This is a genomic window from Corynebacterium sp. MC3 (assembly GCF_900099485.1).
Classification (GTDB): Bacteria; Actinomycetota; Actinomycetes; order Mycobacteriales; family Mycobacteriaceae; genus Corynebacterium; species Corynebacterium pseudogenitalium.
This window is the reverse complement of the sequence record NZ_LT622815.1, coordinates 274,831-390,173: the sequence shown is the minus strand read 5'-3', so window position 1 is coordinate 390,173 and position 115,343 is coordinate 274,831. Positions and strand designations below refer to the sequence as shown.

Sequence of the window (115,343 nt, the reverse complement as noted above, 5' to 3'; positions counted from 1 at the left end):
GGCGCGCCGGGACCGACAACTGCTGTCGGCGGTTTGATGAAAATCGTCGGCGGCAAATCATCCGCGGTCTGTTGAAAGACTTCCTTGACGTGGTCCGCATAGTTGCGGCCGACTGCCACAATTTTCGACGGCAACGTCGGTGCAAGCAGCCTCACCTCTTCAAGCTTCCACTCTTTGCCGGTGAACTCAGGGTCGGTGAATGGCGTACCAGCAATAGCACGCGCGGTCGTCGCCGCTTCATCAATGACAGCGAAGGTCATGCCTTCGGGTGTAGCAATTCGTCCAAAACGCATAGGGACGAGCATACAACCCCGAAGGCTGCTCGCACTTTATTGGTAGCTCACGAACCACGGCCGAGGTTGGACGTCGTTGTATGTCTGCTCCGGGCTAAAGGTTGGGGTGTCCTCGTCGATAAAGTTCTTCCACGCCATGAAGTAATCAGGACTCAAACCTTGACGCAGGACGTTCCAGGTATCAAACTTCTGCTCCGGCACGCCATGACCGTCCGCATGGAGCACCCACGCCAATTCCGGCTGGTCAGTTCGGATATTTTCACGATCCGGGTACATATCCAGCCTGAACTGGTGCAGGATGAGCATCTTTTGTGGCAGTTTGTGCTCTCGAACGAGGGCCGCAAGCCAATCAGCAACAGCATTAATCTCGCCCGAAGTTGCCGACCCGATACGGGACAATGGCTGCTCGCCGGGATTCAGCTTCCACTCGGCATCGAGGGCCAACCCCACGTTCGGCCGAAGCAGGAGCTCTTCGTAGAGGCGGGCCTGGTGAAGGAAATCACCCTGACCGGGTTGGAGGTCGAGCACTGCGTAGCCACCAGCCTCAATGATCGCATCGATGTATGGTACGAGGTCCTCGATCGCTGTCTCGTTGGAGTAGTCGCCGTCAGGGCCGGGAGATTGCGAAGCCACCGTGACAATAATCTCGAACGCAGGGATCACCGGCTGCCCGTCCAACGGTTGGTACTGTTGCGCATACGATGTTGCTAGCTGCGCCGCTTCAGCCGGAGGCTGCTCCCCCATAACACCGAGTGCTGGGCCCGACGGGTGCCCGTACAGCGCAATCATGCGCCGTCCGGGAAAGACAAGACCGCCACCTCCAGGTAATTCACCGTGGGTCGCGAGCGTGATCTTGTCCCGGTACATTTCGGTGTTGCCCCATTGCAGTCCAAGGGCGAGCGTGTCTTGCTCCAACACTGTGCGCATAGCGTCTGAGGTGACACGTGGATCCGGGAACTGCAAGACTTCGAGTTCCGCACCTGCTGCACGCGCGGACACGGCGGCTCCAAGCGACGTCTCCTCCGTCACCAGGACCGGTGGCAGTGTGAGTGCCCCAGGTTGCTGTGGCTGCGTAGCCGCAACTGTGGCGATATCACGCTCAGGGTTGTCGCTTTGCAGCGGCTCCACGCCCGCTTCCTCTGATGGCGTGATGACTTCGGTGGCGCCTAGACGTTGAATCTCTACATCAACAGTCTCGTCTGTACCTGGCCAACGCACTAACAAAGGGATGCCACGTTCCAGGGCGATTGCCGCACCAAGCAGTTGCGACTCCCGCTCCTTACCCGCGACAACCACAGCGTCCGACGCTGGATACAACCGCTTCGAAACTTCCGCGCCGGTACCGTCTGGGTCTTGAATAACCTCGGCACCGGACATCTCCAAGGCTTGCGCGCCCTGCGCTCCTTTTTCGGCGTCGCCAGTTGCGCACGCACTCAAGCTTGCCGTTGCGACACCGAGCGCAACGATGACGCTGCCAACACGATGCCGGGTCGAAGCCATCTTCAATGTCTCCCGCCTTTCCTACACGGAGGTCCTGTTTAAATCTGGCCTCAACCCTACGTGGTTACCTCAGCGCGGCAGCAATCCGCTCGCCAACCTCAGTCGTCACTATCTCAGCCCCTTCGCGGCCCGTCACTTCCTTTTCCACGGCCGCTTCAATTTTCTGGGCATTGTCTTCATCGCCGAGGAAGCGCAGCATCATCGCGACGGAGAGAATCATCGCGCACGGGTCGGCGATACCCTGACCTGCAATATCCGGTGCAGAACCGTGGACTGGCTCAAACATCGAAGGCGTGACCTTTGCCGCGTTGATATTGCCCGAGCACGCAAGGCCCACACCACCTGCAACTGCGCCGGCCAAGTCAGTCAAAATATCGCCGAACAGGTTATCCGTCACAATGACGTCGTACTGCGAAGGGTCGCTGACCATGTAAATAGTCGCCGCGTCGATGTGGTGGTAGTTCGTGGTCACCTCTGGGAACTCCTGCGCGACCTCGTCGAAGACTCGCTGCCACAAACCACCAGCGTTGACCAGGACGTTCGTCTTGTGCACAAGAGTCAACTTCTTGCGGCGCTGCTGAGCAAGCTCAAAGGCGTAGCGCACGACGCGCTCAACACCGTAATAGGTGTTTTGAGAAACTTCGGAGGCAACCTCATGCTCGGTACCTTCGCGCAGCGTGCCACCATTGCCGGCATAGAGCCCCTCGGTTCCCTCGCGGACAACTACAAAGTCAATGTCACCCGGCCGTGCCAGCGGCGAGGTCACACTCTTGTACAAGCGCGACGGGCGCAGGTTGACATAGTGATCCAGCTTGAAGCGCAGTGGCAACAGGAGCCCGCGCTCAAGCACACCAGCGGGAACCTTTCGCGGGTCCCCGACTGCGCCGAGCAGGATTGCGTCATGTTCACACAGCGCCTCGAGGTCACCGTCGGTGAGTAGCTCGCCGTTACGCAGGTATCGACGCGCGCCAAGGTCAAAATCCGTGGTCTCTACGTCCGAGCGAACAGCATTCAGAACTTTGAGCCCCTCTGCCATCACTTCAGGGCCGATGCCGTCCCCACCAATAACAGCAACCTTCATTTTTGGGATTCCTTTCTCACCAGACGGACAGTGCGTTTAGTGTAACACTGTCCGCCCGTGAGGGAACCGCCTTTAGGAATCCAAATCGAGCTGGATCGAAGTGGCGTCGATAGACTGCGCGATCTGCTCCTCGAGCTGCTCTGGAACTTCCTTATCCACGCGCAGGATGAGCACTGCACCGTCGCCCTTCGTGGTGCGAGTCAGCGCGGCAGCATCGATATTGATATCGTGCGCACCAAGCTGCGAACCCACCTTTCCGAGCGCTCCAGGGACATCGGTGTAGCGGAAGAACAAGTTGCGGCCTTCCGCACGCATGTCTACACCGCGACCATTGATGCGAACGATCTTCTCAACGCCCTCCAGGCTCGTCAGCGCGCCAGTCACCGTAGCGGTCTGCCCTTCTGCCCCAACGGCCTGGACCTCGAGCGCGCTGCGGTGCGTCAGTGCTTCAGTCTCTGTCTCGACCGTATAGCTCAATCCGCGGGCCTCAGCGATAGCAGGTGCGTTCACAAACGTCACAGGCTCATCGACGATGCCCGAGAACAGACCGCGCACAGCAGACAGGCCCAACAGGTTGACTTCCTCCGTGGACAGCTCACCGCGAGCCGTCACCTTCAGCGATACCGGAGCCTCTTCCAGTAGCTTGCCTGCAAGCAGCCCAAGCTTGCGCGACAAGTCGAGCCAACGAGCTACCTCCTCGCCCGCGTTGCCACCAGCAACGTTGACAGCATCAGCGACGAACTCGCCGGCCAGTGCCTTCAACACAGAATCCGCAACGTCAGTACCCGCGCGGTCCTGCGCCTCAGCCGTAGATGCGCCAAGGTGCGGCGTTACGACGACCTCTTCGAGTTCGAACAGCGGCGAATCCGTGCACGGCTCGGTTGCATACACGTCGAAACCTGCACCACGAATGTGGCCAGACTTGATGGCGTCAGCAAGCGCCTGCTCATCAACGAGGCCACCGCGGGCCGCATTGATAATGATCTGTCCCGGCTTGGCCTTAGAAAGCAGCTCCGCATTGAACATGCCTGCAGTTTCTTTCGTCTTCGGCAAGTGGATCGTCACAAAATCTGCACGAGCCATCAGCTCCTCGAGCTCGACGAGCTCGACACCCATCTGCGCTGCACTCGCAGGGTTCGCGTAAGGGTCGTATGCGACGATCGTGGTTTCGAACGCAGACAGACGGTGCGCGAACAGCTGGCCAATGTGCCCGAAGCCGACAATGCCTACGGTCTTGCCGAAGATCTCGGTGCCTTTAAACGCCGAACGCTTCCACTCACCATTACGCAGCGTGGAATCAGCTGCCGGAATCTGGCGAGCGGTAGAAAGCAGCAGTGCGATTGCGTGCTCACAGGCTGAGTGAATATTCGAGGTCGGGGCGTTAGCAACCATCACACCGTGCTCGGTTGCCGCCGGAATATCAACGTTGTCAAGACCAACACCAGCGCGGCCGATAATCTTAAGGTTTGCACCTGCTTCGATCACCTCACGATCGACCGTCGTTGCGGAGCGAACAAGCAGTGCGTCCGCGGCGGGGACTGCCGCGAGCAGCGCCTCACGGTTTGGGCCATCTACCCACTGGACTTCCACCGCGTCGCCAAGTGCGTCAACGGTTGACTGGGAAAGTTTATCGGCGATGAGGACAACAGGTTTCGACATAAGAATGGGGTCTCCTGAGAATCAAACAGAGTGGATACCCCGAACACCTTAATAGGTCAGTTACCGGTTGTCCTGCGGTTAGCCTGATACTTTTCTTCCGCTTGCGAAATCCTGCGCGATAGCTCGTCGCTGGTCCCGAAATCGGTTCCAAGTGCAACGAGCGGGCCGTCCGCTAACCCTGCAAGAGCAAATAGTGTTTCAAAGGATGCTCTCGGGTCCGGCTCATCCACGAAGACAACCTTCGCCCCAAAGCTGCGCGCATTCGCAATCGCGGCAATCGAAGTATTCGCCGTCGCCACAACCAACGGAGCCATATCGGCATCCCTGCGGGAGAGAATCGGGAATGGTCTTGCCTGCGCCCCCTTCATCACGGCAGGGTCCGCCCATGCGGCTCTCAGCCAGGTCGGCTCACGCGAGCGCAACTTCGCCACTTCCTGCGCAGCAGACTCGGGTGAGGATATCAATCGTTCCTCAAACATCAGCGACGTCATCGGGCCTAAAGCTCCCCGCCCACCCGGGTCGCGGTACACACGCATCCGTCCAGTGGTTTGCGCCAGTGACACATCACCAACCGTAAGCACCGTATAGGTATGTAAACGCTCGGTTTCTTGCAGAATCTCGTTGTGTCGGTTCGGGTCGTAGACCAACATCGGGGCGTGGGCAACAACGGCGATTGAGGCAGCTCGCAGCTGTGCTTCTACTGAAGGATCCGACACCACTAGCGTCTCGGAAGCACGGAAGAAATACTGCAACGATGCAAGCCCCGTCCGGTCTGCTAACACGACAGGATGCTGCTCAAACATCGCTGATACATGGCGCGACTGGTTGACTTTCCTCGCCTCGCCCAGCGGGCCTAATTGTTGCTCTGGCGAGCAAGCAACAAGCAGCGTTGCCACGCACAACAATGCGAGGCAACGCTGCCGTATCCCAACCTGCTTAATCCTCTTCGCCTTCCGGCTCTTCCTGCTCAACTTCTGGCGCCTCAAACTCAGGCTCTTCAGCAGCTGGTGCAGGTTCTACTTCTGGCTCGGGCTCTTCAGAGAAATCAACCTCTGACTCGAGTGGGCCATCAATATCGCGGATCACGGCCTTATCAAGCGCATACTCGACAATCCCGACGAAACGTTCGCGACGATCCGCCAAGAACTCCGTCCACTGAGAGTTCAGCAAGAAGATTGGCGTCATCTCATGACCTTCGAGGACTTCATCAAACTCGTCGTCGTCCATCAGCGACTTCGACTGCAGGCGCGGAATGTAGCGCTTCGGCTGATTGTCCTCAATCAGCACATCCGTGCGCTTGCCCATCGGCGTGCGGTTGAGCACCGACTGTGCAACGACTGGGTCAGCACCAATGTCATCACAAAACGCAGGTGGGAACACAGTGTTGAAGTACGGCTGCAGCTCCGCAAATGTCTCCCGGTTGAACGGCTTTCCTGTCCTCCAGTCGAGCGCGCCGCGTGCCATCAGCAGTGCGTACAGTCCGCGGTAGACACCGCTTTCCTCCGTCGCCGTAAGCAAACGAGACTCCGAGAACGTGGCGTCCGACACTGTACGTGGCGTCGCGTCAGTCTCTTGCAGCACCCACGGGGTGACCTCGGTAACGTCGAGGCCCGCACGGATCGTCGGTGCGTGCGCACCGTAGAGCTCTCCGAACACACCCGACCAGTACCAGCGGTTGAGACGGTCCTTCGACTCCTGGCTTCGGTCCCACTGCGGGTGCTCTGCCAAACGCGCCAAAATCGTAGCCAGCGGAACAATCTGCGAGGTGTACGGGACCTGATCCACGCTGAGAATACAACGCTCAGCCATAAACTCAGCCGCCGCCTTAAACGCATCCGCCATTTCTTGCGCATGCTGGCGGTAGTCATCGAGGGAAAGGTTCAAGATGTCGCCGCGGTGTCCAACAGCGTGTCCATGCCGACTCGTCAGCAAAAGTGACATCGCACGGAGGAATTCAATGCGCCCAATGTCATCCAAAGCTGGGTACTCGCGCAACTGCTTTTCGACGCCCCGCCAATGCTCAGCAAGCAAAAAGTCAGGATCTTGCGTAGCAAACATGGCCGTCAGCAACTCGAAAACATCCATCTGGACACCCGCCGAGTTTGCGTGGGCGAAGATTTGGCCAACGCCAATCTGCGAGGTCTCCCGGTCAATGCGGATCACTGGAACATCGTAGGCCGGCATCCAGCGCATGACTTCGTTCAGGAAGAGCTTGACCGCGTCGCGCATTTCATGATCCTCGGCATCCGCCGCCATGTCTAAAAGCAGGTCATTGCCCTCTTTCCAGAGCAACAGCGACACCGGCACGACACCGTGCTTCAGCATGTCCTCCCGGTTCCGGATGCCCTCCGGAATATCCGGTCCAAAGTGCGAACGGATCTGGCCTTCTTCGTCAACAGCGAAGACTGCTTCAACCGGCATTGGATCGGCAGAGACGGCCATCCGCACATCCACAAAGAACTGGCGGTGAATGCGTCGACCAAGGAAGTCTACGGTCGGGACGATGCCGTCGCCCTTAAATGCGTGGTACAGCGAAGTGAGGCGCTGCTGGCCGTCGAGAAGCAACAGCCCCGGTTGCGGTTCCTTGACGCTCGGCTCGAGCCCTTCGAGCGGGCGCGGGCGAAATCGCATCGGTGTCCCGCGTGTATCCAACGCGAGGAACGAGCCGATTGGATAGCCGCGCAAGACTGAGGTAACCAGGGTGCGAATGCGGTCAACATCCCAGATATACTCGCGCTGAAAATCGGGTAGCTGCAGCTCTCCGCGCTCAGCCCGCGCGAAGAGATCCTTGAGTGAATAGCTTGGCGTAGTAAAACCCATAAGTCATACTTTAGAACAGAATCAACAAACATTCTCGTGGCCGCGGTGTTCGGGCAGCTCCACCTGGATCGTGGAATGCTCAATCCCCAGCTCACGCAACACTTCTTGGGCGTCGTCGAGAACACGGGCTCCTTGCTCACCAGGGTGCTTAACCACGTGAACCGTCGCCAATACGGACACCCCATCGAGCGACCACAGGTGCAAGTCATGGATATCCACCACACCGGCAATTGCTCGCAGGGCCGGCTCGACACTCTCAACATCGAATCCTGGAGGGACCTGCTCCAGTAGCACCTGGAGGGAGTGACGGAGCAGCGACCACGCCCGTGGCAACACCAACGCCGCGATCAGGAAGGAAGCGATAACGTCCGGCAGCTGGCTGCCAGTAAAAGCAATCACCGCACCGGCGACGAGCACCGCAACCGAACCGAGCATGTCCACAAGTACGTGCAAAAACGCGCCCTCAACGTTGACGGAGTTTTCCCTTTGGCTATGCAGCACCCACGCAGATACCGCGTTTGCGACCAAGCCAATGAGGGCGATCACCATCATCGGTGCCGTGTCAATCTCAGTAGGTGCAGAGATTCGACGAATGGCCTGCACCACGATCCAGACAGAAATCACAAGCACCGTCAGCGCGTTGGTCGCCGCGGCCAGTACTTCAACGCGCCGATATCCATACGTGGCCTTCATCGAGGCTGCCCGCTTCCCTATCACCACGGCGATCACCGCAATGATCAGTCCAGCAGCGTCCGACAGCATGTGCATGGCATCGGCCATCAGCGCCATCGAACCGGTGAGCCAGCCACCGATCAATTCTGCGAAAAAGACCACGCTGGTGACTCCCAGCGCGATCAGCAGGGCACGCAGTGGCGCGTCGCCGACGTGATCGTGGTCGTGAGTGTGAGCGTGGTCCTGGCTATGCGACATGCCGTGATTCTAATCCACCTTTGAATATCTGTAAAGCGGGCAACTTCGGAAGCAATCAGAACGATTTTTGCTAGCCTGGACCAAAAAGAAAGGAAACACGTGACTCAGCAACCACACGAAACCCCAAACAACCCCCCACTCGAGATACCAGAGGAGCGACGCCACCTTCCCGCTCCATCCGAGCCAACTCCGCAGAACGGCGGTTGGTGGAAGTGGCTCCTTGGCATCCTCGTCTTCCTCCTTCTCGCATGGCTACTGTGGTCCCTGTTCGCCGGCGGCCAAAGTGAAGAAGAATTCAACAACAACCAGCCCAGCGTGACGGCAACTGAAACCGTCGATATCACCACCACGATGACAGAAGACACCACGGAAACGGTTGAGCCTGCTACCGAGACGAACACTGACGCTTCCGAACCGACAGTGCCGGAAGAAGTCACTACCACAGTGAATCTCGACGAAGTCCTTAGCGACGCACCCGAATCCGAGACGGCACCAGCGCAATAGCGCAAAGCACAAACAAAACTGGGAGCGGCCCTTCTGTTGGGTCGCTCCCAGTTTTTACGTTATGAGAAAGCCTAGGCGGTCTCATTCAGCGGGTTCTGCACCCAGCTCATCATCGAGCGCAGTTCCTTGCCGGTCTTCTCAATCGGGTGCGAGGAGACCTTGGCGCGCAGGTCCTCCAGCTCCTTGTTACCGTTCTTCACGTTCTCAACGAGGCGCTTGGTAAAGGTGCCATCCTGGATATCACGCAGCACGTCACGCATGCGGTCCTTAACGCCCTCGTCGATGAGGCGCGGACCAGACAGGTAGCCACCGAACTCTGCGGTATCGGAGATGGAGTAGTTCATGTTCGCCATGCCGCCTTCGTAGATCAGATCCACGATCAGCTTCATCTCGTGCAGGCACTCGAAGTACGCCATTTCTGGCTCGTAACCAGCCTCGACGAGGACATCGAAGCCCGTCATGATGAGATCCTCCAGGCCACCGCACAGAACGGCCTGCTCTCCGAACAGGTCGGTGACGGTTTCAGCTTCGAAGGTCGTCGGGATGACACCGGCACGAGCACCACCGATTGCTGCAGCGTACGAGAGTGCCAGGTCGCGGCCATTGCCCTCCGGGTCCTGCTCGACAGCAATCAGGCACGGCACGCCCTTGCCTTCTGTAAACGTACGACGCACCAAGTGGCCCGGGCCCTTCGGCGCAACCATGCCCACGATGATGTCGTCCGCTGGTTCAATCAGGTTGAAGTGGATGTTCAGGCCGTGACCGAAGAACAGGGCGTCGCCAGCCTTCAGGTTTGGCTCAATATCGTTGCGGAAGATTTCTGCCTGGGAAGTATCCGGTGCCAGCAACATGATGACGTCCGCCCATGCGGAAGCATCAGCGTTGCTCTTGACCTCGAAGCCAGCCTCCTTGGCCTTTTCCGCGCTCTTCGAGCCCTCACGCAGGCCGATCACAACATCGACGCCGGATTCACGCAAGTTCTGCGCGTGCGCGTGGCCCTGCGATCCATAGCCGATTACTGCAACTTTCTTTCCCTGGATGATGGACAGGTCTGCATCCTGGTCGTAAAAAACTTCAATAGCCATGAGTCGGCTCACCTTTCTTTATGCGTATGGAGAAATATATCGGAGTTAATAGCGTCGCGCTTAGGATTGCGATGCCATTGTTTCGGCGCCGCGCGAAAGCGCGACATCACCGGAACTCGCAAGCTCGCGAATTCCGAAAGGCTCGAGTACTTCAAGCAACGCCCGCAGCTTTGCGGGCGTGCCCGTCGCTTCAATCACGAGGGACTCGGGCGAGACGTCGACGACACGTGCGCGGAAGATGTTCGCGGCATCCACAACCTGCGGCCTGTTACTGTTGTCCGCGCTCACCTTGACCAGCATCATCGATCGGGCGACGGTGGCGTCGTCGTCAAGCCTCTGGACTTTAATAACCTGGACGAGCTTGTTGAGCTGCTTCTGGATCTGCCCAACGGAGTACTCGCTCGCATCGACCACGATGGTCAGCCGATTGATGCCTTCGGTCTCAGTGCTTGCCGACACAAGCGAGACCATGTTGTAGCCACGGCGCGTAAACAGAGCGGATACGCGCGTAATGATGCCATCAACATCCTGCACAAGCACCGACAGCCTATGCCGAGTGATTGTTTGCACTGGTGCCATCTTATTTCGCTCCCTCTGTTTCATCTTCGAGTGTCGTCAACACTTCGTGAATTGCTTCTGGGGTTTCCGCAGCGGATTCCTCCATGTCGAAGAACGGCCGCATCCCGAGCGCGTACTGCATGTCTGAGTTCGAAGCGCCCGCAGCGACCATCGGCCAAACCTGTGCGTCCTCGCCGACGATGAACTCAACTACGACCGGCCGATCATTGATACCGCGCGCCCACTCAATCGCGGGGACGACGTCCTCTTCCTTCGTGACGCGAACAGCCTGCGCCCCGAGTGCCTCAGAGAGCTTCACAAAGTCAGGGACGTATGCCTCTTCCCCACCGAGCTTGGTGTGCGAGTAGTTGCCTTCATAGAACAACGTTTGCCACTGGCGGACCATGCCGAGGTTGCCGTTGTTAATCAGGCAGACCTTGATTGGCAAGCCCTCCATCGCCGCGGTGGTGATCTCCTGGTTCGTCATCTGGAAACAACCATCACCGTCGACGGCCCATACCTCTTTATCGGGCATCGCAGCCTTCGCACCCATAGCGGCTGGCACCGCATACCCCATGGTGCCGGCGCCGCCGGAGCTCAACCAGTGACGAGGTTTATCGAAGTCCAGGAACTGCGCTGACCACATCTGGTGCTGGCCAACGCCGGACGCGTAAATCGCATCCTTTCCGACGGTCTTCGACAGCATCTCGATCACAAACTGCGGAGAAAGCTTCCCATCGTCTTGCTTGTCGTACCCACGCGGGAACCGCTCCTGGAGATCCTGAAGCCGCTCCATCCAGGCGTCTATCTTCGGCGCCGGAGTATTCGGCGAGCCTGTAAACGCTGCAGTGAGCTGAGCAAGCACCTTCTTCGCATCACCGACGATCGGCACATCAACTGGACGAATCTTCCCGATCTCCGCCGGGTCGATGTCAGCGTGAATCGTGTCTGCGTGAGGCGCGAAGGTGTCAACGTCACCGGTCACGCGGTCATCAAACCTGGTTCCGATTGCGATCAGGAGATCCGCTTCCTGCAGGGCACCAACCGCCGGCACGGTGCCGTGCATGCCAGGCATGCCCATGTAGCACGGATGGTCCTGCGGGAATGCGCCCAACGCCATCAAGGTAGTCACCACTGGGATGCCAGTGGCCTCGACAAGCTCAAGCAGCTCCTTGTTCGCAGCAGACTTGACGACGCCACCACCGATATATAACACCGGCCGCTTCGCCTGCGAGATTCGCTCCGCAGCCTTCATTACCTGTTCGCTGAGCGGCTCGTCAGCGGGAACATACCCAGTCTCGAGCAGTTTCGGCGGCCACGAGAACTCCATGAGCTGTGCCTGAACATCCTTCGGGATGTCCACAAGCACCGGACCCGGACGGCCACTAGATGCGATGTGGAATGCAGTTGCAATCACACTCGGGATCTCGTTGACGTCCGTGACCATGATGTTGTGCTTAGTGATTGGCATCGTAATGCCACGAATATCCGCCTCTTGGAACGCGTCGGTTCCGATCATTGACGAACCTACCTGGCCGGTGATGGCAACAATCGGGACCGAGTCCAGATAAGCGTCACCGATCGGTGTGACAAGGTTTGTGGCCCCCGGCCCGGAAGTGGCGATGCACACGCCAACCTTTCCAGAAGCAACCGCGTACCCTTCTGCGGCGTGGCCTGCACCTTGCTCATGGCGAACCAGCACATGCCGCAGCTTCTCTGCTGCGAACAGTGCGTCGTAAAGAGGAAGCACCGCGCCACCGGGGAGGCCAAAGACAATCTCGGTACCTAGCTCCTCAAGACTGCGAACGACAGCGTCGGCTCCGGTGATCAGCGGCGCGGTGCGCTCATCACCAGGCTGCGTCGATGCATTCGTCGGGGGCTTGTGTGAAGCAACCACGATGTCGAGCTCCTTAGTGTTTCAAATAACAACAACCATCGAATCAGATCTAAAACAAAAGCCCCCGACCAAGCCGTGTGGCTGTCGAGGGCGCTTGAGTTCGCGACTGACTAGGCAAGCAGTCCGCTACGGCAAGCGCCGGTGCGGAATAAGAATGACTAGTACGTGCGAAATGATCATGAGTTGAATCATACACATTCCACAGGGGAATGTGAGGGATTTGGATTATTATTCAAAAACTATGCCGATGTCATACATTGCCGAACAGATTTGGCGCTGGTTCGCGGAGACGGGGATCAACCTCGCTCTCCTGCTCACACTCGCATTTTTAGTGCCACGAGCTGGCCGTTTCCTGAACCGTCACGCTGAGCGGCAGGTCAAAGAGTCTGGTGAGACGGACGAATCGAAGGGCCGCCTAGCAATCGTGGGCGTCGGTGTATACATCGCCCAGATGGTTGCCTACTTCTTGATTTTCGTCTTTGCACTGCAACAACTCGGCTTTTCACTCGCCGGTGCCGCCATCCCCGCAACGGTTGTATCGGCAGCCATCGGTTTTGGCGCACAGAACATCATCGCGGATTTCCTGGCGGGTTTCTTCATCCTCAGCGAAAAGCAATTTGGTGTGGGCGACTACGTCGCATTTCAGGGCAATGGGATTGACGTCTCCGGAGAGGTCATCCAGATTACAATGCGCGCAACTCAAATCCGGACCATCGAGCAATCGACCATCTCTATTCCGAACTCGACGGCACGCATATGCATCAACCAATCCAACTACTGGTCCAGCGCGGTCGTCGTCATTCCTGTCCCACTGCTCGGTTCAACGTCTGCGGAAGAGGCGTTGAAGAGGACCCTCACCGCGGCGCAGCGCGCGATTGCGCAACCCGACATTGCCGACGCCACCATCGACGAGGTCGAAGTACAACCCGCAGTAGCGGTAAACGCCCCCGCAACTGTCGGAAGCTCATGGACCGTGGATATGCGCGTGATGGTTCGCACTCAACCATTGATGCAGTGGAAGGTGGAGCGCGCAATCCGCATGGCGATCCTCGACGAGTTTTGGAACGAGTACGGCGCGGCAACAACATTCGAGGGCGCACTGGTGCAAGGTTTGGAACAACCGACCAGGCACTTTGATGTGCAAACGCCCACAGAGCGTATTCCAGAGTCCTTTCCTCAGACGCAGAAGCTGCCCGCGACAGACCCAGTGCCCCAAGATCCGGCAGCAGTTGATGACTTGACGATTACTGATGACGACGCACCTGAACCGAAGCGCGTATTCCGCGGAATTATGCGTATGTCCACAGCGTTCCTCCTCGCGGGGTTCGCGATTCTGCTCATTGTCCGCGGCCTCATGTTGCAACCCGCGGAGGAAAGCAACGCAAATTCCGGTGTTTGGGCGCCGCCTGCCCGACCAGTTGCATCCACGAGCGCCCCCATGCCTGCCACCCAAGAAGAGATCCCTACGTCCGACGTCACCACTACTATTCCAACAGCCACACCAACCACCGAAGCAACCACGCCTTCATCCACAACGACCGAGTCGGAATCATCTGATTGGACGTCCGAAACATCTACATACGAACCACCGGAACCGGCAGCCACGCCAGCTACTCAGGAAGAGACGGCGACGGACGAAGTGGACGTCGATAAAGAGCAACTCCCGCAGCCGTAACAAGATTGGCTAGCATAACTTGCATGACTGACTCGCCCACCACCTTTCGCCCTAGCAAACAACACGTCATTGCGGTTGTCCTCATGACAGGCATCGCGTTGATCGGAATTTCCTGGGCTCCGCTCATTCTTGGCTGGCTGCTGCTCATTCCGCTCGCGTGGTTGCTCTGGATCTTCACCGCCTCCACCACGATCAGCGAACGCGGCATTGCTCTGCGGTACATGGTGAAGCCAAACGTGACCATCGCCTGGTCTGACCTGGCGGGAATTGCATTTCAGGGCGCGAAGGCGAAGGCCACAACTCTTGACGGGGCATCGCACACCATGCCCGGCGTGACCTTTAGTATGCTACCGGAACTTGCAGAAGCTTCCCGGGGCCGAATCACGGACGTCATCACGCAGGCGCAGGAAGCCGCCGACGGAAAATATGAAATCATCAACAAAGACGGCAATAAAGTATTAATGTCGCGAGAAGCCTACGACGAATACGTCAAGGCACACCCTGATCTGCCCGGGCCACGGCCCGAGCCCGCGCCACGTACAAAGGAGTAAGCCGTGATCCCTCTCCGCTCACGAGTCACAACCATTGGCCGCCAAGCTGCAGGCGCACGTGCACTATGGCGAGCAACCGGTACAGAAGAAAATGAGTTCGGCAAGCCGATTGTTGCCATCGTCAACTCATACACGCAGTTCGTTCCTGGCCACGTGCACCTCAAAGAGGTAGGGGAAATTGTTGCGGAAGCTGTACGCGCCGCCGGCGGTGTGCCGAAAGAATTCAACACCATCGCCGTCGACGACGGTATCGCCATGGGTCATTCCGGTATGCTCTACTCCCTGCCCAGCCGCGAGATCATCGCGGATTCGGTGGAGTACATGGTCAACGCCCACACCGTCGACGCAATGGTATGCATCTCCAACTGTGACAAGATCACACCGGGCATGCTGAATGCTTCTTTGCGGCTCAACATCCCTACGGTTTTCGTCTCCGGCGGCCCGATGGAATCAGGCAAGCCAATTAACGTTGGTGGCGTCGAAAAGCCAGCCTCCGACCTTGTTGACGCCATCGCGCTTTCCGCAAACGATGCTGTCTCCGATAACGAACTCGATGCCATCGTCGAAGGCGCCTGCCCTACCTGTGGATCGTGCTCCGGCATGTTCACCGCTAACTCCATGAACTGCCTTACCGAAGCGCTCGGCCTTTCACTGCCTGGCAACGGCACCACTCTGGCCACGCACACAGCGCGCCGTGAGCTGTTCGAAAAAGCTGGCGCCACCATCGTTGACCTGTGCAACCGCTACTACGGAGAGGGCGACACCTCAGTGTTGCCGCGCGAGATCGCAACCGTGCACGCGTTCCGCAACGCAATGGCCCTCGACATGGCCATGGGTGGATCGACGAACACGATTCTGCACATCCTTGCGGCCGCGCAAGAGGGCGAGGTGAACTTCTCACTCGCGGATATCGACGACCTGTCCCACCACATCCCGTGCCTGTCAAAGGTTGCTCCAAACGGCACAGCCCACGTCGAAGATGTCCACCGCGCCGGAGGCATCCCAGCAATCCTCGGCGAGCTCCACCGCGGCGGACTGCTACACGAGGACGTGCACTCAATTGTCTACGACTCCCTCCACGAGTGGCTCAAGGACTGGGATATCCGTGGCACCGGCGCATGTGAAGAAGCCATCGAACTCTTCCACGCCGCGCCGGGTGGCAAGCGAACCACGCAGGCATGCTCGCAGTCAGCGCGGTGGCCGAGCCTGGATACCGATGCCATCCGTGGCGTGATCCACGATGTCGACCACCCGTTTACTTCTGACGGCGGCTTGGTCGTCCTGCGTGGCAACCTTGCTCCGGACGGCGCGATCCTCAAAACTGCAGGTGTTGAAGAAGGTCTCTGGGAGTTCTCGGGACCGGCGCATGTTGTGGACTCGCAAGAGCAGGCGGTGTCGATGATCTTGGCACACGAAGTACTTGAGGGCGAGGTTGTCGTGATCCGCTACGAAGGACCCGCGGGTGGGCCAGGCATGCAGGAGATGCTTCACCCCACTTCCTTCTTGAAGGGTGCCGGACTGGGCACGAAGTGCGCCCTGATTACCGACGGCCGATTCTCCGGCGGCACGTCAGGACTTTCCATCGGACACATCTCACCCGAGGCTGCCCACGGTGGCCTCATCGGCCTGATCGAAAACGGCGATACCGTTTCGATCTCAGTATCTCGGCGCGAGCTCACCCTCGATGTCGACGAAGACGTCCTGGAAAAGCGCCGTGAAGCAATGGAAGCCTCTGAGCACCCGTGGACACCAAATCGTGTCCGCGAAGTGTCGAAGGCTCTCAAGGTGTACGCAAAGATGGCAACATCCGCCGACAAGGGCGCCGTCCGCCAGCTCGACTAGCGGGCAGTCCTGGTTAGGCGAGCGGGTTTACCCCGGCGCCGAACCACCACAGCGCACCAGCTGCGGCTAGCCCAAGGACTGCGAAAATCCAGGAGCTTGCCAGTGGTCGGCGCGCCCACGAGCGGGTCGCGTCGACGCCGTACAGGCCAGGGCCAGCAAACTGCAGCGCGAGCACCACACCGAAAAGCACTGCTGCCAAGACTGTTGCTGGTTCCCACTCGAACACGTTCAGACCAACTCCGCTCACAACAATGCTGTGTAAAACGGCAAAGCCAGTAACTGCGATGCCCACCATCGCTGCAGCTGGCGTCAACAGCCCTAGCAGCAAGAAAACACCTGCGGCGAGCTGCAACGTCGGCAGGATGATAGCCAGGCCGTCGGTAAAAGCGTAGCCCTGCGCAGCAAATTCTGCTTCCAGCCCACCGATACCAGCCGAATCGCCTAGACGGAAGAACACCGCAATCGCTTGCAGGATGAGCGCGAGCCCGATGGTAAGGCGCGCAATCAGCAAGCCAAAGTCGAGCGTACCGCGCTTTGCGTGCTCAACCTTCTCCTCTTCCAGGTCAGAGTCAGCGGCAACATCTGGTTGCGCATAGGTCGTCGGCACCGAATCGAGCGTGTTGTTGGCAACAACCGTTTCGGTCGCCGGTGTGGCATCGAAGCCGCCCGGAGCGTCGGCGTTTGGAAACACCTCAGTGGGAGCAGCCTTCCCCGTCATCGAATAGATTCCCTGAGCCGAGTCGCCTCGAGCCGATCCCTGAAACTCAGGAATGCCTTCGAGTCCACTTACATCCTCGGGTGTAGCATCGCGCAAGTTTTTATCAGTCATGCCTAGCAATCTAGAACAAATCTGCCCGATTACGAGGCTGTACGTCGGCGCGCCACAAAACTTCTTGCGCTAAGAGACGCCACCTTCGGTCAAACGTAGCCCCGGAAGCTGGGACTCTGAACAAAATTAGGTTGAAATCTGTTGTAGTTACTAACATCTCATCACATGCATCGATTCAGTTGGCTTGATGAACACGACACTGAAATTTGGCTCACTATGTGGGCAATGATCTCGTGGATCCCTGCCCGCCTTGACGAAGCACTCAAGGCCAATGAAAGCATGAATCTGTCTGACTACCTTGCACTGGTAGAGATCGCACAAGCTGACGATCAGAAGATCACGATGAGCCAACTCGCGAAGGCAACACAGATGTCTGCATCACGCTTGTCCCATATCGTCGCACGTTTGGAGAGACGTGGGCTCGTGGCGCGAAGCCAAGACTCGACGGACCGCCGCACCAACATCGCCACGCTCACCAAAGACGGCGTCGAATTCATCGTGCGGTCCACGCCCGGTTACCTTCAGAAGCTCCGCGAGCTCGTATTCGATTCCATTACGCCGGAAGAGGCCGACCAACTCAACCGAATCATGAAGAAGATCGTCGCCAAGGCAGGACCAGACCATTAGGGCACGAGCCTAGCCAAGGTAACAGTTCCGTAACGCTTTGGCGTGCATCTCATTCTTTTTGACGCCAGCTTCTCCCTCCACACGTCCCCTCACCTCCCCCGTCTGATCACCTGGCAACTTCTCCCTTACTACCAGGCGGTTTATTCGATAGTCACGACCCACGCCCGCCAAGACCGAACGCTTATCAGCGCCACCCCCAGAGCCTTTAACACTACTGTTCCGTCCGTTTTGTGGTGTGCGCTGGAGAAATGCCTTTGATACCATCAACTCCCGTTCGGTGGACGTTGCAATAACGCCACCGCTAAGTTTTTATATCGATTTCTACATATTCAATAGGGACAAAGTTTTATGCGTAAATCTATCCGTGTGGCGCTCGCGTTCGTAGGGTTGCTCGTCGGAGCTGGCTTCGCATCCGGCCAGGAAGTGATTCAGTACTTCCTCGCGTACGGCTACTGGGGCCTTGTCGGCTCGATTGTTGCTGGCATCATTATCGTCGTCGTTGGCTCGACGCTCTTCCAGTTGGGTTCTTTCTACCTCGCTGACGACCACAGCGCCGTCTTTAAGAACGTATCAAAGCCACTTGTATCGAAATTTATGGACGTCGCCACGATGTTCACCCTTTTTGCGATCGGCTTCGTCATGGTCGCCGGTGCAGGCTCGAACCTTGACCAACAGTTCGGGCTCCCAACTTGGGTGGGCGCGGCCATCATGACCGTCCTGCTTGTCCTTTCAGGGTTCCTGGACGTCGACAAGCTCACGAACGTCATTTCCATCATCACGCCATTTCTTATCGTCGCGGTGATCGTGGCGCTGATGATCACGCTGGTGCACATGCCAGACAACATCAGCCAAATCAACGAGCTCTCCATGCAGAACGCACCTGCTACAGGTGTGGGCAACAACTGGTTGCTCTCCGCTGTCAACTACGCAACGCTTTGCATCATCATGGCTGTTTCGATGATCCTCGTCATTGCGGGCTCGCAGCTCAACCCTCGCGAAGCCGGCATTGGCGGATTGCTTGGCGGGTTCATCTTTGCGGCCCTACTGGTCATCCTGAATTTCATCATTTTCATGAACATGGAAGGCGTCTACGGCGCCGACTTCCCACTGCTCATGGTGTTTGACAACATGCACCCAGCGGTCGGCTTCGTCGTCTCGCTGCTGATTTACTTGATGATCTACAACACCGCGGTAGGCATGTTCTACGCCATGGCGCGGCGTCTCGCTCATGGCCGTCAGGAAAAGTTCCGACTGATCTACTTCATCGTGGTCGGCATTGGCTTCGCGCTGTCTTTCATCGGTTTCTCGGCCCTCGTTGGTTGGGTCTACCCTGTCGTTGGCTATCTCGGACTTGTGCTCTCGATCGTTATGATTATTTCCTGGTTCAAGGATCGTGGACGTATCGCGGCAGAGACCAAACGACGTGAGCGCCTCGCAGAGCTCGCAGAAACCGCGCTGGACCCAGCAGAAAGCGAACTGTCCGCGAAGGAGCGCGAAGAGGTCGAAGACCTGGTCACCGAGTCTCACGTTGGTGACACACACCTGTGGCAATCCGTCCAGGAGGAAGTCGCTGCGGATCTCCACGCTGATCCAGAGAATGAGTTCTCGCTCGACGACGCACCGGCACTCGACCCCGACTCCGAGGAGTACGACGGTGCACCTGGTGACGCCGACTCACACGACGACCCAATCGACTGGGAGGCCTACTCAGAGATGTACGAAACTGGCACGTTCCCAGCCGTCACCGACGAGGACGTCAAGAACGCATCGAAGGGCAAATAGATCCGTTTCGTTGCAGTACATGGAGGAGCCCCCGCACCGGTTCGAATCGGCGCGGGGGCTCCTTTATGCGATGTAGGTTAGGACAGCTTCTTCGCGATCAGCTTGTTCACCTGACCAGGATCAGCCTTGCCCTGCGTTGCCTTCATCACGGCACCGACAATCGCGCCGGTTACCTTCTTGTTGCCGGCTCGGTACTTCTCAACGATGTCCGGGTTGGCAGCCAACGCGTCGTCGACAGCCTTTTCGATAGCGCCATCATCACGCACGACCTCGAGGCCACGAGCAGCGACAACCTCGTCAACATGGCCCTCGCCAGCAATCACGCCGTCGATAGCCTGGCGACCCAGCTTGGTCGTCAGCTTGCCTTCTTTCACCAACTCGACCACACGAGCAACGTCCTTTGGCGTCACTCCAACTGCGTCAAGGTCCTTGCCGAGCTCGTTTGCCTTGCTTTGAATGTACGACACCCACCAAGCACGCGCCTCGTCAGGAGTCGTGCCTTCCTCGACTGTATCCACAACCAGATCCAACGCGCCAGCGTTCACCAAATCGCGGAACTCCTTCTCAGGCAGCTTCCATTCTTCCTGGATTCGCGCCCGGCGCACCCACGGAAGCTCCGGAAGCGTCTTGCGGATCTCCTCCACCCACTCAGGCTTCGCAATTACTGGGGGCAGGTCTGGGTCGTTGAAGTAGCGGTACTCAGAGGCCTCTTCTTTTGGACGCCCCTTCGACGTCGAGCCATCTTTCTCCTGGTAGTGGCGGGTCTCCTGCACAATCTCTTCGCCGTTGACGAGCGCCTGTGCCTGACGCATCATCTCGAAGCGGACGGCCTGCTCAACCGATTTCAAGGAGTTGATGTTCTTCGTCTCCGTACGGGTGCCGAACTTCTCCTGACCGATCGGGCGCAGCGAAACGTTCGCATCACAGCGCATCGACCCCTGGTCCATGCGTGCATCAGAGACACCGAGAGCCTTCACAAGCTCGCGGAGCGCGCCAACGTACGCACGAGCGACCTCGGGAGCACGCTCCCCTGCACCGATAATCGGCTTCGTCACGATCTCAATGAGCGGAACACCAGCGCGGTTACAGTCAACCAACGAGGCCGTCGCACCCGTGATGCGCCCCGAGGCAGACCCGAGGTGCGTCAGCTTACCGGTGTCTTCTTCCATATGCGCGCGCTCGATTTCAACGCGGTACTCAGTACCATCATCGAGCAGGACGTCCAGGTAGCCGTCGTACGCGATCGGCTCGTCGTACTGCGAAATCTGGTAGTTCTTCGGCTGATCCGGGTAAAAGTAGTTCTTACGCGCGAAGCGCGAGCTTTCCGCAATCTTGCAGTTCAGTGCAAGGCCGATCTTGATTGCCCACTCAACGCCCTTTGCATTAACGACGGGCAATGCGCCAGGCAATCCAAGCGACACAGGGTCGACGTTGGTGTTTGGCGCCGCACCGAAGTGGGCTGAAGATGTCGAGAACATCTTGGTCTCGGTTGCTAACTCAACGTGTACCTCCAACCCCATAACCGGGTCGAATTTTTCCAGTACTTCGTCGTAATCCATCAGGTCGTACGCAGTCATAGTGCTCTAGTGTAGTGCTCTCCTAGTTCTCCGTGTCGCTTGGCGCGCCAATAGCACGTTTCCGCTGGTCTACGGAGCGACAGATGAACGCAAATACCGCACCGGAGAGGTTGTGCCATACAGAAAACACTGCCGCTGGAAGTGCCGCGACTGGGTTCATGTACTGTGCGGCAAGCGTGGCGGCTAGGCCGGAGTTCTGCATCCCAACCTCGACAGCCATTGTTCGAGAAGCGGTTTCCGGCTGACGCGTGACCTTTCCAGTCAGGTAGCCCAGCAGGTACCCCAGGATGTTGTGGATTGCTACACACAGCAGCACCAAGAGACCAGCCTCTGCAAGTTTCTCACGGGAGCCCTGCACGACAATCGCCACGATCATCGAGATCGCAATCACAGAGACCCACGGCAGCGCAGGCAAGATGGCGTCAACAAGCTGAGGCAGCACGAGGCGCACGACGAGACCGAGCACGATTGGAACGATGACCATCTTGACGATCGACAGCGCCATTGCTGCTGCACTCACTGGCATGTGCTGACCTGCCAGCCACAGAGTCAACAGCGGCGTCATTATTGGTGCAAGCAGCGTCGATACCGACGTCATAGTGACCGACAAAGCTACGTCACCACGGGAAAGGTAGCTAACGACGTTGGATGACGTCCCGCCTGGTGCGCACCCAACCAAGATCACACCTGCCGCGATTTCAGACGGCAGACCGAGCACCACAGTGATAGCTACTGCAATTGCAGGCATGATGACGAACTGCGCAACCACACCGATGAGTACCGGGAGCGGACGCGAAAAAACGAGACGAAAATCAACTGGACGCAAGGTAAGCCCCATGCCGAACATCACAATGCCCAGGAGCCACGTAGTCCAACCAGAAATTGGGGCCACCGCGCCAGGTGCTGCTGCACCAAGCGCGAAGCCAATCAGTACTAGCACTGGGAAGCCCAGCGTTGCGAAGTATGCAGCGCGGTCCTGGGCAGTCCCGCTAGATGGTTCTCTTTTCTCACCTACCGAAACAGTCATAGGTCAGACTATAGACACACAAAAGGAGCGCCCGCGCCAGTTTCCGCAAAAATCTTTTGCACTGGCGCGGGCGCTCCACCCAAAAATTTCTTATCCAAACATGCTTCGTGCAGTTTTATACCGGTGTTCCGGAACCGTCTTCAGGTGTGCCACCGCGGACTCGAGCGGCACGAGGTCGATATCCTCACCGTGCAGAGCTACACAGGTATCAAAGTTGCCTTCGTGTGCGGCACGGGCTGCGTGCACGCCGTAACGGGTGGCAAGCACTCGGTCATACGCCGTTGGCGTACCACCGCGCTGGATGTGCCCCAGCACCGTAGTTCGGACATCGTAACCAAGGCGGCGCTTAATCTCGTCAGCGATGATCTGCCCCATCCCGTTGAAGGTCTTGTGGCCGAACTCGTCTTCCTCACCGAGGCCTGCATCCATCGTGCCCTCTTTCGGGATAGCGCCTTCGGCGACAACGATGATGCCGTACTTCTCTCCCATCTGGAAGCGGCGCTCCATTGCCTTGCAAATATCTGCAATGTCGAATGGGTCCTCAGGGATGACCGTGTAGTGTGCACCACCTGCCATACCGGCATGGAGTGCAATCCAGCCGACGTGGCGGCCCATCACTTCGACGATCAAGATGCGGTTGTGTGATTCCGCAGTCGTATGCAGGCGGTCAATCGCGTCGGTAGCAACCGATACTGCGGTGTCAAAGCCGAACGTGTAGTCAGTCGCGGCAACGTCGTTGTCAATGGTCTTTGGAACGCCGACAACCGGAATGCCATTATCGGACAACCACTTGGCACCTTTGAGGGTACCTTCGCCGCCAATGGCGATCAGGGCGTCGATACCGGCGTCATCCATATTCGCCTTAATAGTGTCGATACCGGCTTTGAACTTGTCGGGGTGCAAACGGCCGGTCCCCAGGATGGTGCCGCCGCGCAGCAAAATCGAATCGATAAACGCATCGTCGTACAGGTCAATCCTGCGGTCTTCCATCAGCCCGACCCAGCCATCGAGGTACCCGACAACTGTCGAGCCATATTCCGCGCTGGCAGTTCGGACGATTCCGCGAATGACGGCGTTCAGCCCTGGGCAGTCGCCGCCGGAGGTAAGAGTGGCAAGTCGCATACACACAACCCTAGCGCTTTCAAGGCAAAAGGGCTTATTCCGCATGCCCAAAAATCAAATTACCCCTGTTCACAGGCATCAAATTGATGCTCCCATTCACACACAAATCCACAACATAGACGATTAAGGTGTTATCAAAATGAAAACGACCCCGCGACAGTAACCTGCGGGGTCGTGGTGGATATGCCAGATAAGAAAGCTAGCGTCCAGCCTCAAACGCCGCACCAACACGGTACAGGCGCTCGTCTTCAAAAGCAGGAGCAATAATCTGCAGACCAACAGGAAGACCAGTATCGCTTGCCGTCCCCGCCGGGACGCTCATGCCCGGGAGGCCTGCCAGGTTCAACGGCAAGGTGAAGAGGTCAAAGTTGTACATTGCCAACGGATCGTCGACTTTCTCCCCGATCTTGAACGCAGTCTGAGGAACGGCCGGGCCAGCGATGACATCCACCTTCTGAAACGCCCGACGGAAATCCTGCGCGATGAGGGTACGCACACGCTGCGCCTGCAGGTAGTAGGCGTCGTAGTAACCAACAGACAACGCATACGTGCCGAGGATGATGCGACGCTTCACCTCCGGACCAAAGCCGTCACCACGGGACGACGCCATAACCTCTTCCGCAGAGTGCTTGCCGTCGTCACCCGTGCGCAAGCCATAGCGCATACCGTCAAAGCGCGCTAGGTTCGACGAAACCTCGGACATCTGGATGATGTAGTACGCGCCCATAACGTCGTCGAAGCTCGGGCAGTCCACTTCGACGATCTCTGCGCCCTGACGTTCGAACTGCGCAAAGGCGGCGTCGATACGCTCAGTGACGCCTGGCTGGGTACCTGGGCGCGAGAACTGCTTCACGCGTCCGATCTTCACACCAGACAGATCGCCCGAAGCGCCCTGTTCAGCGGCAGCTGCGAGCTCCTGTACCGGAGTATCAACGCTTGTGGCGTCGAACTCGTCGTGGCCGCCAATAATCTCGTGCAGCAACGCCGTGTCGAGAACGTTGTTCGCACACGGTCCAACCTGATCCAGCGACGACGCACAAGCGATCACACCGTAGCGGGAAACACCGCCGTACGTCGGCTTCACACCGACGGTGCCTGTCAGCGATGCCGGCTGACGAATAGAGCCACCGGTATCAGTGCCAATACCAATTGGTGCCTGGCCAGAGGCAAGTGCAGCAGCGGTACCACCGCCAGATCCACCCGGAACACGCTCGAGGTCATGCGGGTTACGGGTGACCTGATAGGCGGAGTTCTCAGTGGAGGAACCCATCGCAAACTCGTCGAGGTTCGTCTTGCCCAGAATTGGGATACCGGCCTCGCGCAACTTGCGGACTACCGTAGCATCGTACGGGCTGCGGTATCCCTCAAGCATCTTCGATGCAGCGGTGGTCGGAGCATCCGTCGTCACCAGCAAATCTTTCAGTGCCAGTGGTACACCAGCCAGCTTTGAAGCCGGCGGCTTACCAGCAGCGACCTGGGCATCCACCTCGTCTGCCGCAGCGAGAGCCTCCTCGGCGCCGACATGCAGGAATGCCCCGAGCTCGTTATCAGTCTCCGCAATGCGGTCCAGGAATGCCTGGGTAACCTCGCGCGACGTCAGCTCGCCGGATTGGATTTTCTGTGCAAGCACGTGAGCTGGAAGCGACACAATGCCTTCAGATGGAAGCGTGTACTCAGTCATGCCTACTCACTTTCTCCAAGGATCTGTGGAACTACGAAGCGCTCTTCATCAACTTCAGGGGCCTGGTCAAGGGCCTGCGCCTGCGTCAACGTCTTCTTCTCGACGTCCGGCCTCATGCCAGCGTCAATCGAGTGGGGGTGGCTCATCGGCTCCACCCCATCAGTGTCGACCTGTTGCACCTTCGAAACAGCGTCAACAATGGTGTCGAGCTGCTGGGCGATCTGGTCAAGCTCATCCTCCTGCAACGCAATTCGCGCGAGGCGTGCGATGCGGGAGACCTCATCGCGTGAAATCTCAGCCAATGTGAAGTCCAATCTTTACCGTAGGTTAGCCACTAAAACGTGTTCATTCTACGTTATCCCCAGAACCCGCATCGCACTAGGCAACACCACACCATCGCCCCATCCCTTTTCGCCTCATTTTTACAATTGCATGCATATATTCATGTAATTGGCAGCATGCTGTCCGTATGCAGTGCTATAAAAGAGCCTATGTCTTACCTCGTACGAGTGACCTTGCCCGACCTACCCGGCAGTCTTGGCGAACTCGCGGAAGCCTTCGGCGTAATCGACGCAAATATTCAGTCCGTCGACATCGTCGAGACTGATCCAAGCGGTACCGTCACTGACGACATTGTTGTCAGCTTGCCCACCGGAACGATGGTCGACGCACTCATTACAGCAGCTTCAGCCATCGACGGCGTTGAAGTTGATTCGATCCGCCCGTTCACTGGGCGCGTTGACCGCAGTGGGCACATCCGGATGCTGGCGAAAATCGCCGAGCTTGCAAACAATCCGAAGCAGGCACTCGACGAGTTAACCGTGATGATCCCCCAGGCAATGACCTCTTCCTGGGCCGTGGTGCTGAAGCACACCCCCGAAGGACTCGACCGCCTGTGCGCCTCCCAGGCTGCACCAGAAGATGACCAATCCCACCCAATCATGCCACCGCTCGAGCATGCGCGGGTGCTCGTTCCGGACAACGACGCGTGGACACCAGAGTCGTGGTGGCAACTCGATACCGCGCTTGCCATCACTCCCCTCGGCGCCTCCGAGTACATTCTCGTTGTCGGTCGCATCGGCGGCCCTGATTTCCTTGCATCAGAGGTAGCTCAGATCGGAGACTTGGGAACCATCATCGGTTCGATAATTTCCTAGTCTTCAACTCCTTCTGGCCCCTGTTCGAGCAGGCGGGTGAACTCTTCCTCGTTGAGAATCCTGAGGCCGAGCTCACGCGCCTTTTGCTCTTTTGAACCGGCATTTTCGCCGACGACCACAAAGTCCGTCTTCTTTGACACAGACCCCGATGCCTTACCACCACGCGACACGATCGCCTCTTTCGCGCCATCACGCGTGTATTCCTCGAGCGTGCCCGTCACCACCACGGTGATCCCCTCAAGGGTTTGCGGAGCAACGTCGGCGGCATCAACTTCCATCGTCACGCCAGCAGCTGTCCACTTTTCGACGATCTCGCGGTGCCAGTCAACGCGGAACCACTCTTGGAACGATTCCGCAATGATGGCGCCTACTCCGTCTGTTTGCGCAAGGTCCTCCAGTGGGGCGTCGACAAGCGCTTCCATGTTGCCGTAACGGGAGGCGAGCGCACGAGCTGCGGTCGGACCGACGTGTCGAATCGAAAGCGCGACGAGGACTCTCCAGAAATCGGCATTTTTCGCAGTGTCGAGGTTCTCCAGTAGCTTGCGGCCAGAGGCATTTACCGCACCTTTCTTCGTGGTGTAGACCTGTGACTTCTTGAGGTCTTCCTCTGTGAGATCAAACAGGTCGCCCTCGTCTTGGATCACACCAGTGTCAATCATGTCCTGCGCGCCCTTTTCGCCCAGCGCCTCAATGTCAAAGGCGCCGCGACTGGCGAGGTACTTCAGACGTTGCGCCAGCTGGGCCGGGCATGAACGCGTATTCGGGCAGCGCCAGTCCGCATCCCCTTCCTTCGCAGGCGCCAACGTTGCCCCGCAACTTGGGCACTCCGCGGGGAACACGAACTCCCGCTCCTCTCCAGTGCGAAGATCTGCGACGGGACCCAACACCTCAGGGATAATCTCGCCAGCTTTACGCACTACGACCGTGTCACCAATGAGGACGCCCTTGCGGCGGACCTCGGTCGGATTGTGCAACGTCGCCATGGCGACAGTCGTACCAGACACGAAAACCGGCTCCATTACCGCGTACGGTGTTACTCGGCCAGTTCGCCCAACGGAAACCTCAATATCGAGCAGTTTCGTCGTGACCTCCTCCGGCGGGTACTTGTACGCGATCGCCCACCGTGGCGCCCGCGACGTCGCTCCTAGTTGGCGCTGTTCCTCAACCGCATCGACTTTTACAACGAGCCCATCCATCTCGTGGATCGCGTCGTGGCGGTGCTGTTCCCAATAGCGAACGGCATCCACCACCGCATCAGCAGTTGCTGCGCGCTTTGTGTATTCAGACACTGGCAGCCCCCAGGCTGCCATCTGCTCGTAGGCTTCGTGCTGGGTCTTCGGGGCAAACCCCTCGCGCGCACCGATGCCGTGGCAAATCATCCGCAGTTTGCGCTTTTTCACATCCTCGGGATCCTTTTGACGCAAGCCTCCGGCAGCCGCGTTGCGCGGATTCGCGAACGGTTTCCCGCCCTCTTCGATGCGAGCAGCGTTGAGATCTGGGAAGTCCTCGGGCCGGATAAAAACTTCCCCTCGCACCTCGACTAGCGCCGGGGCATCGCCCTGCAGCTGGTGCGGAATATCTTCAATGACCTTTGCATTGGCCGTAATGTCCTCGCCCACGCGCCCGTCACCACGCGTAGCAGCGCGAACCAGCTCGCCGTTTTCATACACGAGGTCGATCGAAAGCCCGTCGATCTTGAGCTCTGTCAGATACGGGCCCGGCGCCTTTGCCAGCCAGTCTCGTAGCTCTGCCTCCGAGAAAACATTATCTAGGCTCATCATCCGCTCGAGGTGCTCGACATCGTCGAACGCACCGCCGGTCGGCGCACCGACCTGCATCGTCGGTGAGTCCGGAACAGCGAGCTCGGGGTGCTCTTCCTCAAGTCGCACCAAGCGCTGGAAAAGCTCATCAAACTCGGCGTCACTAATAACGGGTTGGCTGTTGTAGTACAGATCCCGATGGTGACGAACTTGGCTGGCAATCTCATCCCAGAGTCGACGCACATCGACGTCATTAGCAGGCAATTCGTTCACATTTTCGTTCATAACGTGCAAGTCTAGCGTCTCTGTCCGACACGGTTAGTAAGGTAATGTGCATGGCTTTCTTCGACGCATCCCGCATGATGTCCTTCGACCTCGAGACGACTTCTGTGAACCCACGCACTGCTCGTATTGTGACGTCCTCCCTTGTCACGATCGACGGTGCGCAGGCGAACGCGCACGAGGCGCTCGCGGACCCAGGGGTTGAGATACCCGCAGAGGCTGCCGCGGTCCACGGCATCACCACGGAGTACGCCCGCGCGCACGGCCGCCCGCACGATGAGGTCTTGCAAGAAACAGTTGACATGATTAAGCGCGGTTGGGAGGACGGCCTCACTCTCATCGTTTTTAACGCGCCGTATGACCTTTCTGTGCTGCGACAGCTCACCGGAGACTTCACTGTAACCGGCCCGGTTTTCGACCCTCTCGTCATCGACCGGGCGAAGGACCGCTACAGGAAGGGGAAACGCAACCTCGGCGCTCTGTGCGAGCTGTACGGAGTGAAGCTCGACAACGCTCACGATGCGACGGCTGATGCGACCGCCGCTGCGCGCCTTGCGTGGAAGCAGGTCCGCTCCACCTACCCTGAACTCGCCCAGATGAGCACGGACGAGTTGATGGAGTTTCAGGCCGTGGAGTACTACAAACTCCAAACAGAGTTGCGGGAGTTCTTCGAGTCGAAGGGGCGTGATGTCTCAAACCTCACGACGTCGTGGCCGATGATCGGGGATGCGAGTTAGCGCAGCCCTTCCGCCATTTCAGCGGCTTCACGGTAGTTCGCAGCGGCCTGTTTCAACGTATCCGCGGGTCGTGCCCACACGTCGAAGCTGCAGGCCTCAGGGTCGGTTTGGAGTTCGTCGAGCACGTTCCACACATCCCTTGGCCGCATGGGTGCAAGCGCGAAGCGGCTGCCGCGATCGAGCAGTTGCGCAAAGCGGTCTTTTTCGGCGGTTGATTGTAGGTCCGCAAGGTCTACGGTCTGCCAAGGGACGTTGATCATCATTGGCGCGTGGAGTAGGTACTTACCAAAGCCTGCGAGGCGCTCCTCCGGTTCTGGGTATGCCGGGATGCGTTCGGCATCAGTCGCACCACGCAGTGAGCCTCTCATCACGGCGTCGAGGCTTGGCTCGTCGATTTGCAGCACTGTCGGAGCTAATCGACGCCCCACATCTTCTCGATGATCGTCAATAGCCTGTGCAAGCGCCTCGGTCACATCCCGCAGCGCACCAGTGTCCGTGATCATGCGGTGTCCATTGCGCATCTCAATTTCTGCTGCAAGTGTCCAAGGACCGACAACCTGGACTTTGATCGCATCGAGCTTGCCGGCCCACAGCGATTCCAGGACATCCAGGTCGCGATCCATCTGGTCACGCACCGCCCGGTGCTGGGTGCCAACGCGCCATCCGCGCGGGCCGCGGTCGATGGGAATGTCGAGCAACGCGGCTGTTCGCCCAATCAGGTCACTCCCGATCCCACGCTCTGGCAGCTGTGGAATGTGTGGCAGCGGTGATTCTGAAAGCACAACGTCCGCGGCAGTGACGAGGTCTGTGCCGGGCAACTCCCCGAGGCCGAACGCCGTCATGGTTGCACGCTCGAAGTCCCACAAATCGTGCCGGACCCCAGCACCACGTCACCGCGCCCGTCCGGGTCAGGCAAGTACAACACGGCAGCCTGCCCTCGCGCGACTCCCTCCAGGGGCGTCTCCAACTCGAGATGCATGCTGTCGCCCTCAACGCGTGCGTGGCAGGCGACGACCCCGCCGTGCGCACGGATCTGTACATTGGCCGCGAACTCACCTTGCATCGCCGGATGCAATACTTTCAGGCGGTCTGCGTCGATCTGCCATACCTTGAGCGCTTCGCGCGGCCCGACAGTTACTGTGCCTGTGGCTGCGTCGACATCGGTGACGTAGCGCGGCTTTCCGTCCTGGGCTGGCACGCGAAGGTTGAGTCCACGGCGCTGTCCGATGGTGTACTGGAACGCGCCGTCGTGCTCTTTGAGCTCGGTGCCGTCCTGATCGCGCACGATTCCTGGGCGCATACCGATGGACCTACCCAAAAATGCCTGGGTGTTGCCGTCCGGGATAAAGCAAATATCGTAGGAGTCCGGCTTCTGCGCGGTAGCGAACCCGAACGCTGCCGCCTCCTCACGAATCTGAGGTTTTTCCGTATCGCCGACTGGGAAGATGCACTTGTCAAGCTCATCACGCGTCAGCACCCCCAACACATAAGACTGGTCTTTCAGCGGGTCCACCGAGCGCCGCAGGTTCCCGTCGTCGTCGATAGTTGCGTAATGCCCGGTTGCAATGGCGTCGAAGCCTAGTGCAATTGCACGCTCGAGCAGGGCTGCAAACTTGATTTTCTCGTTGCATCGCAGGCATGGATTCGGGGTCTCACCATGCTCGTACGACCACACGAAATTATCAATGACCTCAGCTTTAAAGCGATCGGAAAAGTCCCACACATAAAATGGAATCCCGAGTTTGTCGCACACACGTCGAGCGTCCGCAGAATCCTCCAGCGAGCAACACCCGCGTGCCGACTCTCTGGTGGCCTGCGGGTCCTGTGAGAGCGCCAGATGCACTCCCACAACGTCGTGGCCAGCCTGGACAAGGCGTGCTGCGGCCACCGAGCTGTCCACGCCTCCACTCATCGCCACTAAAACTCGCATGTGGCGGAAGTGTACCCGCGAGTAGAAGGAGAAGGAAAGCGCCCGGCGAATCATACCGTGGCATGACGACAGTCCTGCGCAGGTCGATTAGGTTATGGATATGCCTCCCTTTACTGCCCGCATGCCGATCCGCATGCGTGACGCAAGCATCGCTTTTGTCCTCGGTGTGTGTGCTTCGCTTGGTGTCCTGAGTGCCACGAGATCTGCATGGGCGGTCGTACCTCTCCTGCTGTGGTCTATCGTCGCCCCCTTTTCCCGCTGGCGATGGCCAACTGCAACTGTGCTCACCGCATTCGTCCTATTGGGGATGCGTGCATTCAGCACGAATCTCACGGTAGCGGTGATTGTCGTTGGGGTCTTCACTGCCTACATCATCCGTCGCAATGTTTGCCCAGTTCTTCGCGACGTCGCTGCCATTGCGCTCGTTACAGGAGACCTCGTGGCACTCTCACTCGTATCGCCAGTACCGCGGAGCATGCCCTTTGAACAGCAGCTTCCCTACCTCGCGTGGAGCGCCACATTGCTGGTTGCGGCTGGACTCTTCGGCGAGCTACGCAGGCGGACCGAAGAAGCCGCAACCCGCGAGCTCGAGCAGGCGCTGCGGCAGCAACGGATCGAGCTTCAACAGGCTATGTCTGAGCAACGCGCGTTCCTTGCCCGCGAGATCCACGACGTGGTTACCCATTCGCTCACTGTGATAGTTGCGCAGGCCGATGGTGGACGCTACGGCGGGGACTGCGACAAAGCCCTTCGAGTAATCGGAGAGGTCGGACGGGAATCCCTGGCGCAAATGCGCGAAGTGGTCGCGCTCCTTCGCGCGCCCGAGTCGCGGTCGGTGGAACCTTCACCAGTGTCTCTAGATTTCGAAGAGCTGGTTCGTACGAGTCGACTCGGCGGCCTGGATATCACTTACTCGCAAACGGGATCTGCACCAGAGCAGCTACCACTTGCTACGTCCCTTGCGGCCAGACGCGTGGTCCAGGAGGCTCTCACGAATGCGCTCAAACACGGCGACGGCGCTGCTTTGCTTGATGTGACGTGGGAGGAAAAACAAGTGGTAATCCGTGTGAACAATGGATTCGATGGCACTGCAGCAAGCCTTGTCAATGGCCACGGCTTGCGTGGGATGCGGGAGCGCGCCGCTCTTATCGGGGCAACTTTGCAGGCAGGCCCCACCCCCACCAACAGCGGGCGTGCAGAGTGGGTCACGCAAGTGCGAATCCCCTACGTTGAGCAAGGTCTCGCCGGAGTGATACACCCCGACACGCTGGAGCATGCATGAGCACAATTCGCTTAGGGATCGTCGACGACCAGGCACTCTTCCTCCACGGTATCCAGCTCGTCATCGACTCCCAGACAGATTTGGGCGTCGATTGGCTGGCCTCGAACGGCGCTGAGGCACTCGAGCAACAGGCATCCCACCCGGTCGATGTAGTGCTGATGGATGTGCAAATGCCCATCCTCGACGGCATTGCCGCGACGGCCGAGTACGCCAGCCGTTTCCCGCAAACCAAGGTCATTATCCTCACCACGTTCGATGACGAGGATTACGTCGTGGACGCACTGCGGGCCGGCGCCAGTGGGTTCTTGTTCAAGGACACACAACCCGAGGAACTTCTCGACGCCATCCGTACCGTCGCTGCTGGCGATGCCGTCATCTCTCCGCGCGCCACCAAACGCATCATTGCTCGGATCTCTCACAGCACGCGCCAAGCCGCACACGCCGACGAGGAGCTTTCAATTTCTGCGACTGACCGCATGGCGCTTGGCGAGCTCACTGCCCGCGAGCGCGAAGTACTCATCGCAATCGGTCGTGGCTGGTCAAACTCGGAGATCTCTGAGCGCATGTTCATTTCCATGCCAACGGTGAAGACGCATGTCGGGAGGATCTTGTCCAAGACCCAGTCGCGCGACCGCGTGCATGCGGCGCTCTTCGCCTATCGCACGGGCCTTGTCGATCGTTCCGATCTCCTCGATGGCTAAGCACCATCATCCCCCGGTATGACTTGCAAGATCGTACCAAGCTCCGACGCTTTCGGAGCCTCACTTGGCGATAGTGAACACCATGAACTCACCAATCATTACTACGAAGGGCCTGACGAAGGTCTACGGTGCGCACACAGTCGTCGACAAGCTTTCGCTTGAGGTTCCGCAGGGCGCCGTGCACGGGCTCCTGGGGCCGAACGGCTCCGGCAAATCAACCACAATGAAAATGTTGCTCGGCCTGACCACACCAACTGCCGGGGAGATCACCGTGCTGGGGCAGCCGATGACCCGCTCAACACGCGGCGAGGTACTCGCTAGCATCGGCTCACTCATCGAGTCGCCAGCGGCATACCCGCACCTCACCGGTGCGGAGAACATGAAGATTGTGACGCGTCTATTCAAAGCCGATTCTGCAAACGCGCAGCGCGCGGTACGACTTGTTCGCTTGGAAAAGCACATGGACAAACAGGTCAAGAACTATTCGCTCGGCATGAAGCAACGCCTCGGCATCGCAATCGCGCTCGTACGCGACCCTCAATTGCTCATCCTCGATGAACCAACCAACGGCCTCGACCCTGCAGGTATCGAAGAAATCCGCGAGCTTATCATCAGTCTCGCACGCGACGAAGGCCGTACTGTCCTCGTTTCAAGTCACTTGCTCTCCGAAATGGAGAAGATGGCCACCAGCTTCAGCATTATCAACCAAGGCAAGCTCATATTTCAAGGCTCGAAGCAGCAGCTTTTCGACGCCCACCTCCCCGACGTCTACGTCCAAACCCCACAGGCAGCCGTTGCCACCGAAGTTCTACGAGACTTGCAACCACGCATCGTTTCCGGGGGCGTGGCACTACCCGGACTTACCGAGGAGGCCGTTGCTACTGCATGCGCGCAGCTCGTCCATCACGGAGTCCCGATCTACCAGGTTCTGCGAAAGCACCGCAGCCTGGAAGAAATTTTTATTGGGATGACAGGACGCAAGGGGCTTAGCGCATGAGCATCGAATTCTTGAAGCTGCGTCGTACGCACATCTCGCTACTGGGCGGCGTGCTCTCCCTGGGCATCGTACTGTTCGCTTGTATGAGCTTGTTCTCAGACGGCCAAATCGACGCGTTCACCGCTGCCCCGGAGGCAGCATGGTCGGGCCAACTGATTGCGGTTGCGATGTCGCTCGCATTTCTCACCCCACTGCAATTGGCGCTCATTGCCAGTCGCGCCGTCGATAACGAGCATGCAAGTGGCGGGTGGCTGCTCAACGCGGTTGCTGGCGTCCGCGAGGGCTCGCTGCTGCGACGAAAGTTCCGAGTAGTGGCGCCTCTCATCGTCACGCTCAAGCTGATGGAGTTCACGGCGTGCATCGCGCTACCAGTATTGCTGGGTGCGCCGCTGCCTAGCGGAAGCACAGCTGGAGCCTGGGCAGTGTACGGAGTTGCAGCCGTTGTCACTAGCCTAGCGATCACCAGCGCCATGTTCGTGCTCGCAGCGGTCACTGAATCGCAAGTAGGAGTGCTGGCATTTGGCGTGGCGGGAGGCTTCCTCGGCATCACCTCGCTGCTTTCCCCTGTGTGGCTCGCTGAGATGAACCCCTTCGGCTATTTTGCAGTCCTACTCCCATACACCTTCGCTAACGAAGGCGCAGTTCCTACGCAACCAGGTTGGGCTTCGTGGTGTGTCTACGTCGTGTTGCTCGCTACAGGGTTCGTTGCAATAACGCGAATACTCGACAGGAAAGAAATCTAATCATGGACATGATCGTTAACGAGTTTTGTAAACTTCGGCGCACTTACATCACAATCGTTGCCGTCGCCATCCCACTCGTCTCCGTCGTCTTCGGTGCTGGCAACTACGCCGCCAACTCTGAGACTTTGGAATCCGGGTGGACGAGCTATTGGTCCCAGGCGACGCTATTTTACGGCATGCTTTTCATGGTGGCGGGTATTTCGATTCTCGCGTCCTCCACGTGGCGCGTTGAGCACCGTGGCGGCAACTGGAACACGTTGCTTACCTCGTCCAGATCGGCGGCGAGTCTGGTCACCGCAAAACTTGCTGTACTCATCGCGATGACCTCAATTATGCAGTGCGTGTTCATCGTCTTGAGCACTATCGGTGGTTGGGTCGCTGGCCTATCAGGCATGCCGCCGATGGCCCTACTCGCATCGTCCTTACTCGCTGTGGTTCCTGCGATGGCAGTGGCCGCGTGGCAAAGCTTCGCTTCAATGCTGGTCCGCAACTTTGCCATGCCAGTCGCCCTTGGCGTGGTGGCCAGCCTCGTCGCTTTTGGTGCAATTGCTGCCGGCGCCACAGTAGCGCAGTTTCTGCTTCCTCCCGTCGGCGTGGCCACGATGCTGTGGATGGGCGGTAACGCAGTCGCGGGCTCGGGTATCCTCGAGTGGAGTGCGGTGTCCGGCGTCCTCGCAAGCACCCTGCTGCTTACTGCCACAGCGTGGCTTGCGTCCGTCGTGTACCTGCACCATGTCGACGTGAAGGCGTAAGGTACTGTCACTGTGCATGGCAGCAAAAAGTGAATTCCATGAAATCGATACCGGCGTTGCGGAGGTTCTCCACGAACCGGACGGCTCCATGGTGCTCCTCGTCAACGGCGTGCCGAGCTCCCACATCGTCCCCGGCGACCCAGAACGGCTGGACTTCGAATACATGAGGTGGATCGCTGATTTTCTGAACGACCAACAGCTTGTCGACGTCCCCCTTTGGCCCAAACCACGCCTAACCCACCTCGGTGGCGCTGCCTGCACACTGCCCCGCTACTTTGCTTCTAAGTGGAACGGCTCGCGCAACACTGTCGTGGAAATTGACATGTCACTTGCCGAGCTCGCCCGCGAACTTTTCGATATCCCCCGTTCACCCGTCGTTAAAATACGAGTCGGTGACGCCCGCGAAGTCACCGACAGCTTCAAACCCAACACCCGCGACATCATCATTCGCGATGTCTTCTCATCAGCGATCACTCCACGAAACCTGACCACGGTGGAGTTCTTCGAGCAAGCGCGGAAATCACTCAGCCCGTCAGGAATATATGTGGCAAACTGCGGCAGCCACGCGGATCTCAAAGAAGCGAAGGAAGAACTGGCTGGCATGCTCGAAGTGTGGCCACACGTTGCCGCAATCGCGGACCCACCAATGCTGAAAGGCCGCCGCTACGGCAACATCGTCCTCATCGCCGCAAACACACCAATCGAGGCCAGCCCTTCGCTAAACCGTGAACTGCTCAAAGGCGCCGTGCCTGCGCAGTTCAAGCACGAAAAATGGGCCCGTAGCCTTGCTACGAGCCCTCGCTACGACGCGCCTACCGACGTCTAGTGCGCAGCGTTATCCAACAGGATCAGCAGGTCACCAACCTGGTAATCACCAATCATCATGTTACGCAGGTCATCCACGGGCAGTTCGCCCTGAGAAGCCAGGCGCTGGACAAGGCCAGCGATGTTGTTCGCGTCCTTAATATCAAAGCCGAATTTCGCAGCCTCCGACGCAACCTGTGATGCACCCAGGGCACCGGCGGCCAACGCGAGGATCGCGACGACCAGCGCCGTGCTGTTCTGTTCCAGAACCTCAAGCTGATCGGAGTCCGGCACCTGGAACGTCTCAAGGACGCCACCTGCGGAACCGAGATTGCCAGCGGCGAAACCGCCGAACTGTGCACCGGTGCCGTTAAACAAGTTCATATCGACAGTCGCCGGAATACCAGCGACCCGGCCGGAGTCGCTACGCTGCCAGAACGTCAACTTGTCCCAGCCACCGACCGGACGTGGCGGCTGGTTCTGGTATGCGGCAAGCCACAGCGGGTAGCTAGTAAACGCGTTGGTGTTGTTCATCCGCTCGTACCAGAAATAACGGTAGGTATAGAGCATCGGCCGCTTGCCCGATGCACGCTCCAACTCAGTGAGGAAGATCTGCGTCCACGCCGCGAGCTGTGTTGGACCAAGCCCCTCATCGACCTCAAGGTCAAGAACTGGTGGCAGCTGCTGCGCAGGGCCAGCGTTAATGACGTTTGCGAAGTGGCGAGCCTGCGCAATAGGGTCCATCCCCGGTCGCGCATAGTGATATGCACCGACCTTCAAACCTGCATCTGCAGCAGCTTTGACATCTTCTTCGTAAAACGAGTTCTTGTACGTCGTTCCCTCAGTCGCCTTGACGAACGCAAAGTGCTGCCCACCGACCGTTCCTGCCATCTTCCAGTTGATTGGCGCACCACCAGGGCGCTGGTGATCAGCCACATCAACGCCAGAGATCAGACCAGGGATTGATTGAGCATCCGCATGAGGACTCAACGATTGAGGTGCAAAAACAGTAAGCGCAAGGGCAAGCGTCGCGGCCACAAAAGCCGCGGTTGCAGAGCGAAGTCTAGGGGCTACATACATACGCGACACTCTAGCGCACACCAGTCACACCATTCACACGCGACACACACAAATCATCAGACGCTTCAGTACTATCTGCCTGTATGTTGGCTGGGCACCACATTCCCACCACACGCAGACACGACCAGCAAGTTCTCGTCACGACGGGCGGCAAAACCCGGATTCTGGTGCACCCCCTCATGCCACTCGAAAATAGTTCGTGCTGCCGGGGAACAATCCCACACCCCAGCCCGACACACAATAGAAAAACGGAGCCCTCGGCACCGGGAACACTCCCGGCACCACAGGCCCCACAGAACAACTAGCTAGAAGTGCAGACCACCAGACATCGCCGCGGCAACACCACCACCAATTAACAGCAGCAGCACCACAATCGGAGCAACAATCGCCGCAATATTCGTCTCACCCTCCGCCTGGATACGATCCTTGCTTGCCGCATCCTGACGATCATCCTGCACACTCGCCGCTGGGCGCTGCGCCGTCGTCAACTGCTGCGAAGACTCATGCTTACCAGCCTTCGCCGTCGTCGGGGCAGTCTGCGTATTCTGCTGCGGTTTACGAGGCGCACCAGCCATCGCATCACCATCAACATCCGCATCCATGACCGCGGCAACATCAAACCGGCCAGCAAAGGCTTGGGAGCCATCCTCATTGACCACACGCACATCCAACGGCAACGACGACGTCTTCACCACACCAACACTGATTGGCAGCGCAACCGTCGCCTCGCCTTGGCCTGCAACCGTAACAACCTGCTCGGCCTTCCCCGACGGGTAGACAACCTCAACACGCATCCGGGCCGCATCCAACCCAGGATTTGCAACCTTCAAGCTCACCGTATTCTCACCACGGTGAAGCTCAGGGTCACCTACAACAGCAACCTTCGCACTGCCCTGCGCGGCCTCAGCTTGCTGCATCGCTTCCTGCTGCGCGGCAAGCGCTTTACCATCAACCTTCACATCGGCGGCACCGATGGTGGAGTTGTAGTCCTTACCAATCTTGCCGGTGTTGATCATCAGGTTGTCCCAGTCGGCTGGCACACGGTAGTCACCTTTGTAGCAGTCCATGCCTGGCTGGTTGCATACCTCTGGCAGTGGCCCACCGGAGACGGATTCTTCATCCGAGTAGTTAAAGTGGGTGAACTGGTAGAGGTAGTTCATCACCGAGTAGTAGTTCGGCAGGTAATCCGACTGCGGGACCTCGTTGGCGAACTTCATCGAACCATTGTGGTTGAGCCCCAGCGTGTGGCCGAGCTCGTGCATGATCGTGTTGCGCAGCTGATCATCGGTGCGCATGCGTTCATGCTTGGCAACATAAAACGAGTTATCCGCAACCAGGGCCAACCCGGTACCCCAGTGGCCACGCTGCATCTGGTCCCCAATGACACCAACGCGGAAGACTGCCGCACGTGCACCCAAAATGGTATCGATATTATCGACCAGCTTCATGCCCGGGATGGTGCCCTCAAAGTAGTACGGGGCATAGGCTTCAGTCTGCCCACCATGACGCGTCGGATAGTTTGCAATGTTGGTGTAGGTATCGCCCGCATCGATGTGCAGGTTGACCCCGTACTGGTCGAAGCGATCCACCAGTTGCTGCAAAATATCGCGGTGTGGGCGGTAGCTTGCCACCGACATCTGCGCACACATGGCAGCATCCGCACCAGGTGTGTCGCAGCCAGCCTGCTGCCACTGCGAGTTCATCCAATTAAGCTGCAGGAACAAATCCGGGCGCTCAGGATCAGCACCCCACTGATTCAGTGGCATGGCCGTACCGTCGCTTAGGGTAACGCCTTCGCGTTCCCACATATCCGGCAGACCGTCACCATCAGAATCAACAGCACTGTCCTGGGTTGCAACCTCCATGTGCATGGCAGCAGTCAACGTGTTGCCTGCATCAATGCGCTCAAACCAACGCCCACGCTGGAAGCTGGCCCCTGCTGGATCCACAAACCCAACCTCACCGGAAGCCGTGGTGCGCTGGAACGCATCGGCTACACCAGACGAGGTTGCATTATCGAACGACACCGAGGTCTCATAGCCAAGCTGTGCCGGGGCAACAACAAACTTCCCATCATCATAGGAGCCGGAAAGCCCGACCTGGGAGTTAATCTGGTTCGTCAGATCCGCCTGCACAAACGCCGAGGAATCCTTGTTGTTGGTCACCCGCACAATGACATCGACACGGTTGCCTGCAAAGCGGTATTCACGCTCCACCGACACACCAGCGCCCTGGTCTTCACCGCGGTAGATGACCACCTGGGTGTCCCCATCACGGTAGGTATCCACGTTAAGGTCAGACTCTAAATCCACTAGCGCACCATCGGCACGCAGGTCCACATACAGTGAGGACTCCTGGCTGCCAGCAATGGAGCGGGCATCCGTAAACTTCAACGTCGAAATACGCCCCGGCTGTGTTACCGAGTTGTGAAAGACCGCACCCGGCCCGTCAGCGGTCACTGTGACCGACGAGTCAGCAACAGCCATCTCCGCGTGAGCAACCTGTGCACCATTAGCCGCAACGGCCAACACACACGCTGCTACACATACCTTCCGCGCAATGCTGTTCATCATCGTTGTCACAATCCTTATACCTTCCATCACGCACCACCCAACCGGTGGAACATGAAACCCTTCGTTGTTCTGACCCCAAGTTTATGCACCGCAACTATACATGGCCAATCCACCCAAAACACGACAACAAAACAGGCAAAAACACGCCTACAAAACTCGGATTGTTCAACACATCTAGCCCTACAACCTGCACACATAGCTTAAAAAACACTCAGGTTTCACCACAGGCAACCCAACATGTTCAACAAACCCACCGACACCTGTCGACGGGTGTTCAACAATCAACCCACCCGTATATTATGCGCTCTAGTGCAACAGTGGGTAAGAGAATACTTAGCAAATCGGGATTACCAGGCGCGACATGTGTCATTCGACACGTGTCGTCGACACTATTAATGCACAACCTTTTTATGCTAAAAACCTTTCGTGGTCTGGTGTAGCCAAACTTAGGCCCTATGGATGCGTTAGGCAGACCTTTTCGCGATCGTTGAACAGTTGGTACCCCCGTGTTTTACCCCCGTTGGGTTGGGTCGAAAGTATGAAAGGCCCGAACCAGCATGATGCTTGTACTGGTTCGGGCCCGGCAAACAACGCCAACACATCGACGTTAACTCGCCCACTATCGCGTGAGATCTACATGTTCCCCGCCGCTCGCGCCTTCGCAACTACATCAGCGATGTTCTGGACAAAGTAGTCGACGTCCTCACGTGTGTTCGTTCGCCCCAGCGAAATTCGTAGCGCGCCCAAGCCGAGCGCTTCCTCCACGCCCATCGCCTCAAGCACATGACTCATTCGGGTCACACCACTTGCGCATGTAGACCCAGTTGATACAGCGATGCCCAACGAGTCGAGCAGCATCAGCATCGCGTCCCCGTGGGCACCGCGGAACATGAAGTGGGCATGCCCCTCCACAGCTGGCTCCTGGGTTGTTACCACCACGTCCGGGACCTCACGCTGTACACCTGCCACGAGTGCATCGCGAAGTTCCTTCACGCGTTCGCGTTCACGATCCATCTCAGAGCATGCTTCCGCCAGTGCTACAGCTGTTGCAGCGGCAGAGGCCACGTCTACCGTCCCTGGTCGCAGTCCACGTTCCTGGCCGCCACCGTGAATCGATGCGGTCGGCGCCGGCGAGCGTTTCGCTAGCAGTAGGCCGGTTCCGCGTGGCCCACCAAACTTATGTGCGCTCGCTGCCAATGTGGTAGCACCGAGGTCGTGGAAGTGAACGGGGACCTTTCCAACGGCCTGCACAGCATCCACATGAACAGGAGTGTTCTGAAGCGCAGCTCTGCGAACAACCTCCTTCACTGGCTGGAGTGCGCCAGTCTCATTGTTTGCCCACATCACTGCGGCCACAGCTGCCGGAGTGTCAAGCGCCTCGAGGTCCGACAGGTGGCCGTCGTCGCCTACCGGGAGCCAATCCACGTGCTGTGCTCCTAGTGCCTTGACAGTCTCGAGCACTGCCGAGTGCTCAACCGGTGAACACACCACCCGGTCCCCTTGCTTGCCACGCATGGCTTCGTAGAGACCGCGGACCGCGATGTTGTCTGCCTCGGTGCCCGAGCCTGTGAAAATCACTTCAACCGGGTCCGCGCCAAGCAACTCCGCGACTTGTTCTCTTGCATCGGCAAGCACCGCGTTGGCTTGGCGTCCCGCTGCGTGTTGCGCACCGGGATTCAACGCACCTGCGTGTTCAACCCAGGCATCGATTGCTACCTGACGCATCAGAGTAGTTGCAGCGTGATCGAGATACTTCATGCGCACTACCCTACGCGCTGATGCTCCCTTGCCTCGCAAATGTATGCAGTCGGGCTGTTGCCTGTTCGCGCAATAAGTACCGCCATCTGTCGGTGCCCTTTCAGCTTCATCTTCTTCCGAAGCTGGTCCGGGTTGACGTCTACCCCGCGTACGAGGATCTCAAGCGCCCCCGCTTGATAGTTGGCCAGTGCTGCCTTAAGACGCTTGAACGGCACAGCCTCTAAGAAACGGAAGCCACTCGTTGCTGAGGGAAGCTCATCACCCGTAAGAAATGCAATGTGCGGGTCCACCATCCACAAGCTGTGCCGGTGCGCCCAGTGGCGAACTAGCCCGGCGCGGATGATCGCTCCGTCGGGCTCGATCATCCAAGTACCTGGTTCGGCGACAGTGGTGTCGTCAGGCTCGTCCGACCTCACTATCTCTCGCGAACCGTCCGCGCGCAGCACCACCGCTTCGCGAATGCCGGATCCGAAACCTTCTGTGTACAGGCAGGTTTCTTTGACGCCGCCATCGAGAGAGACGACGCTGACGAGCCCGCTCCACTCGCTGTAGTCGATTCCGGGTGCACACTTTACTGCGAGTTCTCTGCCACGATGTGCTTCCACGAGGTCTGGCAGGGGTGGTAGGAGTTTTGCTGGGTCGGTGATTCGTCGGCCGTTGGCGCGTCGTGCTGGGTCAGCCACGATGACATCGGCGCGGCTAATGGGTTGCAGTGCATCGGCTTGGCAGAGGAGCACGTTGGCGTCGGCAAGGTTTGCTTGAGCCATCGCAAGCCGTACGCGATCGAGATCGGAGCCTATCCAAGAGAGCTGTTGTTTTCTTATCGACGCCCCTTCGCTTCCCACTGAACAGGTCACGTCGTGGACCGTGGCTGCTCCGAAATCCTTGATCAGCTGCGCTCTGTATTCGGCAACGAGCTGTGGCGTTGCTTGTTGCGCGGCGTCGCTATCGGTAAGCCAATGTTCGGGCATCTTCCCACGGGCGCTGCGCTGCGCAGCGAGTAACTCCGAAACGACACGGGCATGATCGCCGAATTCCTTTTCCAGTACGGCTCTGTCGCGAATTAGCGTACTTGGAATGAGTTCGAGGTCCGGTCCAAGCGCCAGAATCTTTTGCAGGTTGTCCCGTAGGAACCCAACCTCGTCCAAAGTAAAACTCATTTGGGCGTCCCGATCCTATCTGTCGGGTGCTGGTGGAAAAACTCGTGGTAGCGCGGATCATCGGCGGGGTCTCCGATGATCGGGCGCATGTCGGCGTTGCGTGCAAGTTTGACCGCATCCTCGAAGGTGTCGCAGGAGCACAGCTGTTGGAGTTGCCCCCATGTTGATGGCACGAAGCGAACGAGCCCGGCGCGCCATCCTTCCATGAGTAGCTTCGGGGAGAACCAGTTTGCGTCGTCTGCCTCGCCGGTTTCCGCGTCTGGTTCTTGTCCGATGGGTGCTTTTGCGAGGAAGCTGAAGGTGTCGAACCAGTTACCTCGGTGCGAGCAACCTACCCAGCGTGCAAATGGGATGAGGAGGTCGCTGCAGACGTTGAGTTCATTGGCCTGCAGCATGTCCGTAAGCGAGATCTCGTGCGAGACGAGTTTGAGCCGTTGGTCGTGGAAAGGACGTGCGTCGCCGAGTAGGGTTCCTTCGTCGTCAACGGCGAGCAGTGTTCCGGTTTCTTCGAACAATTCGCGAACAGCGGCAAACAGCAGGGCATGTGCCTTGTATTTGGTGACGCCGAGCCTTCGTGCAACAGAGACTGCCGACTTGCCAATCCACAGGTCTCCATCATTCCAGGCGCGGGGTGGGAAGTCGCGACTATCGACGCCACCTCCGGGAAAAACTGTCATGCCTGGGTAGTTTTTCATGCTCATGACTCGTTCTTGCATCCACACCTTGATTCCGTCGGGAGTGTCGCGGATGAGGATGACGGTGGCAGACAGGCGTGACCCGTTGAACCCACTGGTTTCTGTTGCGTCGACGGCGTCTGTTGCGTCGACAGAAAATGCGCCGGTTTTGCGGTACACGGTGCTCCACCTCCTCGCGTGGTGTTATGCGCGGTGCGCACCACTTCGTGCGCTTCGTGCACGGCGTGCATAGAACCGGCCGTCGTCGTGCTGCACTTCGATTGGCTGATGATACGCCTTAGAGACGTTTTCACTGGTCAATACGTCTTCGATAAGACCTTGGGCGATCACTGTTCCTTCGTCGAGCAGCAAGGCATGTGTAAAACCATATGGGATTTCTTCCAGATGGTGGGTGATCATCACCATAGCTGGCGCATCGGGGTCGAGTGCGAGGTCGCCGAGGTATGCGATGAGGTCCTCGCGTCCGCCGAGATCCATACCTGCCGCCGGTTCGTCCATGATGAGCAGTTCTGGGTCGATCATGACCGCGCGGGCGATGAGGACGCGCTTCTTTTCTCCATCTGAGAGCGTTCCCCACGTGCGGTCGATAAGGTGCATAGCCCCGACCTGTTCCAGGACTTCGAGTGCTTGCTCGTAGTCGACGTCCTCGTACTGCTCGCGCCAACGCCCGACGACCGCGTAGCCTGCGGAGACGACGACGTCGCCAACTTTTTCACTTGGCGGAATCATCGAAGCAATCGCTGAGGACGTCAATCCGATTGCCGCGCGAAGGTCACGCATATCTGTTTTACCGATGCGCTCTCCGAGTACGAATGCGACGCCGCGCGATGGGAACTCTTGGGCAGCCGCCATTCGGATCAGTGTGGTCTTGCCGGCGCCATTTGGGCCGACGATGACCCAACGTTCGTCGAGCTCCACCTGCCAGTCGATAGGGCCAACAAGCGTGTTGCCTCCGCGAATAAACTCGACTCCTCGGAAGTCGATAAGCAGATCTGGATCAGTGGTTGGTTCGTTCACGGCTACCATTCTGGCTTCTTTCTACTTCGGCGTCTTGGTGGATAGAAAAACAAGCGACTGAGTTCTCAGTGTAACCATATCGTTGTATGAGAATCGCCACGGATGAAAGCGAACCCTTATGTCGATATTTAACGCGAGAGTTAGCTAGTCTGAGAGAAGAAAGAGCACACCTATAGGTGTGTCCGACTTCCATCGGCCACATGTGAGGACAAAAACGACATGGTTGCACGCTTTGGTATCGACGACGTACGCCCTCAAGTTTCCGGGCGAACTCTTCCGGCAAAGGCGGTGGTAGGTGAGGTTGTGCCAGTCTCTGCCCTGGTGTGGAGAGAAGGCCACGACGCTATCGCTGCAAGCTTGGTTATTACGGATCCGAATGGAGAACAGTACTCCATTCACATGCAGCAAGAACCGTACCGCCCGGACTACACCCATGCGGTGTTTGTCCCCGATGCTCAGGGGCTGTGGCGCTACCGCGTTGATGCGTGGAGTGACGTCATGGCGACGTGGCGCAACGCCGTCACAAAGAAGCTGGAGGCCGGGCAGACTACCGAAGAAATGGCGAACGACATCGCCCACGGCATCCACCTTTTTGAAGCCGCAATTGCGCAGACTCCGGCCCCAGACCGCGAGGTGCTCGAACGGGCCGCTGCGGCGCTTGATAATCCCGCGCTGCCACTGGCTGAACGAATTCTCGCCGGCATTTCTGACGAAGTACTCGAAGTACTCAATGCTTTTCCGCTTCGGGAGCTCGTCACCCATGGGCCTATTTGCGATATCTACGTAGAACGACGCGATGCGCTGGTGAACTCGTGGTACGAGCTCTTCCCGCGTTCCACCGGCGGTTGGGACGATGAAGGCAACCCGGTTCACGGTACCTGGGCTACCACTGCGAAGGCGCTCGATCGCGTTGCTGCAATGGGCTTTGACACGGTCTACTTCCCTCCTATCCACCCAATCGGTGAGATCAACCGGAAGGGCAAAGACAACACACTTGTCGCCGAGGAGGGTGATGTCGGCTCCCCGTGGGCGATCGGTTCACGAGACGGTGGGCACGATGCCTTCCACCCGCAGCTCGGTGGTGAGAAAGAGTTTTGCGCGATGCTTGACCATGCGCACGAACTCGGATTGGAGGTAGCGCTGGATTTGGCCTTGCAGGCTGCGCCGGATCACCCTTGGGCGAGCGAGCACCCCGACTTCTTCACCATCTTGGAAGACGGCACGATTGCTTACGCCGAGAACCCGCCGAAGAAGTACCAGGATATCTACCCGATCAACTTCGATAACAACCCGGAGAAGGTCTACGAGGAGATTTACCGGGTTGTCATGTACTGGGTAGACCTGGGCATCCGAACGTTCCGTGTGGACAATCCGCACACGAAGCCGGTGAACTTCTGGCACTGGTTGATCACCCGCGTCCACGAGACGCACCCCGACGTCATCTTCTTGGCCGAAGCGTTTACCCGCCCACCAGTGATGTACGGGCTGTCGAAGGCAGGGTTCTCCCAGTCCTACACTCACTTCACCTGGAAAGTATCTAAGAGTGACCTCATCGACTTCGCTGAGCACATGGTCGACGTCGCGGATGTCTCGCGCCCGAACCTCTTCGTGAACACGCCTGACATCTTGCACGCCTCGCTGCAGTACGGAGGTCCAGCCGCGTTCGCAATTCGCGCCACGCTTGCCGCCACAATGAGCCCATTGTGGGGCGTATATTCCGGCTTTGAGCTCTTCGAAGGCGAAGCCGTCGCAGAAGGTAGCGAAGAGTACAACCACTCCGAGAAGTATGAACTGCGCCCACGCGACTTCCAGACAGCCCTCGATAACGGGCAGTCTCTAGAGCCTTACATCACTTCGCTGAACCGCTTCCGCAAGGCGCAGCCTGCGCTGCAGCAGCTACGTCAAATTCGCTTCCATCACGTGGACAACGACCAGATCCTCGCGTACTCGAAGGTCGATGCGATCTCTGGCAACGCGGTCCTCGTCGTCGTTAATCTCGACCCTTGGAACGCGCAGGAAGGCACGCTGTACCTCGACGCGCCGGCAGTTGGTCTCGAATATGGTGCGCAGTTTGCCGTCCATGACTTGGTAACTGACGCGTACTACGACTGGGGATCAGAAAACTACGTGCGCCTCGCACCGGAAGTCAACGTCGCTCACATTCTCAAGCTGCCTGATGTTGCGCCACAGAAGAGAGAAGCGCTCGCTTTCCGGCAAATTTCAGATCACGACTACCGCCCATAACAACCGCGACCAAACAGACGCTAGAAAGATCATTATGTCTGCAAATTCAGTCAACCCAGCACTGCTGATCCCGGCTCACGACCGGCACCGCCTCCTCGAATGCAAGCACCACGCACCGCACGACTTCTACGGATGGCACGCGGCACCCGAGGGCTCCCTCATTCGCACCCGATTCCTCGGCGCAACGAACGTCGAGTTACTCATCCACGATGAGATCCGGCAAATGCAGTCCCTTGGCGACGATATTTGGGCGATCGGCTTGACCGACACCACTGCGCCCGACTATCGCTTCAAGGTTCACTATCCCGAGGGCGACCCGGTGACCGTCGCCGACGCATATCACTTTCTGCCTACACTCGGCACGCTCGACCTGCACCTGATTAGCGAAGGCCGCCACGAGCGTCTCTGGGAGGTGCTCGGCGCCAACGTCCGTACCTACGAGACGACGCTCGGCACCGTCACTGGTACCTCGTTCGCTGTGTGGGCACCGAATGCACAGGGCGTGGCCGTCGTCGGTGACTTCTGTGCATGGAACCCAAACCAGTACCCGATGCGCGTCCTCGGTTCGACTGGAGTGTGGGAGATCTTCATCCCGGGCATTGAGGCAGGCACCACGTACAAATTTGCAGTACAGACGTCCGACGGCCGTCGCATCGACAAGGCCGACCCTCTGGCGAAGCAAACGCTGACACCTCCAGAGACCGTCTCCGTGGTTGCCGCCCCTTCCGAGTTCAAGTGGACAGATGAGGATTGGGCGCAAAAGCGCAGCGAAGCAGACCCGACCAACTCCCCAATGAGCGTCTACGAGTGCCACGTCGGCTCATGGAAGAAGGGCGCAACCTTCCAGACGATGCGCGACGAGCTCGTACCGTACCTCATGGAAAACGGCTTCACCCATGTCGAGTTCCTCCCGGTAGCCGAGCATCCATTCGGTGGCTCTTGGGGCTACCAGGTCACGGGGTACTACGCCCCAACCGCCCGTTGGGGGACTCCAGATGACTTCCGCGCACTCGTCAACGACCTACACGCAGCAGGCATCGGGGTCATCGTCGACTGGGTCCCCGCACACTTCCCAAAGGATGACTGGGCGCTCGCCCGCTTCGACGGCACCGCGTTGTACGAGCACCCCGACTGGCGCCGTGGCGAGCAAAAAGACTGGGGCACCTACGTCTTTGACTTCGGACGCAACGAAGTTCGCAACTTCTTGGTCGCAAACGCTCTGTACTGGTGCGAAGAGTTCCACATTGATGGCCTCCGCGTCGACGCCGTCGCGTCAATGCTCTACCTTGACTACTCCCGCCAACCCGGCGAATGGCTTCCAAATCAGTTCGGTGGGCGCGAGAACTGGGACGCTGTCCAGTTCCTGCAAGAGATGAACGCAACGGTTCACCGCAACCACCCAGGCATCGTGACCATCGCGGAGGAGTCTACTGCTTGGCCAGGCGTGACCGCTATGACGGAAAACGACGGCCTCGGTTTCTCCCTGAAGTGGAACATGGGCTGGATGAATGACACACTCGAGTACTTCTCCCTCGACCCGATTCACCGCTCATACCACCACAACGAAATCACGTTCTCCCTCGTGTACGCGTTTTCCGAGCAATATGTCCTGCCGTTTAGCCACGACGAAGTAGTCCACGGCAAGGGCTCGCTTTGGCAGCGCATGCCAGGCGACGACTGGAACAAGGCCGCCGGCCTTCGCACGCTCTTCGGCTATATGTTCTCCCACCCAGGCAAGCAGCTCCTCTTCATGGGCTGTGACTGGGGCCAGACCACCGAGTGGGACGAAGCGAACTCAATCAACTGGGACAATATTTCTGACGGCTGGGGCCACGAGTACCACCGCGGTATCCAGCAACTAGTTCGCGACCTCAACCGAGTGTACGTCGACACCCCTGCGTTGTACGCGCAGGACAACGTGCCTGCCGGATTCCAGTGGGTCAAGGGCGACGACTCACAGCACAACATCCTCGCCTACCTCCGGTGGGATACCGAGGGCAACCCTGTGCTGGCCGTCATCAACATGTCCGGAACTTCCCAGCCAAATTACCGGATCGGCCTGCCGGTCGCCGGTGAGTGGGAGCTACTCATCAACACGGACGCAGGCGTCTACGGCGGTGCCAACAACGACCTGCCACACACTGTGCACAGCGACGATGTTCAGTGGGATCACTTCCCTCACTCGATCGAGCTGCACGTACCAGCAATGAGCGCACAGCTGTACAAGCTGAGCCGCTAGAACGCTAGAGCCCGGGCCTCAGGAGTTCCTGCAGGTCCGGGCTTTTGCATGTCACGCTAGAACAGCGCACTCGCAAGCTTCGTACGAGCGGCGAGCACACGCGGGTCGCCGGCGTCGAAAAGCCCGAAGAGCTCGAGCAGTCGCTCCTTCGCCTCTGGAGACTGCTTGATCAAGCCCAACAGACGGTCGAATGCTTTCTCAGGCGCACCGGACACGAGCTCAGCATCAGCAGCCACCATCTGTTTCGCGACATCGTCAGGGTGCTCCGCAGCATCAGCAATAGGATCAACCGACAAGTTCGCAGGGTCAAGCCGCTTGACGACGGCCACCGTCGCCTTCGCCTGCGCAACCTCCTTGTTACCAGGCTCCTCGCTCAGCATCGCATCGTAGATAGCCGTAGCCTGATCGAAATCACCTGCCTGCATCGCACGAGCTGCCTCTTCCAAACGCGGGTCCTCTGCTGGGGCAGCATCCTCAACGGGCTCCTCGTCTAGGCCCTGCAACTGCCTGCCAACGTTGCTCACCAATGCCTCGAGCCAAGGCTTCAATTCTTCCTCCGACTGATCCCCCTCGAAGCTCGTCAGTGGGCGCCCAGCAGCGAGCGCGAGCGTGGTCGGAACCATCCGTACGCCAAGCGCCTGCGCGATCTGCGGAGTGGCATCAGCATCAACGTATGCGTACGCGAATCCTCGCTGACCGGTAGCCAACTTGGTCAACGTCGCCCGTAGCGACTCGGAATCAGCTGAACGCGCACTACCGACGTGAACGACAACCGGAATCTGCATTGAGCGCTGCAGTACCTTGGCTTCCAAATCTGCCTCAGTAACCGTAAATACTGGGACAAACCCCTCGCGCTTCATTTCCTCGCGGGCCTCCGCTTGCTTCGCTACCTGAGCTAAATCAACGGCCCCTGCCGTAAATTGTGGTCCTGTCACGTCCTAGTTCTCCTCAAGATGCTTGTTCAAAGACTCCATCTTCTGGTGGAGCATATCTGTAAACCCACGGCGGATATCCGCCTTAATCACCAGCGAAACACGTGGAGACACTTCCTCCACCGCCTGCGTCGCACGCTTAATAACGTCCATGACTTCGTCCCATTCACCCTCAACCGTGGTGAACATGGCTGTCGTCTCATTCGGCAGCCCCGATTCACGAACTACTTTCACGGCGCGTGCCACGGCCTGCGACATCTCCGCGTTCGGCGTGTCAGTGACGGCTGGTGCTACTGAAAATGCTGCAATCATGCCTCATACCCTACCGCCTCGACCAACAATGTTTATGCCAGTGACGGCGATCATCCGCCCCGCGCCCCACTTCCTTCGGCCACGCAACGACATGGGCTACTCCTGGAGGAATGTTCTGATTACATCCCGGGCACACGTAGAACTTCCGCGCTGCGGAAGAACCAATCTGACGCACTTTGTAGATCTCACCATGCGTCCACCGCGGCCCTTCCATTTCTTGGGTGCCGATAAACGTGGACCCATCCCGCGGGAGTATATAGCTCGGCTGGATGTTTTGACGCCGATTTCTTCGCGGCACTGCTACATCGCTCCTCTAAAACAGGCGCAGCTCGTCTGATTCGATTCCACGCAGGTCGTCATAGTCCAGCACAATACAGCGAAAACCACGATCTTCCGCGAGCGTGCGGGCCTGTGGCTTAATCTCCTGCGCAGCGAACACACCCTGTACTGGACGAAGTACGCTATCGCGGTTGAGCAGTTCAACATACCTGCTGAGCTGCTCGACGCCGTCGATCCCTCCCCGGCGTTTCACCTCAACGGCAACTGTCTTGCCGTCTGCATCCTTGGCGAGCAGGTCAACTGGGCCAATCGCCGTCGGATACTCACGGCGGACGAGCGTAAACCCATCGCCGAGCGTAGAAATATGCTCAGCCAACAGCTCCTGTAGGTGCGCTTCCACCCCGTCCTTCACAAGACCTGGATCTTCACCGAGCTCCACGTTGGTATCGGACACGATCTCCTCGACTGTAATGCGAAGCTGCTCGCCTTTTGGGTTCTCCACGATCCACAACTCGTCCCCCGTGTCTTCCCCATCAATATCCACGACGGCTTGTTCACGTATCGTGCACGGCGGTGTCATCCAGTTCAGTGGTTTATAAGCACGGTCGTCTGCGTGGATCGACACAGACCCGTCAGCTTTCATCAAAATAAGGCGAAGCGCAGACGGCAAATGCGCATCAAGACGACCAACATAATCTACTGAACAGCGAGCAATGACAAGACGCATGGATACTAGGCTACCGGTCGTGTCATTCTGTACGGAATTATCCCGCTAGTTGCGCTGATCGCGGCCGCGGTCACGCAGCGCACGCCGACGCAGCGCCTCGTAATCAACCTTTTCCTGCCGCTCATCAGGTGCAGACTCAATCCATGAAATCAACGCCATCTGCGCGCGCTTCTGGCCCGCGAATTCAATATTGCCATCGGCACCGTGCAGTAGCACGGCTTCCTTAATCCCTGGCATGAACGACTGCTCTTCTTGACTCAGCGCTCGCATTCCCTCGAAGCTGGTCTGGGTGCGCTCAATGCACATGTCGTACTGGAATGACAAGGACCGCAGTTTATAAAAACGGAGCTCCTCCGCGTGATAGATCAGCACACCGTGGCGCCAACCGTGGACCCCGGTGGCCGGGAGTTGTCGGAACAGGCCTATCGCGCCGGAGTTGCGGAACATTAAAAAGCGCCACACGCACACAGTAATAACAAAGAACACAAAGAACAATGCCACGTACAGTAAAACGATCACATTGCACCTCTGCTTCGTTCAAACCGACCTTGATGAAAGTATGCGCTTCATTTTAGCGACCTTCGCTGCCAGTGCAAGCAACGAAGAAACGGAAAGCCCCGCTGCTAAAACAGCGGGGCTTTACAAGGTTGAGCGTGGCGCTCTACCTTCCTCCTACGCGGTGACCGCGTTAGCGAGATTCACTGCGACGGACGGCAGCAAGCTCGGCCTCTGCACGAGACTTCGCGAGTGCGTCATCAATGTTCTGAAGCTCTGCCTGAGCTTCATCACGATTCACTTCGTGGGCGAAGATGGCGTAATCCGCAAGAATGGTCACTTTGTCACCTTGCACGGAAAGGAACCCACCCTGGACGGCGGCGACGATGCGCTCGCCGTCGATTGGGCGGATGGTCACGACACCATTGTCCTTGAGCTGACCAAGGATGGGTTCGTGGCCAGGCAGAATGCCGATCTCACCTTCGGTAGTCTGAGCAGTCACGATGCTTGCTGGACCCTTCCAGAGCAAACGGTCTACCGAGACTAATTGAGCGGTAAGTTCAGCCATTATTGCCTCCTAGCCCTGCAGCTTCTTGTAGGCAGCCTCAACGTCATCCAAGCCACCCAGGCCGTTGAATGCCTGCTCTGGGTATGCATCGAATTCACCGTTGCATAGCTTCTCGAAGGCATCGATGGTCTCCTCGAGAGGTACGTAGGAGCCCTCGTCGCCGGTGAACTTCTTAGCGACGAAGAAGTTCTGGCCCAGGAAGCGCTCGATCTTACGAGCACGCATAACCGTGACCTTATCCTCTTCGGAAAGCTCGTCCATACCGAGAATTGCGATGATGTCCTGCAGTTCCTTGTTCTTCTGCAGAATACCGATAACTCGCTGTGCAACCTCGTAGTGACGCTCGCCAACGATACCTGGCTCAAGGATGCGCGAGGTCGAGGTCAGCGGATCCACTGCTGGGTAAATACCCTTGGAAGCAATGGAACGCGAAAGCTCGGTCGTCGCGTCCAGGTGAGCGAAGGTCGTGGCCGGAGCCGGGTCGGTGTAGTCGTCAGCCGGAACATAAACTGCCTGCAGCGACGTAATCGAACGGCCCTTGGTCGAGGTAATGCGTTCCTGGAGAACACCCATCTCGTCTGCCAGCGTTGGCTGGTAGCCCACGGCCGATGGCATACGACCCAGCAGGGTCGAAACCTCAGAACCAGCCTGGGTGAAACGGAAGATGTTATCGATGAACAGGAGCACGTCCTGGTTCTGAACATCGCGGAAGTACTCCGCCATGGTCAGGCCGGACAGCGCGACACGCATACGAACCCCTGGCGGCTCATCCATCTGGCCGAAAACAAGGGCCGTATCTGGAAGAACGCCCATGTCCTCCATCTCGAGGAAGAGGTCCGTACCCTCACGGGTACGTTCGCCGACGCCGGCGAACACGGAGGTACCGGAGAACTCGCGTGCAATACGCGTAATCATCTCCTGGATGAGAACTGTCTTACCGACACCAGCACCACCGAAGAGGCCAATCTTGCCACCCTTCACGTAAGGGGTAAGCAGGTCGATGACCTTAATGCCGGTCTCAAGGATCTCGGTCTTACCTTCCAAGTCCTTGAACGCTGGTGGCTCGCGGTGGATGCCCCATCGCTCACCACCGACGCCGACCGATGGGTCGTCCAAGCACTGACCAAGCGCGTTAAACACGTGGCCCTTGACCTGGTCGCCAACCGGAACGGAGATCGGATTGCCGGAGTCGCGTACCTGTGCGCCACGAACCAGACCGTCGGTTGGTGCCATGGCGATCGTGCGGACGAGGCTGTCACCCAAGAACTGGGCCACCTCAAGCACGATGGTGCGGGACATTTCGCCGAGGTCGATGTCAACCTCAAGCGCGTTGTACAAAGCGGGCAGCTCGCCACGCGGGAACTCCACGTCGACGACTGCGCCGATGACGCGCACGACGCGGCCATTCTCAGACCCTGCCGGGTTCTGAGCGAAATCGGACTCATTCTGAGCCTGACCCGTTGGCTCCTCGCCGAGCTCGTCGTAAGAGTGAGCAGTAGTCATGATTTAGTCACTTTCTCCACTACCAGACAGCGCGCCAGCGCCGCCGATAATCTCGGTGATTTCCTGGGTAATTTTTGCCTGACGGGCTTGGTTAGCCTCACGGGACAAGTTGTTCGCCAATTCGGTCGCATTGTCCGTAGCGTTCTTCATCGCCGTACGACGTGAAGCGGACTCCGCTGCAGATGCCTCCAAGAAAATCGAGTACAGCGAGCGAGAAACATACGCCGGAAGCAGTTCGTCCATCAGCGTATCCGCATCAGGTTCGAAATCCATGTCCGGTTGCACATCCCCGCTTGTGGTGAGCATGTCTTCCTGCTCGTACTCGTAATCCTCAAGCACCGGCTCAATTGGGAGCAACTGGTGCACCCTGGCTTCTTGTGTCAACATCGACACAAATTCTGTGTACACCACGTGTACCTGGTCGAAGCCACGAACCTCCTGACCCTCAGGGCCGTGCAGGCCCTCGCGCCACTTAGCGGTCCCTTCAGAGCTCGCCATGAAGCCGTCGATCAGGTGGCGACGAACGTCGTGGGTCGCTTCCCACGAAGGCTTCTGGGACCAACCGGTCCAAGAGCCTTCGACCTCCATATCGCGGAAACGGTAGTGGGTTACGCCCTTACCGCCCGTGATGTAGCGGACGACTTCGTAGCCAGCTTCCTCAAGCATGCGCTCGAGCTCTGCTGCCTTCTTCAACACGTTGTGGTTATACCCGCCGGCCATACCGCGGTCTGATGTGACCACGAGGACTGCTGCGACTCGACCATTCTCACGCTCACGGAGCATGGGGTGATCGAGGGAGCTCGCAGCTGCGAGGCGTTCCATGACGTCTTTCAACTCGTCGGCATACGGCTTTGCCGCTTCGACGCGCTGCTGTGCCTTGGTGATCTGCGAAGTCGCGATCAGCTCCTGGGCTTTAGTGATTTTCTTCGTGGAGTTTACGGACCTAATACGGTCACGTAGTTCGCGAAGTGTTGCCATGGTTTACTCTCCTCCCTTCCTATATGTAGACGTTTACGTCTTGTTCCAAGAATTACTTCTTGGGACGGCCGACGTTAAGGGTATTTTTCTTGACCTCACGCTTGTCCAGCGGATCCGCCTCTGGCTCGCGCACGATGTGCTCACCGGTGGAGGACTGGAACGAGCGAGCGAAGTCATCATTGACGCGCAGCAGCGTCTGCTTGCTCGTATCGTCGAGCGCAGCGCCACCGGAGATCTGTTCGTAGACTTCCGGAGCGACGGAGCGAATGTGCTCCTGCAGCTCGAACTCGTAGCGACGCACGTCTTCGACGGGAACGACGTCAAAGGCGCCTTCGTTTGCAAGCCAGATAGATACGATCTGGAACTCAACAGGCTGCGGAGCGTTCTCCGACTGCTTGAGGAGCTCTACGAGACGCTGACCGCGCTCGAGCTGGCGCTTCGAAGCTGCATCGAGGTCGGACGCGAACGCAGCGAACGCTTCCAGGTCACGGTATGCAGCAAGGTCGAGACGCAGGTTACCTGCAACCTTCTTCATACCCTTAGTCTGCGCAGCGCCACCGACACGGGACACGGAGATGCCCACGTCAATAGCCGGGCGAACACCCTGGTTGAAGAGGTCGGACTGGAGGAAGACCTGGCCGTCTGTAATCGAGATGACGTTGGTAGGAATGAACGCACCCACGTCGTTAGCCTTCGTCTCGATGATCGGCAGTGCGGTCAACGAGCCTGCACCCAGCTCATCGTTGAGCTTCGCAGCACGCTCCAGCAGACGAGAGTGCAGGTAGAACACGTCACCTGGGTATGCCTCGCGGCCTGGTGGACGACGCAGCAGCAACGAGATGGCACGGTATGCCTCTGCCTGCTTGGTCAGGTCATCGTAAATCACCAGCACGTGCTTGCCCTGGTACATCCAGTGCTGGCCCAGCGCTGCACCAGAGAATGGTGCGAGCCACTTGAAGCCTGCGGAGTCGGATGCAGGTGCAGCCACAATCGTGGTGTACTCAAGCGCGCCGTGCTGCTCGAGGGTTGCACGAACGCCAGCGATCGTGGAGCCCTTCTGGCCCACCGCGACGTAGATGCAACGAACCTGCTTCGACGGATCTCCGGTCTCCCAGAAGTGCTTCTGGTTCAGGATCGTGTCGATGCAGACTGCAGTCTTACCAGTCTTACGGTCACCAATGACGAGCTGACGCTGACCACGACCGATTGGGGTCATGGCGTCAATAGCCTTGATACCGGTCTGCATTGGTTCCTCAACCGGCTGGCGGTCGAGAACGCCTGCAGCCTGCAGCTCAAGCGCGCGCTCTTCGTTGGATTCAATTGGACCAAGGCCGTCAATTGGCTGGCCCAGTGGGTTAATAACGCGGCCGAGGAATTCCTCCCCAACCGGGATGGACAGAACTTCGCCTGTCCGCTTTACTTGGTCGCCCTCGGTGAGGGTCTCGAAATTACCCAGAACCACGACACCGATCGAATCGGTCTCAAGGTTCTGTGCGACGCCAATGACGCCGTTCGGAAACTCGAGCAGCTCATTCGTCATGCATCCTGGCAGCCCGGAAACCTGGGCAATACCATCTGCAGCCGAAGTCACCACGCCGACCTCCTCACGGGAGGCCTCCGCGGAGTAGCTCGAGGTGTAGTTCGCTATCGCGCTACGGATCTCATCGGAGGAGATCGTCAGCTCCGCCATGTTCTTCCTGCTCTCGGTAGTTTGTTCCAGCATTATCTCTTACTAAAGGGTCGCGTTGGCGAGAAGGTCGGTGCGCATGCGGTTCAACTTACCGCGCGTCGACCCGTCAATCAGTTCATCGCCGACTCGGATGGTCAGTCCACCGAGGAGGCTGGGGTCAACCTCAGAATGGATCGCCATCTCACGACCGTAAATGTTCTCAAGTTTCTGTGCCAGTGCATCGCGCTGCGCATCAGAGAGCGCCTGTGCGGTGACCACACGTGCCACGGCCTTCCCACGCAACGCGGCGACGTCAGCTGCCAGAGCAGCGAGATCGTCCACCGGGTGGTGTTCTGGACGGCCAATGACCTGCAAAGCTAGCGCTTCAGTAACCGTGGTGACCTTGCCATAAATGACATTCGCAAGCAGACCGCGCTTCTGTGCGGCTGTAGCGGTTCGGTCGGAGAGAAGCTGAGTAAGCTTCCGCTCCTTCTCAAGCAAGGTGGAGAGTTGGTACAGCTCGTTTTCGACCTGCTCCAACTGCCCTTGAGCCTCCGCGCCCTTCATCAGGGCGCGTCGACCTAGGTTGATCAGGCCTGCGCGGAACTCGCGCGGGTTTGACCACTCCTCGGAAGCTGCTGCAGCAAGGATCTGTGCCGTAGGCTCTGCCACCTTGGCACCGAAAACATCGTTGATGATCCCGCGACGCTGCGCGGCATCAAGCGAGTTATCAGCGACAGCGATGCGCAGTGCACGCTCGGCGTCCAGCTGATCCACGGTCAGGAACAGTTCCGTACCAAGCTGCAATGCAACAGCAATGGTGTCCCCTGCCCCTTGAATCAGCTGATCAAGCTGCTCAGAAACTTTTGTTTGTGCTTCGCGACTAGCTGCCTTCATTTCGCCTACTTCCTCGTAGAAACGTTGTCGAGTTCGGCGAGGAAAGCATCAATCGTGTTCGAGCGGCGGGTATCATCCGAAAGCTCGGTACCCAGCAGACGCTCTGCCAGACTGATGGAGTTCTGACCCATCTCGTTGCGCAGTTCAGCGACGACCTGCTCGCGGGAAGCCAGAAGCTGCTTTTCGCCTGCTTCAACAATTCGACGAGACTCATCCTCAGCGCGCTCACGAAGTTCTGCCTGAATCTCCTTGCCCTTTGCCCGGGCAGCTTCACGGATCTCAGCAGCTTCGGCACGTGCCTCAGCGAGTTCAGCGTTGTTCTTTTCTAGAGCAGCCTTAGCCTCGGCCTGGGCAACCTGAGCACGCTCAATGCCGCCCTTGATTCGGTCTTCGCGCTCCGCCAGTACTTCCTGGAACTTCGGAAGGACAAACTTCCAGAAGAGCAAGAACACGATGACGAAGACAACGGTCGACCAAACCACGTCGTACATGGCAGGCAGGAGAATCGACGGCTCCGTCTCGAGCGGAAGCTTCTCTCCCTCTGCCAACACGAAAATATCGTTGACGTTAGTCATTGGTTGCTCCTGATCTAAAAAGTGTACGTGGAATTCGTGAGTTCTTTTTAGAACAGGAAGCCTGCAACGAGGCCAATCAGGGCAAGTGCCTCAACGAAGGCGATACCCAGGAACATGGTGGTACGCAGCTGGCCGGCCATCTCTGGCTGACGTGCCATCCCCTCAACGGTCTTACCGACCAGCATGCCGATGCCGATGCCAGGGCCGATGGTAGCGAGGCCGTAGCCGATGGTGCCGAGACCGGTGTATTCGGTAGCGGCTGCTGCCTGAGCAAGAATGATGTCGTTCATGTGAAAGTCGTTCCCTTTCTTGGTGTTTGCTTGCAACGCTTCCTGCAAACAAACGAGTGACAATTTGTATGGGGTTTATTCAGTTTGACCAGTAGGTTGCGCTTTGTTAGTGCGCGTCTGCATGCAGCGACAGTTCGATGTACACCGCAGTCAACAGAGCGAAGATGTACGCCTGCAGGAAGATAATGATTAACTCATACAGGGTGAACAGCAACGCCGCGATCAGGGTCAGCCCTGACACACTCGTCCAGGCCGAGATCTGCCAGAAGAAGAAGTTCGTAGCAGAGTACAGCAGAACGAGAATGATGTGGCCAGCCAGGAAGTTCGCCATAAGACGAAGTGCCAGCGTGACCGGACGCAGAATGAACGTCGAGAAGAACTCGATCGGCACAACAAGGAAGTGCAGAGCGAACGGCAACCCAGGAATCACGGTCGAGTGCTTGAAGAAGGCAACGCCGTAGCGCTGCACGCCCGCGTAGATCATCGCAATGTAGGCGACAACGGCCAACACAATCGGCATACCGATACGTGCGTTTGGCGAGATGTTGAGGCCAGGGATGATCGTGGCGACATTCATGAACAGGATCGTGAAGAAGATTGTCGCGATTACCGGCAAGAAGCGCCGGCCCTCTTTCTTCCCCAGCGTGTCTTCGGCGATGTGGATGCGGACGAAATCCACGCCCAACTCACCGATATTCTGCAGACCCTTAGGAACCAGTTTTGGCTTCCTAAAAGCAATAACAAAGAGGACCACCAGTACTGCCGCCATGAACAGGCGAACCAGCATGATACGGTCCAGCGCGAACCAGCCATTGGCGAAATCTTCACCAATAAACTGGTCGAACGTGTGCCCCGGGAAAAATTCTGGACCCAATTGGGGTGCGTGGAATGTACCCTTCATGGCCAAAGTTGTAACGCTCAGCGTTCTCTCCCGTTCTCGGGCCGCACTTAATGTGCGGTGCGATGGACGTCTCCAACAAGCTGTCTCCGTGGCGGACTCCGTCGCACATCTTCTACCACGGGACAGGGGATGTATTTTCGTGCTTCTTCCAGCGAAAAATAAGGAAGCAGCAAACCTTAACTAACCCGCCCGATACTTTAACAGGTCACAGCGTATTTTCACGCTTTAGGGGGTCTTCCAAAGCTTCTTCTGAGCATTTTTCGGTACCACGCCATTAAATATGGCTGGTACTGGCGTTTTCACCTAAAATGTTACTTCCCCCACACCCGTTCCAAAAAGGGGTAGACACCCACAAATTCGGTAGTAATTCCCCTACATTCCGACATAGAAAAGCGTTGCCACCCCAAGGCGAGGGGGTAGCAACGCAAATGTCTGTACGCCTTAAGGCTTCTGAATATATGCCGTTCGTACGCTCAGTACCCCCATGGCTTCGGCGCCTAACGCAACAACAAGTGCCGCGATCGTAGTTACGCCGAATGCTGTCGAGTCGTAAAACGTCGCGTTCCGAAGCCCAAGCAAGATAAGCACGATGACGACCATCTTGATGAGCCAACCGCCGAGTACGACAGCCATCGTGGTTGTAGGGGTGGAATTTGACGTCACAAGAACACTGATAGCGGTCAACAGCACAAAGCCACCACCAATACCGACCCCCATCAATACAGCCCAAAGACCTGGCGCGCCGCTCACGGCTCCCCATGCCATCAGCGAAATGATAAGCAGCGCCAGCAATGCCAACGTTCCGAAGCGCAGCGCGCGCAGTAGCGGTCGCCGTTGGTCCTCATACTGCTCAGTGTCTGACACTTCCAGGTTCGGCGTCACAGGGTTCTTTGGAGTATCCACGATTGGACATCCTACACAGATACCGGGCCGATCTTGCCTTTCAGCCATGGAATGAGCGTCGCAACAAAGGCCACCACCAACGAAAGGACGGTAAAAGCTACGGCAAATCGGGTGGGGACGATCGAAAAGCTCACCGCACCGAGGGCTACTGCGGAAATCCACATATAGAGGACCAAAACAGTGCGTCTGTGTGTATGCCCGAGGCGAAGCAGTCGGTGGTGAATATGTCCGGCGTCTGCCTCCCACGGTCGCTGGCCACGGATCACACGTCGGATGACCGCCCAAACCAGGTCAAGCAACGGCAAGGCAATTGCAGCAAGCACAACGATGATTGGGCTCACTAATGCCACCATGTCCGCAGCCCCATAGAGTGACATGTTGATCTTGCCCGACGCTGACGTCGACGCGGCTGCCAGCAGCAATCCAATAAGCATCGCGCCTGAGTCCCCCATGAAAATTCGGGCAGGCTCGAAATTATGCGGCAAGAACCCGGCACAAATTCCGACGAGAATCGAGCAAATGATCGCCGGCGGGTAGGCCGAAACAGCACCACCCTGGTCGTGGAGCACAGTGAGGGAGAAGAGAAGGATAGCTCCCCCGGCGATCATCCCCAGGCCAGCAGCGAGTCCGTCAATGCCATCAACAAAGTTCACAGCGTTGATAATCAACACAGTGAAGAACGCGGACAACAACATACCCTGCACTTGATCGAGGATTAGCGTGGTCCCCTCCCCAAACGGGACGTAAAAGACGGTAAAGACCAGTCCAAGAAAGCTCATGAGGCCAGCTACCAAGAGTTGTCCGCACAGCTTTACGACGGCCCCAAGCTCGTAGAGGTCGTCGATAATTCCAAGAATCACGATGCCGCTCGCACCAGCGAAGACTGCCGTCATTTCGGGCGTCACCGGTGCGAACCCACGTGTGAGCGCTGGGAGCTGCTGCGCAAGAAAAAGGGCGCATACGAGCCCTGTAAACATGGCAAGGCCACCGACAGAAGGCGTCGGCTGGGTATGCACATCGCGTTTGCGGATCTCTGCCACCCTGCCCGTCCGAACGAGCGCTGTGCGCACCACGCCTGTGAGCAGGTAGGTGATCGCTGCGGCAACAAGCAGAACCAAGCCCAATTCACGCAGCGGGACTCCGGCGCCGCCCATCTACTTCCTCCGCAACTGCTCTGGGTCAAGTTTTAGGACTTGAGCAATGCGTTCCGTGCTGATAGCTCCCTCTCGCAGGATGACTGGGCTAGGGCCAGAAATATCGATAATCGTTGACGGGGTGCCAACTTCGGCGGGCCCACCCTCGAGATACACGCCGACTGCCTCCCCGAACTGCTGGCGTGCAGCAGCCGCGTTGAGCGCTGGTGGATTGCCCGTCAGGTTCGCCGACGAGACCGCCATCGGGCCAGTTCGCTGCAGAAGTTCAAGCGCCAGGGGTTGATTCGGCATCCGCAACAACACGGTGCCACGAGTGTCGCCGAGATTCCAGGGAAGGCTCGGGGCTTCCGGAACGACGATCGAAAGCCCTCCCGGCCAAAATGCTTCAACAAGAGTTTTAGCGGTGTCCGTGAACTCCCGCACGAGCCCCTGGATAGTAGTCCAAGACCCTACCAACACTGGCACCGGCATATCGGGGCCCCGCCGCTTCGTTGCCAGCAGTGTCGCCACCGCCTGGTTATTAAATGCGTCGGCGCCGATGCCGTAGACGGTGTCAGTAGGAAGGACGATGCAACGCCCCTCTTTCACTGCGGCTTCTGCTGCCTGCAGTCCTTGTTCGCGTTCTTCTGGTTCGAGGCACTGGAAAACCCTACTCGCCATAATGCTCCTCGTCTCCTTTGTTCAGTACCGGACTAGCTTACTCGCTCCGCTTCCGGGCACAGACAAAGCGTTGCTTTCCGGTGAGGTCCGCTAACCGCTCCACTCGTTCGAACGTGCCGGATGCTGTAACGGCGTCGACAGTCAGGTCAGAAGTTGCGTCATCATGTTCAACTGCAAATACTCCGCCCGGTTTCAGTAGCGCCGCAGCCACCGGCACCAGGCCACGTATCGCATCCATACCGTCGTCCCCGGAAAAGACTGCCTCCGGTGGGTCTACGTAGACCTCTGGGTCCAGACTGTCGGTATTGGGAACGTACGGCGGGTTGCTTACCACCATGTCTACGGTGCCATGCAGCGTAGACAACAAGTTGTGATCAGTCATGTCCCCTTCGACGATCCGGACGTTCAAGCCGAGTTCATCGCGATTTCGTTGGGCATACTCGCGAGCAGCTTCGGACCGCTCCACCGCGATCACCTCGGCGCACGGTGCCGCATGCGCGATGTAGAGCGCGAGCGCACCCGAACCAGTGCCCAGATCCACGACAGTGGGCGCCTGCGAAGTGGCGGACTGCTGCAATGTCTTCACTGCCCAATCGGCTAGGACCTCGGTCTCCGGCCGCGGGATAAACACACCCGGTCCGACACGCAGCGTCAAAGGCCCAAACGGCGCGGCTCCAACGATGTGCTGGAGTGGTTCGCGCGATGCCCGGCGTTGAATCGCTGCTTCAAACGCTGTTTCAAACTCCTGGTCAACGTCGAGGAACAGTACGTTCATCGGGGTGTCGTCGAGAAGCCAGGCAGCGATCAACCTCGCGTCGACTGCTGGCGTGGCAACGCCCGCGGCCGCAAGCATCTGCGCGCCACGGGCGATGACCTGTTGAGCGGGTTGTTTACTCGGCTTCAAGTCGTTCCTGCCGCTCGTGTGTCTGCAACGCCGTAATCAGATCGTCCATGTTGCCATCGAGCACCGTGTCAAGGTTGTTCGCCTTGTAGTTGATGCGGTGATCCGAAATACGGTTTTCGGGCCAGTTATAGGTCCGAATGCGCTCGGAGCGGTCCATAGTCCGCACCTGGGAAGCGCGTCCCTCGGCGGCTTCGGCCTCGGCCTTCTCGCGCTCGAGCTGGTCAAGGCGAGCTTGCAACACCTGCATTGCGCGGGCGCGGTTCTGAATCTGCGAGCGCTCGTTCTGACAGGTCACCACGATATTCGTCGGCAGGTGGGTAATACGCACGGCGGAGTCAGTGGTGTTCACACCCTGGCCGCCCTTGCCGGAGGATCGGTAGACATCAACGCGAATGTCTTTCTCATCAATATTTACCGACGCCACTTCGTCCGGCTCCGGGAACACATATACACCCGCGGCCGACGTCTGAATGCGGCCCTGCGACTCGGTGACTGGCACGCGCTGCACACGGTGTACGCCACCCTCAAATTTCAGCTTGGACCATGCACCGTCACGTGACGGCGTCTTCGCCTTCACCGCGACGGTCATATCCTTTACGCCGCCAAGGTCCGACTCAGACAAGTCGAGTACTTCCCAGGTCAAGCCGTGCTTCTCGCAATACTTTTGGTACATGCGGGCGAGGTCACCAGCAAAGAGGGCCGCCTCTTCACCGCCAGCACCGGCCTTGAGCTCCATGATGATGTCATCACCATCGTGCTCGTCGCGAGGTGCGAGCAGGTCCGCGAGTTCCTCCTCAAGCGCGACGATCTCTTTCGCAAGGCGTTCAGCTTCTTCGGCGAACTCTTTGTCTTCGTACGCCATCTCAGCCGCAGCTTCGTGATCTTCCCTCGCCTGGTTCAGCGCGTCGTTGACCTTGATGATCGGCTGCAGTTCGGCGTAGCGCTTTGAAAGCTTCCGGAATTTATCCTGGTCGCCCGCAATATCTGGGTCGCCCATCTGGGCCTGAATGCCCTCGTATTCGGCGACGTAGTCGTCGACGAGCGAAACTTCGCCAGCCATTAGATGTACTCCTCTGCGTCTTGATCGGCCACCATTGGTGCCGAGTTGGCAACGCCCATCAGGAACTCGCCGTTGCTCTTCGTCTTCTTCAACTGCTTGATCAGCATGTCGATGGACTGCTGCGGGTCAAGTGCCGACAGGATTCGACGCAACTTGTGCATCACGCGCGCTTCATCCGGCCCCATAAGCAGGTCATCCTTGCGGGTACCAGACGGGTTGACGTCGACAGCTGGGAAGACCCGGCGTTCCGCGATCTTACGATCAAGCTTCAGCTCGGCGTTACCGGTGCCCTTGAACTCCTCAAAGATGACGGTGTCACCAGCGGAGCCCGTCTCCACCATCGCCGTAGCGATGATCGTAAGCGAGCCACCCTCCTCGATGTTGCGCGCAGCACCCAAGAAACGCTTCGGCGGGTACAGTGCGTTGGAATCAACACCACCGGACAGGATACGGCCCGATGCCGGCGAAGAGTTGTTGTACGCGCGACCCAGACGCGTGATCGAGTCGAGGAGGACAACAACGTCTTGCCCCATCTCAACGAGGCGCTTGGCGCGTTCAATCGCGAGCTCCGCGACAGCGGTGTGCTCTGACGGCGGGCGGTCGAAGGTGGAGGCGATAACCTCACCCTTCACACTGCGCTGCATGTCCGTGACTTCCTCAGGACGCTCGTCAACGAGAACGACCATCAGGTAGCACTCTGGGTTGTTCTTCGCGATTGCGTTCGCGATGTTCTGCAGAATTGTCGTCTTACCAGCCTTTGGAGGGGAGACGATCAGTGCACGCTGACCCTTACCAATCGGCATGACCAGGTCGATCACTCGCGTGGTCAGGATGTTTGGCTCTGTCTCCAGGCGCAGACGCTTATTCGGATACAGCGGGGTCAGCTTGTGGAATTGCTTGCGCTGCTTAGCGTCCTCTGGCGTCATGCCGTTCACGGAATCGACACGGACCAACTGGTTGTAGCGCTGGCGGTTGCGGCCAGAGCCATGCTGGTGACCCTGCCCGTTCGCGCGCACCTGACCGATGACCGCATCGCCGGAGCGCAACCCATTCGCCCGAACGAGGCGGTTGTTCACGTACACATCTGCGCTGCTCTGACGGTAACCAGTGGTGCGGATAAATGCAGCATTGTTGTCAATGACGTCGACGATGCCGGCTACTTCCTGCAGCTCTTCTGGTGGGATGTTCTGGTTATCCTGCTGGTCACGGTTGTTGTCACGGCCGCGGCGTCCACGACGGCCACGGCGTCCACGACGGCCTCCCCCGTCTTCGTCATGGTCGCGGTTGTTACGACCGCCGCGGTCATTGCGTTGGTTGCGGCCGCGGCCGCCGTTGCCGTCGTTGTTGTTTTCAGACTTCTCGTCGGCCGAGCCGTTATCGTGCTTTTCGGGCTTATCGTTCTTCTCGTCGTTCGAGTGCTTCTGTTCTGCGTCGGCATCGTGGGACTCATGATTGTGTCGCGCACGGTTTCGGCGAGCACGGCGTGCCGCAGATCGGGACTCATAGCGCCCCTCGTGCTGCCCGGACTGCTGCTCTTTGCCCTTTTCCTCTTTGCCCGTCTTGTCGCCTTGTTCCTCACTATTTTCAGCGGGATCTGCGGCCTTGCGGGTGGCGCGGCGACGGTTGTCGCTGTGAGTTTCCTCTTCTACTGCCTTCGCAGGTTCTACTGCCTTCGCAGGAGCCTTTCCAGGCACGGTGCCAGTAGTAATTGCTTGGATAAGCTCGCCCTTCCGCAGACCGGAGACACCTTTGAGGCCTTTTTCTGCAGCAAGTTTGCGCAGTTCAGGAATCTTCAGCGCTTGAAGGTCAGTTCCTGCTGCGTTTCCCGTATCTGTCACGGATGTCCTTTCGTCACTTCGCCAGCAAAGAGAGTGAACACTGATTCGAAGCTTTCGTGTGCATTGTGTCGTTTCGTTCACTGTGCGCTGCAACTTCGTTAGCAGTAACTGAATTGCCTGCGCGCTCCCCCATGGTCAGTGAAAACCATGTAATAAAACTACGCCACTGCACGTAGATTGCAAAAAGGGGAAGCGGATCGATGAGGTTGGCTGCGCAGCAAAGTTCGTGCGATGCGCATGATCCGCCTCGTATTGTATCGCATGATTGAATTGCGCGTGCTTCATTCGCGCTAAAGTGGTGCCCATGCTTTCAACGATGCAGGAAGTGCCGTTTTCCGTCGGTCGCATTTTGGAGTATGGGCGCACCGCTCACGCCTCGACGAAGTGTACGACGTGGGGGCCCACGGGCGCCGAAGAGTGCACGTTTGCGGACATTGGCGCGCGGGCCAGCGCTTTTGCCAACGCTGCGGAAAACTTGCTGGGCATTGACGGGGACCAGCGCGTGGCTACGTTCATGTTTAACTGCTCCGAGCATATTGAGGTGATGTTTGGTACCGCCGCGAAAGGCGCCGTCTTCACCCCACTGAATATTCAGTTGATGCCGGATCAGATTGCCTATGTGGTGAACCATTCAGAGGCGAAGGTCATTGTGGCTGATCCGCGGCTAGCTGAAAAGCTTGGCCGAGTGATGGAGATGTGCCCGCTGGTTGAGCACATTGTCTTTATTGGCGCTCTGCTCAGCGACGACGTCCTTGGGTTGTCGTTCGGAGCTGCCAAGGTGCATAGCTACGAGCAGCTTCTCGACGGCCAAGCAACACGGTACTCGTGGCCGGAACTGCCAGAAAACACTGCAGCCGCACTGGTGTATTCGACAGCAACGACTGGCGCGCCAAAAGGCGTGGCGTATTCGCACCGCTCTCTTTGGCTCGAGGCGATGACGCTTCGCTCAACGGATTCACTAGCGATTACGCACGGCGAGTCTTTCCTGTGCTGCATCCCCATCTATCACGTGTTGAGCTGGGGCGTACCGTTCGCAGCGTACGTCACCGGCGCACCGATGGTACTACCAGGTGCCGACGTTTCCGCACCGACGCTTGCAACGATTATTGCCTCGACGCACCCACGCGTAGCGCACGGCGTACCGACGCTGTGGATCCAGCTAATGGTGCACTATCTGCATACGCCGCCTGAGCGCATGAGTTTGCAGGAGATCTTCGTCGGAGGCTCTCCTGCCCCGCCTGCACTGATCAAGGTGTGGGAGGAACGCTACGGTGTCGACGTCGTCCACGTGTGGGGCATGACGGAAACGTCTACTGTCGGCACGGTGGCACGCCCGCCATCAGGCGCTTCAGGCGAAGCTCGCCAGGCGTATCGTGTGTCCCAGGGACGGTTTGTGCCATGGCTGGAATACCGCGTGGTCAACGATGGAGAGGTGATGGCATCAACTGACCTTTCACAAGGCGAGATGCAGGTGCGAGGAAATTTGGTTGCCAACGGCTACTACCACTCGCCAACCCAAGAAAAGGGCGAGTTGGCCTCGACGTTCCGGGGCAAAGAGATTAATGACGCCCGCCACCACTTCACTGAAGACGGCTGGCTGCGCACTGGTGATGTCGGAACAGTCACCGCCGATGGCTACATGACGTTGTACGACCGTGCACGCGACGTTATCCGATCTGGTGGCGAATGGATCTATTCCGCGCAGGTGGAAAACCTCATCATGGAAGCCGAAGATGTCATCGAGTGCGCTGTGATTGGCTTCCCCGACCGCCAGTGGGGCGAGCGCCCACTGGCTATTACCGTGCTTTTGGACGATATCCCGCGCACCGCGGAAACAGCGGAGCGGCTGCGAAAGAACCTCGCCGATGTGTTACCAACATGGATGGCACCTGAGTATTGGACGTTCGTCGATGTGATCGACAAGACTTCGGTGGGCAAGTTTGACAAGAAGGACCTAAGGAAACACCTCGCCAAGGGCGACTATGAGATTATCGCGCTGCCTGGCCCGGGTAACCGCGGAAGGAAGGCACAAACACCCGAGCAATAAATACGGGTTTTTCACTGCTAATTCTTGACCTGGCGTATTTCGTACTTATTATTGACAGCACTATGCCCATTCACCTTCCTCTTGCATCGCCGTTAGCGTCCCGCGCAGCTTCCGACGGTCCACTCGCACCAAACGCCAGCTTGGACCCAGGTGAGCAGCCCGCCCCGCGCACGCTCGACGATCGTTTTGGGCGTACGGCACGAGACCTCCGGGTCAGCCTTACCGACCGCTGCAACCTGCGCTGCACGTACTGCATGCCTGCAGAGGGCCTTGAATGGATGCCAACTGAAGAGGCACTCACCGACGAGGAGACTATCCGGCTGATCCGCCTGGCTGTGGAGCACCTCGGCATCCGCCAGGTGCGTTTCACAGGGGGCGAGCCACTCCTGCGGCGCTCGTTGGAACGCATCATCAGTGAGACGAAGACCATGCGCACCGACGAGGGCGTCGCACCCTCAACTGCGGTCACCACGAATGCCCTGGGCCTTGCGCGCCGGGCGCAGGGGCTTGCCGACGCCGGCCTCGACAGAGTGAATGTGTCGCTCGATACCACGGATCGGGAGCTCTACGCACAGCTCACCCGCAGAGACCGCATTGACGACGTGTTTGCGGGCATCGACGCCGCAGTGGAAGCAGGCCTTCAGCCGGTGAAGGTCAACGCGGTAGTGATGCCGGACATCAACGAAGACGGTGTCACAGACCTCGTGCGCTTTGCGCTAGAACGCGGGCTGCAGCTGCGCTTTATCGAACAAATGCCGCTGGGCCCACGCGAGCAGTGGAAGCGCACCGACATGGTGACGGCGCATGACTTGGTTGAGCGCCTCCGCCACGATTTCACGCTTACACCTGCCGTCGAGCCACGGGGTTCTGCACCCGCTGCCCTATGGGATGTCACAGACGGTACTCGCAGCGGCAAGCTTGGGATTATCGCGTCTGTGACACACCCTTTCTGTGGCGCCTGCGACCGAACCCGCCTCACGACTGACGGCTCCATCCGGTCCTGCCTGTTCTCGAAAGCGGCCGACGAGGTCTCGCTTCGCGACGTCATGCGTGGGGGTGCCTCCGACGCGGAGCTCGCGGACCTCTGGTCGAAAGCCATGTGGCTGAAGAAGCCCGGACACGGCATTGATGACGAGGGCTTCCTGCAGCCGGAGCGCCTCATGAGCGAAATCGGTGGTTAAGAACTAATGAACACTCTCCCTTCGGTCAACGAACATTTGGCCCGTGTCCTGGCTGCGGCGCGGCCCCGTATTAAGCGCGACGTCCCATTAGGTGACTGCGTAGGCCAGGTACTCGCAGCCGACGTCGTGGCACGGTTCCCAGTGCCACCTTTTTCAAACTCGGCGGTCGACGGCTTCATAGCCCACGAGTCGGATCTATTCGGTGACGGGCCGTGGGTACTGCCTGTAGCTGGTGAGATCCCGGCCGGACATGACGCAATCGATTGTCCAGCTGGCCACGCAGTCCGAATCATGACTGGCGCACCGATGCCGCAACAGGACGGTCTTCATGTCGTCCCCGTCGAGCAGACGAATATCCCTCGAGGCCCTTATCCTCTCCCTGACGAGGTCCAGATTACTTCTGTTGACCTTGGCCGTTCCCACATCCGACATGCTGGTGAGAATGTCGGCGTCGGTGAAGTCGTTGCGCGAGAGGGAACACGGATTGATGCTGGCACACTCGCCGCACTTGTCGCCACTGGTGTCCGCGCTGTGGACGTTTTCGAACGCCCGACCGTCGCAGTCGTCTCTACTGGCGACGAGCTCGTTGCCTGGCCCGGCGACATTCGCGGCGCGCAAATTCCCGATTCAAACCTGCCAATGGTGGCGACGCTTCTGCGCGAAAGCGGCTACGCCAAGGTATTCACGATGCACGCTGATGACGATACGCGATCGACCGAGGTTTTACTCCAGCAGGCCGCGCAGCAGGCAGACATCGTGGTCACCACCGGCGGAGTCAGCGCTGGAGCGTACGACGTGGTCCGCACTGTCACAGCCTCCTCACCAGATATGTGGTTCGGCCATGTCGCCCAGCGCCCGGGAAGTCCGCAGGGCGTTGGACGTTGGTCTGAAGCTGCATTTATTTGCCTGCCCGGAAATCCAGTTGCGGCGTTCGTCTCGTGCGCGCTGTACGCGATCCCGTTACTGCGTGCGAGTGCAGGAAACCACACGCGTTGCAGCATGGACGAGCGAACAATGGTGGAAGCGGACGTCGATACGCACTTCCCCGCCCCGCGTGCTGATCGTCATGTATTCGTACCTGTGCGCCTGCACACCGAACACGGTGCTGTCCGCGCTGAAGCCTTTGCCGGCGGACATGGCGGCTCCGGATTCGTTGCTTCCCTACCTGCAGTGGACGGAATCGCGGTCCTTGCCCCTGGAACCGACGCCCCCACTCGCATCCCAGTGATGCTGTTTTAAAGAAAGAAAGACTCAACATGAAATTTACCCATCTCAATGCTGCTGGCCAGGCCTACATGGTTGACGTTACGGAGAAGCAGCCAACCGTTCGGAATGCAACCGCGCAAGGTGAAGTCGCTTGCTCGCCTGAGGTGATGAAGGCACTGCGTGAAGGCACCGTGCCGAAAGGCGACGTGTTAGCCGTTGCACGCGTCGCAGGCATTTCGGCTGCGAAGCGCGTGCCGGACTTGCTGCCACTCGCCCACACGATTGGCGTACACGGTTGCGCGGTAGACGTGGAGTTGCGCGAAGACCACGTTTTCATCGAGGCCACCGTTCGCACGGCGGACCGCACCGGTGTCGAGATGGAGGCGCTGACCGCTGTCAGCGTTGCGGCACTTGCCATCGTGGACATGGTCAAGGGTGTCGACCGCTCGGCATTTGTGCGCCGGATGGGAATCGTGGCCAAGTCTGGTGGTCGATCTGGCGACTGGTCGCGCGAGCTTCCCGAGGCATAGCGTGCGAGACGAGTGGGAGGATGTCGGCATCATTGTTCTCGCTGGGGGACGCTCGACACGAATGGGCGCCGATAAAGCCCAGGTGAAAGTGAATGGCACCCGCCTCGTTGATGCGGTGTGCGCCCGCATTCCTGATGATGTGCCGCGCATCGTCGTCAGTCCGAAACCGCTGGGAATGCCTACGGTGAGTGAGGATCCGCCGTTCGGGGGTCCCGTCGCAGGGATTGCTGCAGGGCTCTCGCGTATCGACGCCCCCTTCGTCGCTATCGTCTCCGTCGACGCACCACGATCCCCTGAACTGATCCCGGTACTCTCTCGAGCCGCTCGCGACGGTGCGGACGTTGCGGTCGTTGAAGCTGCGGATGGGTATCTGCAACCGTTATGTGCGGTGTGGAACCGGGCCTCCTTAGTAGCTGCACTCGACGCTGCGGGCTCACGCGACATTCCCGCGAAGCGCCTCTTCGACGCGGTTGAGCACGTAGTACGAGTCCAGGGCACTGGCGCTGAGCGCGACTACGATACGCGGTTGGAACTCGACGAGCTTGGGGACGTCGAGTTTCCCGCTACCGAGTAGCGTCTGGTTAGCGAACCCACTCTGTCAGACTAGGCCACAGCGCAAGGATGACACCGAGGGTGTCTCGCACGCCACCGTGCGAACTCGGGGCGTTGACGATGAGGCTTGCACCAGGCTCCCGGGAAGTGAGACCAATGAGGCCTCGGCAAAGTCCGGCGCGCGGTGAATGCTCCAGCCCGTCGATCAGTACTTGGGTTTCGATGCCGTGGAGCCGTGTGGAGATGAACTCTTCGCTTACTTCAGGGGTGAGGTTTCGGGGCCCCAGTCCGGTACCACCACAGGTGAGGATGAGCGAGTTCCCGCCCTTCACCGCCTGTGCCATTGCGCCCCGGAGCGCTTCGTCACCCTCTGGAATGACTACGGGAGGTGCGACCTGAAATCCAGCTTCGGTGAGCAGCTGGATAGCGGCGGGGGAAGCTTTATCCTTTCGCTCGCCGCCGAAAACTCGGTCCGAAACGACGATTATTACCGCTGTAGGGTCCGTTGTTTTTTCCATGAAGTGTTCCTTCCCTGGGCAAACACCGGCATATGTACAAATCCTTGAATTAGGACACATGCGTGTTGCGTAATTATGCACGACTTTTCTCGTGGATAAGTTGATAGTAGCAGTTCACTGCAACTATTCTTAAAAGTAGTTGCGGGTTTTTCTGACATTTTTATTCACCCGGAGCACATAGACCTTTATCGCATTTTTTGAAGAGGATTTCACCCCATGTCCAAGCTCGACACCTCCCAACGGGTACTCACCGGTTGGGACACTGAAGATCCAGAAAAGTGGGACGCCGGAATCGCATGGCGCACACTTTGGATCACCACAATTTCGATGTTCTTCGGGTTCGTCACCTGGTACATCGTTGCGGCGGTCGCGCCGCGCCTCAATGAGATCGGGTTCGACCTCACTGCTGCACAGCTTTACTGGCTTACTGCAGTCCCAGGACTGGCGGCTGGTATCTTCCGCCTGATTTGGATGTTCTTGCCACCAGTTCTTGGTACCCGAAAGCTCATTACGCTTTCGACAGCACTCTTCCTCATCCCACTGGTCGGCTGGTATTTTGCGGTCCAGAGTCCTGAGACTTCATTCGCGACGCTCATGATCCTGTCCTTTATGACAGGTATCGGCAGCGGTATCTTCTCAGGCTTTATGCCGTCGACGGGGTACTTCTTCCCGAAGGCAAAGTCCGGTACGGCGCTCGGCCTCCAGGCAGGCCTGGGCAACCTCGGCATGTCGTTCGTGCTGTTGCTGGCACCTTGGCTCATCGGCACCACGATGATCGGCACGATCGAGGCTTCGGATGGTTCAGGTACCGCGATCAACGTGCATAACGTTCCGGCCTTCTTCGTCCCTTGGGTCATCATCATGGTCATCGTGTCCTGGCTGATGCTGAAGGACGTTCCGGTGAAGGCAAACTTCCGCCAGCAGATCGATATTTTCGGAAACAAGAACACTTGGATCCTCACCATCATTTACGTGATGACGTTCGGCGCCATCGCCGGATTCGGCGCTCAGCTCGCACTGTTGATGAAGAACTCCTTCGGCGACAACGCGACGAAGCTGCTCGGTTGGGCATTCATGTACGCCCTGCTCGGGGCCCTGGTTCGCGCTCTGTGGGGCCCACTGTGCGACAAGTACGGCGGTGCAATCTGGACGTTCGTTGCTGGTGTTGGCATGACGGTCACCACTGCAATTGCCGCAATTTTCCTTGCCCGTGGTGGTGACGCCGCGGCACCGTTCTTCTACACCATGCTGGCCATGTCTGTCTTCGCTGGCATCGGCAACGCTGGCACTTTCAAGCAGATGCCAATGATTCTGCCGAAGCGCCAGGCAGGCGGTGTTATCGGGTTTACCGGCGCGATCGGAGCATTCGGGCCGTTCATCGTTGGTGTGCTGCTCACGCTGATGAGTGCGCCCACGTTCTTCTGGGGCTGCGTAGTTTTCTTCACCTTCGCTACGGCACTCGCATGGATCTACTACGCCCGCCCGAACGCACCGTTCCCTGGCTAACAGCCATTTCATTCACGACCCCGTTTTCTCACTTTCATTCAAGGAGATTGTGAACCATGACTGATGCGACACAGTCCAACCCGCTGTTTAAACTTGGTGGGTTCGTTCGCAAAGGCGACGTCACGCCTTCCGGCCAGCAAATTTTCCTCGAAGGTGGCCGCCAAGCCGACGTGTTCTACCGCAACCGTTGGTCCTTCGACAAGATGGTGCGCTCCACACACGGTGTGAACTGCACCGGTTCCTGTTCCTGGAAGGTCTACGTCAAAGATGGCGTCATCACCTGGGAATCCCAGGCCGTTGACTACCCCACCACTGGCCCTGACTTCCCAGAGTACGAACCTCGAGGGTGCCCACGTGGCGCATCCTTTTCCTGGTACACCTACTCGCCTACGCGCATCCGCTACCCGTACGTGCGCGGCGCATTGCTGGAGATGTACCGCCACGAAAAGAAGCAGCACGACGGCGACCCGGTACTCGCCTGGCGTGCGATCCAGGAAGACCCAGTCAAGCGTCGCGCCTACGTCGGTGCCCGCGGCAAGGGTGGCCTGGTGCGCGTTGCTTACGAAGAAGCCGTCGAGATCGCCGCTGCAGCACACGTCTACACCATCAAGCAGTGGGGCCCGGACCGCATTGCAGGTTTCACAGTGATTCCTGCGATGAGCCAGGTCTCGTACTCTGCTGGTACCCGTTTCTTGGGGCTGATTGGCGGCGCGATGCTGTCCTTCTACGACTGGTATGCAGACCTTCCCCCTGCCTCCCCGCAGACATTCGGCGATCAGACTGACGTGCCAGAGTCCGGTGACTGGTTCAACTCTTCTTACCTGATGATGTGGGGCTCGAACATCCCGGTGACCCGCACCCCGGACTCCCACTTCATGACCGAAGTGCGCTACAAGGGCACCAAGATCGTCGTGGTCTCCCCGGACTACAACGATGCCGCGAAGTTCGCCGACGAGTGGATGCGTATGTCGCCCGGTACCGACGGCGCACTCGCCTTCGCAATGGGCCACGTCATTTTGAGCAAGTTCCACGTTGCTCAGCAACCGCAGTACTTCATGGACTACATGCTCAAGTACACGGATGCACCGTTCCTGGTGGAGCTCGATCAGCTCGAGGACGGCACGTTCGCTCCCGGAAAGTTCCTTACTGCAGACAAGCTTGAGGACGCCACCCTGGCCAATAGCGATAACGCCCAGTACCGCCTGCTCAACATTGAAGCCGACGGCACCGTTGTCGACCCTGGCGGTACCATCGCAGACCACTACAAGACCGATCCCGGTAAGTGGAATCTCCGCCATGACAACGCCAACCCTGTGATGTCGATGGCGGACACCGACTCCTACGGCACCGCCGAAGTGTGCTTCCCACGCTTCGATATGGACGCTTCTCGCGAGGCTTTGGACTCGGACGGCCCGATCGGCGCTGGTGTCTACCGCCGCGGTGTCCCAGTCCGCGAGGTCGGAGGCCGCACCGTTACCACCGTGTACGACATCATGCTGGCACACTACGGCGTGAACCGTCCGTCGCTGCAGCTGCCAGGCTCCTGGCCGGCCGACTTTAACGACGCCTCCGAGGTCGGCACGCCCGCATGGGCAGAAGAGCTGTCCAATGTTCCTGTTGCGCAGATCGAACGAATCGCCACCGAGTTTGCACAAAACGCGTTGGACTCGAAGGGCCGTTCCCAAATCATCATGGGCGCGGGCGTGAACCACTACGTCCACGCGGACTCTATCTACCGCACTTTCCTTGCGCTGACTTCCATGTGTGGCACCCAGGGTGTCAACGGCGGCGGTTGGGCGCACTACGTGGGCCAGGAGAAGCTGCGTCCTCAGTCGGGTTGGAGCCAGTACGCGTTCGCGAATGACTGGAACCGTCCACCACGGCACATGATCACCACCGGTTTCTACTACCTGACTACGTCCCAGTGGCGTTACGACAACTCGAAGGCCTCAAGGATGGCCTCGCCGCTGGCACGTAAGGGCGCGTCGGAAGATAAGTACCTGTCGGAGACACTGGTCGAGGCCATGAAACGTGGTTGGATGCCGTCGTACCCGCAGTTCAACCGCAACCCACTGCTGCTTGCTGAGCAGGCGAAGGAAGCGGGCATGGACGTGAAGGACTACGTCGTCGACCAGTTGGAGTCGGGCCAGATGGAGTTCGCTGCGGAGGATCCGGATGCTCCGGAGAACTGGCCTCGCATCCTGCTGAACTGGCGCACGAACCTGATGGGATCGTCGGCGAAGGGCACCGAGTACTTCCTGCGCCACATGTTGGGCGTTGATTCGGATGTCTCCGCGGAGGAGCTGGCCGAGGGTGAGCGCCCGAAGTCGATTCGCTGGCGCGAAGAGGCACCGATGGGCAAGCTCGATCTGATGATGACTACGGACTTCCGTAACACCTCAACCACCCTGGTGTCAGACATCGTCTTCCCTGCGGCTACCTGGTACGAGAAGAACGACTTGTCCACGACGGACATGCACCCGTTCATCCACACCTTTAACGCTGCGATCAACCCGCCGTGGGAAGCTCGAAGCGACTGGGAGATCTTCCGCGATATGTCCGACGCTGTTTCCCGCATGGCCGGCAAGTGGCTGGGAGTGCAGACGGACGTCGTCACTGCGCCTATCTCTCACGACGCTCCGGATGAGATCAACCCGAACATGGCAAACGGCGTGGTGCCCGATGTCAAGGAAGTCGGCATGGTTCCGGGCCAAACGATGGCAAAGTTGGTTCCAGTTGAGCGTGATTACACCAAGATCTTCGAGAAGTGGATGTCTTTCGGCCCACTGACCGAGAAGGCTGGCACGAATGTACACGGCACGCCGTTTAACGTCGAAAAGCAGGTTGGTGAGCTCTTCGGCATGAACGGCGTCGCTGAAACTGCCTCTGCGGGTGACCGGCCTGCACTGAACTCCGCCGTGAAGGCAGCACAGGCGATCCTTCACCTTTCGGGTGTGTCCAACGGTGAGGTTGCGCGCAACGGCTTCGAGAATCTGGGCAAGATGCTCGGCTCGGACACAAGCGAGTTCTGGGAAGGCACCGAGGACGCCCAGATCGTCTGGGACAAGGTCAAGGAACGCCCGCAAGAAGTCATTACCTCTCCTGAGTGGTCCGGCGACAAGCGTGATGGACGCCGCTACACCGCGTTCTCCCTGAACCTGGCGATGGATAAGCCTTGGAACACGCTCTCCGGTCGTATGCACTACTTCATCGACCACGACTGGTTCATCGACTACGGCGAGCAGCTTCCTGTGTTCAAGCCACCGCTTGACCGCATGCGTCTCAACGGCGAGACTCGCCCAGGCGAGGTCCTCAAGGGTGAGGACGGCAACCCGGAGATCACGGTGCGCTACCTCACCCCACACAACAAGTGGTCGATCCACTCCCAGTACTTCGACAACCTCCACGTCCTCTCCATCTCCCGCGGTGGGCAGGTTGTGTGGATGTCTGACACGGATGCACAGAAGATCGGTGTCAAGGACAATGAGTGGGTTGAGCTCTACAACCGCAACGGCGTTGTCTCGGCGCGTGCTGTGGTCACCCACCGTATTCCGGAGGGGACGGTCATCATGAACCACGCGCAGGAACGCACAGTGGGCACACCGCTGAACGAGCGCTCCGGCCGACGTGGCGGCACGCACAACTCGCTGACCCGCATCACCATTAAGCCACTGCATGTGGCTGGTGGCTACGGTCACTTGACTTACGGATTCAACTACATTGGCCCAACCGGCAACAACCGCGACGAGGTTACCCGCATCCGTCGTCGCTCCCAGGAGGTGCAGTACTAATGCGAGTAATGGCGCAAATTGCCATGGTCATGAACCTGGATAAGTGCATCGGATGCCATACGTGTTCGGTGACCTGTAAGCAGGCATGGACCAACCGTGAAGGCACGGAGTACATCTGGTTCAACAACGTTGAAACCCGTCCCGGCGTGGGCTACCCGCGCTCGTGGGAGGACCAGGACAAGTGGAAGGGCGGCTGGAAGCTTGACGGCAGCGGCAAGCTCAAGCCACGCCAGGGTGGGCGTATCAAGCGTCTGGCCACTATTTTCCACAACCCGAACATGCCGACGATCGAGGACTACTACGAGCCGTGGACCTATGAGTACGAGAAGCTCATTAGCGCCCCGGCTGGGCAGAAGACGCAGCCGACTGCGCGTCCGAAGTCGCAGATCACCGGCAAGCCAATCGACACAATCTCCTGGTCTTCGAACTGGGATGACAACCTTGGTGGCTCGACTGCGACCATGGACGAGGACCGCGTCCTGGAGAAGATGAACCTGGAGGTCAAGAAGGAAATTGAAGAGTCCTTCATGTTCTACCTTCCGCGCATCTGCGAGCACTGCCTGAACCCAACGTGTGTGTCTTCCTGCCCGTCGGGCGCGATGTACAAGCGCACGGAGGACGGCATCGTCCTGGTCGACCAGGACAGCTGCCGTGGCTGGCGCATGTGCGTCTCGGGCTGCCCTTACAAGAAGGTGTACTTCAACCACAAGACAGGCAAGGCCGAAAAGTGTACGTTGTGCTACCCGCGTATTGAGGTTGGCCAGCCGACGGTGTGCTCGGAAACCTGCGTGGGCCGCCTGCGCTACCTTGGTGTGCTGCTCTACGACGCGGACCGTGTTGCCGAAGCGGCGTCGACACCCGATGAGAAGGATCTGTTTGAGGCGCAGAAGTCGCTCTTCCTCGACCCTCGCGACCCTGAGGTCGTCCGGGCTGCGACCGAAGAGGGCATCCCTCACTCTTGGATCGAGGCTGCGCAGAACTCCCCGATCTACGATCTGATCTTCACGTACGGTGTGGCGCTGCCGCTACACCCAGAGTTCCGCACACTGCCGATGGTGTGGTACATCCCGTCGCTGTCGCCGATCGTCGATCAGGTGACCAAGACTGGCGCTGACGGCGAAGACCACAAGGTACTGCTCAGCGCGATCTCCAACATGCGTATCCCACTCGAGTACCAGGCTGGCCTGTTCACTGCAGGTGACACCGTCCCAGTCGAGCTTTCGCTGCGTAGGCTCGCCGCGATGCGTTCCTACATGCGCGACATCAACCTAGGCCAGCCGACGAACGAGGCGATTGCGAGCGCAGTCGGTATGACTGGCAAAGACCTGGAAGCGATGTATCGCCTGCTGGCGATCGCCAAGTACGACGACCGCTATGTCATCCCGACCACCTCGCCGGAGACCCCGCGTGGTGTTTCCTCGCTGGATCCGTTTGGTGGCGTCGACCCTGCCAGTGGCGACCTGATGGCCAACCTGGGCATGGGTGCGCCGAGCGCCTGCCACGAAGAGGCCGACAACGCGCAGCCTGGCAAGGTGTCCCTCATGTCGTGGACCGGCGACCGTCCTGACGCGATGTTCCCCACCGCGTTGAAGACTCGCGAGCCGAAGACTGCAAGCGAGAACTACCGCCCTGCTGCTCCGGAAGCATCGACTCCAACGCCGAACCCGGTTGAGGAAGGACCGAGTGCTGACGGCAACGTCGCGCGACGCGAGGGTGAGCAGTAATGAGCACCCGAACCCAAATCGGGGTTGTACCCGAGGAACTAGTGGCACCAGTGGCGTGCGATACGCTGCAGCGTCAGATCGCAGCGATGGCGCTCAGCCTCACGTTGCGGTACCCAGAGGAGGAGTTCTTCTCCACGCTGGAGACCGTCGAGGAGCAGCTCGGGCTGCTTCCAGGCCCTATTGCTGCAGAAATCGCGGAGTTCATCGGCAGGGCACGTAGCCTCGGACTTCTGCCACTCCAGGAGCACTACGTCGAGACCTTCGACCAGCGGCGTCGCTGCGCGCTGCACCTCTCCTACTACTCGGTTGGTGATACCCGCCAGCGCGGTGCCGCGATCTTGGCGTTTCGCCAACAGTTGGCAGGTCTAGGGATGGAAGAGATCTCGGAGGAGCTGCCGGACCACCTTTGCGTCGTCCTGGAAGCGCTTGCGTTCGCTGACTCCGACTCCCAACAGCACGCGTTAGAGATGATTGCCGCGCACCGAGACGGCCTCGAGGTGCTGCGTCACGCTCTGGTCGGACTGGGTAGCCCGTACGCTCACTTGCTCACGGCTGTGTGCATGTTGCTGCCCAGCATCGACGAGGAAACTATCGCTCGCTACATCAACCTGATTCGCCAGGGCCCTCCTGCGGAGATGGTCGGTATTGAAACTACTCCCCTGCCGTTTCCAACGGCATCTCCCAACCACAGTTAAAGGACTGAACTCACTATGACTGGTATTGAAGAATTCCTGTGGGTGGCCTTTCCCTGGTTGGCCATCGCTGCGTTTGTCATCGGCATTATCTGGCGCTGGCGTTATGACCAGATGGGCTGGACTACCCACTCGTCACAGATTTACGAATCGAAGTTGCTGCGGCTTTCCTCGCCACTGTTCCACTGGGGCATGGTCTTCGTGGTCATTGGCCACCTCATGGGCCTAGCGATTCCGAAGACTTGGACCCGAGGCATGGGTATCAGCGACCATGCCTACCACCTCATCGCAACGATTCCTGGCACGATTGCGGGTATCGCCGTGGTGTTGGGGTTGCTCGGCTTGCTCTACCGTCGTGTGGTCAACCGTTCGGTGTTCTTATCGACGGCCACCTCCGACAAGTTCATGTATGTGTTCTTGACAATCGCGATCTGCTCCGGCTTTATCGCGACTGTCTCGACGCAGGTCTTCGGTGTGCCCGGCGGATACGATTACCGCGAAACGATTTCGCCGTGGCTGCGCCAGCTGCTGATTTTCAACCCGATGCCGGACCTGATGGTGCAGGCTCCGTGGCAGTTTAAGGTCCACGTGCTTGCTGGCTTCACATTGATTGCATGTTGGCCATTCACCCGCCTCGTCCACGCATTTTCTGCACCGGTGGGTTACTCCACTAGGCCGTACGTGGTCTACCGCTCGCGCGGTGAAGAGGTCCAGGGCCGCCGCTCTGAGGCCCAGTGGGAGCCGATCCGCTCGAACGGACGTCAATTGAAGCGCTAGTGCTTCAACCCGCTCGCCAGTGCTGCCCCCGGAGCTCTTCTTCCGGGGGCATTCTTCGTGTCTACCCCTTTTTTAAGATAATTTATATTCATATTCAAACCACTACTCGAAGGAGTTCTCATGCGCTCTACTCGCCTTGCCACATTGTTCGTGGCTGCCCTGGCCGCGACCGGTCTGACCGCCTGCGCCGGTGGCACCGATTCCGAAAGCGCCGCCTCAAAAGCACCGACCGCTGAGGCACCCAGCGACCTCATCGTGATGGGCGCGGCTTCCACGCGCGTACTCAACGAGGACCTTTCGGAAATGTCGGAGAACAACCTCGAGTTCGTCAACGCCGGCTCCTCTGACCTGGTGCAGCAACTGAAGGAGGGCGCACCTGGTGACGTGTTGATCACAGCTGACCAGAAGAATATGGACAAAGCTGTCGAGGCGGGCGTCGCAAAGGATCCGAAAGTCGTGGCGACGAACTCGATGGTGCTCGTGGTGCCGAAAGGCAACCCAGCGGGCATCAAGAGCGTCGAGGATGTCCAAAAAGAGGATGTGAACCTGGTTGTGTGTGATGCGCAGGTCCCATGTGGCTCGGTGACCAACGAGCTTGTCGCGGCGAACAATCTCACCATCAACCCTGTATCTCTGGAACACAGCGTCTCCGACACCCTGGGCAAGGTTGTCTCCGGCGAGGCCGACGCTGGCTTCGTGTACCGCACCGACGCTGCTGCAGCTGGTGATGGCGTTGAGGTTCTCAATATCCCTCACGCTAATGAGAAGCCGAACTCCCTCGTCGCCGCTGTAACCACCAACACCACCGACGAGGCTGCCGCGCAGAATCTCTTCGAACTGCTTGCAAGCCCAGAAATGGCCGTGGTGTGGGAGAAGTACGGCTTCACCCCTGCTGCGCAACAGTAACCACCGGGTAGAGTCCGTATTCATGCAGCAATCAACGCTTCGCCAGGCCACACGCCAGACACCAATGTTGGTGTGGGGCCTGGCGCTTCTTGCACTCGCCGCCATTGTGCTGCCGATCCTGGCGCTTGGTGCACGTGTGCCATGGGACCAGCTCGGTGAGATCCTTGCCTCCGCATCGACACAGCAGTTGCTCCGCGTCACGCTGCGCTCCGCTGTCCTGGCGTGCGTCATCACACTCCTGCTGGGCACACCGCTTGCGCTATGGATGCAACACTTGCGACGAGGTGCAGGCCTTGCGCGAGTACTCGTGCTACTTCCGCTAGCGATGCCGCCGGTCGTCGGTGGTTTAGCGCTCAGCGCGTTTCTCGGACGCCGAGGCTTGGCTGCGCCGCTGTTGGACGCGCTGCATATTCAGTTCGCGTTCGCGTTTCCGGGTGTCGTCGCTGCACATGTGTTCGTTGCGCTGCCGTTCGTTGTCATCACACTTGACGCGGCGCTGCGGCAACTCGATCCGGAGATTACATACTCGGCCGCAGGCGTGGGGCTGAGCCCCTCGACGATTACTCGCAAGATAATCCTGCCTGCAATCGCGCCCTCACTCGTCTCTGCGGCCGGGCTGGCGTTTGCGCGCTCGCTCGGCGAGTTCGGCACCACGTTGACCTTCGCCGGCTCTATGCCTGGCACAACGCGCACCATGCCGTTGGGTATCTATATTGCCCGCGAAGTGGATCAAGACGTCGCGTATGGGCTATCAGCCATCCTCATCGCACTGGCGGTGCTCACACTTGCCGCATCGACGCTGCCGACGGTATTTCTGTCGCGTACGCGCTCCCGTGAAGTCGCTCGCGCCACCCACGAGGTGGACACGGAACGGCTGCGCCTACTGACAAGCCCCGAGGACGGGGGCGTACCCGTCGTCATCGGTGAAACAACGTTCCCTGCGAACGCCACGACGGCGCTCATAGGCTTGAACGGCTCGGGGAAGACCACTCTGGTAGACAGAATTGCAGGGCGCCTCGGCGGTTTGCGCACCTTGATCGGCGACCGCGTGGTTGATGCGGGCACGTCGTCGAGCAAGCTTGTCCCGGCGCACAAACGCGGAGTTGTGTTGCTTACCCAGAACCCCGGTCTGCCACCTACGTCGACCCCACTGAAGGCTGTCGCGATGGTCACTGGCAGCAAACAGCGCGCACTTGAGCTGCTGACCTCAGCGGGCCTGTGCGACCTTGCCGACGTCCCCGTCCGTGCTCTCTCTGGCGGTCAAGCATCGCAGGTGTCGCTAGTACGAGCGCTTGCCCCGCGCCCCCGCGTGCTAATTCTTGACGAACCACTCGCTGCGATCGACGTGAACTCTGCGCATCACTGGCGCCAGGTACTGCGGGCTACGGCGCACGACCGCACCACGATCGTGATTACGCACAACCCATTGGACGTGGCCAACCTTGCGGAATACGTCGCGGTAATGGACCGAGGCAACATCATCAGCCTGCGGCCGACGGCCGAGGAGCTCAAAGTTCCGGCGACACAGTTTTCTGCACGGCTCGCTGGTGTGAACTGGTTGCCCGCTAGCGTGAACTGGATTCCAGCGCACATGGTGGGTGCCGCGCACCAAGGTTCCGTTGCGCGCGTGGCAACCACAGTCGGTGAGCTCACCGGTGTCGCCTCAGAGCAGTGCGAGCAGCATGAGCATGCCGTCGCAGTCTTCGCGCCGCAGGACGTCTCGCTGCACGTCCCAGCCGGAGCAGCGCCGGGAGATTACAACTCGCTGGAGGCCACCGTGGCCACAGTCGATGTCAGTACCTCAGGTGGCCTCACTGTGGAGCTCGACGTCCACGGTGCGGTTGTGGCGCTCCCGGTCCAGCGTCAGGAGGCACTCGATGCGGGCATTGAGCCCGGCGCATCTGTAACGTGCTACGTCAAAACGGATGACATCGCCATCTACCCAAAGCCGACGGATTAGCCCCCGGCGAACGGTGGCAACACATCAACGCGCTCAGCGGACTCGAGCGAGTCAGTCTGCTGGGCACGTTTTCCGTCGATCAGGAAGGTGCAGCGCGCCAGGATGTCTGCGAGCGTTTGGCCTGCGTCGGTGGTGCCGTTGTGGCGCGAAGCGGCGTCGGTAAGCAGTTCCTGCAGTGTGGCAAAGTTCCCAACTTCTTCCTGTGCGACGCCTGTGGCCGCGCGTGCGGCGGCAAAGTAGTGAATTTGCATGTCGTCCATGGTAGCGAACTGGTGGTGGCGCGTAGAGTAGGCGCCATGACACGAACTACTGAGGAGCACCTGAGTGCGGTGCGCGAGGCCGTCGGCCCTCGGCTTTCGGAGCGCATCAGCGTCGTTGAAGCTGGCAAGCAGCAGCGTGTGCTCGCGGCCGATGTTGTTGCCGTGCGCGAGCAACCGACCTTCGATAACTCGCAAATGGACGGGTACGCGTTGACACAGGTGGAAGCGCACACGGCGACGATCGGCCCGACGATTGCCGCAGGCGCTGACCCCGACGAACTGTATCCAGAAGGCCTGCAGGGCGTTGTGGCGCCGATCATGACCGGCGCGAAGCTTCCTCGTGGCACGGTAGCAGTCGTCCCAGTTGAGCGTTGCACCCCGCCGACGTTCGGGGCAACTGGTGAACCTGTCAAGATCCCTGAGGTCAAGCGTGGTCAGTTCATGCGCCTTGCGGGCAGCGATATCCAGCCCGGGGCTTGCATTGCGCATCGCGGTGATGGAGTGACACCGGCGCTTGTTGGCGCCGCGATCAGCCAGGGAATCGAGACCGTTGAGGTCGAGCGCACTGCGCGCATCTTAGTGATCACGGGTGGCGCTGAGGTCTCCCCGAGCGACCAGGCCACAGGCCCCGCGACAATTCCGGACTCGAACGGTCCGATGCTTGAGGCGCTAGCCGCGCGTCATGGCATCGAGGTTGTAGCGCGCCTGCTGACCAACGACGATCCTGAGGCGCTCGAGCGAGAGGTCGCAGCAGCGGTCGAGGAGTACCAACCGGATGCGATTGTGACCTCAGGCGGGATCAGCCACGGCAAGTTCGAGGTCATCCGTCAGGTGTTTACGGATGGCTGGTACGGACATGTCGCTCAACAGCCCGGCGGGCCACAAGGCATCTCTGCGTTTCACGGTGTGCCTGTGCTGAGCCTGCCAGGCAACCCGATTTCCACCATCGTGTCATTCGTCCTGTACGTCGCACCAGTGTTGGGTCACGCGCCGGCTCCCGTACGCGTTGCTTTAGATACAGATGTCGTTGGAATCGCCAGCAAGGATCAGTTCCTGCGCGGTGAAATTCGAGAGAGCCTTGCGCATCCGTACCACGGTACAAGCTCGCACCTGCTTACCCAGGGTGCCACCGCGACCTGTCTGATCCGCATTCCCGCCGCGGCTACGGTTCCCGCGGGTACACCAGTCATGGTCTATCCTCTGTAGATTGTGCCTATGAATACCAATCAACGTACTGCACGGGTTATCGTGGCTTCTACGCGAGCTGCCGCTGGTGTCTACGAGGACAAGTCAGGTCCGATCGCGGTCGGGTTCCTGCGGGAAGCGGGGTTCGACACCCCCGACGCCACCGTCGTGGCCGATGCCGACCTTTCGGATGCAGTCCATGAGGCACTCGCCGCTTCCCCGTCGGTACTGCTGACCTCGGGCGGAACCGGCATTACACCGGATGACCAAACGGTTGATATTGTGGAGCCTCTGTTGGACCGGCAGCTGCCAGGTATCGTGCACGCGTTCTGGGCCTATGGTCAGCAGCAAGTCGCGACGGCAGTGCTGTCGCGTGCTGTCGCCGGAGTGGCGGGTCGCACGTTTGTCATGACACTGCCAGGTTCACGCGGCGGGGTGAAGGACGGGTGTGCCGTGCTCGCTCCCCTGCTCGACCACATCACTGCACTCATAGAAGGATCACATGAGCACTAGTTCACAACCAAGCTCTACATCGGACCCACAGTTCGTCGCCGAGCAGGTCAATACCGTCATCGGCGCACGCATTACCGAAACGCCGCTTGAGCAGTTCGCTGCGGATGCGGCCACGGCTACAATGACGCGCTCCATGGGTGCGCTCGTCCGCTTTGAGGGCGTTGTCCGCGACCATGACGGCGGGCAGGCAGTGCGTTCGCTGACGTACGAATCACACCCCAGCGCCCAAGACGAGCTCCGCGCGATTGTCGAAGACATCGCCCAGCAACACCCGGTGCGAATCTGGGCCGCCCACCGAGTCGGCTCCGTGCCGATCGGCGAGATGGCGTTCCTGGTCCTCGTGGCCAGTGCGCACCGCGCCGAGGCATTCGCCGCCTGTGAAGAGGTCACCAACAGAGTGAAATCACAGGTCCCAATATGGAAAGAGCAGTCCATGGCGGACGGCGCAACGCAGTGGGTTGGTATCGATGACGCTCGATGAGCGCTACCTACGGCAAACCACACTCATCGGCGAGAGGAAGCAGCAACAACTTTTCGACGCCCACGTCGTTGTTCTTGGCGCCGGAGGCTTGGGGTCTCCGACCCTGCTGTACTTAGCTGGTGCCGGCGTCGGCACGATCACTGTCATCGACGACGACCGGGTGGATCTGTCCAATCTGCACCGGCAGGTCATCCATACCACCGCTGCCATCGGTACCGCAAAGACGGCGTCGGCAAAGACACAGATGCTGGCGTTGAACCCGGATATCAACGTCCGCACTGTATCTGACCGCCTCACGTGGGATAACGCACTGCAGCTGTTCAGTGACGCTGACATCATCGTCGACGGCACCGACAACTTCCAGACTCGCCACATCGCATCGCACGCGGCCACGCGCTTGGGTGTGCCGCACGTGTGGGGGTCAATCCTCGGGTTTGAAGCACAGCTCACGGTGTTTTGGGCAGGCCACGGGCCAATCTACGAGGACCTCTTCCCCGCTCCACCAGCACCAGGCAGCGTGCCCTCTTGTTCCCAGGCAGGCGTGGTCGGGCCACTTGTGGGCGTTGTCGGGTCCGCGATGGCAATGGAAACCATCAAGCTCATCACCGGACTCGGTTCGCCACTAATTGGCCAGATTGGCTACTTCGACTCACTCACAGGTATGTGGGAGTACATGCCGCTTGTCGCAGACCCAGAGCTCACTGAGCGCGTGCGTACGAGCGCACCTCCACAAGGACCGGCGGAAGTCACCACCATTCCGGAAGGCGCCACGATTCTCGACGTCCGCGAGCCCGAAGAGTTCGCTGACTTCCACCTTGACGGCGCCATCAACATGCCGCTCGGCACCATTATCGATGGCTACACACCGCCAGAAGCGCAGCCCGGCACCATTGTGGTGTGCGCCCGAGGGGCGCGCTCAGCGCAAGCTGTTGCAGCGCTCGATGCGCGCGGCGTGACCGGCACAGCGAGCCTGCGCGGGGGCGTCGAACAGTTCCGCCCCCCGCGCAGGCCTGTAACAACCAGGACGGATTAAGCGCGGGTCAGCTCGCCGCGTACCGGACCCGCTACCTCGAGCTCGATGACGCGTAGTCCGGCCTCGCGGGCGTCGTCAAGCAACTCCTCGTCAACGTCCGTCGTGGTCAGAACCAGGGCGGTCGGGCCCGCACCAGAGACGAAGGCTGCGTAGCCGCGGTTGCGCAAGCGGTTGACCCACTCAGCGGTGACCGGCAGCACGTCAGCACGGTACGGCTGGTGCAGGCGGTCGCGGGTGCCCTCCCAGAGCAGCTCGGGGTGGGACTGGATGGCAACCGTCATCACCGCGGTACGCGACACGTTGAAACGCGCGTCCGTGTGCGTGACGTGGCTCGGCAACACCTGCCGCACCGCGTTGGTCGAGGCGTGGAAGTTCGGCACCAGTGCCACCGCACGAATCGAGGGATCCACGGGGACCCCGACAGCCCAGTAGACCGGATGCGATACACCATCGACAGGAATCTCGGTCCAGGAGACAACCGCCCCGCCGAGCACAGATGCGGCAGCATTATCAGGATGCCCCTCGAACGCCGAGGAAAGCTGCACAACTTCCTCTGTGGGAAGCGGATTACCAGCTAGTGTGTTTGCCGCCACAACGCCTGCGACAGCCGCAGAGGCCGACGAACCAAGCCCACGAGACTGCGGGATGTTGTTCGTGCACACCACGCGAAGGCCTGGAACAGAAACATCAGCGGCCTTGAGGCCAGAACGAATCGCTTTGACTACGAGGTGGGAGCCGTCGCGCGGCAGGTCCTCGGCGCCTTCGCCGAAGATCTCCACCTCAAGCCCGGACTCGATGACCTCAACCTCGACAGTGTCGTAAATGGAGAGAGCGAGCCCCAACGTATCGAAGCCCGGTCCTAAGTTCGCCGACGAACCCGGCACCGTCACAGTCGCCTTTAGGCCTACTTCAATGTCTGTCGCCATGATGTGCTCCTTGTCTGTAGGTATCTCAGCTTAGGCGTCTAGGCGGATCACCGAGTTGATTTGCTGCACATCCGGGTGCTGCGAGAGGCGCTCCACGATGTCACGCAAGTCCTTCTCCAGCGCCTTGTGTGTCACCACGATCAGGTGCGCCTCATCGCCGGACTCCTCCTGGCGCACTGCGGAGAGCGACACGTTTGCCTCCGCAAACTTTCGGGTCAGCTCCGCCAGCACACCAACGCGGTCGTTGACGGTCATGTTCACGTGGTAGCGAGTCGCCACCTCGTCGAAGCCGACCACTGGGTAGTTCGCGTACGGGTTCTCCGCTGGTGCACGGCCGCCGTGCACCTTGTTGCGGGCTGCACCGACCAGGTCGCCCAGCACTGCAGACGCGGTAGGAGCGCCACCAGCACCGTTGCCGTAGAACATCAGGCGGCCAGCGGCCTCAGCCTCGACGAAGATGGCGTTGTACGACTTATCAACGCTCGCCAGCGGGTGCTCGTTCGGGATGAGCGTCGGGTGAACGCGAGCATTAACAGCAGTGGTCTTGCCGTTTTCGTCGTAGAGGCGCTCACAGATCGCCAGCAACTTAATCGTCTGGTTCGACTGCTTCGCCGCAGCAATATCCTCAGCGGTAATCTTCGTGATGCCCTCGCAGGACACATCGTCGAACGTGACTCGTGTGTGGAAGCCCATCGAGGCAAGGATCGCTGCCTTGGAAGCCGCGTCATGGCCCTCAACATCGGCAGTCGGATCAGCCTCTGCGTACCCCAAACGGGTCGCCTCAGCGAGTGCCTCCTCGTAGGTCGCTCCAGTCGAAGCCATCGCGTCCAAGATGAAGTTAGTCGTACCGTTCACAATGCCGGAAATGCGCTGAACCTGGTCACCGGCCAACGAGCGACGCAACATACCAACAACTGGAATCGCCGCAGCAACCGCTGCCTCATAATAGAGATCGACGCCTACTTCATTCGCGGCATCGGCAAGCTCGGAACCGTGCGCTGCAACCAGCGCCTTGTTCGCCGTAACAACGGACTTACCTGCCTTCAGAGCAGACAACACCAGTTCACGCGGGTAGTCGATGCCGCCGATGACCTCGACTACAACATCAACGTCATCGCGAGTGATCAGCGAGCGAGCGTCATCAGTCAGCTCAATGCCTTGCACCTCAGGCGCATCCTTGTGCTTTTCCACGTTGGAGACCGCAACACCGCGCACCTCAAGTGGGCCACCGATACGCTGCTCAAGATTGTCAGAAAACTCCCGAATGAGGCGAAGCACCTCACTGCCCACAGTGCCTTTCCCCAAAATAGCGACACCGACCGGCTGACCAATTCCCTTACCTGGGTAATTACCGTTACGGCTCTCTGCAGATTCGACCGACATCTCTAGATTCTCTCCTACTTCGATACTGGTACGTTCAGCTACGGCGCAGTGTACCGCTTTGTCTATTTCGCACAGAATACATTCTTATTTATATTCACGCGAGAGAATGTCTTCAACAGTTTCTCGCCGCACCATCGGCTTGATCTTTCCAGCCCGGACCGCGACCACGGCAGGGCGCCCAAATGAGTTGTAATTCGAGCTCATCGGGTAGCAATATGCTCCTGTCGCAGGCATCGCGATCAGGTCGCCGCTGACAATGTCGTCCGGCCACTGAGCATCCTCGATGAGAATATCGCCGGACTCACAGTGGGAACCCACCACTCGAGTTGCCACCGGCTGGCCGCCTGTAAACCTGTTGACCACCCGGCCCTCGTAGACGGCGTCGTAAAGCGCTGGACGAATGTTGTCGCTCATGCCACCGTCAACGGAAATGTAGCGACGCGTCTTGGTGTACGAAATCTCGACGTCTTTGACCACGCCCGCGCTGTATAGCGTAATGGCGGATGGCCCGGCGATCGCACGGCCAGGCTCGACAACCACGGTCGGCGACGAGATACCGAGCTCACCGGCAACCTCGTCGACGGCAGCCAACAGATCTTTCGCAACCGCAGCAACGTCCAATGGCGCTTCTTCCTCAAGCTGCGCGATGCCATATCCGCCGCCAAGGTCCAAGTACTCAAGCGCAACGCCGCGCTCGGCCCAAATCTGCGCATACAGCGCAAGCACACGTTCCGCGGCGAGCTTGAACCCCTCTGCATCAAAGACCTGGGAGCCTACGTGGCAGTGCAGGCCGGTCAGGCGCAGATGCTCCGCATCGATCGCGGCACACGCCGCCTGATAGGCAGAGCCAGACGCCAAGGAAATACCAAACTTTTGGTCCTCGTGGCTCGTCGCGATGAATTCGTGTGTGTGCGCGTCTACGCCTGGCTTCACGCGGATAAAGACCTCTTGGGTGGTCCCCATTTCCCCGGCAAGCTCATTGAGCTCTCGAAGCTCCTGGTGCGAATCAAGGACGACGTGCGCTACCCCAGAATCGATGCACAGCTGCAGAAAGCTGCGCGACTTGTTATTCCCGTGCACCGTAATCCGCTCTGGCGGAAAGTTTGCAGCAAGCGCGATGCGAAGCTCATTTTCGCTCGCAACATCAAGCGCGAGGCCTTCCTCGTCAACCCAGCGGGCAATGTGCGTGGTCAAGAACGCCTTCGACGCGTAGTGCACATGTGCTGGGTCACCGAACGCCTTTGCCATATCGCGACACCGCGAGCGGAAGTCGTCCTCATCCACCACCATGACGGGCGTACCGTACTCTTCGGCAATCTCTGGAAGGGGCACGCCAGCGATAGTCACGACCCCGTCTTCTTCTCGTTTGGTGTTGCGTGGCCATACGTGCGCGGGAAGCGCATCAAACGCTGCGGTCATGTACTTCCTCCTACATCCGTTCCGGCGTGCTCACGCCGATCATGCCGAGTGCGTTTGCAAGTACCTGGCGCGCCGCCATCGCCAGTGCGAAGCGGGCGGTATGCAACGGCTCAACTTCTTCGCCAGGCTTCGGCAGGATCTGGCAGGCGTCGTAAAACTTGTGGAAGGAGCTAGCTAGTTCCTCCGCGTAGCGCGCGATTCGGTGCGGTTCGCGCAGCTGCGCGGCGGTGCTCACTACCTCTGGGAACTCACCCAGGGTACGAATGAGGTCGCCCTCCTTTTCATGCTCAAGCAACGCAACGTCCGCGCCGTCGGTAGTGACGCCAGCTTCCTTCGCCTTGCGAGCGATGGAGCACAGACGCGCGTGACCGTACTGCACGTAGTACACGGGATTGTCGGAGGACTGCTTAGTCCACAGGTCAAGGTCAATGTCCAACGTGGAATCCACAGAGGAGCGCACGAGCGAGTAGCGAGCCCCGTCAACGCCGATAGCGTCCACGAGATCGTTGAGAGTAATGATCGTCCCGGCGCGCTTCGACATCTTGACTGGCTGGCCATCACGCACAAGGTTGACCATCTGACCAATGAGCACCTCGACAGCCTCAGGGTCATAGCCAAGAGCCTGCGCTGCCGCGCGGAGGCGCGCAATGTAGCCGTGGTGGTCCGCGCCAAGCATGTAGATCGCCAGTGTGTGACCGCGGTCAAACTTGTCTGCCACGTACGCGATGTCGCCCGCGATGTAGGCGGCGTCGCCATCGGACTTCAGCACGACACGGTCCTTGTCGTCGCCAAACTGGGAAGAGCGCAACCACCAGGCGCCCTCGTTTTCGTACAGGTTGCCGTTGTCTTTGAGCGTTGCAATCGCCTTATCGACGGCCCCACTCTCAAACAGCGAATTTTCGTGGAAGAACACGTCGAAGTCCACGCCGAACTCGTGTAGGGACTCCTTGATCTGAGCAAACATCATTTCCACGCCTGCGGCACGGAACGTTTCCTGCACGTCTTCGGGGCTGCCATCAAGCGCATTCGGCTGCTTCGCCACAATGTCGGCGGCAATGTCATTGATGTAGGAGCCGCCGTAGCCGTCCTCTGGAGTCGGCTCCCCCTTTGCCGCTGCTACTAGTGAACGTGCGAAGCGGTCAATTTGGCCACCGTGATCGTTGAAGTAGTACTCGCGGGTCACCTCGGCACCGCTCACCTCTAGCACGCGGCCAAGCGAGTCGCCCACAGCTGCCCAGCGGGTCCCGCCAAGGTGGATCGGGCCGGTTGGGTTCGCCGAGACGAATTCGAGGTTGATGCGCTGGCCGTCAAGAAGAGATGAATTGCCGAAGGTCTCGCCTGCCGCCAAGATGTCCGCAACCAGCTGCCCCTGCGCGTCCGTGGCGAGGCGCAGGTTCAAGAACCCTGGGCCTGCGACGTCAGCTTCTGCGATTGCTGAGTTTTCCAGGAGGGCGTCGGCAAGCCACTGGGCAAGCTCGCGCGGGTTCGTACCGGCTTTCTTCGCCACCTGCAGTGCGATGTTCGTCGCGTAATCGCCGTGCTCAGGGTTGCGCGGACGCTCGACGGTCACTGCATCGGGCACGACGGATGCGTCGAGATTGTGGTCGGAAAGCACCTTGACGGTCGCTTCATGAACTGTTGTAGCGAGATCAGCTGGAGTCATGGGCAAACAGTCTAATTCACACTCCGGACATTCTCCCTATTCCCCCATAAATGCCGCGCGACCCCCATTTGACTACCCCCACCATAGGTACTGAAAACGCTACTAGCTTGAACTTCTACAGACCTCATCCATTTGTGTGACCTAGCATACTTTTTAGGTTTCTCATTGCAGATGTCACCACAGTACTTTGGGGAGGTATTTTGTGTAGCCCTCTGACTCCAAGGAGTGTCTCAGTGGACAAGTTTCAAATTATTACCGACGCAGTAGGGGGAAGCCTCGGGCTTTCTGCGCTCGTTTCCACGATTCCCCTTCTGACGTTTTTCTTCATGCTGCTCGCGGTCAAAGCTCGTGCGCACACGTCCGGCGCAGTAGCGCTGGTCGCAGCTATCGCAGTCGCGATACTCGGGTTCAACATGCCAACCGAGATGGCGCTTGCGACTGCACTACGCGGCGGATTGTTCGGACTCTTCCCAATCGTGTGGGTGATCTTGACCGCGATCTGGTTTTACCAAATTACGGTTGCATCCCGTCGCTTTGAAGATCTTCGCCTGGTCTTTGACAAGATGGGCAGCGGCGACGTCCGCATCCAAGCAATGCTGATCGCGTTCTGCTTCGGTGGCCTACTCGAGGCCCTCGCTGGATTCGGCGCACCCGTCGCGATTACCGCGACGATGATCCTGGCGCTCGGCATCCCGCCTTTGAAAGCCGCAACGGTAGTCCTGATTGCAAATACAGCGCCTGTGGCATTCGGCGCCGTCGCCATCCCCATCACCACCGCGGGCGAGGTCGGCGGTCGCACCCTCGAGCAAACGCAGAACATCGCCGCGATCGTTGGCCACCAGACCCCTCTGCTCGCATTCTTTGTTCCTTTTATCATCGCAGCAATTATCGACGGCTGGCGAGGCGTCAAAGAAACCGCGCCTATCGCGGTGACGATCGGACTGAGCTTCGGTATTGCCCAGTGGTGGACGTCGAACCACTTCGCCTACCAACTCACGGATGTCGTTGCCTGCATCGTCGCCCTTGGAGCTGCCTTCGTGGCGCTTCGCTTCTGGAAACCTTCGACTACTGCCGCTCTCCGGGAACGCCTCGGCTTGCCTGAGTACGAGGACAATACTGAGCTGCCTGGCACCCGAGTCTGGATGGCGCTGATGCCGTACGCAGTCGTGGTTGTCGTCTTCGGTCTAGCGAACCTGGGCACAACCATCCCGCAGTGGCTGAGCTCGTTCAAGATCAGCCTGACATGGCCTGTTATCGAGCGCGGACTGCTCTTCAACCAGCTGGGTGAGCCAATCAACACCGACTACACCTTCGCCTACATCAACAACCCCGGCACGCTCCTGGTCATTTCTGGCCTCATCGTCGCTATCGCCTACATAATCTTTGACGGCAACGGTCTCTACCAGCTCAACTGGGCACAGGTGGGACGTGAGTTCGTCGATACTTTCTGGCGCATGCGTTGGTCATCCACCACTATCATGTTGGTGCTCGCGTTGGCCTACGTCATGAACTACTCGGGCCAGACCGTTTCGATCGGCGAATTTTTCGCCAACATGGGCGGCGTATTCGCATTCGCTGCCCCAGCGCTTGGTTGGGTCGGCGTGGCAGTAACAGGCTCCGACACCTCCGCCAACGCGCTGTTCGCTAACCTTCAAGTCACCGCTGCAAATAAGTTGGGCCTCAACCCAGACCTGATGTTGGCGGCAAATACAACCGGCGGTGTCGTCGGAAAGATGATTTCTCCACAATCCCTCGCTATTGCCGCGACAGCTGTGAATTTGGAGGGCAAAGAGTCCGAACTCTTTAAGAAAGTTGCAGGATTTTCCGTGGTCTTCTTGGTTGCAGTGTGCCTGATTGTCTTCCTACAAACCAACCTACTGAGTTTTCTAGCTCCAACTGTTGTAGCGTAGACGTATTACCATTATCTGTATCGTTCACGACCATCAAAGGAGTCCACATTGCGAGTAGCACTGTTTTCTACTTGTATCGGTGACGCCCTGTTTCCTGACGCCCACAAGGCCTCAGCACTTGTCCTATCTCGTCTGGGCTACGACGTAGTCTTCCCTGAGGGACAAACCTGCTGTGGCCAGATGCACGTCAACACGGGCTACCAGGAACAAGCTGTGCCAATCATTCAGACATATGCCGATGCGTTTGCTGACCCATCCATCGACTATGTTGTGGCCCCTTCCGGCTCGTGCGCTGGTGCAGTTCGCGAACAGCACGTGCGCCTCGCCGAACGCTACGGAAACAAGGCGCTTGTCGACGGCGCTACGCAGGCAGCGAAGAAAACCTACGAGCTCACGGAGTTCATCGTGGACGTCGCTGGCGTGACCAACCTCGGCGCGTTCTTCCCACACAGGGTGACCTACCACGAGTCTTGTCACTCTCGCCGCTTCCTGAAGGTCGGCGACCGCCCTTACAAGTTGCTTGAAGCCGTCGAAGGCATCGAGCTCGTGGACCTGCCGAACGTCGAAGAGTGCTGCGGATTCGGTGGCACCTTCTCGGTGAAGCTGCCCGAGGTTTCCGCAGCGATGGTTTCCGACAAGGTGCGCCACATCAAGGAATCAAAGGCGGAGTTTGTCACCGCCGGTGACTCCTCGTGCTTGATGAACATCGCTGGCGCGATGAGCCGCCAGCACAACGGCATCCGCGCGCTGCATATTGCAGAGATTCTCGCCTCCACGAAGGAACACCCGTGGACGCCAACGACCGCTGCGTACTCGAAGGAGAAAATGCTGTGAAAGTTGCACTCGGCAAACCAACGATGCCCCCCAGTGGCGCAAGGACCGAACCACCTGCGTGGCTCGGAGCGCTTCGCACAGGCTGCACACCACGAACTCGACAACGTTACGAAGCGTCGAAACCTCAACTACGCAACCACTGCTATTCGTGTAAAGCGCCAAAACGTTGTGGACGAACTCGATGACTGGCAGGAACTGCGCACCGCTGGCTCCACCATCAAGCAGGATGTTGCGGCCCGCATGCCTGAGCTGCTCGAGGAGTTCGAGCGCAACGTCACCGCTCGCGGTGGCCACGTTCACTGGGCACGCGACGCCCAGGAAGCCAACGACATCATCGCTTCGCTCATTGAGGAGACAGGCGAGACTGAAGTCGTCAAGATTAAGTCGATGGCGACGCAGGAAATCGCGCTCAACGAGGAGCTAGAAAAGCGCGGCATCCATGCACAGGAAACCGACCTTGCGGAGCTCATCGTTCAGCTCGGCGAAGACTTCCCATCACACATCCTGGTGCCAGCGATCCACCGCAACCGCGAAGAGATCCGAAACATCTTCGTGGACAAGATGCCCAACACCGACGACTCGCTGACGAACAATCCGGCAGAGTTGGCCGAAGCCTCTCGCATTTTCCTCCGCGAGCAGTTCATGAAGGCCAAGGTGGCTATCTCCGGTGTCAACTTCGGTATCGCTGAGACCGGCACGGTCTCCATCGTCGAATCCGAGGGCAACGGGCGCATGTGTCTGACGCTGCCGGAGACACTGATCTCCGTCATGGGTATCGAGAAGTTGCTGCCGAAGTTCGAGGACTTGGGCGCGTTCTTGCAGTTGCTCCCGCGCTCCTCCACCGGCGAGCGTATGAACCCGTACACCTCACTGTGGTCAGGTGTGACGGAGGGCGATGGCCCGCAGAACTTCCACATCGTTCTCCTGGACAACGGTCGTACCCACGCGATGTCGAACGAGATCGGCCGCGAAGCACTGAAGTGCATTCGCTGCTCCGCATGCCTCAACGTGTGCCCGGTCTACGAGCGTGCTGGTGGTCACTCCTACGGCTCGACATACCCTGGCCCAATCGGCGCGATTATCACGCCGCAGCTGACCGGCATGGAGTCCGCCGAGGACCCGAACGCGTCGCTACCGTTCGCATCTTCCCTGTGTGGGCGCTGCAACGAAGTGTGCCCAGTGAAGATCCCGATCACAGACATCCTGCTTGAGCTTCGCCACCAAAAGGTAAAGGAGCACAAGCCGTTCCTGGAATCCACGGCCTTCGGCGCTATTTCCCTACTGTGGGGCAAGCCTGCGCTGTGGAACGCTGCTATGCATGTTGTTTCACTAGGTCGCGTACTCGGCGGTTTCAAGGGTGAGATTTCTTCAATGCCAGGCTTCGTTGCGGGCTGGACTGACTACCGCGACGTGGCAGTGCCACCGAAGAAGTCGTTCCGCCAGTGGTGGAATACGGACGAGGCGAAGGACCTCCTCGCTGAGGCTCGTCGCGAAGGGATCCCAGCTAATGTCAGGAAGGATGGCTAACAATGTCAAGCACCCGAAATGAAAGCGCGAAGCGCGAGATTCTTGACCGCATCCGCACTGCACAGAAGCTCTCCCATACCCCAGAGCACGTCGAACCAGTGCGCGAGTACCGCACCACCAGCGACCACACTCCCGAGCAGTTGCGCGAGATTCTCATCGATCGTCTCCTGGACTACAAAGCGACGGTTGTAGAGACAACCGAGGAGACCCTTGCCGCAGACATCGCCGACATTCTTGCGAAGCGCGAGGCAACCGACATTGTCTACGCACCAGGTCTTGACGCCGCGCTGTTCGAGAAGTTCGACGGGAGTGCCCGCCCTGACGATCCGTCAAGTGACCCGCGGGAACTCGGTCCCATCGGTGCCGCGGTGACCGACTCGCACGTCACGTCAGCTCAGACCGGCTCGATCGTGCTTGAAGCTGGCGAGCTGTGCGGACGCCGTGCGCTGTCGCTCGTCCCCGACCGCCACGTGGTGATCGTCCGCCCAGAGTCAGTGGTCTACGGCGTGCCCGAAATGATCGCCCGCATCGATCCGGAGAAACCCGCTACCATGATTTCTGGTGGTTCCGCGACCTCCGATATCGAACTCGTTCGTGTCGAAGGCGTCCACGGACCCCGCGACCTGATCGTGATGGTTGTGCAGTAACAGCACACCATCGACTTTGCCCTACCGGTCAGCGCATCGGTAGGGTTAGTCATTTTCGCCCATGAACGGAAGGAATGCAGTGCGCATCTCAGCTTCAGTAATTGCAGCGCTCAGTTTGCTTGGCATGGCCGTCGCCACGCCTGCCGCCGCGCAGCCAGCACCGGCTGTGCAGTGGACCAAGTGCCCGAAAGAAGTGAAAGATCCGACAGCGCAATGTGGGCAAGTCGACGTCCCAATGCGCTACAACCAGCCGAATGGCGCGAAGATCCAGGTCGGGTTCGTACGCGTGCCTGCCAAAACCCAAGCTCGTCGTGGTGCACTGTTTACCAACCCCGGTGGCCCAGGTGGCGACGCCTACGCTTACGCCGCCGGCAATATCCTCGAGTTTCCGAAAGAGCTCAACAACGAGTGGGACATCATCGGTGTGCAACCCCGTGGCCTGCCCGGCTCCACGGCACTCGAGTGCGCAATTCCCGATGTGAGCGATCCTGGCCAGATAGCCAAGCTCACTGCTGACAGCCTGTTCAACGCGGGAGGTTTCAACCGCTCGGCTTGCCAGGGTAACAAGCCTGGCTACCCCGAAACCATCACCACGGAGAACACCGCACGCGACTGGGAAGAAGTTCGACGCGCTCTGGGCTACCAGCAGGTTTCTATCCTCGGTGTCTCCTACGGCACCTATCTTGGCTCCGTGTACGCGACCCTATTTCCACAGCACACCGACAAAGTAGTGCTTGACTCTGCCATGGACCCCACCCGCTCCTGGAACGGCATCGCGAGCGACCAACAGGCAGCATACGAGAAAGCACTCAACGAATACTTCGCCTGGGTAGCACTCAATGACGCCAAGTATCACATGGGCAACACCCCGCTGAAGGCATACCAGTACTGGTCGCGCAAGGTCAGTGCACAAGCTGGCACCAACCCAACTGTCACTCCCCCGCCTGCACGCGTTGGTGATCTGCCAGCGGGCCTCGAGTTCGCCGGACAGGCTGGCGCGGACGCCATGACGGCAGTCGGGAAAACCCGTGTCGAAGGTGAAGGCGTCATCAGCCGCATGCTGAACCCTGGTGCTGTGCAAGCAAAGTCACCGCTGCTGCAGGAAACACGCGCCATGCTTCCAACCCCAAAGATGTGGGACTACCTGGCAAGGTCCACAAACGGCACCCTGACCGCTGAAGAATCGAAGCAGCCGTCCAAGGAAGAGATTCAGCAGGCGGTAGATCAAATGATGGCGGTCGAGCAGCTGCAAGCTGCCCAGTGGTGCAATGAGAACGTTGTCCCCGGCGACCCGACGCTGCTCCCCTCGTTTGCATGGTCACAGCTCACGGGAGACCCGTTTACTTTCTTCAACGCTTCACGCGGCTCAGGGTGGTACTGCAACGGGGCCGGCGCAGTCACCGGAATGGCACCCCTGAACGGGGCGGCATTAAAGACTCGCCCGCTGCAGCTATCTGCGACCCGCGACCCCCAGACGCCGTACTCAGGCCACGGACAACTCGCCCGCAGAATGGGCACCCAGGTAGTCACGATTCACGGCCCAGGCCACGCACACTTCGGCACCGGCAATAAAGTTGTCGACGCCACCGTCATCAACTACCTGCGCACCGGCAAGGCCGATCGCACTGATGCACCAGGCTACTGGGAGGCCCAATAGCAGCTACTTTCCGCAGTCTTAGGCCAGTTATGTGCCAGGCATTTCTGGTGCTAAGATTGCGTCATTGCTTGCGTACAAGCAATGCGTCTCCGTAGCTCAGCGGATGAGAGCATCGGTTTCCGGTACCGAAGGTCGCAGGTTCGAATCCTGTCGGGGACACAATATTCCATGGGGTTTCGGGGAACTTTTCTATTCATTTCAGGAAACTCCTTCCAGGTCGTCGGTGCCGTTGGGGACGTAATTTTCAATTGGGCGCAAGACTTCTTCGCGCTGGTGGTTGGTCTTTATCATGCTGCACCGCCTCGGGTCTCGGGACGGTCCTCTCCACGGGTGGACGAGACGGGTTACGCGGCGAAACCAAGCGCAAAGACAAAGTCGGTACTCCCGTTGCATGTTTGCACTACGGTTCGCCACTGACGAGCTGTAGCGTGGCAAGCATGGCCCAGTTCCCTCCACCGCGACGCGCATACGAAACGTGGCCCGACGTGGACGTCGAGACGGTGCCGGAGATCTACCGCAAGGCTTGGGCACTGCGGGACAACCTCGTTAAAACGGTCGAATACTACGTCAAAGAGGGTTGGGCAAAAACAGGTCGGACTTCGCCCGCAGATGCGGGCTGCACCCCTCGGTGCTGTCGCGCTGGGTTTCAGGCGACGTGTGGCCGTCTGCCGACACCGTCGCCGCCGTCGAGGCCGCGGTTCACATGCCGATGCGGCCGTACCAGAAGGCTCCGTCGCGAAAGGGTCTGAAGTCCAAGGGCGGGTACGACTACTCGTAAGTCGTGCGGGTGTGTGCGGGTAAACGTTTCGTTGTTTCGCATGCGTAAAACGCTCGCAAAAGTACACCCCTGGCAAGCACAAGTCGGTCCGATTCGATGTGTCTACTCGAAGGGGCGGTGCGACTTCGACGGGAACGGCGAAGGTATGTACATGTTTGCACGCACGGGTGACCCCATACGAGGGTATTTGATTGACCTATTTCAGGGGCGGTTTGCAACTTTGCCGATGTGACAGAGGCATGAACTTTTTGGAGTCGAAAACAAGTTCGCCGTATAGGCCGTTTTGTCGAGCCCATGTCGTGTCGCCGACTACTGTGATACACGACGAAAACTCACGCGAATCACGCTAAGGAGACACAGTTGGGCAGACAACAACGCCTTGAGCTGACCTGGACGAATAAGGACAAGGCACTTATTCCCACCGAGCAAGGCCGCTACGGCTACACCTGGGTTGACCCACGAGACCCGCGGTACTGCGAAACGAGAGTCTTAACGGTTGACGAAACGGTGACCGGAACGAGGTCGGAAAAGGAAGAGGGCACCACCTACTCCCAGCGCGCCGACCTCGAACTGCAGGCGGACAACCTGCTCATTCTGGGCGAGTCTGGCGACGTGCTCGAAGCGCTCACCCGCGTACCGGAGTGGTCCGAGAAGTACGTCGGCAAGGTCAAGTGCATCTACATTGACCCGCCGTTTAACACGGCGCAGACCTTCGCCAACTACGAGGACAACTTGGAGCACTCGGTTTGGCTCACCATGATGCGAGACCGGCTGCTGCACATGCGCGACCTGCTCAGCAATGACGGTTCGATTTGGGTCCACCTTGACGATGTAGAGAACCACCGGATGCGGTCACTTATGGACGAGGTGTTTGGAAGCGGGAGCTTCGTTGCGGAGGTTACGTGGGAGAAAACGTACGGTGGAAAGAACGATTCATCTAAATTCATTCACAATACTGATGTGGTTCTGGTCTATGCCGGGCCCAGCTTCTCTCTGAATGGGTTGCCCAGAACCGACGAGATGAATGCACGTTACTCCAATCCAGATTCTGACGCCCGCGGTTTATGGAAGGGTGACAACGCCTTTGCTCCCGGGGCGTCCACCCACCCGGGAATGGTCTACGGGATTCAACACCCCGTAACCGGCGAGCTGGTTTATCCTCGATCTAACTCCCATTGGGTTTACGGGGCTCAAAAAATGCTCGAAATCATGCGAGAATGGGGCGATTACCAATTCTCGGGTCAGTCCCCTGAAAGTCAAGAAACTCGCTGCCGACTCATAGGCAAGGAGCTCGCCATCGAACAGCCGGCCGAGGATATTTTATGGAACGGCTGGACTGCCGAAAAGGGGGTCGCGAGGTATCAGGAAGGCGGTTGGCCTCTCTACTATCCGACAAAGAATGGAATGGGAGGATTCAATTTAAAGCGATACCTCATTGATATGGCTGACAAACGACCACCTACAACACTCTGGACTCATCAGGATGTAGGACATTCTGACAATGCAAAAAAGAGATTAAAGCGTTGTTCCCATCTGTCACACCCTTCTCCACCCCCAAACCTGAGCGCCTACTAGAGCGCATCATCCACATCGCAACGAACCCCGGAGACGTCGTCCTCGACGTGTTCGCCGGTTCGGGAACAACCGCAGCGGTAGCCCAGAAAATGGGTCGCCGCTGGGTGACCTGCGAACTCGTGGAGGACACCTTCAACCGCTTTACCCGTCCGCGACTGGAGAAGGTCGTAGGCGGCGAGGACCAGGGCGGTATCACGCTCCAGAAGGAAGAGCGCGCCGACGCCACCGAGGACGGTTTGCCAGAGGGTCTTACCCCGGAGGAGGCGCAGAAGTTCACCTCGCTGCTGAATAAAACCATCAAGAACGCCGACGAGCTCAAAAAGAACCCCGCGGTCAAGCAACTCAAGGCCATGACCAAGACCAAGCCGGTCAAGGGCGTGGTCAACTGGCGAGGCGGTGGTGGCTTTCAAGTTGCCCACCTTGAGCCGGCCTGTTTCGACTACGACCCCGAGGTGGCTCTGACTACCCTGACCGAGCACGCCACCGGCGACCTGCTCGTGCGCTCTGTGGCAGCGCAGCTCCGCTTTGCGCTCACCCCGAACGACTTGCACTTCGACGGCAAGCGCGGCCGCGAGCACCTCGTTGTAGTCGAAGGTGTTTTGGACGAGGAGAAGATTGACGAGGTTATGTCCCACCTCCCAGAAGGTCACTCTGTTCTGTTCGCGGCGACCGTGGTCGATGACTTCGCCCGAGAGCATGTCCGGACGTTCAAGAACGGCTCGCGAGTCGTTCACGTCCCGCTTGAGGTCTTCCCGTATTCCGACGCTGCCGAGGAGGAGAAGTAACCATGGCACAGAAATTGAACCTCTCCTTTGATGAAAACCTGGTTGCAGAACTCTCGAACAAGTTCGACCTCCGCGCACCGAACGCCGAAGCGCTTGCCGATTTGGTGAAACGAATCGAAAAGGGCAACTACGACGCTCTAGAACCGCTGGTGCTCAACCTCGCAACGGGCGCGGGCAAGACCTACGTCATGGCAGCGTTTATCGAGTACCTGCGCCGTCAAGGCCATCGCAACGCCATGGTGGTCACCCCGACGAAGGTCGTACAGGACAAGACTGTCCTCGACTTCTCAGAAGGCTCGCACCGCTACATCGGTGGCTTCGACGTCCCGCCCCGGCTTGTCACTCCGGGTGACGTGTCGAACCTGCGAGTCGATAACGTCGCATCTGACCTTTTTGTGGGCGAAGGTGCCTCTACGCTGTACGTTTTCAATGTCCAGCAATTGTTTCCGCCGAAGAACGGCGGCAAGAACGTCGCAACGGGAGACGAAGCGGCGCGCCGCAAGACATGGAAGTTCCAGGAGGACTCCGGCGCGCTAGCGCAACGGTTGATCGACACGGAAGACTTAGTCATTATCGCCGACGAGTCTCACCTGTTCGGCTCTACTGCGAAGACATTCCGCAAGTCGCTGACTTCTCTGAAACCCGCCGTGACCGTGGGGCTTACGGCTTCGCCGGACAAGGGAGATGACGTTGTTTACCGCTACCCGCTGTGGCGGGCTATCCAGGACGGTTACGTCAAACAACCGGTGCTGGTCTACCGAGAGTCGGGCTACGCCTCGGAGGACCGTCAGCTCCAAGACGCATTGTCACTGTTGGCTATCAAGGAAGAGGCGTACGCGAACTACCGAGCAGCACACCCAAATGGAAAACAGACCAAGCCGTTGCTGTTCGTGGTCTGCTCCGGCGTGCCTCACGCCACCGAGATTGCCGAGCGCCTGCGCGGCCCCGGCTTCGTAAATGACCCGCTCGCGGTGCTTCAGGTGGACAACAAGCACAACGACAATACCACCCAGTCGTTCTTGCGCTACCTCGACACGGATAACTCCCCGGTTCGAGTGATCGTCTCGGTCAACAAGCTGCGTGAAGGCTGGGACACGAAGCGCATTGCGGTGATGTGTACGCTTCGCACAATGGGCTCTGAGGTGCTCACCCAGCAGGTCATGGGCCGAGGCCTTCGCCTGCCGTTCGGGGCGTTGACTAAGGTGCCTGCCATCGACGAATTAGACATTCTGTCGCACGAGTCCTTCGTCAAGCTGTTGGAAAGCGAGGACGTACTCAAGCAGTTCGGCATCGAGAACGCAGTGCGAGAAGGCGACGACAAGGAGATCATCACCCCTCCTGGCACGACCAACCCGCCGCGGGTTGGCTCTGGTAGTGGACACGGCACCGGTGTTACGGGTGGCTCCTTTGCTGACACCGGAGAGACTGGCACCACGGTGCAGCCAGGCGAAGACCCTCGCACCCCTGGTAACGGTCCTGACACCTCAGCAGTTGACCGCACTGTGGGCACACGAGCTCTCACCGACGAAGATGACGTTGCAAAGGGCGTTGAGATATTCACGCCAGTCGTTGTTCACGTCAACGAGAAGTTCGCTGGCACCACCTTCGACTTCCCATCTTCGGCTATGACGAAGACGAAGAAGCAGTTCGAGCTGGTTGACATCCCGAACTCCGTTATTGCTGAACGGGCAGACAAGGTCACCGACACTGACGAGTACTTGGCTCGTACGAAGATCGGTGTGGCAGACGAGGGTAACAAAATCGAACTCGACAACGACGATCGCTCCGCCGTACCGAGTTTCAAACAGACTCCTTCCCAAGTCGCCGCGGAACTCATCCGCCGCGTCATGGGTTCCGGTGCGGTTGCCGCAACGACAGAGAACACGAGCCAACTCAAGCGCCGCATCGTGCCGACGTTCATGGAAGCGACGAAGATCGAGCAGTGGACGGAGAAGGCCAAGGAGTCCGCGGCCCGACACTTGCGTGAGCTCGTTGTAGAGGAGTCCAGAAAGGCGAACGCCCAGACTAGAACCACGGTGTCCATCCACCCGGTTATCCTCCCGATTGACGACTCGTTCGTGCTCGACCTCGACAAGAAGGTGCTGGGCCTGCTCGACCGGCAAGAAAAGTCCGCGGGTAAGGCAGGTTTTAGCACCACGGAGTACTACGGCACCTGGAAGAAGGGACTTTTTGAGGCCGCACGCTTCGACTCGTTCACCGGCGAGTACCGCCTGGCAGCTTTGCTCGACCTCGACCCGAACGTGGTGTGGTGGAAGCGGATCTACGCCCACGAGGGCGCACGGGTGGCCTACACTCCGCACAACTCATACGTCCCAGACTTCGTGGTTTACGACAAAGACGGCACCCACTGGATTGTCGAAGCCAAGGAGAACCGCGGCCGCGACGACGAGCGCGTCCAAGCCAAGCGAGCAGCCGCTGAGCGCGTGGTGCGCCAGCTCGTGGGCATGCCGGAGTATGAGGACCAGACCTGGGGCTACCTCATCGCCTACGAGGACGACATCGCCTCTTCCGACTCGTGGGCCGACTTGGTTGCCGGTTCGGTGACGGAGCGGATGCCGACCCCCTAAGAACGGGCAAATGAATAGCCGGATCGGAGTTAATTCTTCGGGCCGGCTATTCCTATGAGGCTGAGGCGCCCCCTATTCAGCTCAAAATGAGGGCTCGGAATCTGGACGAGCGTCGCCGTCTTCCATGTTTGGACGATCCGCATAACCGATGAGCTGGAACGGCATGTCCGCTATCGCCTTGAGACGGAACGACATCTCCGCGTCCACGAAATTTCTCAGCACCTGTTCAACTGTCAGGTTGTGGCATTTAATGTTGACAACCGGGAGCTTTCCATCAGCATGCGGCTTCAGTGGATGCCTACCTTCGGCCTCTGCATCGAGTTTGTTGACCGCCCACAGATGAACGGAGTCCTCCGAATAGTCGCGACATCCCGGATGCGCGAGGTCAATCCCCACGACCATCCACTGGTTTGGGTCGAGTTCAGCCAGGTCGTAGATGCTTATGGCCTGCCCGGTGTCGTCCTTGTAGAGACGCCCAGTGCCTACGTAGTCGGTCTTGAAGTTTGTATCCATTGGTTCAACTTCGAATGGATCTTCGTATCGAACATCAAGTTCTTCATATTCAGCCATGCCCCCAGCATATGCGACGACACAGAATGCTGAGGAGAATCAGAAGCGAGCTGGCGTTTGGTCATTGGAAGCCTGGCCCCTCCCATCTTTTACAACTGCCGATCAGGCCATGCGTTCGAATTGGGCACGGCTGTATCGCGATAGTCATTACACTAGGCGTATCGGTTTACGATTCGGAGGAGAGAAACGCTCGACTACAACGGATTCGCCCTGCTGTCGCTGGATAACTACAACGGGCATGTGTCGTTCAGGTTTGATGAGAGCCTGGCGCAAAGCGGTTCTATCACCTGCCCCGTTTGTGGTGAGGGCAAAACCGTGAATATTGCCCTGGCCAAGGACAAACGCCTGTTCGCTGAAACTGGATACCGCTGGATGGTCTGTCAAGACTGCTGCGGCGCGTCAATAGCCATCGCATACGATGATGAATCGGCGACGATATACCCACCTCGCCCAAGCGGTCGGCAGATCGAAAACCTGCCAACCGCCGTGATGCAGATGTGGGAAGAGGCGAATCTAACGTACTCGGTGGGGGCCTACACGAGTGCAGTCCTGATGTGCCGGAAGATCATTTTCGCGACCGCGGTGAAGTGCGGCCTGCCAGCGAAGAACGAAAAGGGTCGCGCACCGAAATTCGAGGAGTGCGTGAACTACCTCGTTGACAAGGGAATCATCACGACGCACATCAAGAACAACTGGGCTGACAGCATCAGAACCTGGGGCAATGCAGCCACTCACGAGATCCAATCAGCCAAAGAATCGACCGCGGATAAGGCCATAAAGTTCACCGAGCAGGTTCTCCTGCTGTCGTTTGAATACCCGAGCGCGGCCAAAGCGGAGAACGAGAACGAAACCGACCAGGCAGGTGAAAGTTCTCCCCGCAGCACAATTCCGCGCACGTCTGGCAATTACCCAAGCTAACCGCTGCGCAACCCGTTCCGACCGGCGACAATAAACCCATGCCAGCCGCGAAAGAACTCACCCCGCGCCAACGCACCGTCCTGCAATGGGTCGTTGACGGGTGCCCCACCGACCCTGAAGTGCCTTCGACGTACAAAACCACCGCCCGCACGCTCGAAGGCCACGAGCTCGTCAAGGTTAAAGGCCACGGCAAGACCTGGCAAGCAACGGTCACTGAGCGCGGCAAGCGGGTGCTGGCAGGTAAAGAACCGCTCCGGAGACCGAAACGCAAGCGCGGTACGGCACCCGAGACGGTGTACGCCCGGCCGGCCTATGCCCCTCCGGAGCCACCACCTGCGAGCGAAGTAGCACTCGACGCGCGGGTGACCGACTTGCTCGAAGACTTGGTCGCCTCTCCGCGCGGGTGGGTTGTCAGGCGCGTAGAAAACCGCGACGTGGCAAGAGCAGACTGGGACCCCGTAGAAAAGTGGGTCAAAGGACCGCGGAAAGACCTTGTCCCGGACGGCAAAGAGTTCAGGCTCGAGTGGCGCTCCGACTCGTGGCACTTCAACTCCCCCGTGACGGTGACCGCTGCGTTGCTCGACGCGGACGAGTGGGTGTCACCAGACCCAGGGCCTGTCCTGCGGGGCGAAGTTGAGGTCCGCAAATTCCACCCGGCCATCAACCGGCTTCTGCGAACCTCTAAGTGGTACAGCGCAGAGACCAAACAGCGCGCAAAGTTGCTTTTGCACGTCGTTATCACCGAGGCACAAGCCCGCGGGTGGAGCGTGACGGAACACGACTCCGAGGACTACAAGGGCAAGAAGGTGCTGGAGAAAGTCACACTCGACACCGACTACCGCTCATATGAAGTGTGGGCCAGCGAGCGCGAAAACAACGTCGAGCGGCCGCCGACGAAGAAGGAAGTCAAAGCCTACAAGGACTCGCTGCGCTGGTCGTACAACAAAGGCAAAGAAATGCCAAAGTACTACGTCAAAGAAGGCACAGGCCTGGTGTCTCTCACTGTCGGTTTCACCACGCGTAACGACACCCCTGCGAAGCCGACGCGGCTGAATTCGGTGCTCGGAGACTTCTTTGCCGACGTCCACCGCAGGGAGCAGTGGTACGCAGTGGTGGAAGAACGCGACCGAATTGAGGCCGAACGCCGACAGCGCCGACTCGACAAGGCAACGGAGCTCGCCCGTGTCCACCACCGGGAAGGTGAGCGTCACAAAGTGCTTCTTAAGCGCGTTGAGGCTTGGAAAGAGCGTCGGGCAATTGAGGAGTACCTCGACGCGCTCGAAGGCGTTCCAGAGGCCGAAGAATGGTTCAATTGGTGCAAGGAGAGGCTGACCAAGACCAGCGCTCTGGGCGAAACCGACTTGCCTATGGCCGTCCCCTTTGACGAGCACGAGAACCGGGGGCTCATTGCGGCGTTCGAGCAGCGGTTGCCGGAGGACGAGAGCCAGTGGTGAGACGCGGCTGTCGCAAGGCTGGGTTCCGGGGCGGCAGTCGTTTCGGGAGTCGTGGCGAGGGCCGGTGCGGGAGGGTGTCAGGGGTTGGAAGGAAGCGGGGCTTTGGCCTGGAGGGGTGTGTCAATAGTGGCAGCAGAGTCCCGAGTTAGGACAAGGTGCGAACCCCCGCTGTAGCGGTTCGTCTCGTACGACGACACAATGCCCGTCCATGACTGAACAACGACACGACAGTGACGGTGGTGTGCCTGGCTCGGCGTGGTCGCAGGAGGCCGCCCCGGACACGTTCTACGCCAAGAAAATGCGCTCTCTTTCCGACCCGTCCCCATACACCGCGATCCGAGTCGAGGTGCGAGACGGGGACTTTCGGCTTCTGTCCGCCCACTGGCCGGTGGCGCTCGCGCTCAAGGAGGTGGGCGAGCGTCTTGCCCGCGGTGAGCAGGCCGCGGCGTACCTCGTCCGCTGGGACCGCATTGAGTCGGACAGCGACCCACGGCTGAAGGAGACGTTCTAACTTGCACCGAACTGCCTGCCCCTGGCCTAGCGCACGACGGGCGAGGTTAGGCAGGCTACTTTCCATGACCCACCACAACTCGAGCGCAGCGACACCACACCGCTGCACCGAAGAAAAGAAACCCACGACCCCACGCACGCCCAAGGACGTGTTGCTCTCGTTCGACGTGTTCTTCAACCGCGACGAGCTCGTCACAATGAACAGGTTCCTCCGCCGCCACGCCGACAGCGTCCGTGTTGTCGGCGCTGACGGTGAGCACGTTCACCTCGACGTGTTCCAGGCATGAAGTTTTTGACCACGCTGGTCAAGTACTCCGACCAGGACAGCGGCATGCTCACACTGGAGGCCGATACGAACCTGCGTCATCTGACGTACTACGAGCGGGACACCCTCGTGGCCGCCGACCAGTTCGACCCGAAAGAGCTGGCGGCCGCCGACGCACCAAAGGAGGACGCGCCCCGCAAGCTCCTGGGCGTAATGTTTAGCCAGGACACCTGGGAAGTCTGGACGGCAGAAGGCATTGACTTCCTCGCCCGCTGTAACGACTTTGAGGAGGCTCGTCGCATTACCCAGTCGTTCCGGGACGAGAGGGTGCCGGCGCAGTTGAGTAGGACAATTCGTACGGTCTACCCTGTGTAGAAATACAGAGAGAAACCCGCCACGGTGAGCGAAGGGTCACCGTGGCGGGTTTCGACAGACCGACCCTGTCGGTGACCGCCAGCGATTAGAACATGTAGTCGATACTTCCGTACCCGCGTCGAGCCCGTCGCTACCCTCGGTGTTGTCCCCTCTCCAAAACACCACAGTCAAGGAGCACACAATGTCTTTCCCCGCCCCCGACACCATTATTCGAGACTGGCTGAACGAGCGTGCCGAAGCAGGCGTTGTCCGCGCCAAGGTCGTCACCGACGTCGCCTACAGCGACGGGGTGCTGACGGTGACAATCGAGCCGGAGAAGTTCGTTGACTTGAGCGCCTGGAACTCGCTGAACGAGGGCTACTCCGACTCGCTCGGCGACTTCTACGCCACGGAGCTCGGTTGGACGAATAAGCAGTCCGTCTACCTGCGCGAAATGGTCACCGAATTGCGCGTCGTGACGGCAGACGGCTCGGTGCTCGAAACGGTGGACACCGCCGCCTACCAGCGGAAGAAGAACCCGCAGTTCTAGCAGGACGCCACGGCCAGGCGCTTAAGCCTTACTACTTTCTCCACACCGGAAGCTGCTCCACGCCTGCCTGGTTCAAGCAGTCCCGAACCAGCGACCTTGCGGTGTCAATGAGCGGAGCGTTCGCGGTGGCACTTACCTCCGCCTCGACCGGGCTAAACGACTCTAACGGCAGCGGGTCTTCGGAGAAGTACCTCATGTCTTTCGGCTGCCACAACACCAGCGACTTGTCTTGGTCCCACTCAACGTTGCAACGCACGGTGTAGTCGGCGTTGCCGGTGACACCTCCGTAGTGGCGAATAAGTGCCAAGAGGTCGCCCACCAAACACGCAAACGCATGCGTGGGCACAATCTGGTCCCCCGTCGAGAACGCCACCCTGTCCAGCCGCGACAGGACGGTGACAACCCCGTTTTCGTGCAGCTCGACATACGCGAGCAATTCTTGCGTGTCGTACTGCTTTCCCGAAAACGTCCAACACTTCAAACCCCTGCGGCAATTCGAGGCAGTCGCCGGAGACACCGCCCCGTTGTATTCCAGGCGCAGCGGGTCGTCATAAGCGGCAAACCTTGCCATAATCGCGTCACGCTCAGTAACGTCGTCCTTTCTTGCCGGATACGTCGGCACCGCAACACCGACACCCCAAAAGCCGTCACTAGACCGCTTCGCGGCCACCTTGCTATACACCTCGTCTACTTCACGGGACGAGGCTTCTTCCCGTTGAAACCGCAGCCTGTACAGGTTCGCAATCTCAGGCTCACTCAACCACTCTGAGTGACTCCCGTTACGAGTAGGCGCAGCGAGTGCCGTGGCGTTTTTCTTTTCGGTGAAGTACATATGCGGCACTTGCTGACTGGCTGGCACCACGACGACGAATGCTTCGTGTTCAGGGTGCTCGACCCGGTGGAACTCCACGTCCCGCAGCGGCGGCGAAATGTAGGCGGTGGCAACGGTCAAATACGACTGTTCCAGTCCAGAGGAGTACTCACCGGCACTGACCCTTTTACCGGCGTGGTCTTTCATGTCGGGCAGCTCGCCCACGCCGTAGACAATGACCCCGCCGCCACTATTCGCCATAGCGCACAAGTCTTTCTTCACGTCGCTCTCAGGCCGAGTCGGCTTGCTGTCGATCTTCTCTTTGAAGTCGAGGTCTTGCCGCTCCGCAGTGCGCTCCTCGACCAGTCGGTCGAGCATCTCGTTTGTGAACTCGTCGGTGGGCGCTATTCCAAGGGCGGAGTGCAAAGCGGTGAACATAGGTGCCATTGTAGAAGAAGTTTCGATGGTTCTATCTCACAGCAACGGTCACGCAGGACGTTCAACTTCTCCTCGCCCCGCCCCGAACCCCACAACGCACCCCGCTCCGGTTTCCGACCTGTACCCCGCTTCCGTGTCGGCAGACGCTCCGGCAAACAGGTCGAATACCGCAACGACCCCCGAAGCGAACCCCACCGAACACCGAGACGAACCTCGGGGCGGCAAACGCGGCGCACCCGGCCACGACACGCCCGCCCGACCCGACAACCGAGACGGGGTGTCGGGGCGGGAGTCTGCGGTAAAAGCGGTGAGTAGAACGTCTGCGAAGCTACTGCGAACCAGTCGCAACGCTTGGCGGTACGGGTTTTCGTGGCGGGGTGCGTGCCGGGGTTTCCGGGGCGGGGTTCGGTTCGGTTGTCGAGGCGATAGGCGACGCGAGGGTCGGTACGGGTTTCGCTTCGAGACTCGGGGGGCGAGGGTCGTTGCGGGGTGTGTAAGGAAGCAGTGGAAAATGTGTAAGCCGCTACTTCAGTGGCGGCGAGTCTAGAGGTTGGGGAGTTTATTGAAAGCCCCTTCACGAGCATTCTTGAGAATCCTCCCTTCACTGATTCCGAAAATTACTTTTCGACCCCCTCCGAGCCGACATGTGACGATCGCCGCCGACTTGATGTCCGATTATAGAAAAATCCTGTCTACGGAACCGGTCCTTCCGAATACAGAGGCGAGATTTCCGCATTTTCAACTTCCACCACACGATTTGCAGGCGTGCGGCGCAATGCGAAAGGTGGTTCCAGCGTTGGGCTCCGGAACGGTGAAGCCCTTGGCGAGAATAAGGGGTGCCACCAATACAGGCAGCTCGATAACGTCTCTCCTCATCGACTCTAGATACGGACATTTTGATTTGGAACCGCCACACACAAGATGGGCGCGAATCGCTTGTTCTACTGCTTTGTTCGAGGGAACACCACAAGCAAGAATTTTGTCAGCCAACTCGGCTTCCCGTTTCACGTGCTCAACATGCATAAAAGGGACGCCGATCTGACCGTCATCGGTCGGTCGTCTGCTCGACGAGCGGATTCCTTTTGTTATTAATCGAGAGACGATAACTGCGTTGGCACTACTGCCAAGCGTTCTTCACGCAAGCGCCGATGGATCCACCAGTCCACCCAGTGTGCCCGATAATGAACATAATGCATGCTGTTCCAGCAGTTCCTGCGCAGGCCGCGCTGATCACGGCCAAGATGACCCAATTTATGCCGATGCTATTAAGACAGTCCTAGCCAGGATTGTGCACGTAAGAGGCTGCTACCAGTCCCGCTGTTGGTAGGCGATCTGCCATTATGAAGCGTCCACCTTGGAGCGTTGTACCTCGACCTCTTTGCCCAACACCTAGCTACACGACGTCAATGCTGCGGTGGAAGAGTCGCTTTGTCGAATTGGGAGGCGACCAGTTTCATCTCAGACCCGCATTCTCGCATCTCGCGGTTGATGTCGGTGATAGCTCGCTTAAACTCCCACTCACCCTCCAAACCAACCCTCAAACCGAAAGAGGAGTCAGCTATGAGAGGGGTTTCCCTCTTGACCGTTGTAGCTTGTAGGCTACATTTGGGTGTGTGCAGATTATTTCCAGTAGCTTGTTTGACGCCTGATTAGGTGAGCTGAAAGACAAATGTGCTCAGCGGCGCATTTTGTATGCAATAGCCCGATGCGAAGCACACGGAACAATGATTGGAGACATCAAACCCGTTGGCGAGAAAGTGAGCGAGATGAGATTTCATTTCGGGCCCGGCTATCGGGTGTACTACACCCCAACTAGGCGCAGTGACGGTTTTCCTGCTGGCCGGAGGAGATAAATCCAGCCAGGCTAAAGATATTCGAACCGCTCAAAAGCTCGCACAACAGGTAAGGGAGGAACAGTCGTGAAGGAAGTAACGTTTTCAGCGTTCGACGCAAGCAAATATCTCGATAGCCAAGAAGCAATAAACGATTACCTGGCTATCGCCCTCGAAGACGGCGATACGAAAACCGTACAGGTGGTGTTGCGTGACATTGCAAGGGCACACGGCATGAGCCAGCTCGCTAAAGAAACTCAACTCAACCGTGAATCCCTATACAAATCACTATCAAGAGACGGTAACCCGTCCTTTGCGGCTATTACGAAAATCATGAAAGCCCTAGGGGTCAAAATAACTCTCGCTACACAAAATGCCTAGTTACCTGCTGGAATCACATCACCAATAAACCGGCTCTGTCCAGCGCGACGAATACCATCTCTAACGAATCCGACAATCCGACACCGACGGACATTCCACGCCCACAGGACGCCCGCCACGATAAGACCGAAGATTATGCCCGAAATGATGCCTATACACATGGCTTCTCTTTCTCGTATTGGACAGTTCTACACGCTGTACGCCCCGAAGAACCCCATCTGCACGGGACACTGTAGATCCGCGACGTAGTCCTAACCAGGGGGCTATCCAGCAGATAAACTCTGCTCCAAGAACGTTAGGGAGGATCGTGAGCGACTTAGACAGGTTTCGCAACGGAGGTCGGCACAAGCGCAAGACCACCGCTGCATGGGTGAAGTCCACTAAGCCGAGCGAAGAGTCAGAACGCCTTGCGGGTGACCGCGAGCTCTATGAAATTCTGCGAGAGCAAGGCTACCAAGGCAAGGACTACGACGATTTCGAAATCGAACTCATGGGGTACGGGTTCGCCTGTATCAAGAAGTGGATTCTCACAAAAGAACTGCTAGCCAAGTGCGATGAGAAATTGAACTTCGTCCCCAAAGAAGAGGACGTCCGTTTAGACCTACTTACCTCAGATGAAGCAGAGGAAATTGCTCAAGACATCGTCGTGGAATCCGTCCTCGGGTTTCGGGAAGACGCACTTGTTGGAGGAAAGTGGTCACCGACTGGCGGAGCAAGTCTGAAGACCTTCTTCGTCGGCAGGTGTCTAATTGAGGCGTGCAAGGTGCTTAAGCAACGCGCCAGAGCACTCAAGAGGGCTGCACGCTATATTCAAAAGGTTGAGGAAGATGACTGGCTTGAACTGCCCTCGCGAGACATGCCGTTGGAGACTCAGTTTGAACTCGATGACGAACTGCGCCGTGTAGCCGGGTTACTCTCGGACAAGGAGTTAGAAGTAGCGCGCCTGCGTGCCGAAGGACTTTCAGCGAAGGAAATTGCGGACAGACTCGGGACGCTTCCTCGCAGTGTAAACAAGGCGTTGGAAAGGGTACGAGCGAAAGCACGAAAGCATAGGAACGAAGGAGGCGTCGCATGACTAACCGTTACAAGGATGCTTTGGGACGCTCGTCGTTCGGTACCCAAGAGGTACGCCAAATGCGAGCCAAGGTGTCGAATAAGCAGACAGCTACAATGGCGAGGAAACTTGCCGAAAAACGTGCTTCTACCAGCCAAAAGGGGAAATACTCACGTTAGCCGCCTAAGACTGAGTAACGGGGCCGAGTTGCAGCTCGACCCCGTTGAGATGAGAGGTTAGTCTCGGTCATCACTTGGACGTGATACACAGAGTCTAACTGAGTTGACAGCGTTACAAGCACGAAACGCGCTCACTCTCGTCAAACTCCGAAGGAGGTTGTCGAGTATGGCTCGACGCAGTGTGAACCGGTCTGCAAAGACCGGCAAGTTCGTTTCCAACGCAGCAAGGGGTCGGTGGCCCAACAAGACCACGACCGAGCGAGTCGGAAAGGGAACTAGCAACAATCGCACCGTGACCCGATCCGCAACAACAGGCCGCTTCGTCACCACACGATGGGGCGACGAGAACCCCGGCGGAACTATCCGCCAGCGGGTTTAGCCCAAGAGACCGGCTCCTGACGGAGTTGGCTGGCTAGGAGACCCCATTCATGTTGATTGAGTTCGGCATGAATGGGGTTTTCGTTTTTAGTTCAAAAACGCGAAGATCCCCGGCGCAACTTGTACGTGAGCGATGGATACAACGTCCGATTCCTAGCTGGCTTGCCCAACTTCTGGATGCAGTGTCTCTGTTTGTTGCCAACGGTTGCGCACCTTCCCGAAACGGTGCGGTTTTGAGCTTGAGCGTGGGCCCTGCCGATTAACGAAACGGGCACGCGGAGCGGGTGGCGAAGCGGCGCGGGTCACCTGGTAAGCATGGAGACGTGGAACATTTTGTTAGGGGCTGTGGACACTAGGCGCGAGGGGTTTGGCTAAAGCAGGTGGAGGAGTTTTCTGAACCCCCGTTCACCCCCACTACCCAGCGTTTTGCTTGGTAGCGGAGGTTTTGTTTGGTTCACCACAAAGCAGCAACTACTGCCCGCTTTCCTTCTCGGCACTCTTTTTTACCAGATCCACGATCCGCTGAAAGTCATCACTCGAATCAATCTCATCGGGGTCGACTTTTACGAACGCCATTGGACGGGCCGAGGCTGGTCGGCGATTACGCATCTCATCCTTAGTTTCTGGCATCGCGAACAACTCCCTTACGAGAAATAGACAGCTCGGTACAGTACGGGGTGAGTGTAGCACTCCAGCATCCTCAGAGAGCGTTCACGCGTTAGAACTCTGGCGGAATCACAATCCAGGCCACTACGTAAAGAATGATCAAAGGTACAAACGCCGTAACGAGTCCGATAAGCACGATACCGATTCGAACAAGTGCAGGGTCGAGGCCAGCATACTCCGCGATTCCCCCGCAGACCCCGGCGATATATTTGTCCACCATGGAGCGCTGCAGTCGCTTTGGGCTAGGGTTTGACTGGTACTGGGGTTGGTTTGTCGGGAAGGACATGGCGCCTCGCTTTCCTTTTGGTTATCTATGGAGTTCGGAATTGATTTGAGCACCAAGTATCCCTTGGAAGAACTTGGTCAGCGCAGGAACATCGTCGGGGTCAAGATGGTCAAAGACGAGACGCCGAACACTTTCCACGTGGCCCGGTACTGCAGCCTCCAAGCGATGCAAGCCGTCGTCAGTCAAGGTGACCAGAACACCCCGGGCATCACCTGGACTCTTCTGCTTCGACACCAACCCGCGCTTCGCCATGCGAGTGACCTGATGTGATGTGCGGGAACGGTCCCACTCCAGAACCCAGCACAGATCACGCAACCGCATCGTGTGTTCCTCGGCTTCTGACAGACTGACAAGCACCGAGAACTCTGGCGAAGAAAGATTAGAATCTGCCTGGAGGGTGTCGTCGAGAGCGCGGGAAATCTTCCGCGAAGTGGCAAGCATGAGCCGCCAGAGGTCCTGTTCGGCGTCGCTGAGCCAGTGTGGTGCGTCAGACATACCTCTCACTGTAGTAGAAATCTCAGTGCTCCCCAATCATGTTCATAGCATC

General features: G+C 58.7%; 101 protein-coding genes, 1 tRNA gene and 3 pseudogenes (1 of these 105 running past the window's edge). 50 read left to right on the top strand and 55 right to left on the bottom strand.

Annotated elements, in window-relative coordinates:
• The 7 genes from BQ4436_RS08605 to BQ4436_RS08575 all read right to left on the bottom strand — a co-directional run.
• Positions 1-293, bottom strand: the 5' portion of a protein-coding gene (locus BQ4436_RS08605; RefSeq protein WP_083329507.1) for a fumarylacetoacetate hydrolase family protein. 499 nt of this gene lie to the left of the window's left edge; the window shows 293 of its 792 coding nt (coding positions 1-293); the start codon lies at positions 291-293; its stop codon lies beyond the left edge, outside the window.
• A gap of 36 nt (positions 294-329) precedes the next feature.
• The gene (locus BQ4436_RS08600) at positions 330-1,793 is read right to left on the bottom strand and encodes a cell wall-binding repeat 2 family protein (protein ID WP_070976380.1); all 1,464 of its coding nucleotides are present in this window, start codon (positions 1,791-1,793) and stop codon (positions 330-332) included.
• A gap of 64 nt (positions 1,794-1,857) precedes the next feature.
• Positions 1,858-2,874, bottom strand: a complete 1,017-nt coding sequence (locus tag BQ4436_RS08595; protein WP_070976378.1) for a 3-isopropylmalate dehydrogenase — start codon at positions 2,872-2,874, stop codon at positions 1,858-1,860.
• Between the two features lie 72 nt (positions 2,875-2,946).
• A complete protein-coding gene (serA, locus tag BQ4436_RS08590) occupies positions 2,947-4,533 on the bottom strand; it encodes a phosphoglycerate dehydrogenase (RefSeq protein WP_070976376.1) in 1,587 nt (528 codons plus the stop codon).
• A gap of 56 nt (positions 4,534-4,589) precedes the next feature.
• A complete protein-coding gene (locus tag BQ4436_RS08585; protein WP_255366172.1) occupies positions 4,590-5,429 on the bottom strand; it encodes a hypothetical protein in 840 nt (279 codons plus the stop codon).
• A gap of 40 nt (positions 5,430-5,469) precedes the next feature.
• Positions 5,470-7,353, bottom strand: coding sequence for a DUF262 domain-containing protein (locus tag BQ4436_RS08580; protein WP_070976374.1), 1,884 nt, complete (start codon positions 7,351-7,353; stop codon positions 5,470-5,472).
• Between the two features lie 21 nt (positions 7,354-7,374).
• Positions 7,375-8,283, bottom strand: coding sequence for a cation diffusion facilitator family transporter (locus tag BQ4436_RS08575; RefSeq protein WP_070362575.1), 909 nt, complete (start codon positions 8,281-8,283; stop codon positions 7,375-7,377).
• A gap of 99 nt (positions 8,284-8,382) precedes the next feature.
• Between BQ4436_RS08575 and BQ4436_RS08570 the strand changes: the two genes are divergently transcribed.
• Positions 8,383-8,787, top strand: a complete 405-nt coding sequence (locus tag BQ4436_RS08570) for a hypothetical protein (RefSeq protein WP_070362576.1) — start codon at positions 8,383-8,385, stop codon at positions 8,785-8,787.
• A gap of 71 nt (positions 8,788-8,858) precedes the next feature.
• Here BQ4436_RS08570 and ilvC read toward each other — a convergent pair whose 3' ends face one another.
• Genes ilvC through BQ4436_RS08555 form a run of 3 tightly spaced genes read right to left on the bottom strand, consistent with a single transcriptional unit; the run spans position 8,859 to position 12,327 of the window.
• Positions 8,859-9,872 (bottom strand): ketol-acid reductoisomerase, encoded by a 1,014-nt coding sequence (ilvC, locus tag BQ4436_RS08565; protein WP_070362577.1) that lies wholly within the window; start codon positions 9,870-9,872, stop codon positions 8,859-8,861.
• Positions 9,873-9,932: 60 nt separating this feature from the next.
• A complete protein-coding gene (ilvN, locus tag BQ4436_RS08560; protein WP_070362578.1) occupies positions 9,933-10,451 on the bottom strand; it encodes an acetolactate synthase small subunit in 519 nt (172 codons plus the stop codon).
• A gap of 1 nt (position 10,452) precedes the next feature.
• On the bottom strand, positions 10,453-12,327 hold the full coding sequence (locus BQ4436_RS08555) for an acetolactate synthase large subunit (protein ID WP_070479167.1): 1,875 nt from the start codon (positions 12,325-12,327) through the stop codon (positions 10,453-10,455).
• Between the two features lie 247 nt (positions 12,328-12,574).
• On the opposite strand from BQ4436_RS08555, the gene BQ4436_RS08550 reads away from it, so the two are divergent.
• The 3 genes from BQ4436_RS08550 to ilvD are packed head-to-tail and all read left to right on the top strand — an operon-like array spanning position 12,575 to position 16,395.
• Positions 12,575-14,002 (top strand): mechanosensitive ion channel family protein, encoded by a 1,428-nt coding sequence (locus BQ4436_RS08550; protein WP_070976372.1) that lies wholly within the window; start codon positions 12,575-12,577, stop codon positions 14,000-14,002.
• Between the two features lie 23 nt (positions 14,003-14,025).
• Positions 14,026-14,553, top strand: a complete 528-nt coding sequence (locus BQ4436_RS08545) for a PH domain-containing protein (RefSeq protein ID WP_070976371.1) — start codon at positions 14,026-14,028, stop codon at positions 14,551-14,553.
• A 3-nt stretch (positions 14,554-14,556) separates the two neighbouring features.
• Positions 14,557-16,395 carry a dihydroxy-acid dehydratase gene (gene ilvD / locus BQ4436_RS08540; RefSeq protein ID WP_070976369.1) on the top strand — a complete coding sequence of 613 codons (1,839 nt, stop codon included), beginning with the start codon at positions 14,557-14,559 and terminating at the stop codon, positions 16,393-16,395.
• A gap of 13 nt (positions 16,396-16,408) precedes the next feature.
• On the opposite strand, the gene BQ4436_RS08535 is transcribed toward ilvD, so the two are convergent.
• The gene (locus tag BQ4436_RS08535; protein ID WP_070976367.1) at positions 16,409-17,224 is read right to left on the bottom strand and encodes a DoxX family protein; all 816 of its coding nucleotides are present in this window, start codon (positions 17,222-17,224) and stop codon (positions 16,409-16,411) included.
• Between the two features lie 165 nt (positions 17,225-17,389).
• Between BQ4436_RS08535 and BQ4436_RS08530 the strand changes: the two genes are divergently transcribed.
• Entirely contained in the window at positions 17,390-17,851 is a 462-nt protein-coding gene (locus BQ4436_RS08530) for a MarR family winged helix-turn-helix transcriptional regulator (protein ID WP_070362584.1), read from the top strand.
• A 348-nt stretch (positions 17,852-18,199) separates the two neighbouring features.
• Positions 18,200-19,633, top strand: a complete 1,434-nt coding sequence (locus tag BQ4436_RS08525) for a YkvI family membrane protein (protein ID WP_070976366.1) — start codon at positions 18,200-18,202, stop codon at positions 19,631-19,633.
• 77 nt (positions 19,634-19,710) lie between these two features.
• Here the strand turns inward: BQ4436_RS08525 and gatB are convergent, their stop codons facing one another.
• The 5 genes from gatB to gatC all read right to left on the bottom strand — a co-directional run bounded on the left by gatB (position 19,711) and on the right by gatC (position 25,342).
• The gene (gatB, locus tag BQ4436_RS08520) at positions 19,711-21,210 is read right to left on the bottom strand and encodes an Asp-tRNA(Asn)/Glu-tRNA(Gln) amidotransferase subunit GatB (RefSeq protein ID WP_070976364.1); all 1,500 of its coding nucleotides are present in this window, start codon (positions 21,208-21,210) and stop codon (positions 19,711-19,713) included.
• 22 nt (positions 21,211-21,232) lie between these two features.
• On the bottom strand, positions 21,233-22,237 hold the full coding sequence (locus BQ4436_RS08515) for a bile acid:sodium symporter family protein (RefSeq protein WP_070976362.1): 1,005 nt from the start codon (positions 22,235-22,237) through the stop codon (positions 21,233-21,235).
• 90 nt (positions 22,238-22,327) lie between these two features.
• Positions 22,328-23,359, bottom strand: a complete 1,032-nt coding sequence (locus BQ4436_RS08510; RefSeq protein ID WP_070479179.1) for a 6-phosphofructokinase — start codon at positions 23,357-23,359, stop codon at positions 22,328-22,330.
• A gap of 199 nt (positions 23,360-23,558) precedes the next feature.
• Positions 23,559-25,040 carry an Asp-tRNA(Asn)/Glu-tRNA(Gln) amidotransferase subunit GatA gene (gene gatA / locus BQ4436_RS08505; RefSeq protein ID WP_070976360.1) on the bottom strand — a complete coding sequence of 494 codons (1,482 nt, stop codon included), beginning with the start codon at positions 25,038-25,040 and terminating at the stop codon, positions 23,559-23,561.
• Between the two features lie 2 nt (positions 25,041-25,042).
• Entirely contained in the window at positions 25,043-25,342 is a 300-nt protein-coding gene (gatC, locus tag BQ4436_RS08500) for an Asp-tRNA(Asn)/Glu-tRNA(Gln) amidotransferase subunit GatC (protein ID WP_070362590.1), read from the bottom strand.
• 189 nt (positions 25,343-25,531) lie between these two features.
• Here gatC and BQ4436_RS08495 point away from each other — a divergent pair, with 189 nt between their 5' ends.
• Positions 25,532-26,197: an ACT domain-containing protein gene (locus BQ4436_RS08495; RefSeq protein WP_070362591.1), complete on the top strand. Its 666-nt coding sequence runs from the start codon at positions 25,532-25,534 to the stop codon at positions 26,195-26,197.
• On the opposite strand, the gene ligA is transcribed toward BQ4436_RS08495, so the two are convergent.
• Positions 26,194-28,242: an NAD-dependent DNA ligase LigA gene (gene ligA / locus BQ4436_RS08490; RefSeq protein WP_070362592.1), complete on the bottom strand. Its 2,049-nt coding sequence runs from the start codon at positions 28,240-28,242 to the stop codon at positions 26,194-26,196. The genes BQ4436_RS08495 and ligA overlap by 4 nt on opposite strands.
• A 50-nt stretch (positions 28,243-28,292) precedes the next feature.
• Here ligA and BQ4436_RS08485 point away from each other — a divergent pair, with 50 nt between their 5' ends.
• Positions 28,293-28,976 (top strand): 3'-5' exonuclease, encoded by a 684-nt coding sequence (locus BQ4436_RS08485; protein WP_070363535.1) that lies wholly within the window; start codon positions 28,293-28,295, stop codon positions 28,974-28,976.
• Here the strand turns inward: BQ4436_RS08485 and BQ4436_RS08480 are convergent.
• Both BQ4436_RS08480 and mnmA read right to left on the bottom strand, forming a co-directional pair.
• Positions 28,973-29,818, bottom strand: coding sequence for a uroporphyrinogen decarboxylase/cobalamine-independent methonine synthase family protein (locus tag BQ4436_RS08480; RefSeq protein ID WP_070362593.1), 846 nt, complete (start codon positions 29,816-29,818; stop codon positions 28,973-28,975). The two genes, BQ4436_RS08485 and BQ4436_RS08480, sit on opposite strands and share 4 nt — an antisense overlap.
• Complete coding sequence (mnmA, locus tag BQ4436_RS08475) at positions 29,815-30,906, bottom strand: tRNA 2-thiouridine(34) synthase MnmA (protein ID WP_070976462.1); 1,092 nt, start codon at positions 30,904-30,906, stop codon at positions 29,815-29,817. The genes BQ4436_RS08480 and mnmA overlap by 4 nt, the downstream gene beginning before the upstream one ends.
• A 100-nt stretch (positions 30,907-31,006) precedes the next feature.
• Here mnmA and BQ4436_RS08470 point away from each other — a divergent pair, with 100 nt between their 5' ends.
• The 6 genes from BQ4436_RS08470 (at position 31,007) to BQ4436_RS08445 (ending at position 36,207) form a co-directional block, all read left to right on the top strand.
• Positions 31,007-32,188 carry a sensor histidine kinase gene (locus BQ4436_RS08470; RefSeq protein WP_176754841.1) on the top strand — a complete coding sequence of 394 codons (1,182 nt, stop codon included), beginning with the start codon at positions 31,007-31,009 and terminating at the stop codon, positions 32,186-32,188.
• Positions 32,185-32,889 carry a response regulator gene (locus BQ4436_RS08465; RefSeq protein WP_070976357.1) on the top strand — a complete coding sequence of 235 codons (705 nt, stop codon included), beginning with the start codon at positions 32,185-32,187 and terminating at the stop codon, positions 32,887-32,889. The genes BQ4436_RS08470 and BQ4436_RS08465 overlap by 4 nt, the downstream gene beginning before the upstream one ends.
• Positions 32,890-32,971: 82 nt before the next feature.
• Positions 32,972-33,886 carry an ABC transporter ATP-binding protein gene (locus BQ4436_RS08460; protein ID WP_070362597.1) on the top strand — a complete coding sequence of 305 codons (915 nt, stop codon included), beginning with the start codon at positions 32,972-32,974 and terminating at the stop codon, positions 33,884-33,886.
• Positions 33,883-34,629, top strand: a complete 747-nt coding sequence (locus BQ4436_RS08455; RefSeq protein ID WP_070976355.1) for an ABC transporter permease — start codon at positions 33,883-33,885, stop codon at positions 34,627-34,629. Before BQ4436_RS08460 ends, BQ4436_RS08455 begins: the two co-directional genes overlap by 4 nt.
• A 2-nt stretch (positions 34,630-34,631) precedes the next feature.
• Entirely contained in the window at positions 34,632-35,381 is a 750-nt protein-coding gene (locus BQ4436_RS08450) for an ABC transporter permease (protein WP_083290951.1), read from the top strand.
• 16 nt (positions 35,382-35,397) lie between these two features.
• The gene (locus BQ4436_RS08445; protein WP_070479190.1) at positions 35,398-36,207 is read left to right on the top strand and encodes a spermidine synthase; all 810 of its coding nucleotides are present in this window, start codon (positions 35,398-35,400) and stop codon (positions 36,205-36,207) included.
• On the opposite strand, the gene BQ4436_RS08440 is transcribed toward BQ4436_RS08445, so the two are convergent.
• The 6 genes from BQ4436_RS08440 to BQ4436_RS08415 form a co-directional block, all read right to left on the bottom strand.
• A complete protein-coding gene (locus BQ4436_RS08440) occupies positions 36,204-37,265 on the bottom strand; it encodes a glycoside hydrolase family 25 protein (RefSeq protein ID WP_070362600.1) in 1,062 nt (353 codons plus the stop codon). The two genes, BQ4436_RS08445 and BQ4436_RS08440, sit on opposite strands and share 4 nt — an antisense overlap.
• Before the next feature lie 305 nt (positions 37,266-37,570).
• Positions 37,571-39,838 carry a hypothetical protein gene (locus BQ4436_RS08435; RefSeq protein ID WP_070976353.1) on the bottom strand — a complete coding sequence of 756 codons (2,268 nt, stop codon included), beginning with the start codon at positions 39,836-39,838 and terminating at the stop codon, positions 37,571-37,573.
• A 633-nt stretch (positions 39,839-40,471) separates the two neighbouring features.
• Positions 40,472-41,596 carry a cysteine desulfurase family protein gene (locus BQ4436_RS08430; RefSeq protein WP_070976460.1) on the bottom strand — a complete coding sequence of 375 codons (1,125 nt, stop codon included), beginning with the start codon at positions 41,594-41,596 and terminating at the stop codon, positions 40,472-40,474.
• A gap of 5 nt (positions 41,597-41,601) precedes the next feature.
• Entirely contained in the window at positions 41,602-42,756 is a 1,155-nt protein-coding gene (locus BQ4436_RS08425; protein ID WP_070976351.1) for a THUMP-like domain-containing protein, read from the bottom strand.
• The gene (locus BQ4436_RS08420; RefSeq protein WP_070362603.1) at positions 42,753-43,610 is read right to left on the bottom strand and encodes an NUDIX hydrolase; all 858 of its coding nucleotides are present in this window, start codon (positions 43,608-43,610) and stop codon (positions 42,753-42,755) included. Before BQ4436_RS08420 ends, BQ4436_RS08425 begins: the two co-directional genes overlap by 4 nt.
• 24 nt (positions 43,611-43,634) lie before the next feature.
• Positions 43,635-44,477, bottom strand: a complete 843-nt coding sequence (locus BQ4436_RS08415) for an ABC transporter ATP-binding protein (protein WP_070362604.1) — start codon at positions 44,475-44,477, stop codon at positions 43,635-43,637.
• A gap of 210 nt (positions 44,478-44,687) precedes the next feature.
• On the opposite strand from BQ4436_RS08415, the gene BQ4436_RS08410 reads away from it, so the two are divergent.
• The gene (locus BQ4436_RS08410; protein ID WP_070976349.1) at positions 44,688-46,712 is read left to right on the top strand and encodes a maltotransferase domain-containing protein; all 2,025 of its coding nucleotides are present in this window, start codon (positions 44,688-44,690) and stop codon (positions 46,710-46,712) included.
• A gap of 34 nt (positions 46,713-46,746) precedes the next feature.
• Complete coding sequence (glgB, locus tag BQ4436_RS08405; protein ID WP_176754840.1) at positions 46,747-48,951, top strand: 1,4-alpha-glucan branching protein GlgB; 2,205 nt, start codon at positions 46,747-46,749, stop codon at positions 48,949-48,951.
• 56 nt (positions 48,952-49,007) lie between these two features.
• Here the strand turns inward: glgB and BQ4436_RS08400 are convergent, their stop codons facing one another.
• From BQ4436_RS08400 to rho, 19 genes are all read right to left on the bottom strand, one after another.
• The gene (locus BQ4436_RS08400) at positions 49,008-49,886 is read right to left on the bottom strand and encodes a tetratricopeptide repeat protein (RefSeq protein WP_070976347.1); all 879 of its coding nucleotides are present in this window, start codon (positions 49,884-49,886) and stop codon (positions 49,008-49,010) included.
• Between the two features lie 3 nt (positions 49,887-49,889).
• The gene (locus tag BQ4436_RS08395) at positions 49,890-50,195 is read right to left on the bottom strand and encodes an MTH1187 family thiamine-binding protein (RefSeq protein WP_070362607.1); all 306 of its coding nucleotides are present in this window, start codon (positions 50,193-50,195) and stop codon (positions 49,890-49,892) included.
• 10 nt (positions 50,196-50,205) lie between these two features.
• Positions 50,206-50,493 carry a hypothetical protein gene (locus BQ4436_RS12565; protein ID WP_071573411.1) on the bottom strand — a complete coding sequence of 96 codons (288 nt, stop codon included), beginning with the start codon at positions 50,491-50,493 and terminating at the stop codon, positions 50,206-50,208.
• Positions 50,494-50,508: 15 nt separating this feature from the next.
• The gene (nucS, locus tag BQ4436_RS08390; RefSeq protein WP_070479532.1) at positions 50,509-51,201 is read right to left on the bottom strand and encodes an endonuclease NucS; all 693 of its coding nucleotides are present in this window, start codon (positions 51,199-51,201) and stop codon (positions 50,509-50,511) included.
• A gap of 45 nt (positions 51,202-51,246) precedes the next feature.
• Complete coding sequence (locus BQ4436_RS08385; protein ID WP_070976346.1) at positions 51,247-51,720, bottom strand: DUF2550 domain-containing protein; 474 nt, start codon at positions 51,718-51,720, stop codon at positions 51,247-51,249.
• 169 nt (positions 51,721-51,889) lie between these two features.
• The gene (locus BQ4436_RS08380) at positions 51,890-52,264 is read right to left on the bottom strand and encodes a F0F1 ATP synthase subunit epsilon (protein WP_070362610.1); all 375 of its coding nucleotides are present in this window, start codon (positions 52,262-52,264) and stop codon (positions 51,890-51,892) included.
• A 9-nt stretch (positions 52,265-52,273) separates the two neighbouring features.
• A complete protein-coding gene (atpD, locus tag BQ4436_RS08375; protein WP_070362611.1) occupies positions 52,274-53,767 on the bottom strand; it encodes a F0F1 ATP synthase subunit beta in 1,494 nt (497 codons plus the stop codon).
• Between the two features lie 3 nt (positions 53,768-53,770).
• Positions 53,771-54,745 carry a F0F1 ATP synthase subunit gamma gene (locus tag BQ4436_RS08370; RefSeq protein ID WP_070362612.1) on the bottom strand — a complete coding sequence of 325 codons (975 nt, stop codon included), beginning with the start codon at positions 54,743-54,745 and terminating at the stop codon, positions 53,771-53,773.
• A gap of 52 nt (positions 54,746-54,797) precedes the next feature.
• Positions 54,798-56,468, bottom strand: coding sequence for a F0F1 ATP synthase subunit alpha (gene atpA, locus BQ4436_RS08365; protein WP_070362613.1), 1,671 nt, complete (start codon positions 56,466-56,468; stop codon positions 54,798-54,800).
• A gap of 9 nt (positions 56,469-56,477) precedes the next feature.
• On the bottom strand, positions 56,478-57,311 hold the full coding sequence (locus BQ4436_RS08360; RefSeq protein ID WP_070976344.1) for a F0F1 ATP synthase subunit delta: 834 nt from the start codon (positions 57,309-57,311) through the stop codon (positions 56,478-56,480).
• A 5-nt stretch (positions 57,312-57,316) separates the two neighbouring features.
• Complete coding sequence (locus BQ4436_RS08355; RefSeq protein WP_070976342.1) at positions 57,317-57,886, bottom strand: F0F1 ATP synthase subunit B; 570 nt, start codon at positions 57,884-57,886, stop codon at positions 57,317-57,319.
• A 47-nt stretch (positions 57,887-57,933) separates the two neighbouring features.
• Positions 57,934-58,176, bottom strand: coding sequence for an ATP synthase F0 subunit C (locus BQ4436_RS08350; protein ID WP_070362616.1), 243 nt, complete (start codon positions 58,174-58,176; stop codon positions 57,934-57,936).
• Between the two features lie 106 nt (positions 58,177-58,282).
• Positions 58,283-59,077: a F0F1 ATP synthase subunit A gene (atpB, locus tag BQ4436_RS08345; RefSeq protein WP_070362617.1), complete on the bottom strand. Its 795-nt coding sequence runs from the start codon at positions 59,075-59,077 to the stop codon at positions 58,283-58,285.
• A gap of 441 nt (positions 59,078-59,518) precedes the next feature.
• Complete coding sequence (locus tag BQ4436_RS08340) at positions 59,519-59,980, bottom strand: hypothetical protein (RefSeq protein ID WP_240492719.1); 462 nt, start codon at positions 59,978-59,980, stop codon at positions 59,519-59,521.
• Positions 59,981-59,991: 11 nt separating this feature from the next.
• The gene (locus BQ4436_RS08335) at positions 59,992-61,134 is read right to left on the bottom strand and encodes an MraY family glycosyltransferase (RefSeq protein WP_070976341.1); all 1,143 of its coding nucleotides are present in this window, start codon (positions 61,132-61,134) and stop codon (positions 59,992-59,994) included.
• Positions 61,135-61,794 (bottom strand): L-threonylcarbamoyladenylate synthase, encoded by a 660-nt coding sequence (locus BQ4436_RS08330; protein WP_070362619.1) that lies wholly within the window; start codon positions 61,792-61,794, stop codon positions 61,135-61,137.
• 37 nt (positions 61,795-61,831) lie between these two features.
• On the bottom strand, positions 61,832-62,698 hold the full coding sequence (gene prmC / locus BQ4436_RS08325) for a peptide chain release factor N(5)-glutamine methyltransferase (protein ID WP_176754839.1): 867 nt from the start codon (positions 62,696-62,698) through the stop codon (positions 61,832-61,834).
• Positions 62,685-63,758 (bottom strand): peptide chain release factor 1, encoded by a 1,074-nt coding sequence (gene prfA / locus BQ4436_RS08320; protein WP_070362621.1) that lies wholly within the window; start codon positions 63,756-63,758, stop codon positions 62,685-62,687. Before prfA ends, prmC begins: the two co-directional genes overlap by 14 nt.
• Complete coding sequence (rho, locus tag BQ4436_RS08315; RefSeq protein ID WP_070362622.1) at positions 63,758-65,596, bottom strand: transcription termination factor Rho; 1,839 nt, start codon at positions 65,594-65,596, stop codon at positions 63,758-63,760. The genes prfA and rho overlap by 1 nt, the downstream gene beginning before the upstream one ends.
• Before the next feature lie 304 nt (positions 65,597-65,900).
• On the opposite strand from rho, the gene BQ4436_RS08310 reads away from it, so the two are divergent.
• The 5 genes from BQ4436_RS08310 to BQ4436_RS08290 all read left to right on the top strand — a co-directional run bounded on the left by BQ4436_RS08310 (position 65,901) and on the right by BQ4436_RS08290 (position 71,134).
• Positions 65,901-67,643: a long-chain fatty-acid--CoA ligase gene (locus BQ4436_RS08310; RefSeq protein ID WP_070479523.1), complete on the top strand. Its 1,743-nt coding sequence runs from the start codon at positions 65,901-65,903 to the stop codon at positions 67,641-67,643.
• 62 nt (positions 67,644-67,705) lie between these two features.
• On the top strand, positions 67,706-68,824 hold the full coding sequence (moaA, locus tag BQ4436_RS08305) for a GTP 3',8-cyclase MoaA (protein WP_083290982.1): 1,119 nt from the start codon (positions 67,706-67,708) through the stop codon (positions 68,822-68,824).
• 6 nt (positions 68,825-68,830) lie between these two features.
• Positions 68,831-70,063, top strand: coding sequence for a molybdopterin molybdotransferase MoeA (locus tag BQ4436_RS08300; protein WP_070976337.1), 1,233 nt, complete (start codon positions 68,831-68,833; stop codon positions 70,061-70,063).
• Positions 70,064-70,080: 17 nt separating this feature from the next.
• Positions 70,081-70,560, top strand: a complete 480-nt coding sequence (gene moaC, locus BQ4436_RS08295) for a cyclic pyranopterin monophosphate synthase MoaC (RefSeq protein ID WP_070976335.1) — start codon at positions 70,081-70,083, stop codon at positions 70,558-70,560.
• A 1-nt stretch (position 70,561) separates the two neighbouring features.
• A complete protein-coding gene (locus BQ4436_RS08290; RefSeq protein WP_255366169.1) occupies positions 70,562-71,134 on the top strand; it encodes a molybdenum cofactor guanylyltransferase in 573 nt (190 codons plus the stop codon).
• Between the two features lie 7 nt (positions 71,135-71,141).
• Here the strand turns inward: BQ4436_RS08290 and BQ4436_RS08285 are convergent, their stop codons facing one another.
• Entirely contained in the window at positions 71,142-71,630 is a 489-nt protein-coding gene (locus BQ4436_RS08285) for a molybdopterin-binding protein (protein WP_070976331.1), read from the bottom strand.
• 216 nt (positions 71,631-71,846) lie between these two features.
• On the opposite strand from BQ4436_RS08285, the gene BQ4436_RS08280 reads away from it, so the two are divergent.
• The 7 genes and pseudogenes from BQ4436_RS08280 to BQ4436_RS08250 all read left to right on the top strand — a co-directional run bounded on the left by BQ4436_RS08280 (position 71,847) and on the right by BQ4436_RS08250 (position 82,986).
• The gene (locus BQ4436_RS08280; RefSeq protein ID WP_070976330.1) at positions 71,847-73,136 is read left to right on the top strand and encodes an MFS transporter; all 1,290 of its coding nucleotides are present in this window, start codon (positions 71,847-71,849) and stop codon (positions 73,134-73,136) included.
• Between the two features lie 56 nt (positions 73,137-73,192).
• On the top strand, positions 73,193-76,927 hold the full coding sequence (locus BQ4436_RS08275) for a nitrate reductase subunit alpha (protein WP_070976328.1): 3,735 nt from the start codon (positions 73,193-73,195) through the stop codon (positions 76,925-76,927).
• Positions 76,927-78,507: pseudogene (gene narH / locus BQ4436_RS08270) on the top strand (nitrate reductase subunit beta); the annotation flags it as partial. The gene BQ4436_RS08275 and the pseudogene narH, both read left to right, overlap by 1 nt.
• A gap of 143 nt (positions 78,508-78,650) precedes the next feature.
• Complete coding sequence (gene narJ / locus BQ4436_RS08265) at positions 78,651-79,346, top strand: nitrate reductase molybdenum cofactor assembly chaperone (protein WP_070976326.1); 696 nt, start codon at positions 78,651-78,653, stop codon at positions 79,344-79,346.
• A gap of 15 nt (positions 79,347-79,361) precedes the next feature.
• Positions 79,362-80,120: a respiratory nitrate reductase subunit gamma gene (gene narI / locus BQ4436_RS08260; RefSeq protein ID WP_070362631.1), complete on the top strand. Its 759-nt coding sequence runs from the start codon at positions 79,362-79,364 to the stop codon at positions 80,118-80,120.
• 120 nt (positions 80,121-80,240) lie between these two features.
• Complete coding sequence (modA, locus tag BQ4436_RS08255; RefSeq protein ID WP_070976325.1) at positions 80,241-81,026, top strand: molybdate ABC transporter substrate-binding protein; 786 nt, start codon at positions 80,241-80,243, stop codon at positions 81,024-81,026.
• Positions 81,027-81,048: 22 nt separating this feature from the next.
• Positions 81,049-82,986: an ATP-binding cassette domain-containing protein gene (locus tag BQ4436_RS08250; RefSeq protein ID WP_070976323.1), complete on the top strand. Its 1,938-nt coding sequence runs from the start codon at positions 81,049-81,051 to the stop codon at positions 82,984-82,986.
• Here BQ4436_RS08250 and BQ4436_RS08245 read toward each other — a convergent pair.
• Positions 82,983-83,237 (bottom strand): MoaD/ThiS family protein, encoded by a 255-nt coding sequence (locus BQ4436_RS08245; protein ID WP_070479545.1) that lies wholly within the window; start codon positions 83,235-83,237, stop codon positions 82,983-82,985. The two genes, BQ4436_RS08250 and BQ4436_RS08245, sit on opposite strands and share 4 nt — an antisense overlap.
• Positions 83,238-83,282: 45 nt before the next feature.
• Here BQ4436_RS08245 and BQ4436_RS08240 point away from each other — a divergent pair, with 45 nt between their 5' ends.
• From BQ4436_RS08240 to BQ4436_RS08225, 4 genes are read left to right on the top strand one after another with little or no spacing between them, the layout of a single operon-like run.
• Entirely contained in the window at positions 83,283-84,452 is a 1,170-nt protein-coding gene (locus tag BQ4436_RS08240; protein WP_070976321.1) for a molybdopterin molybdotransferase MoeA, read from the top strand.
• A 9-nt stretch (positions 84,453-84,461) separates the two neighbouring features.
• The gene (locus BQ4436_RS08235; protein ID WP_070976320.1) at positions 84,462-84,944 is read left to right on the top strand and encodes a MogA/MoaB family molybdenum cofactor biosynthesis protein; all 483 of its coding nucleotides are present in this window, start codon (positions 84,462-84,464) and stop codon (positions 84,942-84,944) included.
• Positions 84,934-85,425, top strand: a complete 492-nt coding sequence (locus tag BQ4436_RS08230) for a molybdenum cofactor biosynthesis protein MoaE (protein WP_070976318.1) — start codon at positions 84,934-84,936, stop codon at positions 85,423-85,425. The genes BQ4436_RS08235 and BQ4436_RS08230 overlap by 11 nt, the downstream gene beginning before the upstream one ends.
• Positions 85,412-86,458 carry a ThiF family adenylyltransferase gene (locus tag BQ4436_RS08225; protein ID WP_070976316.1) on the top strand — a complete coding sequence of 349 codons (1,047 nt, stop codon included), beginning with the start codon at positions 85,412-85,414 and terminating at the stop codon, positions 86,456-86,458. Before BQ4436_RS08230 ends, BQ4436_RS08225 begins: the two co-directional genes overlap by 14 nt.
• Here BQ4436_RS08225 and thrB read toward each other — a convergent pair.
• The 4 genes from thrB to argS form a co-directional block, all read right to left on the bottom strand.
• The gene (gene thrB, locus BQ4436_RS08220) at positions 86,455-87,384 is read right to left on the bottom strand and encodes a homoserine kinase (RefSeq protein ID WP_070976315.1); all 930 of its coding nucleotides are present in this window, start codon (positions 87,382-87,384) and stop codon (positions 86,455-86,457) included. The genes BQ4436_RS08225 and thrB overlap by 4 nt on opposite strands.
• 30 nt (positions 87,385-87,414) lie before the next feature.
• Positions 87,415-88,767, bottom strand: coding sequence for a homoserine dehydrogenase (locus tag BQ4436_RS08215; protein ID WP_070362639.1), 1,353 nt, complete (start codon positions 88,765-88,767; stop codon positions 87,415-87,417).
• 84 nt (positions 88,768-88,851) lie between these two features.
• Positions 88,852-90,186, bottom strand: a complete 1,335-nt coding sequence (gene lysA / locus BQ4436_RS08210) for a diaminopimelate decarboxylase (protein WP_070976314.1) — start codon at positions 90,184-90,186, stop codon at positions 88,852-88,854.
• A 10-nt stretch (positions 90,187-90,196) separates the two neighbouring features.
• Entirely contained in the window at positions 90,197-91,849 is a 1,653-nt protein-coding gene (argS, locus tag BQ4436_RS08205) for an arginine--tRNA ligase (protein WP_070976312.1), read from the bottom strand.
• 233 nt (positions 91,850-92,082) lie between these two features.
• On the opposite strand from argS, the gene BQ4436_RS08200 reads away from it, so the two are divergent.
• The 9 genes and pseudogenes from BQ4436_RS08200 to BQ4436_RS08165 all read left to right on the top strand — a co-directional run bounded on the left by BQ4436_RS08200 (position 92,083) and on the right by BQ4436_RS08165 (position 104,150).
• Entirely contained in the window at positions 92,083-93,759 is a 1,677-nt protein-coding gene (locus tag BQ4436_RS08200; RefSeq protein ID WP_070976310.1) for an L-lactate permease, read from the top strand.
• Between the two features lie 48 nt (positions 93,760-93,807).
• The gene (locus BQ4436_RS08195; protein ID WP_070362643.1) at positions 93,808-94,593 is read left to right on the top strand and encodes a (Fe-S)-binding protein; all 786 of its coding nucleotides are present in this window, start codon (positions 93,808-93,810) and stop codon (positions 94,591-94,593) included.
• Positions 94,590-96,120 (top strand): annotated as a pseudogene (locus tag BQ4436_RS08190) (lactate utilization protein B). The gene BQ4436_RS08195 and the pseudogene BQ4436_RS08190 overlap by 4 nt, the downstream one beginning before the upstream one ends.
• 2 nt (positions 96,121-96,122) lie before the next feature.
• A complete protein-coding gene (locus BQ4436_RS08185) occupies positions 96,123-96,767 on the top strand; it encodes a LutC/YkgG family protein (RefSeq protein ID WP_070976307.1) in 645 nt (214 codons plus the stop codon).
• 79 nt (positions 96,768-96,846) lie between these two features.
• On the top strand, positions 96,847-98,424 hold the full coding sequence (locus BQ4436_RS08180; RefSeq protein WP_255366168.1) for an alpha/beta fold hydrolase: 1,578 nt from the start codon (positions 96,847-96,849) through the stop codon (positions 98,422-98,424).
• An 85-nt stretch (positions 98,425-98,509) separates the two neighbouring features.
• A tRNA-Arg gene (locus tag BQ4436_RS08175) sits at positions 98,510-98,583 on the top strand.
• Between the two features lie 418 nt (positions 98,584-99,001).
• A complete protein-coding gene (locus tag BQ4436_RS11720) occupies positions 99,002-99,202 on the top strand; it encodes a helix-turn-helix domain-containing protein (RefSeq protein WP_176754838.1) in 201 nt (66 codons plus the stop codon).
• Positions 99,203-99,562: 360 nt separating this feature from the next.
• A pseudogene (locus tag BQ4436_RS08170) lies at positions 99,563-101,562 on the top strand (site-specific DNA-methyltransferase).
• Positions 101,563-101,564: 2 nt separating this feature from the next.
• Positions 101,565-104,150 carry a DEAD/DEAH box helicase gene (locus BQ4436_RS08165; protein ID WP_070976303.1) on the top strand — a complete coding sequence of 862 codons (2,586 nt, stop codon included), beginning with the start codon at positions 101,565-101,567 and terminating at the stop codon, positions 104,148-104,150.
• An 81-nt stretch (positions 104,151-104,231) separates the two neighbouring features.
• Here BQ4436_RS08165 and BQ4436_RS08160 read toward each other — a convergent pair whose 3' ends face one another.
• Positions 104,232-104,720 carry a hypothetical protein gene (locus BQ4436_RS08160; RefSeq protein ID WP_070976301.1) on the bottom strand — a complete coding sequence of 163 codons (489 nt, stop codon included), beginning with the start codon at positions 104,718-104,720 and terminating at the stop codon, positions 104,232-104,234.
• 240 nt (positions 104,721-104,960) lie between these two features.
• Here BQ4436_RS08160 and BQ4436_RS08155 point away from each other — a divergent pair, with 240 nt between their 5' ends.
• From BQ4436_RS08155 to BQ4436_RS08130, 6 genes are all read left to right on the top strand, one after another.
• On the top strand, positions 104,961-105,638 hold the full coding sequence (locus BQ4436_RS08155) for a DUF4145 domain-containing protein (protein ID WP_143000858.1): 678 nt from the start codon (positions 104,961-104,963) through the stop codon (positions 105,636-105,638).
• Positions 105,639-105,676: 38 nt separating this feature from the next.
• Positions 105,677-107,092: a hypothetical protein gene (locus BQ4436_RS08150; RefSeq protein ID WP_070976298.1), complete on the top strand. Its 1,416-nt coding sequence runs from the start codon at positions 105,677-105,679 to the stop codon at positions 107,090-107,092.
• A gap of 208 nt (positions 107,093-107,300) precedes the next feature.
• Positions 107,301-107,603: a hypothetical protein gene (locus tag BQ4436_RS08145; protein ID WP_070976297.1), complete on the top strand. Its 303-nt coding sequence runs from the start codon at positions 107,301-107,303 to the stop codon at positions 107,601-107,603.
• Positions 107,604-107,667: 64 nt separating this feature from the next.
• Positions 107,668-107,889, top strand: coding sequence for a hypothetical protein (locus BQ4436_RS08140; RefSeq protein ID WP_070976295.1), 222 nt, complete (start codon positions 107,668-107,670; stop codon positions 107,887-107,889).
• On the top strand, positions 107,886-108,242 hold the full coding sequence (locus BQ4436_RS08135) for a hypothetical protein (RefSeq protein ID WP_070976293.1): 357 nt from the start codon (positions 107,886-107,888) through the stop codon (positions 108,240-108,242). Before BQ4436_RS08140 ends, BQ4436_RS08135 begins: the two co-directional genes overlap by 4 nt.
• A gap of 181 nt (positions 108,243-108,423) precedes the next feature.
• Entirely contained in the window at positions 108,424-108,771 is a 348-nt protein-coding gene (locus BQ4436_RS08130; protein WP_070976292.1) for a proline racemase, read from the top strand.
• A 31-nt stretch (positions 108,772-108,802) separates the two neighbouring features.
• Here BQ4436_RS08130 and BQ4436_RS08125 read toward each other — a convergent pair whose 3' ends face one another.
• Positions 108,803-110,020, bottom strand: coding sequence for an AlbA family DNA-binding domain-containing protein (locus BQ4436_RS08125; protein ID WP_070976291.1), 1,218 nt, complete (start codon positions 110,018-110,020; stop codon positions 108,803-108,805).
• Positions 110,021-111,939: 1,919 nt separating this feature from the next.
• Here BQ4436_RS08125 and BQ4436_RS08120 point away from each other — a divergent pair.
• The 3 genes from BQ4436_RS08120 (at position 111,940) to BQ4436_RS12275 (ending at position 113,466) form a co-directional block, all read left to right on the top strand.
• Positions 111,940-112,233: an addiction module antidote protein gene (locus BQ4436_RS08120; RefSeq protein ID WP_070976289.1), complete on the top strand. Its 294-nt coding sequence runs from the start codon at positions 111,940-111,942 to the stop codon at positions 112,231-112,233.
• Positions 112,234-112,540: 307 nt separating this feature from the next.
• Positions 112,541-113,308, top strand: a complete 768-nt coding sequence (locus BQ4436_RS08115; protein ID WP_070976287.1) for a helix-turn-helix domain-containing protein — start codon at positions 112,541-112,543, stop codon at positions 113,306-113,308.
• Positions 113,305-113,466 carry a hypothetical protein gene (locus BQ4436_RS12275; protein WP_176754837.1) on the top strand — a complete coding sequence of 54 codons (162 nt, stop codon included), beginning with the start codon at positions 113,305-113,307 and terminating at the stop codon, positions 113,464-113,466. The genes BQ4436_RS08115 and BQ4436_RS12275 overlap by 4 nt, the downstream gene beginning before the upstream one ends.
• An 849-nt stretch (positions 113,467-114,315) precedes the next feature.
• Here BQ4436_RS12275 and BQ4436_RS12270 read toward each other — a convergent pair.
• The 3 genes from BQ4436_RS12270 to BQ4436_RS08105 form a co-directional block, all read right to left on the bottom strand.
• The gene (locus BQ4436_RS12270; RefSeq protein ID WP_176754836.1) at positions 114,316-114,474 is read right to left on the bottom strand and encodes a hypothetical protein; all 159 of its coding nucleotides are present in this window, start codon (positions 114,472-114,474) and stop codon (positions 114,316-114,318) included.
• Between the two features lie 88 nt (positions 114,475-114,562).
• Positions 114,563-114,796: a PspC domain-containing protein gene (locus BQ4436_RS08110; protein WP_070976285.1), complete on the bottom strand. Its 234-nt coding sequence runs from the start codon at positions 114,794-114,796 to the stop codon at positions 114,563-114,565.
• A 21-nt stretch (positions 114,797-114,817) separates the two neighbouring features.
• Positions 114,818-115,291 carry a MarR family winged helix-turn-helix transcriptional regulator gene (locus BQ4436_RS08105; protein ID WP_070976283.1) on the bottom strand — a complete coding sequence of 158 codons (474 nt, stop codon included), beginning with the start codon at positions 115,289-115,291 and terminating at the stop codon, positions 114,818-114,820.
• Between the last annotated feature and the right edge of the window lie 52 nt (positions 115,292-115,343).

What these genes read in the sequence shown, in the direction of transcription:
- BQ4436_RS08600 (WP_070976380.1), bottom strand. Translation starts at nt 1,793, where the DNA reads ATGGCTTCGACCCGGCATCGTGTTGGCAGCGTCATCGTTGCGCTCGGT.
- BQ4436_RS08595 (WP_070976378.1), bottom strand. Translation starts at nt 2,874, where the DNA reads ATGAAGGTTGCTGTTATTGGTGGGGACGGCATCGGCCCTGAAGTGATG.
- serA (WP_070976376.1), bottom strand. Translation starts at nt 4,533, where the DNA reads ATGTCGAAACCTGTTGTCCTCATCGCCGATAAACTTTCCCAGTCAACC.
- BQ4436_RS08580 (WP_070976374.1), bottom strand. Translation starts at nt 7,353, where the DNA reads ATGGGTTTTACTACGCCAAGCTATTCACTCAAGGATCTCTTCGCGCGG.
- BQ4436_RS08575 (WP_070362575.1), bottom strand. Translation starts at nt 8,283, where the DNA reads ATGTCGCATAGCCAGGACCACGCTCACACTCACGACCACGATCACGTC.
- ilvC (WP_070362577.1), bottom strand. Translation starts at nt 9,872, where the DNA reads ATGGCTATTGAAGTTTTTTACGACCAGGATGCAGACCTGTCCATCATC.
- ilvN (WP_070362578.1), bottom strand. Translation starts at nt 10,451, where the DNA reads ATGGCACCAGTGCAAACAATCACTCGGCATAGGCTGTCGGTGCTTGTG.
- BQ4436_RS08550 (WP_070976372.1), top strand. Translation starts at nt 12,575, where the DNA reads ATGTCATACATTGCCGAACAGATTTGGCGCTGGTTCGCGGAGACGGGG.
- BQ4436_RS08545 (WP_070976371.1), top strand. Translation starts at nt 14,026, where the DNA reads ATGACTGACTCGCCCACCACCTTTCGCCCTAGCAAACAACACGTCATT.
- BQ4436_RS08535 (WP_070976367.1), bottom strand. Translation starts at nt 17,224, where the DNA reads ATGACTGATAAAAACTTGCGCGATGCTACACCCGAGGATGTAAGTGGA.
- BQ4436_RS08530 (WP_070362584.1), top strand. Translation starts at nt 17,390, where the DNA reads ATGCATCGATTCAGTTGGCTTGATGAACACGACACTGAAATTTGGCTC.
- BQ4436_RS08525 (WP_070976366.1), top strand. Translation starts at nt 18,200, where the DNA reads ATGCGTAAATCTATCCGTGTGGCGCTCGCGTTCGTAGGGTTGCTCGTC.
- gatB (WP_070976364.1), bottom strand. Translation starts at nt 21,210, where the DNA reads ATGACTGCGTACGACCTGATGGATTACGACGAAGTACTGGAAAAATTC.
- BQ4436_RS08515 (WP_070976362.1), bottom strand. Translation starts at nt 22,237, where the DNA reads ATGACTGTTTCGGTAGGTGAGAAAAGAGAACCATCTAGCGGGACTGCC.
- BQ4436_RS08510 (WP_070479179.1), bottom strand. Translation starts at nt 23,359, where the DNA reads ATGCGACTTGCCACTCTTACCTCCGGCGGCGACTGCCCAGGGCTGAAC.
- gatA (WP_070976360.1), bottom strand. Translation starts at nt 25,040, where the DNA reads ATGACTGAGTACACGCTTCCATCTGAAGGCATTGTGTCGCTTCCAGCT.
- BQ4436_RS08495 (WP_070362591.1), top strand. Translation starts at nt 25,532, where the DNA reads ATGTCTTACCTCGTACGAGTGACCTTGCCCGACCTACCCGGCAGTCTT.
- ligA (WP_070362592.1), bottom strand. Translation starts at nt 28,242, where the DNA reads ATGAACGAAAATGTGAACGAATTGCCTGCTAATGACGTCGATGTGCGT.
- BQ4436_RS08485 (WP_070363535.1), top strand. Translation starts at nt 28,293, where the DNA reads ATGGCTTTCTTCGACGCATCCCGCATGATGTCCTTCGACCTCGAGACG.
- BQ4436_RS08480 (WP_070362593.1), bottom strand. Translation starts at nt 29,818, where the DNA reads ATGACGGCGTTCGGCCTCGGGGAGTTGCCCGGCACAGACCTCGTCACT.
- mnmA (WP_070976462.1), bottom strand. Translation starts at nt 30,906, where the DNA reads ATGCGAGTTTTAGTGGCGATGAGTGGAGGCGTGGACAGCTCGGTGGCC.
- BQ4436_RS08470 (WP_176754841.1), top strand. Translation starts at nt 31,007, where the DNA reads ATGCCTCCCTTTACTGCCCGCATGCCGATCCGCATGCGTGACGCAAGC.
- BQ4436_RS08465 (WP_070976357.1), top strand. Translation starts at nt 32,185, where the DNA reads ATGAGCACAATTCGCTTAGGGATCGTCGACGACCAGGCACTCTTCCTC.
- BQ4436_RS08460 (WP_070362597.1), top strand. Translation starts at nt 32,972, where the DNA reads ATGAACTCACCAATCATTACTACGAAGGGCCTGACGAAGGTCTACGGT.
- BQ4436_RS08455 (WP_070976355.1), top strand. Translation starts at nt 33,883, where the DNA reads ATGAGCATCGAATTCTTGAAGCTGCGTCGTACGCACATCTCGCTACTG.
- BQ4436_RS08450 (WP_083290951.1), top strand. Translation starts at nt 34,632, where the DNA reads ATGGACATGATCGTTAACGAGTTTTGTAAACTTCGGCGCACTTACATC.
- BQ4436_RS08445 (WP_070479190.1), top strand. Translation starts at nt 35,398, where the DNA reads ATGGCAGCAAAAAGTGAATTCCATGAAATCGATACCGGCGTTGCGGAG.
- BQ4436_RS08440 (WP_070362600.1), bottom strand. Translation starts at nt 37,265, where the DNA reads ATGTATGTAGCCCCTAGACTTCGCTCTGCAACCGCGGCTTTTGTGGCC.
- BQ4436_RS08435 (WP_070976353.1), bottom strand. Translation starts at nt 39,838, where the DNA reads ATGATGAACAGCATTGCGCGGAAGGTATGTGTAGCAGCGTGTGTGTTG.
- BQ4436_RS08430 (WP_070976460.1), bottom strand. Translation starts at nt 41,596, where the DNA reads ATGAAGTATCTCGATCACGCTGCAACTACTCTGATGCGTCAGGTAGCA.
- BQ4436_RS08425 (WP_070976351.1), bottom strand. Translation starts at nt 42,756, where the DNA reads ATGAGTTTTACTTTGGACGAGGTTGGGTTCCTACGGGACAACCTGCAA.
- BQ4436_RS08415 (WP_070362604.1), bottom strand. Translation starts at nt 44,477, where the DNA reads ATGGTAGCCGTGAACGAACCAACCACTGATCCAGATCTGCTTATCGAC.
- BQ4436_RS08410 (WP_070976349.1), top strand. Translation starts at nt 44,688, where the DNA reads ATGGTTGCACGCTTTGGTATCGACGACGTACGCCCTCAAGTTTCCGGG.
- glgB (WP_176754840.1), top strand. Translation starts at nt 46,747, where the DNA reads ATGTCTGCAAATTCAGTCAACCCAGCACTGCTGATCCCGGCTCACGAC.
- BQ4436_RS08395 (WP_070362607.1), bottom strand. Translation starts at nt 50,195, where the DNA reads ATGATTGCAGCATTTTCAGTAGCACCAGCCGTCACTGACACGCCGAAC.
- nucS (WP_070479532.1), bottom strand. Translation starts at nt 51,201, where the DNA reads ATGCGTCTTGTCATTGCTCGCTGTTCAGTAGATTATGTTGGTCGTCTT.
- BQ4436_RS08380 (WP_070362610.1), bottom strand. Translation starts at nt 52,264, where the DNA reads ATGGCTGAACTTACCGCTCAATTAGTCTCGGTAGACCGTTTGCTCTGG.
- atpD (WP_070362611.1), bottom strand. Translation starts at nt 53,767, where the DNA reads ATGACTACTGCTCACTCTTACGACGAGCTCGGCGAGGAGCCAACGGGT.
- BQ4436_RS08370 (WP_070362612.1), bottom strand. Translation starts at nt 54,745, where the DNA reads ATGGCAACACTTCGCGAACTACGTGACCGTATTAGGTCCGTAAACTCC.
- atpA (WP_070362613.1), bottom strand. Translation starts at nt 56,468, where the DNA reads ATGCTGGAACAAACTACCGAGAGCAGGAAGAACATGGCGGAGCTGACG.
- BQ4436_RS08360 (WP_070976344.1), bottom strand. Translation starts at nt 57,311, where the DNA reads ATGAAGGCAGCTAGTCGCGAAGCACAAACAAAAGTTTCTGAGCAGCTT.
- BQ4436_RS08355 (WP_070976342.1), bottom strand. Translation starts at nt 57,886, where the DNA reads ATGACTAACGTCAACGATATTTTCGTGTTGGCAGAGGGAGAGAAGCTT.
- BQ4436_RS08350 (WP_070362616.1), bottom strand. Translation starts at nt 58,176, where the DNA reads ATGAACGACATCATTCTTGCTCAGGCAGCAGCCGCTACCGAATACACC.
- atpB (WP_070362617.1), bottom strand. Translation starts at nt 59,077, where the DNA reads ATGAAGGGTACATTCCACGCACCCCAATTGGGTCCAGAATTTTTCCCG.
- BQ4436_RS08335 (WP_070976341.1), bottom strand. Translation starts at nt 61,134, where the DNA reads ATGGGCGGCGCCGGAGTCCCGCTGCGTGAATTGGGCTTGGTTCTGCTT.
- BQ4436_RS08330 (WP_070362619.1), bottom strand. Translation starts at nt 61,794, where the DNA reads ATGGCGAGTAGGGTTTTCCAGTGCCTCGAACCAGAAGAACGCGAACAA.
- prfA (WP_070362621.1), bottom strand. Translation starts at nt 63,758, where the DNA reads ATGGCTGGCGAAGTTTCGCTCGTCGACGACTACGTCGCCGAATACGAG.
- BQ4436_RS08310 (WP_070479523.1), top strand. Translation starts at nt 65,901, where the DNA reads ATGCTTTCAACGATGCAGGAAGTGCCGTTTTCCGTCGGTCGCATTTTG.
- moaA (WP_083290982.1), top strand. Translation starts at nt 67,706, where the DNA reads ATGCCCATTCACCTTCCTCTTGCATCGCCGTTAGCGTCCCGCGCAGCT.
- BQ4436_RS08300 (WP_070976337.1), top strand. Translation starts at nt 68,831, where the DNA reads ATGAACACTCTCCCTTCGGTCAACGAACATTTGGCCCGTGTCCTGGCT.
- moaC (WP_070976335.1), top strand. Translation starts at nt 70,081, where the DNA reads ATGAAATTTACCCATCTCAATGCTGCTGGCCAGGCCTACATGGTTGAC.
- BQ4436_RS08285 (WP_070976331.1), bottom strand. Translation starts at nt 71,630, where the DNA reads ATGGAAAAAACAACGGACCCTACAGCGGTAATAATCGTCGTTTCGGAC.
- BQ4436_RS08280 (WP_070976330.1), top strand. Translation starts at nt 71,847, where the DNA reads ATGTCCAAGCTCGACACCTCCCAACGGGTACTCACCGGTTGGGACACT.
- BQ4436_RS08275 (WP_070976328.1), top strand. Translation starts at nt 73,193, where the DNA reads ATGACTGATGCGACACAGTCCAACCCGCTGTTTAAACTTGGTGGGTTC.
- narJ (WP_070976326.1), top strand. Translation starts at nt 78,651, where the DNA reads ATGAGCACCCGAACCCAAATCGGGGTTGTACCCGAGGAACTAGTGGCA.
- narI (WP_070362631.1), top strand. Translation starts at nt 79,362, where the DNA reads ATGACTGGTATTGAAGAATTCCTGTGGGTGGCCTTTCCCTGGTTGGCC.
- modA (WP_070976325.1), top strand. Translation starts at nt 80,241, where the DNA reads ATGCGCTCTACTCGCCTTGCCACATTGTTCGTGGCTGCCCTGGCCGCG.
- BQ4436_RS08250 (WP_070976323.1), top strand. Translation starts at nt 81,049, where the DNA reads ATGCAGCAATCAACGCTTCGCCAGGCCACACGCCAGACACCAATGTTG.
- BQ4436_RS08245 (WP_070479545.1), bottom strand. Translation starts at nt 83,237, where the DNA reads ATGCAAATTCACTACTTTGCCGCCGCACGCGCGGCCACAGGCGTCGCA.
- BQ4436_RS08240 (WP_070976321.1), top strand. Translation starts at nt 83,283, where the DNA reads ATGACACGAACTACTGAGGAGCACCTGAGTGCGGTGCGCGAGGCCGTC.
- BQ4436_RS08235 (WP_070976320.1), top strand. Translation starts at nt 84,462, where the DNA reads ATGAATACCAATCAACGTACTGCACGGGTTATCGTGGCTTCTACGCGA.
- BQ4436_RS08230 (WP_070976318.1), top strand. Translation starts at nt 84,934, where the DNA reads ATGAGCACTAGTTCACAACCAAGCTCTACATCGGACCCACAGTTCGTC.
- BQ4436_RS08225 (WP_070976316.1), top strand. Translation starts at nt 85,412, where the DNA reads ATGACGCTCGATGAGCGCTACCTACGGCAAACCACACTCATCGGCGAG.
- thrB (WP_070976315.1), bottom strand. Translation starts at nt 87,384, where the DNA reads ATGGCGACAGACATTGAAGTAGGCCTAAAGGCGACTGTGACGGTGCCG.
- BQ4436_RS08215 (WP_070362639.1), bottom strand. Translation starts at nt 88,767, where the DNA reads ATGTCGGTCGAATCTGCAGAGAGCCGTAACGGTAATTACCCAGGTAAG.
- lysA (WP_070976314.1), bottom strand. Translation starts at nt 90,186, where the DNA reads ATGACCGCAGCGTTTGATGCGCTTCCCGCGCACGTATGGCCACGCAAC.
- argS (WP_070976312.1), bottom strand. Translation starts at nt 91,849, where the DNA reads ATGACTCCAGCTGATCTCGCTACAACAGTTCATGAAGCGACCGTCAAG.
- BQ4436_RS08185 (WP_070976307.1), top strand. Translation starts at nt 96,123, where the DNA reads ATGTCAAGCACCCGAAATGAAAGCGCGAAGCGCGAGATTCTTGACCGC.
- BQ4436_RS08165 (WP_070976303.1), top strand. Translation starts at nt 101,565, where the DNA reads ATGGCACAGAAATTGAACCTCTCCTTTGATGAAAACCTGGTTGCAGAA.
- BQ4436_RS08160 (WP_070976301.1), bottom strand. Translation starts at nt 104,720, where the DNA reads ATGGCTGAATATGAAGAACTTGATGTTCGATACGAAGATCCATTCGAA.
- BQ4436_RS08150 (WP_070976298.1), top strand. Translation starts at nt 105,677, where the DNA reads ATGCCAGCCGCGAAAGAACTCACCCCGCGCCAACGCACCGTCCTGCAA.
- BQ4436_RS08145 (WP_070976297.1), top strand. Translation starts at nt 107,301, where the DNA reads ATGACTGAACAACGACACGACAGTGACGGTGGTGTGCCTGGCTCGGCG.
- BQ4436_RS08140 (WP_070976295.1), top strand. Translation starts at nt 107,668, where the DNA reads ATGACCCACCACAACTCGAGCGCAGCGACACCACACCGCTGCACCGAA.
- BQ4436_RS08135 (WP_070976293.1), top strand. Translation starts at nt 107,886, where the DNA reads ATGAAGTTTTTGACCACGCTGGTCAAGTACTCCGACCAGGACAGCGGC.
- BQ4436_RS08130 (WP_070976292.1), top strand. Translation starts at nt 108,424, where the DNA reads ATGTCTTTCCCCGCCCCCGACACCATTATTCGAGACTGGCTGAACGAG.
- BQ4436_RS08125 (WP_070976291.1), bottom strand. Translation starts at nt 110,020, where the DNA reads ATGTTCACCGCTTTGCACTCCGCCCTTGGAATAGCGCCCACCGACGAG.
- BQ4436_RS12275 (WP_176754837.1), top strand. Translation starts at nt 113,305, where the DNA reads ATGACTAACCGTTACAAGGATGCTTTGGGACGCTCGTCGTTCGGTACC.
- BQ4436_RS12270 (WP_176754836.1), bottom strand. Translation starts at nt 114,474, where the DNA reads ATGCCAGAAACTAAGGATGAGATGCGTAATCGCCGACCAGCCTCGGCC.
- BQ4436_RS08110 (WP_070976285.1), bottom strand. Translation starts at nt 114,796, where the DNA reads ATGTCCTTCCCGACAAACCAACCCCAGTACCAGTCAAACCCTAGCCCA.
- BQ4436_RS08105 (WP_070976283.1), bottom strand. Translation starts at nt 115,291, where the DNA reads ATGTCTGACGCACCACACTGGCTCAGCGACGCCGAACAGGACCTCTGG.